This is a genomic window from Ruegeria sp. CK1, assembly GCF_056536545.1.
The window spans coordinates 226,998-339,314 of record NZ_JBQFPX010000002.1; the positions used below are offsets into that span (position 1 = coordinate 226,998).

111 protein-coding genes, 1 tRNA gene and 1 pseudogene (2 of these 113 running past the window's edge) are annotated in these 112,317 nt (G+C 55.9%); 57 read left to right on the forward strand and 56 right to left on the reverse strand.

What is annotated here, in order from left to right; genetic code table 11:
• On the reverse strand, positions 1-157 hold the 5' portion of the coding sequence (locus tag ACR0L3_RS07685; RefSeq protein WP_480745447.1) for an anhydro-N-acetylmuramic acid kinase. The gene continues 908 nt to the left of window position 1, outside the view; the window shows 157 of its 1,065 coding nt (coding positions 1-157); its start codon is at positions 155-157; its stop codon lies off the left edge, out of view.
• A gap of 231 nt (positions 158-388) precedes the next feature.
• Between ACR0L3_RS07685 and tyrS the strand changes: the two genes are divergently transcribed.
• Entirely contained in the window at positions 389-1,642 is a 1,254-nt protein-coding gene (gene tyrS, locus ACR0L3_RS07690; protein WP_480745020.1) for a tyrosine--tRNA ligase, read from the forward strand.
• Between the two features lie 75 nt (positions 1,643-1,717).
• Here the strand turns inward: tyrS and ACR0L3_RS07695 are convergent, their stop codons facing one another.
• The gene (locus ACR0L3_RS07695; protein WP_480745022.1) at positions 1,718-2,869 is read right to left on the reverse strand and encodes a hypothetical protein; all 1,152 of its coding nucleotides are present in this window, start codon (positions 2,867-2,869) and stop codon (positions 1,718-1,720) included.
• Positions 2,870-3,077: 208 nt separating this feature from the next.
• Between ACR0L3_RS07695 and ACR0L3_RS07700 the strand changes: the two genes are divergently transcribed.
• Together ACR0L3_RS07700 and ACR0L3_RS07705 are read left to right on the forward strand one after the other, a co-directional pair.
• Entirely contained in the window at positions 3,078-3,833 is a 756-nt protein-coding gene (locus ACR0L3_RS07700) for a 3-hydroxyacyl-CoA dehydrogenase (RefSeq protein ID WP_480745023.1), read from the forward strand.
• 9 nt (positions 3,834-3,842) lie between these two features.
• Positions 3,843-4,394: a sugar O-acetyltransferase gene (locus ACR0L3_RS07705; protein WP_480745025.1), complete on the forward strand. Its 552-nt coding sequence runs from the start codon at positions 3,843-3,845 to the stop codon at positions 4,392-4,394.
• On the opposite strand, the gene ACR0L3_RS07710 is transcribed toward ACR0L3_RS07705, so the two are convergent.
• The 3 genes from ACR0L3_RS07710 to ACR0L3_RS07720 form a co-directional block, all read right to left on the reverse strand.
• Positions 4,391-6,199 (reverse strand): ABC-F family ATP-binding cassette domain-containing protein, encoded by a 1,809-nt coding sequence (locus ACR0L3_RS07710; RefSeq protein WP_480745027.1) that lies wholly within the window; start codon positions 6,197-6,199, stop codon positions 4,391-4,393. The two genes, ACR0L3_RS07705 and ACR0L3_RS07710, sit on opposite strands and share 4 nt — an antisense overlap.
• A gap of 41 nt (positions 6,200-6,240) precedes the next feature.
• A complete protein-coding gene (locus ACR0L3_RS07715) occupies positions 6,241-6,975 on the reverse strand; it encodes a GNAT family N-acetyltransferase (protein ID WP_480745029.1) in 735 nt (244 codons plus the stop codon).
• Between the two features lie 97 nt (positions 6,976-7,072).
• Positions 7,073-7,549 carry an outer membrane protein assembly factor BamE gene (locus ACR0L3_RS07720; RefSeq protein ID WP_480745031.1) on the reverse strand — a complete coding sequence of 159 codons (477 nt, stop codon included), beginning with the start codon at positions 7,547-7,549 and terminating at the stop codon, positions 7,073-7,075.
• Between the two features lie 84 nt (positions 7,550-7,633).
• Between ACR0L3_RS07720 and ACR0L3_RS07725 the strand changes: the two genes are divergently transcribed.
• From ACR0L3_RS07725 to ACR0L3_RS07760, 8 genes are all read left to right on the forward strand, one after another.
• The gene (locus tag ACR0L3_RS07725; protein ID WP_480745033.1) at positions 7,634-8,170 is read left to right on the forward strand and encodes a YceD family protein; all 537 of its coding nucleotides are present in this window, start codon (positions 7,634-7,636) and stop codon (positions 8,168-8,170) included.
• Between the two features lie 206 nt (positions 8,171-8,376).
• Positions 8,377-8,583: a 50S ribosomal protein L32 gene (gene rpmF / locus ACR0L3_RS07730; protein ID WP_170570029.1), complete on the forward strand. Its 207-nt coding sequence runs from the start codon at positions 8,377-8,379 to the stop codon at positions 8,581-8,583.
• 24 nt (positions 8,584-8,607) lie between these two features.
• The gene (gene plsX / locus ACR0L3_RS07735) at positions 8,608-9,696 is read left to right on the forward strand and encodes a phosphate acyltransferase PlsX (protein WP_480745035.1); all 1,089 of its coding nucleotides are present in this window, start codon (positions 8,608-8,610) and stop codon (positions 9,694-9,696) included.
• Between the two features lie 21 nt (positions 9,697-9,717).
• Entirely contained in the window at positions 9,718-10,689 is a 972-nt protein-coding gene (locus ACR0L3_RS07740) for a beta-ketoacyl-ACP synthase III (RefSeq protein ID WP_480745037.1), read from the forward strand.
• A 96-nt stretch (positions 10,690-10,785) separates the two neighbouring features.
• Entirely contained in the window at positions 10,786-11,088 is a 303-nt protein-coding gene (gene ihfA / locus ACR0L3_RS07745; protein ID WP_008755922.1) for an integration host factor subunit alpha, read from the forward strand.
• Positions 11,089-11,106: 18 nt separating this feature from the next.
• On the forward strand, positions 11,107-11,736 hold the full coding sequence (locus tag ACR0L3_RS07750; protein ID WP_480745038.1) for a MerR family transcriptional regulator: 630 nt from the start codon (positions 11,107-11,109) through the stop codon (positions 11,734-11,736).
• Positions 11,737-11,797: 61 nt separating this feature from the next.
• Positions 11,798-11,874: transfer RNA gene (locus ACR0L3_RS07755), tRNA-Pro, on the forward strand.
• A 61-nt stretch (positions 11,875-11,935) separates the two neighbouring features.
• Positions 11,936-13,015, forward strand: coding sequence for a 2'-deoxycytidine 5'-triphosphate deaminase (locus ACR0L3_RS07760; RefSeq protein ID WP_480745040.1), 1,080 nt, complete (start codon positions 11,936-11,938; stop codon positions 13,013-13,015).
• Here ACR0L3_RS07760 and ACR0L3_RS07765 read toward each other — a convergent pair whose 3' ends face one another.
• The 6 genes from ACR0L3_RS07765 to argS all read right to left on the reverse strand — a co-directional run bounded on the left by ACR0L3_RS07765 (position 13,016) and on the right by argS (position 18,640).
• Positions 13,016-13,240, reverse strand: a complete 225-nt coding sequence (locus tag ACR0L3_RS07765; RefSeq protein ID WP_480745042.1) for a hypothetical protein — start codon at positions 13,238-13,240, stop codon at positions 13,016-13,018.
• A gap of 64 nt (positions 13,241-13,304) precedes the next feature.
• Entirely contained in the window at positions 13,305-13,961 is a 657-nt protein-coding gene (gene scpB / locus ACR0L3_RS07770) for an SMC-Scp complex subunit ScpB (protein WP_480745043.1), read from the reverse strand.
• The gene (locus ACR0L3_RS07775) at positions 13,954-14,748 is read right to left on the reverse strand and encodes a segregation and condensation protein A (RefSeq protein WP_480745045.1); all 795 of its coding nucleotides are present in this window, start codon (positions 14,746-14,748) and stop codon (positions 13,954-13,956) included. The genes scpB and ACR0L3_RS07775 overlap by 8 nt, the downstream gene beginning before the upstream one ends.
• On the reverse strand, positions 14,738-15,745 hold the full coding sequence (nagZ, locus tag ACR0L3_RS07780; protein WP_480745047.1) for a beta-N-acetylhexosaminidase: 1,008 nt from the start codon (positions 15,743-15,745) through the stop codon (positions 14,738-14,740). The genes ACR0L3_RS07775 and nagZ overlap by 11 nt, the downstream gene beginning before the upstream one ends.
• Positions 15,742-16,806 carry an SPOR domain-containing protein gene (locus ACR0L3_RS07785; RefSeq protein ID WP_480745049.1) on the reverse strand — a complete coding sequence of 355 codons (1,065 nt, stop codon included), beginning with the start codon at positions 16,804-16,806 and terminating at the stop codon, positions 15,742-15,744. The genes nagZ and ACR0L3_RS07785 overlap by 4 nt, the downstream gene beginning before the upstream one ends.
• A gap of 88 nt (positions 16,807-16,894) precedes the next feature.
• Positions 16,895-18,640, reverse strand: a complete 1,746-nt coding sequence (gene argS, locus ACR0L3_RS07790; protein ID WP_480745051.1) for an arginine--tRNA ligase — start codon at positions 18,638-18,640, stop codon at positions 16,895-16,897.
• 132 nt (positions 18,641-18,772) lie between these two features.
• Here argS and ACR0L3_RS07795 point away from each other — a divergent pair, with 132 nt between their 5' ends.
• Positions 18,773-19,324: a putative pterin-binding protein gene (locus ACR0L3_RS07795; protein ID WP_480745053.1), complete on the forward strand. Its 552-nt coding sequence runs from the start codon at positions 18,773-18,775 to the stop codon at positions 19,322-19,324.
• Here the strand turns inward: ACR0L3_RS07795 and ACR0L3_RS07800 are convergent, their stop codons facing one another.
• The gene (locus ACR0L3_RS07800; protein WP_480745054.1) at positions 19,325-20,467 is read right to left on the reverse strand and encodes a deoxyguanosinetriphosphate triphosphohydrolase; all 1,143 of its coding nucleotides are present in this window, start codon (positions 20,465-20,467) and stop codon (positions 19,325-19,327) included. It lies immediately after the preceding gene.
• 76 nt (positions 20,468-20,543) lie between these two features.
• Here ACR0L3_RS07800 and ACR0L3_RS07805 point away from each other — a divergent pair, with 76 nt between their 5' ends.
• Positions 20,544-20,867, forward strand: a complete 324-nt coding sequence (locus ACR0L3_RS07805) for a HesB/IscA family protein (protein WP_480745056.1) — start codon at positions 20,544-20,546, stop codon at positions 20,865-20,867.
• A gap of 282 nt (positions 20,868-21,149) precedes the next feature.
• A complete protein-coding gene (gene xth, locus ACR0L3_RS07810; protein WP_480745058.1) occupies positions 21,150-21,929 on the forward strand; it encodes an exodeoxyribonuclease III in 780 nt (259 codons plus the stop codon).
• A gap of 4 nt (positions 21,930-21,933) precedes the next feature.
• Here xth and ACR0L3_RS07815 read toward each other — a convergent pair whose 3' ends face one another.
• Both ACR0L3_RS07815 and dksA read right to left on the reverse strand, forming a co-directional pair.
• On the reverse strand, positions 21,934-23,085 hold the full coding sequence (locus ACR0L3_RS07815) for an FAD-dependent oxidoreductase (RefSeq protein WP_480745059.1): 1,152 nt from the start codon (positions 23,083-23,085) through the stop codon (positions 21,934-21,936).
• Between the two features lie 71 nt (positions 23,086-23,156).
• A complete protein-coding gene (gene dksA, locus ACR0L3_RS07820) occupies positions 23,157-23,579 on the reverse strand; it encodes an RNA polymerase-binding protein DksA (protein ID WP_170329440.1) in 423 nt (140 codons plus the stop codon).
• A gap of 370 nt (positions 23,580-23,949) precedes the next feature.
• Between dksA and ACR0L3_RS07825 the strand changes: the two genes are divergently transcribed.
• The 7 genes from ACR0L3_RS07825 to ACR0L3_RS07855 all read left to right on the forward strand — a co-directional run bounded on the left by ACR0L3_RS07825 (position 23,950) and on the right by ACR0L3_RS07855 (position 30,743).
• Positions 23,950-24,795 (forward strand): AAA family ATPase, encoded by an 846-nt coding sequence (locus ACR0L3_RS07825; RefSeq protein WP_480745061.1) that lies wholly within the window; start codon positions 23,950-23,952, stop codon positions 24,793-24,795.
• Positions 24,796-24,912: 117 nt separating this feature from the next.
• Positions 24,913-25,362 (forward strand): N-acetyltransferase family protein, encoded by a 450-nt coding sequence (locus tag ACR0L3_RS07830; RefSeq protein ID WP_480745063.1) that lies wholly within the window; start codon positions 24,913-24,915, stop codon positions 25,360-25,362.
• Positions 25,359-26,723 carry a DUF2927 domain-containing protein gene (locus tag ACR0L3_RS07835; protein ID WP_480745064.1) on the forward strand — a complete coding sequence of 455 codons (1,365 nt, stop codon included), beginning with the start codon at positions 25,359-25,361 and terminating at the stop codon, positions 26,721-26,723. The genes ACR0L3_RS07830 and ACR0L3_RS07835 overlap by 4 nt, the downstream gene beginning before the upstream one ends.
• 3 nt (positions 26,724-26,726) lie before the next feature.
• On the forward strand, positions 26,727-26,897 hold the full coding sequence (locus ACR0L3_RS07840; RefSeq protein ID WP_480745065.1) for a hypothetical protein: 171 nt from the start codon (positions 26,727-26,729) through the stop codon (positions 26,895-26,897).
• Positions 26,898-26,900: 3 nt separating this feature from the next.
• Positions 26,901-28,085, forward strand: coding sequence for a vWA domain-containing protein (locus ACR0L3_RS07845; protein ID WP_480745067.1), 1,185 nt, complete (start codon positions 26,901-26,903; stop codon positions 28,083-28,085).
• Between the two features lie 170 nt (positions 28,086-28,255).
• A complete protein-coding gene (locus tag ACR0L3_RS07850) occupies positions 28,256-29,956 on the forward strand; it encodes a hypothetical protein (protein WP_480745068.1) in 1,701 nt (566 codons plus the stop codon).
• Between the two features lie 97 nt (positions 29,957-30,053).
• Positions 30,054-30,743 (forward strand): M48 family metallopeptidase, encoded by a 690-nt coding sequence (locus ACR0L3_RS07855; RefSeq protein WP_480745070.1) that lies wholly within the window; start codon positions 30,054-30,056, stop codon positions 30,741-30,743.
• Between the two features lie 72 nt (positions 30,744-30,815).
• Here the strand turns inward: ACR0L3_RS07855 and ACR0L3_RS07860 are convergent, their stop codons facing one another.
• From ACR0L3_RS07860 to ACR0L3_RS07880, 5 genes are read right to left on the reverse strand one after another with little or no spacing between them, the layout of a single operon-like run.
• Positions 30,816-31,358, reverse strand: a complete 543-nt coding sequence (locus tag ACR0L3_RS07860) for an RSP_2648 family PIN domain-containing protein (RefSeq protein WP_480745072.1) — start codon at positions 31,356-31,358, stop codon at positions 30,816-30,818.
• Complete coding sequence (locus ACR0L3_RS07865) at positions 31,355-32,557, reverse strand: RSP_2647 family RNA methyltransferase (protein WP_480745074.1); 1,203 nt, start codon at positions 32,555-32,557, stop codon at positions 31,355-31,357. Before ACR0L3_RS07865 ends, ACR0L3_RS07860 begins: the two co-directional genes overlap by 4 nt.
• A gap of 38 nt (positions 32,558-32,595) precedes the next feature.
• Complete coding sequence (locus ACR0L3_RS07870; RefSeq protein WP_480745076.1) at positions 32,596-32,868, reverse strand: hypothetical protein; 273 nt, start codon at positions 32,866-32,868, stop codon at positions 32,596-32,598.
• Positions 32,855-35,644, reverse strand: a complete 2,790-nt coding sequence (locus tag ACR0L3_RS07875; RefSeq protein ID WP_480745077.1) for a [protein-PII] uridylyltransferase family protein — start codon at positions 35,642-35,644, stop codon at positions 32,855-32,857. Before ACR0L3_RS07875 ends, ACR0L3_RS07870 begins: the two co-directional genes overlap by 14 nt.
• Positions 35,644-36,030 (reverse strand): DUF4440 domain-containing protein, encoded by a 387-nt coding sequence (locus tag ACR0L3_RS07880; protein WP_480745079.1) that lies wholly within the window; start codon positions 36,028-36,030, stop codon positions 35,644-35,646. The genes ACR0L3_RS07875 and ACR0L3_RS07880 overlap by 1 nt, the downstream gene beginning before the upstream one ends.
• Before the next feature lie 152 nt (positions 36,031-36,182).
• On the opposite strand from ACR0L3_RS07880, the gene ACR0L3_RS07885 reads away from it, so the two are divergent.
• The 5 genes from ACR0L3_RS07885 (at position 36,183) to ACR0L3_RS07905 (ending at position 40,012) form a co-directional block, all read left to right on the forward strand.
• A complete protein-coding gene (locus ACR0L3_RS07885; protein ID WP_480745081.1) occupies positions 36,183-36,605 on the forward strand; it encodes a DUF2852 domain-containing protein in 423 nt (140 codons plus the stop codon).
• Positions 36,606-36,671: 66 nt separating this feature from the next.
• Positions 36,672-37,103, forward strand: a complete 432-nt coding sequence (locus ACR0L3_RS07890; protein WP_480745083.1) for an RDD family protein — start codon at positions 36,672-36,674, stop codon at positions 37,101-37,103.
• Between the two features lie 76 nt (positions 37,104-37,179).
• Complete coding sequence (locus ACR0L3_RS07895; protein ID WP_480745085.1) at positions 37,180-38,004, forward strand: arginyltransferase; 825 nt, start codon at positions 37,180-37,182, stop codon at positions 38,002-38,004.
• A gap of 6 nt (positions 38,005-38,010) precedes the next feature.
• Positions 38,011-38,400, forward strand: coding sequence for a VOC family protein (locus ACR0L3_RS07900; RefSeq protein ID WP_480745087.1), 390 nt, complete (start codon positions 38,011-38,013; stop codon positions 38,398-38,400).
• A 253-nt stretch (positions 38,401-38,653) separates the two neighbouring features.
• Positions 38,654-40,012, forward strand: a complete 1,359-nt coding sequence (locus tag ACR0L3_RS07905; RefSeq protein ID WP_480745089.1) for a dicarboxylate/amino acid:cation symporter — start codon at positions 38,654-38,656, stop codon at positions 40,010-40,012.
• Between the two features lie 56 nt (positions 40,013-40,068).
• Here the strand turns inward: ACR0L3_RS07905 and ACR0L3_RS07910 are convergent, their stop codons facing one another.
• From ACR0L3_RS07910 to ACR0L3_RS07920, 3 genes are all read right to left on the reverse strand, one after another.
• Entirely contained in the window at positions 40,069-42,423 is a 2,355-nt protein-coding gene (locus ACR0L3_RS07910; protein WP_480745091.1) for a TRAP transporter large permease subunit, read from the reverse strand.
• Positions 42,424-42,440: 17 nt separating this feature from the next.
• Positions 42,441-43,376 (reverse strand): TRAP transporter small permease subunit, encoded by a 936-nt coding sequence (locus tag ACR0L3_RS07915; RefSeq protein ID WP_480745093.1) that lies wholly within the window; start codon positions 43,374-43,376, stop codon positions 42,441-42,443.
• Between the two features lie 121 nt (positions 43,377-43,497).
• Positions 43,498-44,583, reverse strand: coding sequence for a TRAP transporter substrate-binding protein (locus tag ACR0L3_RS07920; RefSeq protein WP_480745094.1), 1,086 nt, complete (start codon positions 44,581-44,583; stop codon positions 43,498-43,500).
• Here ACR0L3_RS07920 and ACR0L3_RS07925 point away from each other — a divergent pair.
• The 3 genes from ACR0L3_RS07925 (at position 44,568) to ACR0L3_RS07935 (ending at position 46,884) form a co-directional block, all read left to right on the forward strand.
• Positions 44,568-44,717 (forward strand): hypothetical protein, encoded by a 150-nt coding sequence (locus ACR0L3_RS07925; protein ID WP_480745096.1) that lies wholly within the window; start codon positions 44,568-44,570, stop codon positions 44,715-44,717. The two genes, ACR0L3_RS07920 and ACR0L3_RS07925, sit on opposite strands and share 16 nt — an antisense overlap.
• Positions 44,718-44,815: 98 nt before the next feature.
• Positions 44,816-46,249, forward strand: coding sequence for a cache domain-containing protein (locus ACR0L3_RS07930; RefSeq protein ID WP_480745098.1), 1,434 nt, complete (start codon positions 44,816-44,818; stop codon positions 46,247-46,249).
• Complete coding sequence (locus tag ACR0L3_RS07935) at positions 46,246-46,884, forward strand: response regulator transcription factor (protein WP_480745100.1); 639 nt, start codon at positions 46,246-46,248, stop codon at positions 46,882-46,884. The genes ACR0L3_RS07930 and ACR0L3_RS07935 overlap by 4 nt, the downstream gene beginning before the upstream one ends.
• On the opposite strand, the gene ACR0L3_RS07940 is transcribed toward ACR0L3_RS07935, so the two are convergent.
• On the reverse strand, positions 46,793-47,224 hold the full coding sequence (locus tag ACR0L3_RS07940; protein WP_480745102.1) for a VOC family protein: 432 nt from the start codon (positions 47,222-47,224) through the stop codon (positions 46,793-46,795). The two genes, ACR0L3_RS07935 and ACR0L3_RS07940, sit on opposite strands and share 92 nt — an antisense overlap.
• A 45-nt stretch (positions 47,225-47,269) precedes the next feature.
• On the reverse strand, positions 47,270-48,115 hold the full coding sequence (locus ACR0L3_RS07945) for a HalD/BesD family halogenase (protein ID WP_480745104.1): 846 nt from the start codon (positions 48,113-48,115) through the stop codon (positions 47,270-47,272).
• A gap of 422 nt (positions 48,116-48,537) precedes the next feature.
• On the opposite strand from ACR0L3_RS07945, the gene ACR0L3_RS07950 reads away from it, so the two are divergent.
• The 3 genes from ACR0L3_RS07950 (at position 48,538) to ACR0L3_RS07960 (ending at position 51,946) form a co-directional block, all read left to right on the forward strand.
• Positions 48,538-50,289 (forward strand): acetolactate synthase 3 large subunit, encoded by a 1,752-nt coding sequence (locus ACR0L3_RS07950; protein WP_480745106.1) that lies wholly within the window; start codon positions 48,538-48,540, stop codon positions 50,287-50,289.
• Between the two features lie 59 nt (positions 50,290-50,348).
• Positions 50,349-50,909 (forward strand): acetolactate synthase small subunit, encoded by a 561-nt coding sequence (gene ilvN, locus ACR0L3_RS07955; RefSeq protein ID WP_480745108.1) that lies wholly within the window; start codon positions 50,349-50,351, stop codon positions 50,907-50,909.
• A 284-nt stretch (positions 50,910-51,193) separates the two neighbouring features.
• Positions 51,194-51,946, forward strand: coding sequence for a helix-turn-helix domain-containing protein (locus ACR0L3_RS07960; protein ID WP_480745110.1), 753 nt, complete (start codon positions 51,194-51,196; stop codon positions 51,944-51,946).
• Here ACR0L3_RS07960 and ACR0L3_RS07965 read toward each other — a convergent pair.
• The 7 genes from ACR0L3_RS07965 to ACR0L3_RS07995 all read right to left on the reverse strand — a co-directional run bounded on the left by ACR0L3_RS07965 (position 51,943) and on the right by ACR0L3_RS07995 (position 61,209).
• Positions 51,943-52,731, reverse strand: coding sequence for a DUF2189 domain-containing protein (locus tag ACR0L3_RS07965; RefSeq protein ID WP_480745112.1), 789 nt, complete (start codon positions 52,729-52,731; stop codon positions 51,943-51,945). The genes ACR0L3_RS07960 and ACR0L3_RS07965 overlap by 4 nt on opposite strands.
• A gap of 28 nt (positions 52,732-52,759) precedes the next feature.
• A complete protein-coding gene (locus tag ACR0L3_RS07970; protein WP_480745114.1) occupies positions 52,760-54,154 on the reverse strand; it encodes an amidase in 1,395 nt (464 codons plus the stop codon).
• 95 nt (positions 54,155-54,249) lie between these two features.
• Complete coding sequence (locus ACR0L3_RS07975; RefSeq protein ID WP_480745116.1) at positions 54,250-54,933, reverse strand: M50 family metallopeptidase; 684 nt, start codon at positions 54,931-54,933, stop codon at positions 54,250-54,252.
• Between the two features lie 25 nt (positions 54,934-54,958).
• Positions 54,959-56,086 carry a peptide chain release factor 2 gene (prfB, locus tag ACR0L3_RS07980; protein WP_480745118.1) on the reverse strand — a complete coding sequence of 376 codons (1,128 nt, stop codon included), beginning with the start codon at positions 56,084-56,086 and terminating at the stop codon, positions 54,959-54,961.
• A gap of 90 nt (positions 56,087-56,176) precedes the next feature.
• Positions 56,177-58,663 (reverse strand): penicillin-binding protein 1A, encoded by a 2,487-nt coding sequence (locus ACR0L3_RS07985; RefSeq protein WP_480745120.1) that lies wholly within the window; start codon positions 58,661-58,663, stop codon positions 56,177-56,179.
• A 95-nt stretch (positions 58,664-58,758) separates the two neighbouring features.
• On the reverse strand, positions 58,759-59,979 hold the full coding sequence (locus ACR0L3_RS07990; RefSeq protein ID WP_480745122.1) for an N-acetylmuramoyl-L-alanine amidase: 1,221 nt from the start codon (positions 59,977-59,979) through the stop codon (positions 58,759-58,761).
• Between the two features lie 66 nt (positions 59,980-60,045).
• Positions 60,046-61,209 (reverse strand): pyridoxal phosphate-dependent aminotransferase, encoded by a 1,164-nt coding sequence (locus ACR0L3_RS07995; protein WP_480745124.1) that lies wholly within the window; start codon positions 61,207-61,209, stop codon positions 60,046-60,048.
• Between ACR0L3_RS07995 and ACR0L3_RS08000 the strand changes: the two genes are divergently transcribed.
• Positions 61,208-62,590 carry a M48 family metalloprotease gene (locus ACR0L3_RS08000; protein WP_480745126.1) on the forward strand — a complete coding sequence of 461 codons (1,383 nt, stop codon included), beginning with the start codon at positions 61,208-61,210 and terminating at the stop codon, positions 62,588-62,590. The two genes, ACR0L3_RS07995 and ACR0L3_RS08000, sit on opposite strands and share 2 nt — an antisense overlap.
• Positions 62,587-63,345, forward strand: a complete 759-nt coding sequence (locus tag ACR0L3_RS08005) for a DsbA family protein (RefSeq protein ID WP_480745127.1) — start codon at positions 62,587-62,589, stop codon at positions 63,343-63,345. The genes ACR0L3_RS08000 and ACR0L3_RS08005 overlap by 4 nt, the downstream gene beginning before the upstream one ends.
• 324 nt (positions 63,346-63,669) lie before the next feature.
• On the opposite strand, the gene ispG is transcribed toward ACR0L3_RS08005, so the two are convergent.
• The 3 genes from ispG to hemA form a co-directional block, all read right to left on the reverse strand.
• Entirely contained in the window at positions 63,670-64,791 is a 1,122-nt protein-coding gene (gene ispG / locus ACR0L3_RS08010; protein ID WP_480745129.1) for a flavodoxin-dependent (E)-4-hydroxy-3-methylbut-2-enyl-diphosphate synthase, read from the reverse strand.
• Positions 64,792-64,862: 71 nt separating this feature from the next.
• A complete protein-coding gene (locus ACR0L3_RS08015; protein WP_480745131.1) occupies positions 64,863-66,074 on the reverse strand; it encodes a helix-turn-helix domain-containing protein in 1,212 nt (403 codons plus the stop codon).
• Positions 66,075-66,200: 126 nt separating this feature from the next.
• Positions 66,201-67,424, reverse strand: a complete 1,224-nt coding sequence (gene hemA / locus ACR0L3_RS08020) for a 5-aminolevulinate synthase (RefSeq protein ID WP_480745132.1) — start codon at positions 67,422-67,424, stop codon at positions 66,201-66,203.
• A gap of 321 nt (positions 67,425-67,745) precedes the next feature.
• Between hemA and ACR0L3_RS08025 the strand changes: the two genes are divergently transcribed.
• Positions 67,746-69,131 carry a dipeptidase gene (locus tag ACR0L3_RS08025; protein ID WP_480745134.1) on the forward strand — a complete coding sequence of 462 codons (1,386 nt, stop codon included), beginning with the start codon at positions 67,746-67,748 and terminating at the stop codon, positions 69,129-69,131.
• A 56-nt stretch (positions 69,132-69,187) separates the two neighbouring features.
• On the opposite strand, the gene lpdA is transcribed toward ACR0L3_RS08025, so the two are convergent.
• Positions 69,188-70,582 (reverse strand): dihydrolipoyl dehydrogenase, encoded by a 1,395-nt coding sequence (gene lpdA / locus ACR0L3_RS08030; protein WP_480745136.1) that lies wholly within the window; start codon positions 70,580-70,582, stop codon positions 69,188-69,190.
• A 216-nt stretch (positions 70,583-70,798) separates the two neighbouring features.
• Between lpdA and ACR0L3_RS08035 the strand changes: the two genes are divergently transcribed.
• Positions 70,799-71,233: a hypothetical protein gene (locus ACR0L3_RS08035; RefSeq protein WP_480745138.1), complete on the forward strand. Its 435-nt coding sequence runs from the start codon at positions 70,799-70,801 to the stop codon at positions 71,231-71,233.
• Here the strand turns inward: ACR0L3_RS08035 and ACR0L3_RS08040 are convergent.
• The 4 genes from ACR0L3_RS08040 to ACR0L3_RS08055 form a co-directional block, all read right to left on the reverse strand.
• Positions 71,230-71,808: a DUF924 family protein gene (locus tag ACR0L3_RS08040; RefSeq protein WP_480745139.1), complete on the reverse strand. Its 579-nt coding sequence runs from the start codon at positions 71,806-71,808 to the stop codon at positions 71,230-71,232. The genes ACR0L3_RS08035 and ACR0L3_RS08040 overlap by 4 nt on opposite strands.
• 110 nt (positions 71,809-71,918) lie before the next feature.
• Positions 71,919-73,196 (reverse strand): MFS transporter, encoded by a 1,278-nt coding sequence (locus ACR0L3_RS08045; RefSeq protein WP_480745141.1) that lies wholly within the window; start codon positions 73,194-73,196, stop codon positions 71,919-71,921.
• A 111-nt stretch (positions 73,197-73,307) separates the two neighbouring features.
• Positions 73,308-74,354 carry a tRNA preQ1(34) S-adenosylmethionine ribosyltransferase-isomerase QueA gene (queA, locus tag ACR0L3_RS08050; protein WP_480745142.1) on the reverse strand — a complete coding sequence of 349 codons (1,047 nt, stop codon included), beginning with the start codon at positions 74,352-74,354 and terminating at the stop codon, positions 73,308-73,310.
• Positions 74,355-74,385: 31 nt separating this feature from the next.
• Positions 74,386-77,766: a YhdP family protein gene (locus ACR0L3_RS08055; protein ID WP_480745143.1), complete on the reverse strand. Its 3,381-nt coding sequence runs from the start codon at positions 77,764-77,766 to the stop codon at positions 74,386-74,388.
• A 68-nt stretch (positions 77,767-77,834) separates the two neighbouring features.
• On the opposite strand from ACR0L3_RS08055, the gene ACR0L3_RS08060 reads away from it, so the two are divergent.
• From ACR0L3_RS08060 to aqpZ, 6 genes are all read left to right on the forward strand, one after another.
• Positions 77,835-78,296: a peroxiredoxin gene (locus ACR0L3_RS08060; protein ID WP_480745145.1), complete on the forward strand. Its 462-nt coding sequence runs from the start codon at positions 77,835-77,837 to the stop codon at positions 78,294-78,296.
• An 84-nt stretch (positions 78,297-78,380) separates the two neighbouring features.
• Positions 78,381-79,196 carry a ferritin-like domain-containing protein gene (locus ACR0L3_RS08065; RefSeq protein ID WP_480745448.1) on the forward strand — a complete coding sequence of 272 codons (816 nt, stop codon included), beginning with the start codon at positions 78,381-78,383 and terminating at the stop codon, positions 79,194-79,196.
• A 179-nt stretch (positions 79,197-79,375) separates the two neighbouring features.
• Positions 79,376-80,701: a DUF5930 domain-containing protein gene (locus tag ACR0L3_RS08070; protein WP_480745449.1), complete on the forward strand. Its 1,326-nt coding sequence runs from the start codon at positions 79,376-79,378 to the stop codon at positions 80,699-80,701.
• Positions 80,691-81,191: a bactofilin family protein gene (locus ACR0L3_RS08075; protein ID WP_480427898.1), complete on the forward strand. Its 501-nt coding sequence runs from the start codon at positions 80,691-80,693 to the stop codon at positions 81,189-81,191. The genes ACR0L3_RS08070 and ACR0L3_RS08075 overlap by 11 nt, the downstream gene beginning before the upstream one ends.
• Before the next feature lie 95 nt (positions 81,192-81,286).
• Positions 81,287-82,096, forward strand: coding sequence for a M90 family metallopeptidase (locus ACR0L3_RS08080; protein ID WP_480745147.1), 810 nt, complete (start codon positions 81,287-81,289; stop codon positions 82,094-82,096).
• Between the two features lie 121 nt (positions 82,097-82,217).
• A complete protein-coding gene (aqpZ, locus tag ACR0L3_RS08085) occupies positions 82,218-82,904 on the forward strand; it encodes an aquaporin Z (protein ID WP_480745149.1) in 687 nt (228 codons plus the stop codon).
• Positions 82,905-82,946: 42 nt separating this feature from the next.
• Here aqpZ and ACR0L3_RS08090 read toward each other — a convergent pair whose 3' ends face one another.
• Complete coding sequence (locus ACR0L3_RS08090; protein WP_480745151.1) at positions 82,947-83,495, reverse strand: peptidylprolyl isomerase; 549 nt, start codon at positions 83,493-83,495, stop codon at positions 82,947-82,949.
• Positions 83,488-83,994, reverse strand: a complete 507-nt coding sequence (locus tag ACR0L3_RS08095) for a peptidylprolyl isomerase (RefSeq protein WP_170793244.1) — start codon at positions 83,992-83,994, stop codon at positions 83,488-83,490. The genes ACR0L3_RS08090 and ACR0L3_RS08095 overlap by 8 nt, the downstream gene beginning before the upstream one ends.
• A gap of 134 nt (positions 83,995-84,128) precedes the next feature.
• Between ACR0L3_RS08095 and ACR0L3_RS08100 the strand changes: the two genes are divergently transcribed.
• The 6 genes from ACR0L3_RS08100 (at position 84,129) to ACR0L3_RS08125 (ending at position 90,024) form a co-directional block, all read left to right on the forward strand.
• Entirely contained in the window at positions 84,129-85,319 is a 1,191-nt protein-coding gene (locus ACR0L3_RS08100) for a phosphoglycerate kinase (RefSeq protein WP_480745154.1), read from the forward strand.
• A gap of 66 nt (positions 85,320-85,385) precedes the next feature.
• Complete coding sequence (locus tag ACR0L3_RS08105; protein ID WP_480745156.1) at positions 85,386-85,730, forward strand: lysozyme inhibitor LprI family protein; 345 nt, start codon at positions 85,386-85,388, stop codon at positions 85,728-85,730.
• A 129-nt stretch (positions 85,731-85,859) separates the two neighbouring features.
• Complete coding sequence (locus ACR0L3_RS08110) at positions 85,860-86,159, forward strand: FtsB family cell division protein (RefSeq protein ID WP_480745158.1); 300 nt, start codon at positions 85,860-85,862, stop codon at positions 86,157-86,159.
• A 176-nt stretch (positions 86,160-86,335) separates the two neighbouring features.
• On the forward strand, positions 86,336-87,325 hold the full coding sequence (pdhA, locus tag ACR0L3_RS08115; RefSeq protein WP_480745159.1) for a pyruvate dehydrogenase (acetyl-transferring) E1 component subunit alpha: 990 nt from the start codon (positions 86,336-86,338) through the stop codon (positions 87,323-87,325).
• 15 nt (positions 87,326-87,340) lie between these two features.
• Complete coding sequence (locus ACR0L3_RS08120) at positions 87,341-88,711, forward strand: pyruvate dehydrogenase complex E1 component subunit beta (protein ID WP_480745161.1); 1,371 nt, start codon at positions 87,341-87,343, stop codon at positions 88,709-88,711.
• A gap of 14 nt (positions 88,712-88,725) precedes the next feature.
• Positions 88,726-90,024 (forward strand): pyruvate dehydrogenase complex dihydrolipoamide acetyltransferase, encoded by a 1,299-nt coding sequence (locus tag ACR0L3_RS08125; RefSeq protein WP_480745163.1) that lies wholly within the window; start codon positions 88,726-88,728, stop codon positions 90,022-90,024.
• Between the two features lie 558 nt (positions 90,025-90,582).
• Here the strand turns inward: ACR0L3_RS08125 and cysE are convergent.
• Positions 90,583-91,392 carry a serine O-acetyltransferase gene (cysE, locus tag ACR0L3_RS08130; RefSeq protein ID WP_480745165.1) on the reverse strand — a complete coding sequence of 270 codons (810 nt, stop codon included), beginning with the start codon at positions 91,390-91,392 and terminating at the stop codon, positions 90,583-90,585.
• An 84-nt stretch (positions 91,393-91,476) separates the two neighbouring features.
• Here cysE and ACR0L3_RS08135 point away from each other — a divergent pair, with 84 nt between their 5' ends.
• Positions 91,477-91,815, forward strand: coding sequence for a TraR/DksA family transcriptional regulator (locus ACR0L3_RS08135; protein ID WP_480745166.1), 339 nt, complete (start codon positions 91,477-91,479; stop codon positions 91,813-91,815).
• Here ACR0L3_RS08135 and ACR0L3_RS08140 read toward each other — a convergent pair.
• The 3 genes and pseudogenes from ACR0L3_RS08140 to ACR0L3_RS08150 form a co-directional block, all read right to left on the reverse strand.
• Positions 91,796-92,092 (reverse strand): DUF7742 family protein, encoded by a 297-nt coding sequence (locus tag ACR0L3_RS08140; RefSeq protein WP_480745168.1) that lies wholly within the window; start codon positions 92,090-92,092, stop codon positions 91,796-91,798. The two genes, ACR0L3_RS08135 and ACR0L3_RS08140, sit on opposite strands and share 20 nt — an antisense overlap.
• A gap of 8 nt (positions 92,093-92,100) precedes the next feature.
• Complete coding sequence (locus tag ACR0L3_RS08145; protein ID WP_480745170.1) at positions 92,101-93,657, reverse strand: phage tail protein; 1,557 nt, start codon at positions 93,655-93,657, stop codon at positions 92,101-92,103.
• Positions 93,584-94,614 (reverse strand): annotated as a pseudogene (locus tag ACR0L3_RS08150) (DNA-packaging protein); the annotation flags it as partial. The gene ACR0L3_RS08145 and the pseudogene ACR0L3_RS08150, both read right to left, overlap by 74 nt.
• 751 nt (positions 94,615-95,365) lie before the next feature.
• Between ACR0L3_RS08150 and ACR0L3_RS08155 the strand changes: the two are divergent.
• Positions 95,366-96,622 carry a DEAD/DEAH box helicase gene (locus ACR0L3_RS08155; RefSeq protein ID WP_480745172.1) on the forward strand — a complete coding sequence of 419 codons (1,257 nt, stop codon included), beginning with the start codon at positions 95,366-95,368 and terminating at the stop codon, positions 96,620-96,622.
• A gap of 39 nt (positions 96,623-96,661) precedes the next feature.
• On the opposite strand, the gene mltG is transcribed toward ACR0L3_RS08155, so the two are convergent.
• From mltG to fabD, 7 genes are all read right to left on the reverse strand, one after another.
• Entirely contained in the window at positions 96,662-97,822 is a 1,161-nt protein-coding gene (mltG, locus tag ACR0L3_RS08160) for an endolytic transglycosylase MltG (protein ID WP_480745174.1), read from the reverse strand.
• Complete coding sequence (fabF, locus tag ACR0L3_RS08165) at positions 97,823-99,088, reverse strand: beta-ketoacyl-ACP synthase II (RefSeq protein WP_480745176.1); 1,266 nt, start codon at positions 99,086-99,088, stop codon at positions 97,823-97,825.
• Between the two features lie 203 nt (positions 99,089-99,291).
• Complete coding sequence (locus ACR0L3_RS08170) at positions 99,292-100,035, reverse strand: 1-(5-phosphoribosyl)-5-[(5-phosphoribosylamino)methylideneamino]imidazole-4-carboxamide isomerase (RefSeq protein WP_480745178.1); 744 nt, start codon at positions 100,033-100,035, stop codon at positions 99,292-99,294.
• Positions 100,036-100,153: 118 nt separating this feature from the next.
• A complete protein-coding gene (locus ACR0L3_RS08175; RefSeq protein WP_480745180.1) occupies positions 100,154-100,693 on the reverse strand; it encodes a GNAT family N-acetyltransferase in 540 nt (179 codons plus the stop codon).
• Between the two features lie 136 nt (positions 100,694-100,829).
• Positions 100,830-101,063, reverse strand: coding sequence for an acyl carrier protein (locus ACR0L3_RS08180; RefSeq protein ID WP_008756330.1), 234 nt, complete (start codon positions 101,061-101,063; stop codon positions 100,830-100,832).
• 208 nt (positions 101,064-101,271) lie between these two features.
• Positions 101,272-102,009 carry a 3-oxoacyl-[acyl-carrier-protein] reductase gene (gene fabG / locus ACR0L3_RS08185; RefSeq protein ID WP_480745182.1) on the reverse strand — a complete coding sequence of 246 codons (738 nt, stop codon included), beginning with the start codon at positions 102,007-102,009 and terminating at the stop codon, positions 101,272-101,274.
• A gap of 39 nt (positions 102,010-102,048) precedes the next feature.
• Positions 102,049-102,987 carry an ACP S-malonyltransferase gene (gene fabD / locus ACR0L3_RS08190; protein ID WP_480745184.1) on the reverse strand — a complete coding sequence of 313 codons (939 nt, stop codon included), beginning with the start codon at positions 102,985-102,987 and terminating at the stop codon, positions 102,049-102,051.
• Positions 102,988-103,157: 170 nt separating this feature from the next.
• On the opposite strand from fabD, the gene ACR0L3_RS08195 reads away from it, so the two are divergent.
• Positions 103,158-104,384, forward strand: a complete 1,227-nt coding sequence (locus ACR0L3_RS08195) for a cytochrome b/b6 domain-containing protein (RefSeq protein WP_480745186.1) — start codon at positions 103,158-103,160, stop codon at positions 104,382-104,384.
• 57 nt (positions 104,385-104,441) lie between these two features.
• On the opposite strand, the gene ACR0L3_RS08200 is transcribed toward ACR0L3_RS08195, so the two are convergent.
• Both ACR0L3_RS08200 and ACR0L3_RS08205 read right to left on the reverse strand, forming a co-directional pair.
• Positions 104,442-105,014 carry a YceI family protein gene (locus ACR0L3_RS08200; protein ID WP_480745187.1) on the reverse strand — a complete coding sequence of 191 codons (573 nt, stop codon included), beginning with the start codon at positions 105,012-105,014 and terminating at the stop codon, positions 104,442-104,444.
• 131 nt (positions 105,015-105,145) lie between these two features.
• On the reverse strand, positions 105,146-105,664 hold the full coding sequence (locus ACR0L3_RS08205; protein ID WP_480745189.1) for a hypothetical protein: 519 nt from the start codon (positions 105,662-105,664) through the stop codon (positions 105,146-105,148).
• Positions 105,665-105,959: 295 nt separating this feature from the next.
• On the opposite strand from ACR0L3_RS08205, the gene rpsF reads away from it, so the two are divergent.
• The 6 genes from rpsF (at position 105,960) to ACR0L3_RS08235 (ending at position 109,711) form a co-directional block, all read left to right on the forward strand.
• On the forward strand, positions 105,960-106,313 hold the full coding sequence (gene rpsF / locus ACR0L3_RS08210) for a 30S ribosomal protein S6 (RefSeq protein ID WP_480745190.1): 354 nt from the start codon (positions 105,960-105,962) through the stop codon (positions 106,311-106,313).
• A gap of 27 nt (positions 106,314-106,340) precedes the next feature.
• The gene (rpsR, locus tag ACR0L3_RS08215; RefSeq protein WP_005608650.1) at positions 106,341-106,568 is read left to right on the forward strand and encodes a 30S ribosomal protein S18; all 228 of its coding nucleotides are present in this window, start codon (positions 106,341-106,343) and stop codon (positions 106,566-106,568) included.
• A 12-nt stretch (positions 106,569-106,580) separates the two neighbouring features.
• Positions 106,581-107,201 carry a 50S ribosomal protein L9 gene (rplI, locus tag ACR0L3_RS08220; RefSeq protein WP_480745192.1) on the forward strand — a complete coding sequence of 207 codons (621 nt, stop codon included), beginning with the start codon at positions 106,581-106,583 and terminating at the stop codon, positions 107,199-107,201.
• A 152-nt stretch (positions 107,202-107,353) separates the two neighbouring features.
• Complete coding sequence (locus tag ACR0L3_RS08225) at positions 107,354-107,830, forward strand: transglycosylase SLT domain-containing protein (protein WP_480745194.1); 477 nt, start codon at positions 107,354-107,356, stop codon at positions 107,828-107,830.
• Between the two features lie 236 nt (positions 107,831-108,066).
• The gene (locus tag ACR0L3_RS08230; protein WP_480745195.1) at positions 108,067-108,768 is read left to right on the forward strand and encodes a LuxR family transcriptional regulator; all 702 of its coding nucleotides are present in this window, start codon (positions 108,067-108,069) and stop codon (positions 108,766-108,768) included.
• A gap of 94 nt (positions 108,769-108,862) precedes the next feature.
• A complete protein-coding gene (locus tag ACR0L3_RS08235) occupies positions 108,863-109,711 on the forward strand; it encodes an acyl-homoserine-lactone synthase (RefSeq protein WP_480745197.1) in 849 nt (282 codons plus the stop codon).
• A gap of 99 nt (positions 109,712-109,810) precedes the next feature.
• Here the strand turns inward: ACR0L3_RS08235 and tig are convergent, their stop codons facing one another.
• Positions 109,811-111,142, reverse strand: coding sequence for a trigger factor (tig, locus tag ACR0L3_RS08240; RefSeq protein WP_480745198.1), 1,332 nt, complete (start codon positions 111,140-111,142; stop codon positions 109,811-109,813).
• A 183-nt stretch (positions 111,143-111,325) separates the two neighbouring features.
• Positions 111,326-112,317, reverse strand: the 3' portion of a protein-coding gene (locus ACR0L3_RS08245; protein ID WP_480745200.1) for a porin. Its footprint extends 133 nt past the window's final position; 992 of the gene's 1,125 nt are visible here — the last part of the coding sequence; its start codon lies beyond the right edge, outside the window; it ends in the stop codon at positions 111,326-111,328.

Genomic DNA, 112,317 nt, shown 5'->3' on the forward strand with positions numbered 1-112,317 from the left:
CCACTTCTGGCCCGTGCCACTGCCTCAGCGCCGATCGAAGGATACCTCTTTCCTCGTCCGAATATGGTCTGTAATCGCTGGGTCCAAAGCCCATGATCCGATGACCATCAGTCTCGACTACAGCAGTGTCCACACCATCAAGTGACGTCCCGGACATTGCACCCAATGCTCTAATCGTGCCTGTTTTACTGATTGCCCAGCCCACGTTCGCCCTCTTGCAACTTGTCGCGCCCGTTTCGTCGGCGCGTTGCCCACAACCTGCACGGTAATACAAGAACAAAGCAAGCCGCATCGTTTGAACTGTAATTTTTTCTTGGAAATGGTGCCTTTTCCTCGACCAGCGCGCCGCCTATACAGTGCCCCGCAACATTAACCCAAAGGGCACGATATGACCTACCACCCTAAATCGGATTTCATCGCCACGATGATCGAGCGCGGCTTTCTCGCCGACTGCACCGATTATCAAGGCCTTGACGAAGCGCTGATTAGTGGGTGCAAACCGGCCTATATCGGCTTTGATGCAACGGCCAAGTCGTTGCATGTGGGCAGCCTTATCCAAATCATGATGCTGCGCTGGTTCCAGAAAACCGGTCATCAACCGATTACCCTGATGGGTGGTGGAACCACAAAGGTGGGCGATCCATCCTTCCGTGCGGATGAACGCCCCCTGCTGGGCCCTGAACAGATCGACGAAAACATCGCAGGCATTAAAAAGGTGTTTTCGGCATATATCGACTATGACACTGACGCATCGAACAAGGCTTTGATGCTGAACAACGCCGAGTGGCTGGACGACCTGAACTACCTCGATTTCCTGCGCGATATTGGGCGGCATTTCTCAGTCAACCGGATGCTGAGCTTTGAATCAGTGAAATCCCGGCTGGATCGTGAGCAATCGCTCAGTTTCCTCGAGTTCAACTACATGATCCTGCAGGCCTATGACTTCCTTGAGCTGAACCGCCGCTACGGCTGCGTTCTGCAAATGGGCGGGTCGGACCAGTGGGGCAATATCGTCAACGGTATCGACCTGACCCGCCGCGTGCTGGATCATGAGATCTATGGCCTGACCTCACCCCTGCTGACCACCAGTGATGGCAAGAAGATGGGTAAATCTCAGGACGGTGCGGTCTGGTTGAACGCCGACATGCGCTCGCCCTACGAATTCTGGCAGTTCTGGCGCAATACCACTGATGCGGATGTGGGACGGTTCTTGAAGCTCTACACGGAAATGCCAGTGGACGAGTGTGACCGGCTGGGTGCACTGCAAGGGTCCGAGATCAACGAGGCCAAGATCCGCCTCGCCAACGAAGTGACAACCCTTGCCCACGGAGCAAGGGCTGCGGCGACAGCCGAAGCCACCGCCCGCGAGGTGTTCGAAAAAGGCGGTGTGGGCGGTGACCTTCCTACACTGACCCTCAGCGCGGAAGAGCTGGGCGGCGGAATGTCCATTGTCCAGATCATTGTGAAGTCGGGTCTGGCGAAATCTGGCAAAGAAGCCAAACGCCTGATTGCCGAGAACGGCGCCAAGCTGGATGACGCACCGTTAACTGACGCAGGTCTTATGATTGACGCAGGCGCTTTGTCGTCTCCGATCAAACTGAGTGCAGGTAAAAAGCGCCACGCCTTGATTCAGCTGGCCTGATCAGTACACACAGCCAAAAAACATTACGGCCACCCAATTGGGTGGCCGATTTCTTTTCTAAGGGTGTAGGCGCGATTACCGCTTGCCGCCTTTGCCGCCACCTTTACCGTCGCCGCCTTTGCCGCCACCGTGGCCACCTTTGCCGCCACCCTTACCATCGCCGTTGCTGCCGCCATTGCCATGACCGCCGCCGCCGTTACCGGATCCGTTGCCGCCGCCGTTGTTGCCGCCGCCGTTGCCAGTTCCGGGACCGGAGCCGCCATTGTTGCCGCCGCCATTGCCGGGATTTCCGTTGTTGCCGTTCCCATTACCGGGGCCGCCGTTGTTACCGCCATGACCACCGCCGTTGCCACCGCCGTTGCCGCCGCCGTTGCCACCGCCGTTACCGCCGCCGTTTCCACCGCCATTGCCGCCGCCGTTTCCACCGCCATTGCCGCCGCCGTTTCCACCGCCATTGCCGCCGCCGTTTCCGCCGCCATTGCCACCGCCGTTGCCACCGCCGTTTCCACCGCCGTTGCCGCCGCCGTTGCCGCCGCCGTTGCCACCGCCGTTTCCGCCGCCATTGCCACCGCCGTTACCGCCGCCGTTTCCACCGCCATTGCCACCGCCGTTTCCACCGCCGTTACCGCCGCCATTGCCGCCGCCGTTGCCGCCGCCGTTTCCACCGCCGCTTCCACCGCCGTTTCCGCCGCCGTTTCCACCGCCGTTTCCACCGCCGTTGCCACCGCCGTTTCCACCGCCGCTTCCACCGCCGTTTCCACCGCCGTTTCCACCGCCGTTGCCGCCGCCGTTGCCGCCGCCATTGCCACCGCCGTTTCCGCCGCCATTGCCGCCGCCGTTTCCGCCGCCATTGCCGCCGCCGTTTCCGCCACCGTTGCCCTGATTTAATTGGGCAAGCTGTTCGCCCCCGCGGTCATCACCTGGATTCCCAGATGAACCGATCGAACCTGTAGGCATATCCGTCAGCAACCCTGCCAACCCGGGGCATTGCGCAGTCGTGTTGCGCAGAGTAGTTGCAAAATCTGACCGAGATTGCAGGCGTTCCAAAAAGCTGGGTGTTACCTGTTGGCAATCACACAACGCCTGATAGTCACCGCGATTTGCTGCATCCCGTGCGGTTTTCCAGTTGCACACTTCCGGTGCCGCAGCCGCGCTACTTGCTGCCATGACTGTGAACAAGGGCGCTGCCACCAGCGCCGGGATACCGAACTTTAAGCTCTTACTCATAACGATTATCTCCTAAAACAGCGTCAAATCGACGCGCATTCCTGCTAGTGCCGATGTGAGACCTGAGCATTAAGGCTGGTTAAAGAACGTCTGAGAAAAGCTTGAGAAAAGGCTTAGACCCTAATGAAATCAGCACCAAAATCATGGACAGTATCTAAATTCCCAGATTAAATGAACGGATGTTCATATCTCAACGGAAGGAAGCGCGATGCAATTGGCCACCACATGTGCGATTATCACGGGCGGTGCTTCAGGGCTGGGCGAAGCAACCGCCCGCTACTTTGCGGAACAGGGTGCGCAGGTCACGATACTTGACCGAGACGTTGCACGTGGCACACGTGTCGCATCTGAGATCAGCGGGCATTTCGCGGAAACGGACGTGACCGACGAAGCCTCGGTCGCAGCTGCCATCAGTCACGCTAAAGACAAAATGAACCGCATCACAGTGACAGTGAACTGCGCCGGTATTGTCATTGGTGCCAAAACTGTAGGCAAGGATGGCCCCCATCCTTTGGACGGATTTCAACGCACGATCGACATAAACCTGATAGGAACTTTCAACGTCTCGCGTCTTGCCGCTGAGGAGATGGCAAAAAACGAGCCCGAGCCGGACGGCGCACGCGGAGTGATCATCAACACGGCATCCATCGCCGCGTTTGACGGACAAAAGGGTCAGGCGGCCTATGCGGCCTCGAAAGGTGGCGTTGTAGGCATGACACTGCCCATGGCGCGCGATTTGGCTTCGAGCGGAGTACGAGTAATGGCGATAGCCCCCGGCATATTCATGACCCCAATGCTAGCCGGTCTACCCGAAGACGTGCAGCAGCAGTTGGCCGCCGACGTACCGAACCCGCCACGGTTGGGCGATCCGCGTGAATTCGGACGGCTTGCCGGGTTTATTGTCGAGATGGGGTATCTGAACGGAGAAGTCATTCGCATCGACGGTGCTTTGCGAATGCGGTAGGTCACGCCCATGACCGAGTTGGAAAAGATGCTGTCCGGGCAGTGGTATTGCTGCATAGACACCGAACTTGAGGCGTTACGCGCGCGAGCCCGTCGCGCCGTTCACGCGCACAATACCTGTCATCCCGACATGCGCGGTGCAATAGCATCTGAATTGCAGGAACTGTTCGCCAGCATAGGCGCGGATTGCTTTTTCGAAGCCCCCTTTCACTGCGCCTACGGAATGAACATACACTTGGGTGCACGGGTCTATTTCAATGCAGGCTGCGTGGTTCTGGACACTGCAACAGTCCAAGTCGGAGACGACAGCATGTTCGGCCCCAACGTGCAAATTTATTGCGCCCAGCACGCCAAAGACCCGAAAGAGCGCGCAAAAGGTTTGGAAATCGGGCTACCTGTGTCTGTTGGCCGGAATGTGTGGGTCGGTGGTGGTGCTATTCTGATGCCGGGCATCACAATAGGTGACGACGCCACCATCGGCGCGGGTAGCGTCGTAACGAAAGATGTCGCTATAGGGGAAACTGTGGTCGGGAAGCCTGCCCGATCTATTGTCCGTCGCTAAGCGCCCTCGGCTTTTTCTTCGAGGTTCAGCCACTCTTCCTCGGCAGCCATAAGCTTTTCCTGCCGCTCAACCAGTGCTTCCGTGGCCTTTTGGAACTTAACAGGCTCGCGGGTGAACAACTCGGGATCAGACATGAGCTCTTCCAGCTTGCCGATCTCGGCCTCTAGGCGGGCAATTTCGGCAGGCAGTTTCTCAAGCCTGTGTTTTTCCGAGAATGACAGGCCCGGCTTTGGTTGGCTTTCTTGCTTTACCTTCGGCTTATAAGCTTTTGTTTTTTCTTCTTTCTTCGGAAGAATATCGCCTCGTTGCGCAAGATAGTCCGACCATCCACCTGCGTAGACAGTAGCGCGGCCATTTCCTTCCATAGCAATGGTCGTTGTGGCGACGCGGTCCAGAAAATCCCGGTCGTGGCTAACTAGCAGGACGGTTCCGTCGTAGTCATCCAGCAGCTCCTGCAACAGGTCGAGCGTTTCCACGTCCAGATCGTTTGTTGGTTCGTCAAGCACAAGAAGGTTTGAGGACTTCGCCATTAGTTTGGCCAAGAGCAATCGCGCTTTTTCACCACCTGACAATGACTTAACAGCCGCTCTTGCCTGACTTTCGTCGAAAAGGAACTCCTTGAGGTAACCGACGACATGCTTGGGTTGCCCACCAACCATCACTTGGTCAGCCTTGCCCGACACCCGCATATCGGGGTCTCCGGTCAAGCTGTCCCAAAGGCTCATTTCCGGGTCCAACTGCGCACGGGTCTGGTCGAACACTGCAATCTCAAGATTGGTGCCTAGTGTCACCGAGCCCTCATCCGGTTGTTCTTGACCCAGCAGCATTTTCAGCAGCGTCGTCTTGCCCACGCCATTGGGCCCGACAAAAGCCACCCGATCACCACGCTGAACCAGGAGGTCAAAGTTCCGCACGATCTGTTGTGAATCAAAGGACTTGGACAATCCTCTGGCTTCAATCACCTTTCGCCCTGATTTCGGCCCCGCCTCAAGCGTCATCGCAGCCGAACCCTGACGTTTGATCTGTGCTGCCTTCTCAGCCCGCAGCGCCTGCAACGCACGAACCCGCCCCTGATTGCGTTTACGGCGCGCACTGATGCCTTCGACTGCCCATTTGGCCTCGGATTTGATCAACCGATTCAGCTTGTGACGCTGCTGATCCTCTTCGTCCCAGACCTTATCCCGCCAGGCTTCGAAGGCGTCGAAACCCTGCTCCTGCCGCCGTACCATGCCGCGATCAATCCAAAGCGTTGCACGGGTCAGAGCACGCAAAAAGGCACGGTCATGAGAGATCAACACATACGCTGCACGGGTTGCGCCTAGCTCGCGCTCGAGCCACGCGATAGCCTCGATATCAAGATGGTTTGTTGGCTCGTCCAACAACATCAAGTCGGGCGCTTCGGCCATTAACTTAGCCAGCGCCGCGCGACGTCGCTCGCCGCCCGAGGCGGTTTCAACGGCGCGGGACGGATCGAATTTCAATCCCTCTCCGGCGCGCTCAACCTTGTACAATTCCCCTGGCTCCAACCCGCTGGAGGCATAGTCGCCAAGGGTGGCAAACCCCTCCATCGTTGGATCCTGCTCCATATAGCCGACGGATTTCCCAGGCGGCACGACGATCTCGCCCTGATCGGCCTCGACCAAGCCAGCCATCACTTTCATCAAAGTGGATTTGCCCGATCCGTTCCGCCCGACGAGCGCCACGCGGTCACCCGGTTGAACCACCAGATCAAGGTCGGAAAACACCGGATCGCCCCCGAAGGTCAGGGAAATGCCGGACATCTGCAACAAAGGAATTCTCGCCATGCCCGCCAGCTAAACCGGCGGGGCCAAGGCGTCAACGGCGATTAACCTGCCACCGCTCGCAACAGACGTTTCCGCGCCGGGGGAATTGCCCGAATTTCAAGCCCGGTGAACACGTGCAGAGTGTTCATTTTTCGATCCACCACCGCATGATCACTGACCCAGCCGCCCATCATCAGATAGGTGCGCAGCAAAGGTGGCATGCGCAGCATCGCTTTTTTCGCATCCGGCTTGCGGCGTAATCGTGCCGCAAACCGGAAGACATTTGGTGCTTTTACCCGCGGTAGCCATCGTTTTGGGGCCAGATGCCGGTGCTTTAGCATTGCAAATGCGTCCAGATACTCTTCTGATTCCGTTCCGGCAAATGAGGAGCACCCGAATAGCATCTCGACCTTGTTTTGATCGACAAAAGCCGTCATCGCGCCCCACGCGACGCGCAGGATATCCGGATCGCTCCAATCAGGATGAATACAAAACCGCCCCATCTCGACCATCCGCCCTTCGAACACTTCCAGCGCGGACAAGTCGTAGAACTGCGATGAATAGCTGCGGCCAATATCGGCCCCGCCTTCCATGGTCAGCATACGGAAGCAACAGACTAACTGACCGCCCTCGCGCATGTCTTCGACCAGAATATGAGCACAAACCGGATCGAATTCGTCTTGGTCGGTTTGTTCCGTCCCAAACGCAAGTGTGCGAAGCCGCTGTGCCGCCGTCACATCCTGAGACGATCGTGCGAGACGGGCGCGATACCGCCCCTTACCGAGCAATAGTGCCATGGTCGCATCCTCCAAGGTTGCTGACCCGTTTCTTCTTGCCGCGTCTTTACCACGCACAGTGTGACCGTCGTATGACTATCGCAAGATGCGCCTACTGTTACTGGGTCGCTCCTGGAATATTGGCCGGGTTGAAGTTGCCAATGTTACCCAACAGCTGTCGGATGAACCCCTGACCCTGAATCGTCGATTCGGTCACGCGGCGGTCCAGCGGAACGACGATGCCATCCTCAAGCCCGAACCGTTCGATGTTTCGAACGATACCACGATCATCAAAACTGATCGCAACCAACTCGCGTGAAACCACTTCGGGTTTTTTCGGGCCGTAGTGACGAACTCTCGATCGGACGTAATAAAACCCGGAATCGCGAACCACACCGGATGAGCTGGGCGCACCGACTGTTTCCAGAACGGTATCGCGGGTGTCGACGCCCACCTTGATCTCGGCCAAGTCTTCGGGCGTTGGGATGAAACCATGATTCTTGAAGACTGGCGTGCATGCCGCAGTCACCACCAAACAGGCCGCAAAGACGAGCGTTTTGGACGCCGGTTTCAACCTGTTTACAATCTTCAACATTTACACCCTCTTGCCTTGGCACCGCGCGGACCCTATCCGATTACAGAAACCGCCGCCCCGGTTCAACACAGGAAAGGGTCACGAATGAGCAACCAGACATCTTTACGGGTGGCCGACCTGCCGCAAAACGCCCCCACCCCCTTTGACTTGCGCCCGAATGCGCAGGCTCTGGAGGCTATCAAGAACGAACTAGGCCTATTGGGGCTGCGCAAGCTCAGCTTTGTTGGTGACGTTACGGCACAGGGCAAGCGCGACTGGGCGTTGAAGGGCAAACTAGGCGCCACAGTGATTCAGCCCTGTGTCGTTACGCTTGAGCCTGTGACCACACGGATCGACATTCCGGTCACGCGGATTTTTGTTGCTGACTGGGTCGACCCCGAAGAGCCTGAATTTGAAATCCCCGAAGGTGAAGAGACCGAACAGTTGGGCGCTGAGATCGATCCGGAACTTGTAATGATCGAGGCGCTGTCGCTAGCCCTGCCTCTGTATCCGCGCAAGGACGGTGCTGAATTAGGGCAAGCTGACTATACCGAACCGGGAAAACGGGCTATGACAGATGAAGATGTTAAACCCTTTGCCGGCTTGGCCGGTTTGCGCGATGCGTTGAAAAAAGACGAGTGACATAGGTCTGTTTTCCTGTCATAGCAGGCGCTCAGAAAAATCGCTTGAACATGACGAGAATCGCAGTATTTTCGCGCGCTCATCGGAATTTGGGTTGGACAACGTAGGGCATGTACCCTAAACGCGCGTCAAACCACGAGAAAAACGAAGAATGAAACCCGGCCGACAGCGAATCTGTTGGCCCTCAGTAGACAAAGGTTGAGACCATGGCCGTCCAACAGAACAAAGTTTCCAAGTCGCGTCGCAACAATCGCCGCGCACACGACGCTCTGGTTGCTGCAAACCCGAACGAATGCCCGAACTGCGGTGAGCTGAAGCGCCCGCACCACGTCTGCGCATCCTGCGGCTACTACGATGACCGTGAAGTCGTTGCTCAGGCCGACGAAATCGACCTGGACGAAGACGCGGCCTAAAGCCTTTAAACGCGCAGGCAAGGCATGACTGAACAGCCCTCGCAGGCCGGACGGATTACCATCTCGGTTGACGCTATGGGCGGAGACTCGGGGCCCGCTGCCGTAGTGGCGGGCATTGCCAAATCGGCAGATAAAAACCCCGATATCGCGTTCGTCCTGCATGGGCCCGAGCAAACGCTGCGTAAGCTTGTCGCAAAACGGCGTGTCCTCAGAGGGCGCGTCGTTTTTCGTGATTGCCCCGACGTGGTCACAATGGAAGACAAGCCCAGTCAGGTTGTTCGCAACGGTAAGCAGACTTCGATGTGGTCGACACTGGAGACTGTGCGCAAGGGCGAGGCACATGGTGCGGTTTCCTGTGGCAACACCGGCGCATTGATGGCTCTGTCGATGATGCGGCTCCGCAAATTGCCGGGCGTGAACCGTCCAGCGATTGCGATACTGTGGCCCTCGCGCAACCCGCAGGGGTTCAACGTTATGCTTGATGTGGGCGCGGATGTGCGCGCCGACGCCAAGGATCTGCTGCAATATGCGCTGATGGGTGCATCTTATGCACGCAACGGCATGGCACTGGAACGCCCTCGGATTGGTTTGCTGAACGTCGGAACCGAAGAACACAAAGGCCGCGCCGAGTTGAAAGAGGCGCATGCGTTGATAACAAAGTTCGCGGACCAGGCGAATTTTGATTTTGTCGGGTTCGTGGAAGGCAGTGATATTCCGGGTGACAAGGCAGATGTCATTGTAACCGATGGGTTTACAGGCAACGTCGCGATCAAAACTGGCGAAGGCACCGCAAGCCTGATTGGCGACCTGCTGCGTCAAGCATTCAAGTACTCCCCCTTGTCGCGATTGGCATCAATCCTTGCGATCACATCGCTGAACCGCCTGAAAAAACGCATCGATCCGCGCCGCGTGAATGGCGGAGTTTTTCTTGGTCTCAATGGAACTGTGGTCAAATCGCATGGTGGCGCCGACGCCACCGGAGTATCAGCGGCAGTCAAACTGGCATTCACCTTGGCCCAGTCTGGATTCGCCGAAAAATTGGCAGCACGGGTTGCATCGACAGCCGAGCTTGCACAAGATGCCGCCCACACGCCGTCAAAAGCCGGCGAATAACAAAAAAGGCAGTACCCTAAAATGGCAGGCCGTTCAGTTGTCATAGGTGTCGGACACTATTTGCCAGAGCGCATCGTTCCGAATTCCGAGTTTGAGAAGACGCTTGATACAACGGATGAGTGGATCAGAACCCGCTCGGGAATCGAGCGTCGCCACTTTGCTGCAGAAGATGAGACAACATCTGATCTTGCGACCAAAGCGGCCGAAGCTGCGCTGGTGGACGCTGGGCTAACCGCCGATGATATCGATGCCATTGTTCTGGCAACCTCAACCGCGGATCTTACTTTCCCATCTGCTGCAACCATGGTTCAGGCCCGGCTGGGAATGACCAAAGGGTTCGCTTTTGACGTTCAAGCTGTTTGCGCCGGTTTTGTCTTTGCGCTTAGCAACGCCAACGCGCTGATCCTGTCGGGTCAAGCGAAGCGCGTTATGGTTATAGGCGCAGAGACATTCTCGCGAATCATGGACTGGTCAGATCGCTCTACTTGTGTGCTGTTCGGCGACGGTGCGGGGGCATTAGTGCTGGAACTTCAAGAAGGTGACGGCACTTCCGATGATCGCGGCATTCTGGGAACCGACTTGAATTCTGACGGGCGCTACAAAGATTTGCTCTATGTGGACGGCGGTGTTTCAACACAATCGACTGGCCACTTGCGAATGCAGGGCAACCAGGTCTTCCGCCATGCCGTTGAAAAACTGGCCAAAACCGCTGAAACTGCGCTGGAAGCCACGGGCCTTAGCAGTTCCGATGTCGACTGGATCGTACCGCACCAGGCAAATATCCGTATTATTCAAGGCACTGCCAAGAAAATGGGCCTGCCGATGGAAAACGTGGTCGTCACCGTTCAGGATCACGGCAACACCTCTGCAGCATCGATTCCCCTAGCCTTGTCTGTTGGAAAACAGCGCGGTCAGATAAAGCAAGGCGATCTGATCGTGACCGAGGCTATTGGGGGTGGTCTGGCTTGGGGCGCTGTTGTTCTGCGCTGGTAACCGGCGCAAATCAGCTTACACGCAGTCCTGCAATTCATTGATATTGACAGTGAATTTCCCCCCGCCATATTCTATGGCATCAACAGGGGAAAAGGTATGGGCGACAAAACACTGACCCGAATGGATCTGAGCGAGGCCGTATTCCGCGAGGTCGGCCTGTCACGCAACGAGAGTGCGCAGCTGGTTGAAAGCGTTCTGAACCACATGTCCGACGCGTTGGTACGCGGCGAACAGGTGAAGATTTCGTCTTTCGGCACGTTCAGCGTTCGGGACAAAACCGCCCGCATCGGACGAAATCCTAAAACCGGCGAGGAAGTACCGATTCAGCCACGCCGCGTTCTGACTTTCCGCCCGTCGCACCTGATGAAGGACCGCGTCGCCGCAGGGAACCGCAAGTAAGATCAGGACGGCACGGTCATGAGCAAGTCCCCCGACGCCTTTCGCACGATCAGTGAAGTTGCGGACTGGCTGGGCGTTCAAGCTCATGTGCTGCGATTCTGGGAAAGCCGTTTCTCTCAGGTCAAACCTGTAAAGCGCGCCGGTGGGCGACGTTATTACAGGCCCAACGACATGCGTCTGTTGGGTGGCATCAAGAAATTGCTGCATGAGGACGGGATTACGATTAAAGGCGTTCAGCGCATCCTGCGCGAACAGGGTGTGAACTACGTGGCTTCGTTGTCTCCTGCGCTGGACGACACGACTGAAAAGGTTTCTTCAGCAAGCGACAATGTGGTTGTGCCTTTCACGTCCAAACCTGCCCCAACCAGCGAGCAGATCAATCTTGATCTGACGGATCCCAAAGCTACGAAGCCCGAACCAGAAACACCAGTCGCCCAATCGCAGGCGAAAGAGGACAGCCCCAAGCCGGAAACGCCGCCCCAAAAGCCCGAACCAGAGTACTTGGATGAGGCCCCTTTGCTGGGTGGTATAGCGACACAGGCCTGGGAACGAACCGATTTCGATGACCAGTTGTTGAAACAAATCGCACCGGTGGCAAAGGACCTGCGGGCAGTTTTGAACCGCATTGAAAACCGAACGGCGGGATAAGAAAAAAGGCGATGATTTCCTCTTGCCCCCGCCGGGAAAGTCTTTATGAACACCTCAACGTCGGGCTATGGCGCAGCCTGGTAGCGCGTCCGTCTGGGGGACGGAAGGTCGCAGGTTCGAGTCCTGCTAGCCCGACCAAATCACACCGACGTATATGGCAGACAGGCCAGATCCCGCTCTGGCATCAGAGGGGATCGGAATGACAGGTGTATGCCCAAACCAGCAAATCGAAGGCATGATCGCACGCGGCGAGATCAGTGCCAGCCCTGAAATCATTCCGGAGCAGGTTCAGCCTGCAAGCCTTGATTTACGCCTTGGAACAGTGGCTTACCGCGTTCGCGCGTCTTTTCTGGCGGGCGAAGGGCGCTCGGTCGCAGATCGTTTGGCTGAGTTCGAGATGCACCGCATCGACATCTCGGACGGCGCTGTTCTTGAAAAGGGCTGTGTCTACCTGGTGCCGCTGATGGAATCGCTGGCCCTGCCCGAAAGTGTGACCGCAGTGGCAAACGCAAAAAGCTCGACCGGGCGGTTGGATCTGCTGACGCGCACAATCACCGATGGCGGCACTGAGTTCGATCGCGTACCCTCAGGGTACACCGGCCCGGTCTACGCCGAGATTTGTCCCCGCTCCTTCTCAGTGCTCGTGCGTCCGGGAATGCGATTAAACCAGATCCGCTTCCGTCAGGGTCAGGCCGTCCTGAGTGACGCCGAGCTTATGGCACTGCATAACGCCTCGCCGTTGGTCGATGGCCCCGCTGTCATTCAGGACGGATTGGGCTTTTCCGTCGATCTGCAACTACCCGACACCGATCTGGTCGGCTATCGCGCCAAACCCCATACCGGAGTGATCGATCTGGACCGGATCGGAGAATACGACCCGCAGGAATACTGGGAAGAAGTGCGAACCAACGATGGTCGTATCATTCTGGACCCCGGCGCGTTCTATATTCTCGTCAGCCGTGAGGCTGTTCACATCCCGCCCATGTATGCCGCCGAAATGGCACCCTATCTAGCAATGGTAGGTGAATTCCGGGTGCACTACGCCGGTTTCTTCGACCCCGGTTTTGGCCATGCTGCCGCCGGAGGTGCCGGGTCGCGCGGTGTGCTGGAGGTCAGATGCCACGAAGCCCCCTTTGTGCTTGAGCACGGGCAAGTCGTCGGGCGGCTGGTCTATGAGAAAATGGCTGAAATGCCCACGCAGCTTTATGGTGCAGGCATTGCGTCAAACTATCAGGGACAAGGGCTGAAACTGTCCAAACACTTTAAAGCAGTTGGCTGATCAGAACTTCGTAAACCGGCGCATTTGACGAGTGATCTTTTGAGCCTGTTTCAGATGCTGCGACGGGCGTGGGCCACTATTCTGGCCACGTTTGGGCCCGCCGGAGGTCTGGTCCGGTTTGCCGCCCATCCGGTCTGCCATGTCAAAGCCCTTGTTCACGCCTTTGTTGACAAGGCGGCGCATGACCTGACGTACGATCATGTCGATGATCCGATTGGCGTTCATTGCTCAACTCCGTTTTCTGAGCCTCAACATAGGTGATTTGCGCAGCAACAAAAGGGCTGCTTCATCACTCTTCCTCGAACAGTTCGGTCTGATCTTCGTCTTCGTCGTCCTCGCGCCCTTCTCCCAACGGGATCGTGCCCGGAGGTGGCCGATTTTCCAGTAGACCGGCGGCACGTAGTTCCTTAAGCCCTGGCAGATCGCGTGCGTTCTCTAACCCGAAATGGTCAAGGAATTGCGGCGTCACCACGAAGGTTACAGGACGGCCCGGCGTCATGCGACGGCGGCCTAACCTGATCCACTCCATCTCCAGCAACTGGTCGATCGTCCCACGCGACACCGATACACCCCGTATCTCTTCGATCTCGGCCCGCGTGCAGGGTTGGTGGTAGGCTACAATTGCAAGCGTTTCGATCGCAGCCCGGCTGAGTTTACGGGTTTCGACCGTCTCCTTCTGCATCAAAAAGCCCAGGTCGGGCGCCGTCCGCAGGGCCCACCCCTCGCCTACACGTACAACTCGCACACCGCGTCCTTCATAGCGTTTCTGCAGCATTTCAACAGCTTGAACCGCGTCGCTGCCATGAGGCATTCGCGCCTCAAGATCAGCAATCGAAACCGGCTCGGCACTGGCAAACAAGACAGCTTCGACCATGCGCTCCTGCTCCGCCAAGGGCGGCGCTTCGAACAGGGTACCGGTGCCTTCGTCTTGGGGGGCGTCAGTCACGAGTTTCAGTCCTCTTGCGCAAATGGATCGGTGCAAAGGTGTCGCTTTGCTTGATCTCCATATGTCCTTCTTTCACCAGTTCAAGCGAGGCTGCAAAGGTCGCAGCCGTGGCCGAACGCCGCCGCACTGGGTCAGCGTCCCACCCATCCGGCAGATAAGTCTCCATGTCAGTCCACGTGCCTGCGAAACCGATGAGAGGACGCATCCGCTCCAAGGCCTGCTCCATCGTGAACACGGCGTCGCGGTCCATGACAAATGGGCGAAACTCATCGCGCGTGCGGATGCGGGCATAGCCTTGCATCAAGTCCAGCAGAGTCGCCGAATAAGTCACGGTACGGATGCGGGTTATATCTTCGCCCTGCCCGCGCTTGAAAAAGTCGCGCCCCAATTGGTCGCGTGCCATCAGGCGAGCCGCGGCGTCACGCATGGCCTGTAGGCGTTCTAGCTGAAACGCTAGGTGTGCAGCCAGTTCCTCACCCGACGGTCCATCGTCATCAGGGTCGGGTGGAAGCAGCAGGCGGGATTTAAGGAAGGCAAGCCAAGCGGCCATCACCAGATAATCGGCCGCCAGTTCGATCCGCAGCGCACGGGCTTTTTCCACAAAGGCCAGATATTGCTGCGCCAGCGCCAGAACCGAAATCTTCCGCAGGTCGACCTTTTGTGTCCGCGACAGGGTCAGTAGAACATCCAGTGGACCTTCGAACCCATCGACGTCAACGATCAACGCCTCGGCGGCCAGCCGATCTGCGACTGAGACCGGGTCTTCGCTAAATAGGTTATCGTTCATATACCTGCCCGCCCATTAGGGCAGATAGTTCCGCTTCGACGGCTTGGATGTCAAGTTCCACAGGTTTTTGTCGCATCGAAAGCGCTTTTTCCGCGCGTTTCTGCGCCGGACCGGTCATTTCCCCGGCGGCTTTAAGCACCTTCGCACGAGCATCAAATGTCCCATTGCAATGCAGAACCACATCGCATCCAGCAGCCAACGCTTGACCGGCAAGATCCTCGGGTTTGCCGCTGAGAGCTTTCATCGAGATATCGTCTGTCATGATCAGGCCGTCGAACCCGATCTTTTTGCGGATTAGGCCGATCATCTTGGGCGAGATTGTTGCCGGTTGCGGATCGATCTGATCGTAAACCAGATGCGCGGTCATCCCCATCGGCAAATCGTTCAGCGCGCGAAACGGGGCAAAATCCGCCTGATCCAGCTCGTCCTCAGTCAAGTCTACGTGCGGTAGGTCGTGGTGACTGTCCAACGTCGCCAAACCGTGGCCGGGTATGTGTTTGAGAACGGGTAGCACTCCACCATCCAAGTGCCCCTTGGCAACTGCGTTGCCGATCTTGGAAACAGCTTTGGGGTCAGAACCATAGCAACGGTTTTTTAGGAATACGTGCGTGTTCTCTCGCGCCAGATCGACCATAGGGGCGCAGTTGCTATCAATACCCAGCTCAAAAAGTTCCTTTGCGATCAGACGATAACGAAGATACATCGCCCGTTCTGCATGATCGCCGGCTTGCAAGGCGTGATCTAAAGGCGACCTCCACTCACGCGCCAGCGGCGCTCGCAGGCGCTGCACGCGGCCACCTTCCTGATCAATAGTGATCAGGCAGTTTCGCCCCACAGACTCGCGAAAATCATCGCACAAGGCGCGGATCTGATCAGCTGAATCGATATTGCGCGCAAACAAAATAAACCCAAACGGGTTCATTTCGCGAAACAGAGTTTTTTCTTCAGACGTCAGGCGCAGGCCTTCGGCATCGGTGATCGTCGCACCAAAATTCACCGCGCAGCCACCGGAATACAATCTGCCCCGCGACCTTCAAGTGCGGCACAAAACTGACGCGAGTCGCTCAGGTCATCAAAACCCACCACGCGCAGACGATAGAAAGTGCGCCCGCCACGTGAAGTTTTCTGTATAACGCGTTGTTTACCTTCCATGTACTCACCGAACCTACCATTCAACCGATTCCATTCTGCGCGGGCCACATCCGAGCTCTCATACGCTCCCAGTTGCGCCATTCGGGTTCCTTTTGGAAGGGTGTTCGGATCCACGTCCAGCCCTACAGCGGCTTTGACAGCAGCGTTGATCGCGGCTTCGGTATTGCCATTCGGTGTGATCGTGCTGGTCGTGGCGCGTGCGGGACGCGTCGTTGGGCGCAATGAACGGCGCACCCCCGGCAAAGCGGCCAGTTCCGGGTCAGGTAATTGCGCAGCCAAGTCCGCAGGGTCTATTGCGGGTTCTTCCTCGGGCGTGGAAAGCGCAGCCAGTTGCACGCCTTGTTCCGTCGGCTCTTCAATCTTGGCCGCCTCGCCCGCAAGTTCAGCCACCAGAGCATCCACCGTCCCTTGGCGCAGCTTGGTGGCTTCCTGATCCGAAATTTCTTCCTCAACAACATGCACTGCCGGCGTTGCTTTCAAGGGTTCTAGGGGCGTGTCCTCATCGGTCAGGGACACCGGCCGGGGTGCAAGGATCAGGCGATCTGCCGGAGGCGCTGCGGTTCCGACCGCAGCTACCGCATTCACGGCCAACCCCTGATGATCCGCAGGTGTGCCGCCCGGGTTTTCGGGTTGAATGCGCATCGGTCCTTCGATCGCACGCACAACGGGGACGCCACTAACATCGCGCATAACCAGTTTGTAACCCCATACGCCAATCCCCGCCACCAACGCCAAAGAGGCCACCGCCCCCATTGCATTGACGATGCGGCCAAGACTTCCAGCGCGCGGAGCTTCTTCGTAACCGTGCAAATCTTCGGAATATCCATACGCATCCTGTGGATGCGTTTGATTCGTGTAATGCATCTGCTCGGGGCTGGTTTGCCCCGAGTAATCGTAACGTGCCATGTCCGCCTCACCGCCCGATTAACGCCAGAAAATAAGGCGCACGGGTCATTTCTTGCCTACCTCGTACCGGCGCGTCGGGCGGAGTTTGTTACCGCATCTCCTGCGCTGGGGTGACGCCAAGAATACCCAAGCCCGCTGAAATCACAACAGAAACAGCCCGGGCCAACGCGATTTTCGATTGGCTTGTGGCAACATCGCCATCCTGGATAAAACGCAGCTGTGTTTCATCGTTGCCCTTGTTCCAAAGCGCGTGGAAGTCGCCAGCGAGTTCATACAGGTAAAACGCAACCCGATGCGGTTCATTGGTGCGTGCTGCGATTTCCACCAGACGCGGCCATTCGGCCAGTTTCTTGGCAACTGTCAGTTCTGAGGCGTGATCGTTCTTGGTCAGGTCAGCCCCAGCAAGAGTCGCGTAATCAGCTGTGATACCAGCCTCAGCCGCGCGGCGAAGAACGCTCATGACCCTCGCGTGGGCGTATTGCACGTAAAACACGGGGTTCTCGCGGCTCTGTTCCAGCACCTTGTCAAAGTCAAAGTCCAGCGGCGCGTCGTTCTTCCTAGTCAGCATGACAAAACGCGTCACATCCGGACCAACCTGATCGACCACGTCACGCAGGGTAACAAAGTTCCCTGCCCGTTTGGACATCTTGAACGGTTCGCCATTCTTCCACAGTTTGACCAGCTGGGTCAGCTTAATATCCAGCGGAACATTACCGTCGGACAGCGCCGAAACAGCCGCCTTCATCCGTTTGACGTAGCCACCATGGTCAGCACCTAGAACGTCGATCAGCGCGTCAAAGCCGCGATTCACCTTGTCATAGTGATAGGCAATATCCGGCGCGAAATAGGTCCAGCTGCCATCAGATTTCTTGATCGGACGGTCGACGTCATCACCGTGTTCGGTGGATTTGAACAGCGTCTGTTCACGCGGCTCCCAATCCTCGGGCTTTTTGCCCTTGGGAGGTTCCAGCACGCCGTCATAGATCAAGCCCTTCTCAGTCAGCGCCTCCAGCGCCGCCTCAATCCGGCCGGTGCCATAGAGCGACTTCTCCGAGAAGAACACGTCCATTTCAACGCCCAGCGCCTTCAGGTCGGCCCGGATCAAATCCATCATCGCGTCCGTGGCAAAGTTTCGCAGCTCTTCCAGCCACTCGCTTTCCGGCTTGTCGATCAAGCTGTCGCCATATTTCTCTTTAAGCGCTTCACCGATTGGAATCAGATAGTCGCCGGGATAAAGACCTTCTGCGATCTCAGGGCTCAGCCCGTTGGCTTCGCGATAGCGTTCATAGGCCGACCGCGCCAGCACATCGACCTGTGCACCACCGTCGTTGATGTAATATTCGCGGGTCACGTCATGGCCCGAATAGGCGAGCAGGCTTGCCAGAGCATCGCCGAATACCGCACCCCGCGTATGCCCCACATGTAGCGGGCCAGTCGGGTTGGCCGAGACATATTCAACGTTGACCTTCTGCCCCTGCCCCATGGTCGAGCGGCCATAATCGGTACCCTTGTCCAGCACAGCTGCAAGAACCCCCTGCCAGACAGACGGCGCAAGACGTAGGTTCAAAAAGCCCGGCCCGGCAACCTCGGCAGTGGTGATCCGGTCATCCGCCGCCAGTTTCCCGGCCAGCACATCGGCAATGTCGCGCGGCTTCATCTTGGCCGGTTTGGCCAACACCATCGCCGCGTTGGTCGCCATGTCGCCATGCGCCGCATCACGCGGGGGTTCAACCGCCACGTTGTCAAAGCTCAACCCCTCGGGCAGCGCTCCTTCGGACTGCATCTGCGCCAGCGCGTCCAGTACAAGGCCGCGGATCTCGGAAAACAGGTTCATTTCGGATGTCCTTTTGCTTGTCCGGCGGTTTACCACGCAAAGCAGCAAGGTCAATGGAAGCGATCAATTTCCACTTGGATTGGACGTAAACAGGGGTAAGGTCACAGGAAATCCTGATACGGAGACCCTTTCATGCGCCTCGCCCTGCCCCTTGCCTTTGTCCTGACCACCGCAATGCCGGTTTTGGCCGAGATGCCCGCGCCGAATGGACATGTTCTGTTGACGCTTGGCGGGGCGGTGGCGGAAACCAACTTGCCAGCCCGAAGCGAAAATGACGGCGGCCTGTTGGGCTTTCTAGACGTGCAGCACGACGGCGCGGCTGGTTTTGATGCCGCTATGCTGGATGGGTTGGAACAGATTGAGATAACAATCGCTTACGGCCCCGAAGGCAATCAACGCGACATTGCCTTCTCTGGCCCACGTCTGTCAGATGTGATGATTATGGCAGGCGCGGAAGGAAAAACCGCCATGCCTATGGCGATGGACGGCTATCAATCCGAAATCCCGTGGGACAGTATCGCAACGCATCAGCCTATTGTGGCGACCCATGCAGATGGCGTCCCGATGGGCATCGGTGGATATGGCCCGACAATGATCGTTTTTCCACCTACCATCGACACCGATCTGGCACAGGAGCAAGCCGGGCAGCAGGTTTGGGCGCTGGCATATATCGCGGTTGAGTAACTAACCGCCAGTCAGTCTTTTGTGATCCTGCAGAGCAAATCGATCTGTCATTCCCGCAATATAATCTGACACAATCCTTGCTAGCGCCGTTTCATCCGCGGCGTCCTCGATATCGCTGTGCCAGCGTGCGGGCATCTGCTTGGGATCATTGAGGTAAATAGGAAACAGTTCTTCAACGACCCGCGCGACCTCGGAACGTACTTCCATCACGCTGGGCGCGCGATACATCCGTGTAAACAAAAAGGACCGGATTTGCTTTAGCTGCGCCCAAAGGGTGGGTGAGAATTGGATCACCGGATAGCCCAAATGCCGAATGTCCTCGACAGTTCGCGCTTTGGACTTAGCGATCAAATCCCGCGAAGTATCAATAACATCTGAAACCATCACGCCAAATACGCGCCTCAACGCTTCATGCCTGCGGCGATAAGGGTCCAAATTTGGATAGGCTCTGTCCACCTCGGCATAACAGTCGCCGACAATGGGCAACTGCTGAATTTCCTCATCCGAGAATAAATTCGCACGAAGTCCGTCCAGCAAGTCGTGGTTGTTATAGGCAATGTCGTCGGACAAGGCTGCCACTTGCGCCTCGGCGCTGGCATGGGTGTGCAGCTCAAGATCAAAGCCACCGTTACATTCTGCCAAAGCCCATGGCAGTACACCCGTCACTGGCCCATTGTGTTTGGCAATCCCCTCAAGACACTCCCAAGTCAGGTTGCAGCCATCGAATTCCGCGTAATGCCGCTCAAGCTTAGTGACGATCCGAATGGCTTGCGCATTGTGGTCGAAACCGCCGTAGGGTGACATCAACTCATGCAGAGCATCTTCTCCGGTGTGGCCAAAGGGAGTGTGTCCAAGATCATGAGCCAAGGCCACCGCCTCGGTCAGTTCGGCATTTAAGCCCAACGCACCGGCAATCGTGCGCGCCACCTGTGCAACTTCGATCGAGTGGGTCAACCTCGTGCGGTAGCTGTCGCCCTCATGTTCCACAAAAACCTGTGTCTTGTGTTTGAGCCGACGAAACGCGCTGGCGTGAATAATCCGATCCCGATCGCGCTGAAAGCATGATCGGAAACTGCTTTCCTCCTCTGGCACCAACCGCCCCCTCGCGCGGCTTGGATCCGAGGCGAAACCTGCTCTCTCCAAAGGTCTTGTCCTTGTCGCCTGTCCTAAGGTTTCATATATTGTACTGCGGTAAGGAAATAAACCTTTGGAGTCCGGCATGAATCTGCCCCCAACAGTCACAGAACGCGCCTTTGATCGGTTGGCCGAGATTGGCGCCTCGGATCAGGGCCAAGCTCTGCGTATCGCTGTGGAAGGCGGCGGATGTTCCGGGTTTCAATACGAAATCGCGCTGGATGAGCCAAAAGAGGACGACCTTGTGCTTGAAGGCAAAGGTCAAAAGGTCATCGTTGACTCGGTTTCTCTGCCATTTCTCGAAAACGCGGTAATCGACTTTACGCAGGAACTTATCGGCGCGCGATTTGTGATCGAAAACCCGAACGCGACCTCCTCATGCGGGTGCGGTACGTCTTTTTCGATGTAAGTTTTTGATGGGGGCTTTGCCCCCAAATCCCCAGGATATTTTTGGCCAGATGAAGTGAGATCCGCTCTCCGACCAATCGGACGGAGAGCTTCACCTGGCGCGGTCATCGGCGTCCCCGCCTGTACCGCACAATCTTTTTCGATCAAATTTGTTAAAATATCGTTTCTTCATCTGGCCCCAAATATCCCGGAGCGCGAGGCAGAGCCTCGCAAACTCGCCGACCACCTTGCCGTTGGGCCAGTTCTGAGCGATAGGTTCCTACAAGCTGCCGGAGGATCGCGCATGAAAATCGCCACGTTCAACATCAATGGCATCAAAGCGCGAGCTGAGGCCCTGCCCCGGTGGCTGGACGACGCTCAGCCGGATGTTGTGCTTTTGCAGGAAATCAAATCCGTTGACGAAAACTTCCCGCGCGAGATGTTTGAAGAGCGCGGGTACAACGTTGAAACGCATGGTCAGAAAAGTTTCAACGGCGTCGCCATCCTCTCAAAACTACCGCTGGAAGATGTTACCCGCGGATTACCGGGCGATGATCAAGACGAGCAGGCCCGCTGGATCGAAGCGACTGTTGTCGGTAAGCAAGCACTTCGCGTTTGCGGGCTTTATTTGCCTAATGGCAACCCTGTGCCAGGGCCTAAATACGACTACAAATTGGCATGGATGGAGCGTCTCTACGACAGGGCGCGCGAGCTGTTGACCAGCGAAGAGCCGGCAATGATGGCTGGGGACTACAACATCATCCCTCAGGCAGAAGATGCAAAGCGGCCCGATGCCTGGCGCGAAGACGCATTGTTCCGCCCCGAAAGCCGCGCCGCATTTCGTAAGATTCTCAACCTGGGATTCACGGAAGCGTTCCGCGCTCGCACTCAAGGTCCTGGGCACTATTCTTTTTGGGATTACCAAGCAGGTGCCTGGAACAAAAATGACGGCATTCGCATCGACCATTTGCTGCTGACCCCTCAGGCCGCAGACCTGATGCGAGATTGCCAGATTGACGCTGCAGTGCGCGGGCAAGAAAAGCCTTCGGACCACGTACCGGTTTGGGTCGACCTCGACCTTTAGGCTTTCAAGTCGTTACGTCGTAGGCGTAAATCCATTCGTATTTTCGCGATAGCCGCGGGCCTACTGCCATTAGTGCCAACTGCGCGGCATATCGCATGGGACCGCGTAAATGAAAATTACGAGCGTTCGCTCCGGCAGCAGCCACAACCCGTTTTGCTCTTTGGCGACGACGCGTTTCATAGACGGCAAGAGCTTGCGCCACGCCTGACTGATCTTGGAACGACTGCGCCAGCACCCAGGCATCCTCAAGTGCCAGGCAGGCGCCTTGTGCCATGAAAGGCAAAGTCGGATGCGCGGCATCACCCAAAAGCGCTATACGCCCATTTTGCCAATTTTGCGCCACGGGGCGCAGGAACAAGGCCCAGAGGTGAACTTCGTCTACATAAGACAGGATATCGCGTACTGGACCACCGAAATCAGCAAACCGTGCGCGCAGATCGTCCGGATCCCCTGGCAAACGCCAGCCTTCTTGCGTCCAGTCAGAACGTTCTTCTATCGCAACGACGTTCATCAGGCGCTGGTCACACAACGGATAAGTAACCACATGGCGCCCCGGCCCCATGGTCAACGATGCGCACGGCGCCTGATCGTTCTTTGACCAAGGTATGGTCGCGCGCCAAGCAATCTGATGCGTGAACTGGGGGGATTCAGCGCCATTTAGGACCGAGCGGATGGTGCTACGGTTTCCGTCAACAGCAATGACACACTCGGATCGCAATCGTTCACCACTGTCCAGCACCACTTCGGCCTCAGCCGGATGTTTCAGAACTTGCGTCACCCGCGCACCAAAACGGATATCGACCCCGGCTTTCAATGCAGCCTGTTTCAACAAATCCAAAAGGTCGGCGCGGTGATAATAATACGTTGGTCCAGCTTTAGGTGGGGGAATGCGGCTGATAACACGTCCCTTGCGGTAATCTCGTAGAACAGTTCCGTGGGACAACTGCCCGTCTTCCGGCACGCTTTCAACAACGTTCAGCGCCCGAAGCACCGCCATCCCGTTGGCGCTGATCTGCAATCCCGCGCCTAACTCTGCCTTAGCCGTGGCTTTTTCGAGAACAGTGACATGCGCACCCCGCGCGCGCAGCGCCAGAGCCGCCGCCAGCCCACCTATTCCGCCGCCGACGACGCTGAATTTCAGACCTTCGATATTCATAGCACCGGCTTAACGCAAAAACGCCGAGGCAACAGGCCCCGGCGTTTGTTTTTCCTTGAACTTCACAGCGATCAATCGTCGCGGTGAACTTTCTCGCGGCGCTCGTGGCGTTCTTGTGCCTCAAGCGTCATAGTTGCGATCGGACGCGCATCCAGACGCTTCAAAGAAATCGGATCACCGGTCATTTCACAATAACCATACTCACCCTCGTCGATCCGACGCAGGGCTGAGTCGATCTTAGCCACCAGCTTGCGCTGACGGTCCCGGGTGCGCAGTTCAAGCGCGCGGTCCGTTTCTTCGCTTGCGCGGTCTGCAACGTCCGGAATGTTACGGGTGTTGTCTTGCAAGCCTTCGATCGTGTCTCGGCTGCCTGCCAAAAGTTCTGTCTTCCAATCCAGCAGCTTGCGTCTGAAATACTCAAGCTGTCGGTCATTCATGAAAGGCTCATCTTCGGCCGGTCGATAGTCTTCCGGCAGAAAAACTTCCTGCTTCATCTTTGCTCCCTCGGTATGGCCAGAAACGTCGGTTGCTGTCGTTTCACCTGACATTTGGCACCCCCTTCTGCGGAGCGTTTATCTGACACGCGAAAGAATGTCACTACACAAACTTCGTCTTGATACGTTACGTTTCTGACTTGTATAAATATGAGACATATAACAACAAAACGTTGTTTTTCTGCGGAAAATACCGGGCAATTCTTAGGCAGAGCACAACCGAAGCGGCACCCAAAAGGGCGCGAATCACCCGAAACAGGTTGGACTCATTACAAAATTCCTATCGCGCGACGCGGGGGCGTGCTTGTCAAAATCATCGCCTCTATGTAACCCGAACAGCACAGTTCGCGCGAAACCACACGAGGGGCCCATGACCGCACGTTTCCAAGGCACGGCAGAATATGTTGCCACTGACGATCTGACCATCGCGGTTAATGCTGCTGTAACACTTGAACGCCCCTTGTTGGTCAAGGGCGAACCGGGCACCGGAAAAACCGAACTGGCAAAGCAGGTCGCAGGGGCGCTGAACCTGCGAATGATCGAGTGGAATGTGAAGTCTACCACTCGTGCACAACAAGGCCTGTATGAATATGATGCGGTCAGCCGGTTACGCGACAGCCAGCTGGGCGAGGAGCGCGTGCATGACGTTTCCAATTACATTCGCAAAGGTAAGCTTTGGCAGGCGTTCGAGGCCGATGAGAAGGTCGTGCTGCTGATTGATGAAATCGACAAAGCCGATATCGAATTCCCCAACGACCTACTGCAAGAGCTTGATAAGATGGAGTTTCACGTCTACGAGACGGCTGAAACAGTCCGGGCTAAACACCGCCCCATCGTCATCATCACTTCGAACAATGAAAAGGAACTGCCTGACGCGTTTTTGCGCCGCTGTTTCTTCCATTACATCCGCTTCCCGGATGAAGCGACCATGCGCAGGATTGTCGAAGTTCACCACCCCGGCATCAAAGACGCGCTGTTGACGACTGCCCTGACCCAATTTTACGAAATACGCGACACGCAGGGGTTAAAGAAGAAGCCGTCGACCTCGGAAGTTTTGGATTGGCTCAAGCTGCTGCTGGCCGAAGATCTGACCGCAGAGGACCTCAAGCGCGATGGTGCCAATGCTTTGCCCAAGCTTCATGGAGCACTGCTGAAGAACGAACAGGACGTGCATTTGTTCGAACGCCTTGCCTTTATGGCGCGCAGCAAACGCTAAACCTGTTGAACATCTGGTGATCACGGCTTGTCATGGTCGGGGCCGGATGTCAGCATCACATGGTGGCAGCACGATTGAACCGGGCTAGCTTCGACCCGAATGAATGGGACAATGTGATTGGCTGACACTTTGACAATCCGCGCTCTGCGACCCGAAGACCGATCGGAATGGGCCGATATGTGGCGGGACTATCTGGCGTACTACGAGACAAAGGTGCCGGATGAAACCTATGACAGCACCTTTGAGCGTTTGCTAGGCAACGACCCTAACGACTTTTCTTGCTTTGTTGCTGCAAAGGGCGGGCAGCTCCTTGGACTAACGCACTATCTGTTTCATCGTCACGCTTGGAAGATCGAGTCTGTTTGCTACTTGCAGGACCTCTTCACCCGCCCCGAGGCGCGCGGCACTGGCATCGGGCGCGCACTTATCCAAGCCGTGTATGACGAGGCCGACCGGCAAGATGCGCCCTCTGTCTACTGGCTGACGCTAGATTTCAATCATACAGCCCGCAAACTCTATGACCGCATTGGCAAGCAAACGCCATTCATCCGGTATCAGCGCCCATGATGAGATGGAGCGCTCTCATCGCAGCAGTAGTGCTGGCTGGTTGTGCGACAGTTGAGCCGACCGAAGTGCCAACCCGCGTAAAGGCGATCGAAGAAACTTTGCCTCCGGTGAAGGCTTTCAATCAGGCATCACCTAGACTTCCTGCACGCTCGAATGCAAATATCGCGGCGGATTTTGTGTCCTTGCATTTCGCACTTGAAGGTGGCGCGAAACTCCCGGTGTTCACGCGGTTCGAAACGCCTATCACAGTACGCCTGATCGGCTCACCCACGCCGTCGATGCAGCGCGATCTCACACAGCTGTTGAACCGTTTGCGGCGTGAGGCAAGAATTGACATCCGCCAGATTTCCGACGGTTCCGCCAACATTACGATCGAGGCTGTAAGTCAGGCGCAGATCCACGACATACTCCCGCAAGCGGCGTGTTTTGTGGTGCCCAACTCATCAAGTTTCGAAGAATATCGCCGCGACCGGCGCAAACAGAAAAGCAGTTGGAGTAGATTACGCAGTCGGGAGAGACTGGGAATCTTCATTCCTTACGATGTCAGTCCTCAAGAAAAGAGGGACTGCTTGCATGAAGAAATCGCTCAGGCGCTGGGGCCTTTAAACGACCTCTACCACCTGCCGGATTCGGTATTCAACGATGACAACATCCACACCGTCCTGACCGGATTCGACATGCTGATCTTGCGCACGACCTACTCGCCCGAACTGCGCAGCGGCATGACGCGCGAACAGGTCCAAGCTGCCCTGCCCGGCGTTTTAAGCCGCCTAAATCCGCGCGGAAACACCCTTAGCGCGCAACCTGTATCCGACACCCCGCGCGAATGGATCAATTCGATTCAGAAATCACTGCGCCCTCAGCTTAGCCCGCAACGCCGCAAAAGAGCTGCGCAAAGGGCTGCGCAGATCGGACAGGAACAGGGATGGACTGACCACCGCCGCGCTTATCCATATTACGTGATGGGGCGTATGGAGCAGTTCGACAACCCGCAAGAAGCTTTGCGGAATTATCAGACCGCGCTTCAGTTTTTGCGTGCCACACCCGGCACTGAGCTCCATCAGGCTTATATCACGACACAAACTGCTTCGTACGCGCTGGCGCAAGGTAAAGGCCCAGACGTTCTGCCAGAACTGGACCGAGCGATAAACGTGATGACGCGCGCGGAAAACGCCTCGCAACTGGCGACCTTGTTACTCTTGAAATCCGAAGCACTTAATCAAGCCGGGCGGACCGCTCAGGCACGTTCCGTCAGGCTGGACAGCTTGGGATGGGCGCGCTACGGGTTCGGCTCGGACACGGTGGTGCGATCGCTGATGCAGGACGTCGCGGAAGCCCCCCGAAATAACAGAGGCGGGTAGCGCATGGTCGTAGTTTTGGGAATGGCGATACTGGGGGCAATCCTTGGGGCGCTAACAGCACGCAAACGCAACGGCACCGGTGCTGATATGGCCCAATACGCGGCTGGCTACGGCATTGCGTTTGCATTGGTTGGTCTGGTGCTGTCCCTGATCCTTGTGCGGTTCGTGGTGTAACCCATGTTCCTGCCCTTTTTCGAGAACCTTAGAAAAGCAGGAATTCCCGTTTCCTTACGCGAATACCTGACGTTTCTTGAGGGCATGAAGAAGGGTCTCGTCACGTATGACGTCGAGGCGTTTTACTACCTCGCCCGCGTGTCGATGGTGAAAGACGAGCGCAACATTGACAAGTTTGATCGCGCCTTTGCCGCCAGTTTCGAGGGACTGGAAGAAATCAGCTTTGATCAGGTTCTTGAGGCCGTTGATATCCCGAGTGATTGGTTGGCCAAAATGGCCGAGAAACACCTTACTGACGAAGAGAAAGCCGAAATCGAAGCCCTTGGCGGATTCGACAAACTGATGGAAACGCTGCGCGAGCGGCTGGCTGAACAGCAGGGTCGCCATCAGGGGGGCAACAAGTGGATCGGCACAGCCGGAACGTCGCCGTTTGGCGCTTATGGCTACAACCCTGAAGGCGTTCGTATCGGTCAGAAAGAAAGCCGTCATAAACGCGCCGTCAAAGTTTGGGATAGGCGTGAATTCAAGAACTTAGACGACACTGTTGAACTTGGCACTCGCAACATTAAGGTCGCCTTGAAGCGCCTGCGCCGCTGGGCGCGAGAGGGAGCAGCCGAAGAGCTGGATTTGGACGGTACGATCCGCGCAACCGCAGAACATGGCTATCTCGACGTTAAAACTCGTCCCGAACGCCACAACGCGGTCAAAGTGTTGCTGTTTCTGGATGTCGGCGGATCAATGGATCCCCATATCAAGGTGGTGGAAGAATTGTTCTCGGCGGCTCGAACAGAGTTCAAGCATCTGGAATACTACTATTTCCACAATTGTCTTTACGAAGGCGTCTGGCGCGACAACCGCCGCCGCTGGGATCAGCAGACCCCTACACATGAAGTGCTGCGCACCTATGGTTCGGACTACAAATGCATTTTCGTCGGAGACGCTTCTATGAGCCCCTACGAAATCGCCTATCCCGGTGGCGCAAACGAGCATTGGAACCAAGAAGCCGGGCAAACTTGGCTACAACGCGCCCGCGAACAATGGCCGTCAAACCTGTGGATCAACCCAGTGCCCGAGAAGTATTGGGAATACACCCACTCTATCGGCATGATTCAAGAAATATTCGCGGATCGCATGGTACCGATGACACTGGCAGGTCTGGAACATGGAATGCGAGAGCTGACACGCTAGTAAGGCGTTGACCTTGCTTGAGCTTGCATAGTCCCCGCAAGCGGAAAAAAGCCTGAAATTTGGCCGGCTAGCCCCTAACATGATGCCCAAATTGAAACAAATTCGGGGAAAACGACCGCGCGTTCGATTTTTGTGGTATATTTAGCACTGGTTGTGGCTGGGGGGCTGAAATGACCAAATTCAAACTGCGCGCTTTTTTGATTTCCGCTGTGACGTCTACGTCTCTTGTTTTTGCGACTGTGGCAGGTGTCACAGTTGTATTAACTCCTGATGCTGCTTTTGCAAAAAGTGACAATGGTAAGGGAAAGGGGCAAGGCAAAGGCAAGGGTAAAGGTGTTGGCAATAGCAATGCCAGCAACGGAGCTAAAGCAGACAAGAACAAAACGACGAGAGTTAGCAGCAACCGAAACTTTAAACTGAAAAACAGCCGAGCGCGCAGCTCAACAACGGGAAAAGCCAAAAAAGGGACAGTTCAGAGGTTTTCCTTGTCAGGTCTTGGGCGCGAATTCAAACGCGACGTAGAGCAACTTTTCGGAAAGCGTTCGCACACAAAGACCAAACGCAACGCGACCAAAGCGCCCAGAAAGACCTATTCGAAAGCTTCAATTGCTCCGATCAAACAGTCGCCGCGGCCAGTAACGCGTAGCGTAAAACGCTATTCTTCTTATGATAAAAAGAAGCATTCAAAGCACTACTACCGCGATCCACTTATAGAAGCGATTACCGACCCATATGGCTCGTACCAACTGCGCAACCTCAATGCCTCAAAGGCTGCTGCGCCGGCCTTCAGGAATGCAGCCCCCAACAGTAACGTGGGAAAAATCGCGACCTATCAGGCAGCGGCAAACGACTACTACGGCTTGCGGTCCGACCTGTATGACGCCCGACGCGATCTGCGTGATCTCAACGAAAACTATGACGGGCGAAGCAGCAAAGAGATTGCAGACGAAATCTCAGAGCTTGATCCGAATGATCCGGGTTATGAAGAACGGCTGGGCGACTTGGAGAAAGAGTTACAAGGCGCGGAATCTTATGAAGTAGCCCGCGACAGTTTACGCGAAGATATTGGAAATCTTAGATCCGACACCGGGACTGCTCTGTACGAGGCAGAGGCAGCGTTCTTTGATGCTTCAAAGGGCCGGACTTTGACTCGAAATTCGCTTGGTGACTTTCATTCGAACCTCGGTTTGCCACAGCCCCAAAAACCCTATCAAGACGAAGTGACGATACAGCCATTGGGCTACGATCCAAATTACCACCAATACACGACAGACCAAAAATTCCGCCCGACCGAAACCGATGATCAGCTTCGTTATCAGAGCGAAGAACCCACCAACAGCAAAAGCGGAAAACACCGCTATGACGACCCGCTGACGAAATCTATCTCATCGCCCTATGGCTCGGATAACCTGAGAAATCTGAACGCATCCAAGGCCGCCCCATCAGCGTTCAGAAACGCGGCACCCAATAGCAACGTCGGTAAGATCCCTAAATACCAAGCGGCCGCAAATGATTACTACGACCTGCGATCCGACTTGTACGATGCCCGGCGCGACTTGCGTGACTTAAACGACCGATATGACGGGCGCAGCAGCGATCAGGTAGCGGAAGATATTACCGATCTTGATCCGAGTGATCCAAATTACGACGAAAAGCTAAGCACCTTAGAAAAAGAACTTCGGGCGGCGGCAACTTACGAAAAAACCCGTGATGATTTACGCGAAGACGTTAAATACCTTCGAGTTGATACATTGGTCGCTCAGAAGCAGGCCGAACGTGCGTTTTTCGACGCGTCGAAAGACACCACTTTAACGCCAGTTGCACTTGCTGAATTGCTGAAGGTTTTAGAACTCTCTTCCGGCACAGAATAGTTGCTTCAGACGCAAGCATTGCATCTCTGACCCGCGATTGGAAAAGCCCAAGTAATTGCGGCTTGCCTCGGGTGCTGGTGTTGCCCATATCTAAGGTATGCTCCGTTTTACTCCAATCCTTTTGGCGATTGCTTATGCCCTTGTGATGTACCGGATTTCCGTCTGGCGAACACATCGCGAATTGGACGCCAAGTCTACAGAACTGGCCGATCCCGTGTTGAAGCGAATGACTGACCGGCTGGCCGCAGCGCTAGAGATCGACCGCGTGCCGGTTTATATCTACGAAATTGACCCTGTGAACGGGTTGGCTGCACCGGACGGTCGGATCTTCATCACCCGCGGATTTTATCGAAAGTTTCGAAACGGCGAGGTTTCGGCGGAAGAGATGGCCAGCGTTATCGCGCATGAGCTTGGGCATGTGGCTTTGGGGCATGCACGTCGTCGGATGATTGATTTTTCGGGGCAAAACGCGATGCGGGCCGCCTTGATGATGCTGCTGAACCGGTTCATTCCCTTCATCGGCGCGTGGATTGCCAACATGCTGACCCACCTCCTCGCCTCGCGCCTGTCGCGGGGGGATGAGTACGAAGCGGACGAGTATGCCGCTGCCTTGTTAACCAAGGCGGGAATTGGGATCGGCCCGCAGAAATCACTGTTTCACAAGTTAGAAGACCTAACCCAGCAACGCGCTGGAGTCGTTCCTGCCTGGTTGATGAGCCACCCGAAAACGGACGAGCGGATCGCAGCGCTAGAGGCCCTTGAGCAGCGCTGGGGAACGGAAGGGTAAGTTGCAGCAGCGAGGGGTCAGTCCGTCGCCCTCATGCCTGAGGTTTTTTCGCCAGATGTAGTCGACCCCTGATTAAGTGGTCAAAGCCTTGCCTAGTCTCGGCAGGCGGGCCTTCTTCATCAGCGCGCGCAGGGTCCACTGGTTACCGGAAAGACGATTGGCCTCGGCCAAAACTCGGTTGGCTGTGTCGCTCAGTCCCTCGGGTTCAGTCAGCCAAAAACTGTGCAGTAGGCCGTCGGGGTCTCGACGCTCGAGCCCTTCTTCCGACAGGATGTTCCTGGGAAAGTCCTTGGCATTAACGGTGACAATGACGTCAGCTGATGCCGCCACGGCCGTCGCCAGCACGTGAATGTCAGCACTGTCGGGCAGCCAAAGTCGTTGCTCGACGCCCGGGGCGGCCTTGCGTTCAGCTTTCGGCCAATGCGCTTGCGTCAGAGCGATCTCGGCTCGGGCTTGCGCCTCTCCTCCTGGACCCAGCTTGCGAGATGCACGGGCCCATTCCTCGAGGATACGCGGGGACCAGATCGGGGTGAAGTGGCCCAGTTTTGCGGCGCCCAGCAGCATCTCTCGCATCACCGTGGGGTAGATGACGCAGGTATCCAGTACGGCCTTCACAGCCTGTAGAACACGGCTTTGAGGTAACCGCTTTCCGCCAGTTGGGGGAGTTGTGGGTGATCGGGGCCTGCAAATCCCGTGTGGATCAGTTGCGCCTGCCGCCCTGCCCGGCCAATACCGCGGGATGATGCGTCACGGAACCGACCTAGATCAGCGGCGTGAGAACAGGAACACAGGCCCAGATATCCCCCTGGTTTGACCAGCGGCGCGGCCAGCCTTGCGACACGCTCATACGCGCGCAGGCCCGCGTCCAGCGCCTGTTTTGAGGGTGCGAAGGCAGGTGGGTCGCAAACAACAACGTCAAATTGCGCGCCTTCCTCACCCAGCTGGGTCAGCACGTCGAAAGCATCGCCTTGCCGGGATTGGAAACGGTCGGAATAACCTGACACTTCAGCGCCCTGAGAGGCCAATTCCAATGCAGTGACCGAGCCATCGACGCTGAGCGCCTGCCCGGCCCCCGCAGCCAGCATTGCCAGACCAAACCCGCCAACATGGCTGAACACATCCAGTACCTGCGCCCCCGGCTGTACCAGACGCGCAGCAAAGGCATGGTTCGTTCGTTGGTCATAAAACAGGCCGGTTTTTTGCCCTCCGGTCAGGTCGGCCATATAGGTCGCGCCATTCATGGGCACTGGCAGTGGTTGATCAGGTGCTTCTCCACGCAGGGTTTGGTTCACGTCATCCAACCCTTCAAGCCCACGGGTTCGACCCGACGCATTTTTTAGCACAGTGGTCACGCCTGTAACGGTGACTAAGGCGTCAGTGAGTGTCTCTAAGTGCGCCTCGGCCCAAGCTGCGTTTGGTTGAATCACGCAAGCGTCTCCGAAACGGTCTATGATGACGCCGGGAAAGCCATCGGACTCAGCGTGGATCAAGCGGTAGTATGGTTCGTTGAACAACTGCTCACGCATCTCTAACGCGCGGCGAAGGCGGGTCTCGAACCATTCGGCGTTTAGGTCGGCATCTATGTCGCGATCCAACACACGACACATGATCTTTGACTCAGGATTTACGGCCACCAACGCGATGGGCGCGCGCTTTTCATCCTCCAAAACGGCAAGCGCTCCTGCAGGAATCTTGCGCGTGCGCCGATCGGCGACGATGTCATTGGCATAGACCCAAGGGAAGCCATGGCGCAATCCGCGCGCGTTGGCTTTGGGTTTCAGACGAATTCGGGGGCGGTCAGCGGCTTGGGTCATGACGCCCTCATAGTGGCGAACGCCCCGAGGGGAAAGCCCTAGCGGGGCCGAGAACGCCAGCCACCGCGTCGTTTCGGCGCTTTGGCCGATTGCAACCCCTCGGCCAACACCTGTGTCATCGGATGATCGGCTTCTTGCGCGGCATAGAGCGTGTGCAAATCTGTAAGAGCCTGCGTTTGGTTCCGATCCTCAGGCAGGCTAAGTGCCCAGTCGAGAAAAATGCTGCGACACTCTGGCAGCGTGATGCCCTCTATCCGATAGGCCTCGCGGATCAGACCCTTGTGATCGTTTGGATCGTCATTGCGCGGCATCTTTCCCCTCCCCGATGACGCGACCGATTATGTCGGCTGCGTTGAAATAGTGTTCCTGCAAAGCGGCCTGAAGCTGTTCAACCTGTTCGAACCCGGTAGCGCGACACAAGAATGCCGCACCGCCCTCACCGATCTTGTCTGCCTCAATAACCTTGCCAGACAGCAGCCGTGCCGCACATTGCACGGACCAGCATAGATTGTAGCAGTCTTTCAATGTCTGCGCCTGAGCGACGTCAAGTAACTCGGCAGCGACAGCGCCTTCAAGCCCAGCGAACACGTCGCGATGCGTGATGCCAGACAAAAGCGCCCCGGTTTCGGCCATCAGTTCGATATCCATCATCCGGCCTGCGCCGTTCTTGGCATCCCAAATCCCCGCCGGAGATTTCGCTGCCGCCAAACGGGCTCGCATTTCAGCCACCTCACGTAACACTTTCCCGGGGTCATCGGGTTTAGAAAGGAAATCGGAACGGAAGGTTTCGATATCCTGCGCCAAACCTGTATCGCCAGCAACGACACGGGCGCGGGTAAGGGCCAGATGCTCCCACACCCAAGCTTCGTTCTGCTGGTAATTGGTAAAGCTGACCAGGCTGGTCGCCACGGGCCCCTGGTTGCCCGAAGGGCGCAGACGCATGTCTACCTCGTACAGTCGCCCCTGTGACATTGGTGCAGAAAGGGCCGTAATCAGTGCCTGCGTAAACCGCGCATAGTAGGTGCGCGTTGCCAATGGACGCGGACCGTCAGACATTTCCTGATCAAGCGGGTCGTAAATCACGATCATGTCCAGATCGGATTGGGAATTGATCCGCCCTGCCCCCAGCGACCCCATTCCCAGAACGGCCGCACCTCGACCCGGTGCAGGACCATGCTTTTTTGCAAACTGCTGAGCAACACAAGGCAGGATTGCAGCAATGACTGCGCTGGCCAGCTCGGCATACTGTCTTCCCGCCTCGTTTCCGTCGATCAGCCCCCGCAGATGATGGACACCGATCCGGAAATGCCATTCTTTGCACCAGCGGCGCGCGAAATCGAGTTGGGTTTCGTAGTCCAACTCTTCCTCCAGAGCCTGTTCCAGCTCGGTCTGTAATGCGATCTGGCCCGGCCAGTCAGTGAAAAAGCTGCCACCTATCACGGCATCAAAGACAGATGCGTTGCGCGAAAGATGCGCCGCCAGCGCGTGAGAAGTGCCCACAATATCTACCAGAAGATCAATCAAGTGTGGGTTGGCTTCGAACAGAGAAAACAGTTGAACCCCGGCGGGAAGACCCGAAAGGAACCCGTCCAGCGCCAAAAGCGCTTCATCCGGTTTCGCCGTTTTCGAAAGACGCGAGAGGAGCTCTGGTTTCAAACGTTCGAAAATCCGCGCGCCTCGTTGTGACCGCAATGCCGGGTAAGTAGGCCAACGGTTGATAACGCCTTGGTCGAAATCGGATTCATTGGATGGAATAGGAGTTGCGGACCCGGGTGCAAAGAACCCTTCGGTCAACTCATGCACTTCGGTGAGGCGTCGGGTCAGGTCGGCTGTCAGGTCGGCACTATCGATACCCATCAAACAGGCGACTCGTTCGATCCCATCAGATGACTGAGGCACCTTATGAGTTTGCGCATCGTGAACCATTTGGATGCGGTGTTCGACTTCACGGTGGGCACGGTAGTAGTTTGTTAGTTTCTCAGCCACGTCCTGCGGTATCCAGTTTTTCCCGGCCAGTGCCGCCAAACCAGGAACAGTGCCTCGCACGCGCAAGTCGGGATCGCGTCCGCCCGCAATTAGTTGGCGGGTCTGGGTGAAGAACTCGATCTCGCGAATACCACCTTGACCCAGTTTCATGTCGTGGCCCGGAATGGTCAGCGTGCCACCTGTTCCCTTATTCTCTCGAATGCGGAGACGCATGTCATGGGCATCTTGAATGGCAGCAAAGTCCAAATGTCGGCGCCATACAAACGGGCGAAGCGTGTCCAAGAACCGCTGACCTGCCTCTAAGTCCCCGGCACAGGGGCGCGCTTTTATGTACGCCGCCCGCTCCCACGTGCGGCCAAGGCTTTCGTAATAGCGTTCCGCCGCCTCTGTGGCCATGCAGACCGGACTTACCGCCGGGTCGGGTCGCAGACGTAAATCGGTGCGGAAAACATATCCATCTGCAGTCTTGTCGCTGAGCGTGGCACAGAAATTGCGCGTTGCGCGGACCATACTTTGCCGGGCTTCATAAAAATCATCGGGGTCAAAGCGGGTTTCGTCGAACAGAACAATCAGGTCGATGTCCGAACTGTAATTCAGTTCATGCGCGCCCATTTTACCCATCGCCAGAATGATCATCCCGGCAGCAGTTTCAACGTCCTCCGGAGACATGCCTGGCAACTTACCGCGCCGGATCAGCGCCGCAATTTCTGCCTTTGCTGCCACATCTGCAGCCAAAGCGCCAAAATCGGTAAGCGCGGCCGTCACCTTCTCTAACGGCCATGCCCCTGCCAAATCAGCCAGAGCAGTTAGCAGCGCCATACGCCGCTTAGCCTGCCGCAAACCGGGTTTAAGCTGGTCCGGCGGCAACGAGCGCGCTTCGGTCATAACCTCGGCTAACGCCTGATCGGGATATTGCAGAGCTTGCGGCAGCCACGCACATTCACGTTCAATCAGACCCTTTAAATAAGGGCTAGATCCCGCCGTTCCGGCAACCAATTCCCTTTGTTCGGCGTCCAGATCCGGTAAAGCGGTTAACACTTCATCCCCTAGGGACTTATCAAAGGCACGCGGGACGCGGTGGATGGCCAGTGTGTCGGTCATTAAGCCTCCAACGGGGTGTCCTGACTGAAACTGTTGACCCAAACGTCGTTGCGTCGCTCCCACAGGGACGAAATCAGCATCGCGTCCCACGTCTCGTGTCCGGGCCGCTGATAGTCGGCTCGATAGGACAGCAGCACGATTTCGGGCGTCAGTACGCGCAACTGCGTTTCGCTCAGCTCGTACTGAGCCATCGTAGGCGCATCCGCAAATTGTCCGACATGATCATCCCGATTGGCAAAGCCGGAGTCGTAGACACCCAGAAAATCTGCGCTCAGCAAAGCCCGATCTGCTTGAGGGTTACCTTCGACCAGCGCGGCCCAGACCTGTTTTTCGAGATCCAGAATTTCAGCTAGCGACGGGGCGGTTTTTCGTTCTGTGTCAGACATTTTTGCAAATTGCTTTGTTCCCAGGGTGACGTCAACCGAACTTGGGCGGCGCAAGTAATGTAAATCTTTTTTACATCCACCTCTTGCAACCACTATTTATGTTCCCATCTAAACAATGTGAAAACGATTTACATCAAACCCGGAGACCCCAAATGACTGCACTATCCGACACCGCCGTGCCCGAAAATCCGGGATGGCTGTACCGTATCGAAGCTTGGCTTGACGACAAAGGCAAAGGTGCCTGGATCGCCGTCATGGTCCTTGGTTTCATCTTCTTTTGGCCCGTGGGCCTTGCCCTTTTGGCATATATGATCTGGAGCAAACGCATGTTCAGCAAATCCTGCAGCCGACGCAAAACATGGCACAGCCACATGAGCGCCATGAAACCATCGGGCAACAGCGCGTTTGACGCCTACAAATCGGACACGCTGGCGCGGCTGGAACGAGAACAGCAAGATTTTGAAGCTTTCCTTCGCCGTCTGCGCGAAGCCAAAGACAAAGCGGAATTCGACCAGTTCATGGATGAACGCGCGCGTGAGAACCGCGATGAACCCGAAAACGGGGAACGCGCCTGATCAAGACTTGCCCTGTCCCGCTATTCGGGACAGGGTAATTTCCGAAAAATATCTGGACATTACCATATGAATAACCTGCCTGATCCCGACAGCCAGCCAGAGTTCTATCAGTCGGTGGCGACCAAACGCTTTGTCGCATGGCTGTTTGATATCGCCTTCATTTCGCTGATCTGCATCGTGCCCGTTTTCCTTACCTTTGGCGCGGGGCTTTTCTTTTTACCCCTCATCTACGGAGTAATCAGTTTCGTCTACCGTGTCGTAACAATCGCGAACGGCTCGGCAACTCTGGGCATGCGTTTCATGGGCATTGAACTGCGCGATGCATTTGGGTCTCGCTTGGATATGGGAAAGGCTGTGGCCCATACCGCCGGATACTTCATCAGCATGGCTTTCTTCGTAGTCCAAATCGTCTCAGTCATCATGATGCTGACCAGTGCGCGGTGTCAGGGCCTGACGGACTCGTTCCTAGGAACGGTGATGATCAACCAACGGGCGTAAAAATTCAGCTGTGTGAATCACTTGGCGGCTTGGGGAACCGTTGTTATCATCCTGTCTCAGGAAACACGGAACCTTCATGCGACACACGCTGCCCATCGCGCCGCAATTCTATGTTACGGCACCCCAGCCCTGCCCTTACCTTGAGGGCAGGATGGAGCGTAAGTTGTTCACGGCCTTGCAGGGCGAAGGCGCTGATCAGTTGAACAACTCACTGTCCCAACAAGGGTTTCGCCGGTCTCAGAACGTACTCTACCGCCCCTCATGTACCGATTGCGCAGCCTGCCTGTCAGCCCGCATAAACGTTTCCGCATTTCGTCCCAGCAAAAGCCAGAAACGCTCTGTCAAGCGAAACTCATACCTTCAGCGCCGAGCGAATTCGCCTTGGGCTACTGACGAGCAATACGAACTATTTCGCCGCTATTTGGATACCCGCCACGCTGATGGCGGAATGGCTGACATGGACGTGTTCGAATTCGCCGCGATGATTGAGGAAACTCCAATCCGCAGCCGCGTGGTGGAGTATGCCGACCCTGAAACCGGAGATTTGATTGCCGTCAGCCTGACAGATGTTTTGGATGATGGGCTAAGTATGGTCTACTCGTTCTACGACCCTGAGCAACCTCAAAGCTCTCTGGGGACGTATATGATCCTCGATCACATCGACATCGCACGTGAAGCGGGTTTGCCCTATGTCTACCTAGGCTATTGGGTGCCCGGCAGCCCGAAGATGGGCTACAAAGCGCGGTTCTCAGGCCTCGAGGCCTATATCCAGGGCAACTGGAACCGCATCAACAATCCGGCCGCGTTGACAGACGGCAGTCATCATCCTCTTTCCACCGCTCCGATTGCTGAACAGGTCGCTAGTATCCAGCTTCCAGATCGTCATCCGACTAAGGGCTAACTGACAATGCGCCAGAACCTTCATGCGGTCACCCTTGTGGTGCCGGGTTACGATGCCGCTATCGCATTCTATACCCAAACGCTCAATTTCACGCTGACGCAGGACATTGATCTAGGAGAAAACAAACGCTGGGTTTTGGTCACTCCTCCAGGGTCAGAGGGCGGATCTTTGCTTCTTGCTCAGGCTGATGGTCCTGCGCAGATTGGCGCTGTAGGTAACCAAACCGGCGGCCGTGTTGGTTTCTTTCTTGAGACAGATGACTTCGCACGCGATCACTCGGCGATGGTGGATGCTGGCGTTCAATTCGAAGAGGCCCCGCGCCATGAATCATATGGAACCGTTGCCGTCTGGCGCGACCCCTTCGGGAACCGTTGGGATTTGATCCAGTTCACCTAATGTATCGTGGCAAAAAACCTAAGAACGACCCACAACGTTAGCTTACGAAGCACTGTTGGGAGCAAATAGTTAAGCAAACTTAATTTGTTGCTTGGAACATTGGCAGTTGAATGGTGACGTCGCGTCACCAAGTATCCTCGACCATTGTGCAGCTTCGCACATTTTCCGGCCCAAAACTTCGGGCCTCATTAACTTGGCAATCGCAGCAGCAGGTCCCTGACCTGCTGTTCTGATTTAGGGAAGAGGAATTTAAATGACACATGCGCTGCGCAAACTGTATTCAGCAAATCTTACAACACAGATACTGATCGCACTGGTTCTGGGTTCGTTTTTGGGATTGGCATTGAACTATTGGGATATGCCCGTCCTGCAGGACAGTCTAGTGAATGGGCTGTTCGGTATGATCGGCCAGATGTTCCTGAACGCGCTTCAGATGTTGGTGGTTCCTTTGGTGGTCTTCTCACTGCTGTGCGGGGTCGTCGGGATCGGAGACATCCGGATTCTGGGCCGTGTGGGCGGTTTAACCTTCGTAACCTACCTCGCGACCACCGCATTGGCGGTCACGACGGCCTTGGTGATTGCCAACCTGATAAATCCGGGCGTTGGCTTTACGGGTTTGCATATGGCTGACCAGAATGTCTCGGTGGCGACCCAATACACCGTCTGGGAAATCCTGGCCAACATCGTACCCAAGAACCCGGTACAGGCCTTGGCAAATGGTGAGATGTTGCAGATCATCTTCTACGTGATCGTTGTGGGCATCGCCGTTCTGATGATCGGTAGCCGGGCAAAGGCATTTGTAGAAGGCTGTCAATTCATGAACGATTTGGCGATGAAAATCGTCGAAATCGTGATGGCTTTTGCCCCGATCGGGGTGTTCTGCCTGATCGCCAAGACCTTCGCACTTGAGGGGTTCGGACTGTTCGCGCCGGTGATCGGTTATCTGACGACCATTAGCCTGACGCTGGTGTTCCACCTTTGCGTGACCCTGATGGTGCTGCTCTATGTCTTCACAGGACTGAGCCCGCGCGCGTTTCTTCGCAAGATGCGGTCAGCGCAGGTATTTGCTTTCTCGACCTCAAGCTCGAACGCAACGATCCCGGCCAGCATGCAATGCGTAACGCAACGTGTCGGCGTCGACCGTTCGGTCGCCTCGTTTGGTATCCCGCTGGGCGCCACGATCAACATGGACGGGACCGCCATCATGCATGGTGTCGCCACTGTGTTTCTGGCCAATGCCTACGGTATTGATCTGGGACTAGGCGGTTACACGACCATCATCTCGATCTCAGTTCTGGCTTCGATTGGCACCGCAGGGGTTCCGGGCGTCGGCATTGTGATGCTGGCAATGGTTCTGAACCAGCTGGGAATGCCGCTTGATGGGATCGCCATCATTCTGGCAGTGGACCGGATCATCGACATGATGCGCACCGTGGTGAATGTGACCGGCGACGCTGTCGTCACCACCATTGTCGCCCAGAACGTGGGCAAGTTGGATCGTGCGGTTTTCAACGATCCAGAAGCGGGAACACTTGCGGCTCCTGCGCTAGAGATCGACCACGAAGCTGAAGCCAGCTTTGCCCGGCTTACCCATCCCAAGGCTGATGCCTAAAACGAAAAACCGGAGGCCGCTAGGGCCTCCGGTTCATTTTTCTAACGTTACTCGGATTATTTCGGTATCAAATCCGGCACGATTGTTACGATCGATGGGAAGGACCACAGGATCGCAATTCCCACGACCTGAATGATCACAAACGGTATGATCCCTCGATAAATATGTCCGGTCGTTACTTCTTTCGGCGCCACCCCCCGCAAGTAGAACAACGCGAACCCGAACGGAGGCGTAAGGAACGAAGTCTGCAGGTTCACCGCCACCATGATCGTCACCCATTTCGGATCGAACGACCCGCCATAGATCACAGGGCCCACGATGGGGATCACGATGTAGATGATCTCGAGGAAATCCAGAACAAAGCCCAGAATGAACAGCACAAGCATCACGATCAGGAAGACGGTGAACTCGTTGTCAAAGCTGCGCAGGAACTGCTGGATATAGTGCTCACCCCCGAATGAGATCACAACGAGGTTCAGCAGCTGCGACCCGATGAGGATGGTGAAGACCATCGAAGTCACCTTGGCCGTCTCACGCACTACTGGGGTCAGAACACCGCTCGAGAACAACACCCAGCAGGCGAAAATCAGGCCAAACAACGCATAGAGGTATGCGGCATAGGCAAAGATGAAGGCAATCCAGCTTTCAACCGAGACGTCGCCCTGATTGATGCGCAGGTCGAAGTTGATGCCCATCAGCATGCAGATGATGATGGCAAAGGTCGACCAGATGATTACTTTGCCTGAGCGCCCTTGATCCTGCAGCTTGCGATAGGCTGCCAGCATGATCGCCCCGCCCGCACCCAGCGCTGCTGCCGGCGTCGGGTTGGTTATCCCGCCTAGGATCGAACCCAGAACCGCGATGATCAGGACCAACGGTGGGAAAACTACACGGATCAGATCGTTGGTGGCACAGCGTTCAGCCGCGAACTTGCAGCCATATATCGCCAGCGCAAAAGGTATCGCCATCATCAGGAAGGTCGCCCCTGATGATGTGGTCGGCGCAACCAAAAGCAAGTCCACCAACAACATCAGCAACAGACCGATGGCCCCTACGATCAACGGCTGTGTTGATTTCGACGGCGCGATGCCACGACCCATCAGCAAGGTCAGCCCCAGCAGGACAACAATGACTGCCACGCCGGTACCAATTGGCGCAGTGGCAGCGATCTTCGCTTCTTGTGCAGCAGCCAGTTCTTCCTCAGTCAGGCGCTGCGCCTGCGTCACGCCACCAGCTTCGTCGAGTGCTTGCTGCTCTGCCACGGCTTGATCCCAAGCGGACTGACCATGAAGTTCGATCATCGAAGCCTTGCATTCTTCCGAAACATTGGTGCGCAGAGAAGCACCTTCACCGATGTCCGAAAACGCTGAAACGGTGATGTTCTGGCTACCGATTACACCCGCGCTACCCAGCAGGAAGGCGCCGACAATCAGCGCGACCGGCGCACCCAGCAACCAGGTCAGGCCTTCGCCGCGGGTGATCGGTTCACCACCACCACCGCCTAATTCCACGGCCGGTGCCTTTTCGGGATTCATCAGCGCATAGCCAAAGGCGTATAGCGCATAGAGCAAAGCCAACATAATCCCTGGCAACAACGCCGCCTGAAACAACGTCCCTACCGAGACCACAGCAGGTTCGCCCAGATAGGTAAGCGCATCTGTACACCCGGCCTCAACGGCACGCGTCTCTTGCGCCGTCGAGTAAAGATCCCCGGCCAGCGTGCCCAGCAGAACGATCACAATTGACGGTGGGATGATCTGCCCCAGCGTACCCGAGGCCGCGATCACACCCGTCGCCAGTTCAGGCGAGTAATTGTTCCGCAGCATGGTTGGCAACGCCAGCAGACCCATCGTGACAACAGTCGCGCCCACGATCCCGGTCGAGGCCGCAAGAAACGCACCTACAACAACAATCGAAACAGCCAGACCACCCGGCAGCGGGCCGAAGACACGCGCCATTGTAGTAAGCAGGTCATTCGCGATTTTCGAGCGCTCTAACGTGATACCCATCAGAACGAACATCAACACGGCCAGCAGGGTCTCAATGGATTGCCCGGCCAGGACCCGTTCGTTGATACGGTTCACAATAAAGGAAACGTTGCGGTCCAGTGCAGTTTCCCAGCCAGAGGGGAACACCGGTTCTCCAAAGGTAGGTAATTCCGGGTATCGGAACACGGATATTGTGTCTGGCTTAACGCCCGAATTCACAAGGTCCCGATAGGCTTGCGTGCCGGTGTCAATCGCTTGGTGCACCAGCAACCCAGCGCTGTCCAACGCTGCGATGATCCCAAAGGAAATGATACCGGCGCCACCGATGGCAAAGGCCACCGGAAACCCGGAAAGGATGCCTCCGAAAAGGCAGAAGAATACGATAATGAGGCCTATCTCGACGCCATCAAGTCCGAATAGCATAGTCTGGGTCTCCGTCCTTAATGTGCGCCTTCGTAGGCTTCTTCACCCTCACCAAGGCTGTCCTTGTCGAGGTACTTTCCTTCACTGTCCGGTCCTTCCACGTATTCCAGATACGACCGGTACAAGAATGCAATCGCCTGCAAGAACACAAGCCCGGCAAAAGCAACAAGCATGATCTTGAATAGGAAGTAGGCGGTAAAGCCGTTCGGGCTGAAACCAATTGTTTCGATGTTCCAGCGCATCGCTTTCGATTTCAACAACAAGCGATCCAAAGTGTCACTGGCTGAGGGTTTCGGCACGATCAGGTGCCGCCACATGAAGTACCAACCGTACATCCAAACCATCACAGCCAAGGGCATCATGAAGAAGACCGAGCCCAGCATGTCGATCACTTTCTTGGTGCGGAAACGCGCCGGTGCATACAGTAGGTCAACCCGCACATGCCCGCCTTGAACAAAGGTGTAACCCACACAAAGAGATACCACCAAAGCATTGTAAAACTTCAACATTTCAGCATACCAGCTGATGTCGTATTGCAGCGGGATACCAAAGGCGATCACGATGTCGGGTCGGGTAAAAATCCGCTGCATGATCACGATAATGATCTGCTGCAACACCATCAAAAGTCCCGCCCAGGCAAAGAACCGGCCCAAGGTGTTTGTGAACCCTTCCAGCCCTCGTACGCAGCCCCACATGAAGTTGTTGCGGACCATTCCGATGATCGTGATGACCAGAAAAATTGCAAAAACAGCAAAGAAGAACTCAACCGATCCGCCATAGTAGACGAAGCGCATGACAGCTTCTTTGTCGGACCAATCCAACCAAAGGCTGGGATGGGTCACCGCATAGCCGATGTTGTAGAAGGCTTGCGCCAGATTTTGCAGAACCCAGACAATCCCGCCGCCAATCGCGGCAAGAGCGTCGGTCAAACCAACCGAGCTGCTGTCGTCCATGATGTCCCTCACTCAGCTGAATATCTGTCACCTCTACCTTAGCAGGGGCTGCAGGATTCAGAGAATTTTTATTAAAAAGAGGCCCCACAAATGTGAGGCCTCAGAGGTTTCAGGGGCTTACTCAACCACCCAGAACGCGAACGCGCTGCTGGACGTAGTAGCCATCTGATTTGTTGATCCAAGAGGCCGAAGTGGCCAGAGAATCTTCGAACGAACCGCGGATTTTGGCGAACAGCTCGTCATCCATGTTCTCGTCCATGACCTCAGCTGAAGCCTTACCAAACGCATCCCAAACGTCGTCCGAGAATTGCAGTGTTTTCACGCCTTGCGACTGCAGACGCGCCAGTGCAGCACCGTTGTTGGCCAGTGTTTCGGCCAGCTGGTAGTGGGTTGTCGCCATCGACGCATAACGCATGATCGCCTGCTGCGCTGGTGTCAGTTCATTCCAAACGTCTAGGTTAACAGACGAAGACAGACCAGAGCCCGGCTCGTGGAAGCCTGCAGTGTAATAAACTTTGGCAACTTCTTGGAAGCCGGCGCGTTCGTCAGCCATCGGGCCAACCCACTCTAGCCCGTCCAGCGCACCCGAAGACAGCGCTTGGTACAGTTCGCCGCCGGGGATGTTCTGGACCGAAGCACCAAGCTTACCCAGAACCTTGCCGCCCAGACCGGGCATGCGGAATTTAAGACCATTAAAATCTGCGGCCGAGTTGATCTCGTTACGGAACCAGCCACCCGACTGCGAGCCCGAGTTACCCGCCAGCAAACCTTTCAGGTTAAAGATCTGGCCCAGTTCGTCATGCAGCTCTTCGCCGCCGCCGAAGTAATACCAGTTGGTCAGTTCTTGCGCGGTGCCGCCAAAGGGCACAGCGGTGAAATAAGCGTAACCCGGGTGCTGACCGATAAAGTAGTAGTCAGCCGAGTGATACATGTCTGCCTGACCCGACGAAACAGCGTCGAACACTTCCAGCGCGCCCACCAATTCGCCCGGCGCTTTCTTTTCGATGGTCAACTGACCGTCGGACATCTCTCCGACCATCTGCTCCATATAGCTGGCGGCGTCATCCAGTACGGCAAAGCCACGCGGCCAGGATGTCACCATGGTCAGGGTACGCTTGCCCTGCGCATAAGCCGGAGCCGCCAGCGTCGTCGCGGCAGCAGCAGTGCTTCCCAGTGCGGTGGTTTTCAAAAATGAACGACGATCCATTCAGTCTGTCCTCCCAAAGTCGTGATCTGCCACATGGGCAGTTGATCGTTGTCGATGGCGCGGATCATATCGCCGCAATCAATGATGAAAATACCTACTACTACGTAGAAGCACCCAGTATTGAGATCAAATAATTGGATTAAAAAGAAAAATTCCCTGCTCCAAGCCTGTACATCCGTGCATCTATTGCTCGGACTTTGCATTTTCCGCGAAATTTGCCTATCGCAGAGCAATGGGGAGAATCCGCGACGCCTTTCGACCAAACTATGCGCAGAAATTGTCTCTGCTGGCGACGCTGCCTCTGATAGTAGCTGTTGCCGCCATTGCAATCCTTGTCGCCCATCAGTCCCGCAAACTGGCTGAGCGCGAGATTGACCAGCTGGAAGCACAGCTGATCGAAGCCAAGAAAGCAGAGTTGCGGAACTACGTTACCCAAGCGCGCAACGGGTTCTACTTCATCTATGGCTCGGCCCAACCCGATGATCAGGATGCCAAAGACCAAGTCGCTCAAATCCTGTCTGCGATGATCTACGGTGATGACGGGTTCTTTTTCGTCTATGACTACGATGGCACAAATCTGGTCAGCCCACGCCAGACTGAGTTTATTAACAAGAACTGGAGCGGCCTTGCTGACAGCGAAGGCACCCCAATCGTGGACGAGCTGATCAGTATCGCGCGGCAGGGTGCCGGGTATCATACCTATCTGTGGCCCAAACCTTCGACAGGGGAAGAGGCGCAGATGATCACATATGTTACCAGCTTCCCAAGTTGGCAGTGGGCAGTCGGCACAGGTGTCTTCATCGACGACGTTGTTGCCTCGATCGCAGCCGCACGAGCCGAGGTAGAGGCCCGCGTGCGACGTACCTTTTACTATATCGGCGGGATCACCCTTGCGGCGGTCCTGATCGTTTTTGCGTCGGGCATGGTGTTGAACTTCCGCGAGCGACGGCTTGCGGATGCCAAGCTGAAAGAGCTGACACAACGAGTGCTAGACGCACAGGAAGAAGAACGCGGCCGTGTCGCACGCGAATTGCACGATGGAATCAGCCAGATTCTAGTTGGCGTCCGCTATGCGTTGGACAATGCACGTCGCCGCCTTGAACGGGGCGACGACGATGGCGCCCAAGACCCGTTAAACAAAGGCATCGACAATCTGGGCACTGCCATCACCGAGGTTCGTCGCATCAGCCGCGACCTGCGCCCCGGCGTATTGGACGACCTAGGCCTAGGTCCGGCATTAAAAGCGTTGACTGATGATTTCCGCGAACGCACTGGGATCGAGACACACTTCTCGACTGTCGTCTTCCGCAACCGGCTGGATCAAGAAGCTAAAATCGCCCTATACCGTATCGCCCAAGAGGCACTGACGAACATTGAACGCCACGCTGACGCAACCCGTGTTACAATCGACCTGCGTGGCCACAAAAAGGGTGCCACAATGCGTATCAGTGACAACGGTCGCGGCCTGCCCCGCGATACGGATGGCGTCAGCACTGGAATTGGACTGCGCAACATGCAGGAGCGTATCGAACAACTTGACGGTTCCCTTCGCATTCTGTCATCACGCAGCCCGTATGGCGGAACCGTCATCGAAGTCACTCTGCCGCTGAGCCACCTGCTCCCGCCGCAGGAAGACGCAAATCAGAACCGAAAGGCCGGCACATGACTATCCGAGTTCTCATTGTTGATGACCACCCGATGGTGGCCGAGGGGATTCAGTCGATCCTTGAAAGCTATGATGATATCGACGTGGTCGGCACACTCGGCACCGGGCAGGAAGCCGTTGATCAAGTCGCCGAACTGTCCCCTGACGTCATCCTGATGGATCTAAACATGCCTGGCTTGGGCGGGCTTAGTGCTACCGAAATCATTCTGGAACGCCTTCCCGGCACGCACATCCTTATCTTATCTATGCATGACAGCCCTGAATACATCTCAACCGCGCTAACGCACGGGGCCAAGGGATACGTGCTCAAGGACGTACCAACCGATGAGATCAAGCAGGCCATCGATGCGGTAATGAGCGGCGAAAAATACCTTTGCACTGGCGCCAGCGGATCTTTGCAGCCCAAACAGGGCGGTGTCCGCGAAGCACTGACAGGTCGCGAGCAAACTATTCTTCTGGAGCTTGCTCAGGGCAAGTCCAACAAAGAAGTCGCGCAGACCTTGGAGATCTCGGTTCGCACCGTTGAGACCCACCGCAAAAATATCAAGCGCAAGCTAGGCATCTCATCGACTGCCGGCCTGACCCGCTACGCGCTGGAACACGGTGTCCTGCAAGGCACCAGCCCCGGCTTTTAGGCGCATTAGCAGCGCTGCTCAGCTCAGATGTCCGAAACCCGCACTTCGCGCCACCGTGCACACGCCCTTCTGGCAGGTCCGCTAGACCTGGGCGCAGGGATTCAAACAACTCATCGATTCCCTCCACATCTATGTAAAAAGACTGATCTTCGCCCAGTAAGCGACCATCATCCCGGGGTGGACACTCCAACAGCCGGATGGCGACTGACCCAAGTGACAAAAAAGCATAGTTTTCCTGCCGAAACCCGCAGGAAAACCCCAGACGATCGCAGTAAAAATCAATCTGCTTCTGCAATGAAGAACACAAAAAGAATGGTGTGAGCTGCAATATCTTGGACACCAGAGCCTCCGGTTTTCAAATGATCCCCTGTCAATCTAACACAGCTTAATCCAGCAACTGATCCTTTCTCAGCCCCTCACGTTCTTGATGATGTGGCAAGACCCGACCGTAAAGCTGCCGCGTCCGTTCAACGCCCCCACACATTCCTTCGGCTTCGACGAATGAGAAAATTCCGACATACCGCGTGCGTTTTCCCATCACCGGAGCAACTCTATGCAGGGAGTAGCGCCCCTTAAAAATTTGCAGATCACCCGGTCGCAGTTCCAACTCTCGCACCCGCGCTCTGTTTCCATCCAAAATCGCAGCCACAGATTTGAAATTTTCATCCTCTGGGGTTCTGAGGTTCGGCACGTATTCAAACGTACCCCCTGCTTCGCCGTTCTGAATTGCCAGGGTGACTGTGTAGTTGTTGGTGTCGAAATGCCAAGGGAAGCCCTGCCCTTCTTCGACCACGTTGATTATTACGTCAGCCAGCGGGTCATCGTATCGAAAGAACCGACCCTCTGTCTCGTTCAGGGCTTCGCGTACAAAGGGCATAAACCACTCATACTCATAGATACGACGCAAAGGGCCGGAAGCTGAGAAGTTATCAGCTGGGACAAAGGCATTAGACCGATCGTAAAACCGTCGGATCGGGTGCCCGATCCCAAATCGTGGATCATCCTTGGTGAAATAGGCGTTGGTTCTGTTGAAGGATCGATGCGCATTGGGGGCAACCTTATCTGCTTCGCACACCAGCAGCTCCAAACCATCTGCGTGAACAAAACCAGGCAGCACCGCGCACCCGTCCTGATCCAGTTCTCTGCGCAAATCGGTGATCATCTGATCATAGGCCCGAGAGCCCGGCCGATCGATTGGATATCGCCCCAGATCAACCAAGTCTTGTAACATTCCAAGCCTCCCGAACTGTTCCCTCAGGATCAGCCTGCCGCACAGAATTTGGATGCTCATGTCAATTTTAGACATCGTGTTGACGCTTTCTGACCTGCGAAATCCACGTGACAGTTCTTCGATCCGGCAGAGACTCTCGAAAATTCCGAACCTGCGGCAATCTGCGCAATAAAATGTCGCAAAATTCACCATTCAAGTTACAAAATTGGTGCAATTGCCTGTTGACGCCCCTTCCCCTCGCTCATAATGTCCCTGCACGCAAAAAAGGAGCCTCTGGCGATGAAAGCGCTAGTCGTAATCGTAGGAAACACGCGCATGGGCCGGTAACGGTAAACCATAATCTAACCCATGCGCCTCCGAAAAATCTCGGGGGCTTTTTTTTGGCAGAACGCAAGACACATGTCGCGAACGGAGCAAAGCAGATGACACGTGAGATGACCGGCGCAAAGATGGTAGTTCAGGCCCTCAAGGATCAGGGCGTGGACACAGTATTCGGATACCCCGGTGGCGCCGTCCTACCGATCTATGATGAGATCTTTCTGCAGAACGACATCCGTCACATTCTGGTGCGGCATGAGCAAGGCGCGGTCCACGCCGCCGAAGGTTATGCGCGTTCTACCGGTAAGCCCGGCGTTGCGCTGGTGACATCCGGCCCCGGCGCCACCAATGCCGTGACCGGTTTGACAGATGCGCTGATGGACTCGATCCCGATTGTTGTTCTGACGGGTCAGGTTCCGACCTTCATGATCGGCTCGGACGCGTTCCAAGAGGCCGACACAGTTGGCATCACCCGCCCCTGCACTAAGCATAACTGGCTGGTGAAGGACACGGATTCGCTGGCCGAAACGATGCACGAGGCCTTTCACGTTGCCACCTCGGGCCGCCCCGGACCGGTTCTGATCGATATCCCGAAAGACGTTCAGTTCGCTTCAGGTGAATACGCAGGGCCAAAGCCGTCAACCTCGCACTACCAACCTGTTGTGAAGGGCGATCTGGAAGAGATTACCGAACTGGTTGCCGCGATGGAAACGGCGAAAAAGCCTGTCTTCTATACCGGCGGTGGCGTTATTAACTCTGGCCCAGCTGCCAGCCAATTGCTGCGTGAGCTGGTCGATGCCACGGGCTTCCCGGTCACCTCTACACTGATGGGGCTGGGTGCCTATCCAGCTTCGGGTAAGAACTGGCTGGGGATGCTTGGGATGCATGGTCTGTATGAGGCCAACCTTGCGATGCATGACTGCGACCTGATGATCAACATCGGCGCGCGTTTTGATGACCGGATCACGGGACGGATCGACGCGTTTTCACCGAACTCGAAAAAGGCACATATCGACATCGATCCTTCGTCGATCAACAAGGTCATCCGTGTAGACATTCCGATTGTCGGCGACGTAGCCCATGTGCTTGAAGACGTTCTGAAAGTCTGGAAAGCGCGCGGCCGCAAGACTGACGCGGCGGCGGTCAAGCAATGGCAGGCACAGATCAACGACTGGCGCAAGGTCAACTGTCTGGCTTACACCAACAGCGAAAAGACCATTAAGCCGCAATACGCGCTGCAACGCCTTGAAGAGCTGACCAAAAATCACGACCGCTACATCACCACCGAGGTCGGTCAGCACCAGATGTGGGCCGCGCAATATTTGGGTTTTGAAGACCCCAACCGCTGGATGACCTCGGGCGGACTGGGCACGATGGGCTATGGTTTCCCGGCCTCTGTCGGCGTGCAGATGGCCCATCCGGATGCATTGGTTATCAACGTAGCCGGTGAGGCGTCATGGTTGATGAACATGCAAGAGATGGGCACCGCGGTTCAGTACCGCCTGCCGGTTAAACAGTTCATCCTGAACAATGAACGCCTGGGTATGGTCCGCCAATGGCAAGAACTACTGCATGGCGAGCGTTACTCTCATTCTTGGTCCGAGGCTCTGCCCGATTTCGTCAAACTCGCTGAAGCGTTTGGCGCAAAGGGCATTTTGTGTTCCGATCCTGCTGATCTGGATGATGCGATCATGGAGATGATCAACTATGACGGTCCGGTGATCTTCGACTGTCTGGTTGAAAAGCACGAAAACTGCTTCCCCATGATCCCGTCGGGCAAAGCGCATAACGAGATGCTGCTGGGTGAAGCCGAAACGCAGGGCGTGATCGACTCCAAAGGTTCGGTTCTGGTTTGACGAATTACTGTTGGGCGTTCGGCGCGCCCGACACCACAAGGATGATGAAAGGGACATAAATGTCTGCCCTACATATCAAAAAAGGCTCCACCCGCCACTCGGCCTATAACTTACGCCCAACGTTCTCGGACGTTCAGGAGCGCCACACAATCGCGGTTCTGGTCGAGAACGAACCCGGGGTTCTAGCCCGCGTGATCGGCCTGTTCTCGGGTCGCGGTTACAACATCGAAAGCCTAACCGTGGCCGAGGTGGACCACACGGGCCATCTCAGCCGCATCACGATCGTCACCACCGGTACACCGCAAGTGATCGAGCAAATCAAGGCACAGCTGGGACGGATTGTGACCGTGCACGATGTCCATGACCTTACTGTCGAGGGTGACTCGGTCGAACGTGAACTAGCCATCATCAAGGTTGTTGGCGCGGGCGACAAACGTGTCGAGGCACTGCGTCTGGCTGATATCTTCCGTGCCAATGTAGTGGACAGCACCCTTGGTTCCTTCATCTTTGAAATCACTGGTGCGCCGGACAAGATCGACGCTTTTGCCGATCTGATGCGCCCTTTAGGCCTTGTCGAAGTCGCACGTACCGGAGTGGCTGCTCTGCTCCGCGGAGAGTAACCTGCCCCCCCACTGTGTCCGGCAACCGATCATGGTGGGGGATTTCAATTCAACCTTTAGGGCAGGTTTTATCGATGGGAATGTTCTAGGTTCAGTCGCCATAAAAAGATCACACAAAATAAGATAAAGCCTATTGCGTTTATGGCATTGAACGTTAGCCTCATGGATAAGACGCGGCGTTGGGATGCGCCCGTTTTAGAAATCTGCACGTTTTTGCCTAGTGCCGACCCATCGGTCGAACATGTTTGGTTCTACAAAGACGAGTTCTGGAATCTGGGGCGCCAATGACCAACGACATCCGTAACCCGGACGAATTGCGCAGGATGTTCGGAGCCAATCTGAGACGCCTTGCCCAGCAATACACGTCGATCTCGGAGCTTTGTCGACAGCTTGGGGTCAATCGAACTCAGTTCAATAGATATTTAGGTGGTGAAAGCTTTCCCCGCCCTGACGTGTTGGACAGGATTTGCCGCTTTTTCGAAGTCGACGCCCGTATTCTTCTGCGACCGCTGGACGAGATCGACCGCCCGCCTACGCATCCAGCGGCATCTGCCCTGACTGATTTTCTTGGATCTGGCCCATCAACCCTGACCGAGAACCTTTTTCCCGCTGGCTTTTATTACGCCACCGAAACCGAATTGCACGAGCCGCTGCCCCTGCGACACAGGCTATTTCATGCGCGTCGCCTACCACAATGCACCTTGGTTCGCGGATATGAACCCCGCCCCGTGATGCCAGATGCCGCCGCTAACGAACGCGAGGTTCAAGGCATAGCAGCTTGTGCTGGGCGGCAGATTTACATCCTGATGTCTTGTCGCGCATCTCAAAACAGCCGGATTTACTTGGTCACGCGTGGGACAGAGAACAATTCTGACCGCTGGCGTGGTGTTGCAATCTGCCTTTCGAAAACAACGGCCAGTTCTACAACGACGCGACGGATATTGTTGCGGCATTTGGGTGACGAACCATCCGCCGTTCTGGCCGCAGCACGCACAGCGCGTCGTTCAGAAAGCCCAATGTCGCAGTCAGTTGGCTAAGGTTGAACCGTGCCTTCTTTCGGGGCCTGAGTAATCAAACGGTAGAGGTGCCAACTTGCGTGCCCAAGAAGAGGCAGTACCACTAGCAGCCCCAGAAACCACGGAATCATGGCCACAAAGGTCAGAATTGCGATAAACGCGCCCCAAGCCAGCATCACACCAAGATGGTCGCGGACATAGCAAAAGCTGGCGATCATGGCGGTCACGAAATCCAATTCCCGGTCCAGTAGCATTGGAATCGACAGCACGGTAATCATGTATAAAACCGTCGCGAACACCGCCCCTACGACAGTACCCACCGCAAGCATCGTTAAGCCGTTGGCGGTCAAGTAGACCTCTAATGACGTAGACACATTGGTCATGGTCGACAGCCCCATGAATAGTGCAAAAATCATGTGGCCGAGAAAAAACCAGAATAGAAACATCACTACGATGATTGCGCAGATTGACGGTAATTGCCGCTTCCCTTGCTGAGCGACAACGCCGAAAATTGAACCGAAATCCAGTGGCTCGCCCTGCTCTAGCCGATGTGAAACCTCATACATTCCCACCGCTGCGAACGGTCCCAACAATGGGAAACCGATCGCCGCAAGCACCAACCAGTAAGACGTACCCGTCCTCACGGTTACCCAAGCGATTGCCCAACCTGCCAATACATAAAACCCTGCGAACAGTAGGCCAAATATGGGTGCACGACGGAAATCAGCCCAGGCCAGACGCAGAGCCTCGCTTAGCATTCCCATGTTAACCGTTCCCATGTCCGGAACACCAAATGGTTTATCCATCTTGTCTCTCCTCCCTTGCCGACATTGTTCATGCCGGTCGTTTTTGCGGCCACATTGTGGCTCGGTGATAGGCCTCTCCAATTGACAGGATGTGGGCATCCGAACCACGCGGTCCAAAAATTTGCATTCCCATTGGTAACCCGCTCGCACCGAAACCCACTGGCACCGACAAACAAGGCAAACCAATCAAGCTGACCGGCACCATAACCTCCATCCACCGATGATAGGTGTCCATCTTTTTTCCTGCGATTTCTGTCGGGTAAGGCGTTTCGATTGCAAACGGCCACACCTGTGTCGATGGCAAAACCAAAGCATCATAGTCACCCATCATTTTGGTCGCGCAACGAAACCAAGCTGTCCGAATGACGCTGGCCTCATGCACCTGCACCGCGGTCATGGCCAACCCTCGGTCCAATTCCCACTGCGCTGTGTCTTTCAGCGTCGCGCGATGTTCGGACAACGGGGCGAGACCCGCCGCGACACTCCAAGACCGCAATGTGATCCAACTTTCCCACAGGCGTTCTGACTCAAAAGGCGCAGGTACAGGGACGACCTCAGCCCCTAATTGCGTCAACACTGACAGCGCATCGCTGCATAAATCACGGATGCCGTCCTCGATCGGGTATGCTCCACCCCAATCATCCAACCACCCTATCCGCATGCCGCGCAAGTCTGCAGCACGCACCGGAGAAACTGCCGAGCTATCGCTAACATTTGGCTGCCGTGGGTCCGGCCCCGAGATAACATCCAGCAAAAGGCCAATATCCAAGGGGCTACGCGCCATCGGCCCGAGCGTTGAAAGCTGGTGAAGAAAACCGTCTCCGATTGGCTCTGACGGCACACGTCCCCAGCTTGGCCTAAACCCATACACATTGTTCCACGCGGCCGGGTTGCGCAGGCTTCCCATCGCGTCGGATCCATCCGCCATGGCAACCATTCCTGTCGCCAACGCCACTGCCGCACCACCAGACGATCCCCCGCAAGTTCGCGTTGGATCATATGGGTTTCTGGTCGCCCCATAGACCGGGTTGAAGGTATGAGAGCCCAACCCAAACTCAGGCACATTGGTTTTACCAATCAGGATCGCGCCAGCTGCCCGCATTCGCGCTGCAATCAAATCGTCTTGCTTGGGCACGTGGTCCTGAAAAATGGGCGAACCCTGCGAGGTTACAATACCCGCGACATTGGCCAGATCCTTGACCGCTATGGGCAGCCCATGAAGCGGACCTTTGTGTTCCACAGCATCCAGCGAACGCGCTTCTGCAAGCAACTCATCCGCGTCGCGCAGGGCCACGATCGCATTGGCAGTTTCGTTAACCGTCTTTATTCGATCCAGCGTTTGCTGCATCAAAGCCTCAGCCGACAGCGTCCCCGCCGAGATTGTGCTGACCAGGTCGCAAGCTGTTGTTTTGCTCAAATCCATCGTAGGCTCATCCCTCAATCCAGATCAGCCTAGCGGGGCCACCTCACCATTTAAACCCGCAGTTTAAATACATCTTTTTATGTTGATAGTTGTGGCTATCGCTCGTTTGCACCAAACCGCAAATTGCTGTCTTGCCCCAGCAAGTACTTGAGGCACAAAAAGGCCGAAACGATACTCAGCACCAGCCAAGCACCACCCCAGAGCATTGTGGTACCTCCAAATTCCTCGGCGAGCATATATGCGTCCAAAGGCATGCCCGAACGCCGGATTGTGTCGTCAAAAATATCAAAGGGTACGTAGATTATGCTGGTTAGACCAATGATCCGCAGAACCAAATCGCAAACCGTTCGGCTGAGATACAATGCCATCACCAGCATAGCTGCCCCGACGCCCGCACAAAATGCTATCGCAAAGGGTTCGCGGACATAGAGCACTGTCACCAAAATCATGACACCGCCGAACCCGCCAAGCACAACTCGGTCCCAGTCCGTGCGCAGTGCGATGATCAGCAGCCCCATCCCAAGAGCCAGAGACCCAAGATAGCCGGCAGACAGGCTTAGAAAGCGATTGCCACCGCGACCGACGACAAGACCACCCTGCCGCGGCGAGATGGTGAAACTTTCGACTGATCCGCCAGTAATAATTAAGGTCAATGCATGCGAAAGTTCATGCAGGAAAACGACCAGTATTTTCAAAGGAGTCACGACAGGTGTGGCCCAAAACACGAAGACCAGCGCAACAATTGCAATCAGTTGCCAATGACCTTTGAGCAGCGTCATCACGGGCACCGCGCCGGAGCGTCTATCAACCCTCGCCTTGCGCCTCGGAACGGCTTTTACCCGCTACATTCAACGCCAGTGTTGCCGCCATGAATCCGTCCAGATCACCATCCAGAACCCCTTTGGTATCCGACGTTTCAAAGTTGGTCCGCAGGTCTTTTACCATCTGGTAGGGTTGTAAAACGTAGGACCGGATCTGATTGCCCCAGCCTGCATCGCCTTTGGCCTCATGCGCTGCGTTAATGTCCGCGTTTCGGCGGTCCAGTTCCTGTTGGTACAGGCGCGATTTCAGCGCTTTCATCGCAATGTCACGGTTCTGGTGCTGCGATTTTTCGGACGAGGTCACAACAATTCCGGTGGGAATGTGCGTGATCCGCACCGCCGAGTCGGTAGTGTTCACGTGCTGACCACCCGCGCCCGAGGAACGATAGGTATCGATACGGATGTCCGATGGGTTGACCTCGATCTCGATATTGTCGTCCACCACAGGGTAGACCCAGACCGAACTGAACGAGGTGTGCCGTTTGGCCGCCGAGTCAAAGGGTGAAATACGTACCAGCCGGTGCACGCCGCTTTCCGATTTTAGCCAGCCATAGGCATTGTGGCCGGAAATCTTGTAGGCGGCAGATTTGATCCCTGCCTCTTCGCCCGCGGTCTCGGACTGCAATTCGACCGTGTAGCCTTTTTTCTCAGCCCAACGGACATACATCCGGGCCAGCATCGAAGCCCAATCGCAGCTTTCAGTGCCGCCCGCACCCGAGTTGATTTCCAGAAACGTGTCGTTGCCATCGGCTTCGCCATCCAGCAGCGCCTCAAGCTCTTTCTTGGCAGCTTTGGCTTTCAGCTTCTTGATGGCGTCTTCGGCATCGGTGACGACTTCTTCGTCTTCCTCCATCTCACCCAATTCGATCAGCTCGATATTGTCGTTCAGATCCGTCTTAATGGACTCGTAGGTTTCGATGGCATCAACCAGCAACTGACGCTCGCGCATCAGTTTCTGCGCGTTCTCAGGATTGTCCCACAGGTTGGGATCCTCGACACGCGCATTGAATTCTTCAAGCCGGTGCGGGGCGGTTTCATAGTCCATACGCTGCGCCAGCAGCTCTAGCGACTTTTCGATTTCCACCACGGTGTTCTGGGTTTCGGCGCGCATGGTCTTGTCCCAACTTGCTCAATCAGGCCTGCGTGATAGCAAGAGGTTCAGGGCACCACAAGACAGCGCCACCCCGAAACCCGTCAGTTGTCAGTAAAGACCGCCACCCTGAAGATCGCCCTGGCTGGCATTGGGGCCAACAGTGATCGTATCGCCAGTCGAGGTGGTCACCTGGCGGCCTGAACTTGCTTCTTCAAACAAAGGCAGGTCGGAGCCCATCGCAAAACCGCCGTCATAGACGCGATCGATGAACCCATCGACGCCATCGCGGAAGTATTCGGCAACCACGTAGTCACCCGTTGCATCCGCGGGCAAACGCGCACCGCTGAAACGATCGATCTTGATGAAGTGACCACCGGGTGGAACTTCGAATGGACCGCCGCCGTATTTTTCGACAGCTTTCTCCATGAAGCTCTGGAAAACTGGGCCACACAAGGTGCCACCGTATGCTCCCCGCCCCATCGGGCGCGGACGATCATACCCAATATAGCACCCTGCCACGATGTTTGACGTAAAGCCGATGAACCACGCGTCCTTGGACTCGTTGGTCGTACCGGTTTTACCGGCAGTGGGCACTGGCAGGTTGACGACACGAGATGCCGTACCTCGATCAACAACGCCCTTCATCATTGAGGTCAGCTGATAGGCGGTGATCGCGTCCATCACCTGACTGCGGTTGGTCTCGATAGTCGGAGACTCGTCCTCTTCCAGCCAGCTTGAATTGCAATCCAAGCACTGTCGATCATCATGCCGGTAAATTGTCTTCCCGAACCGGTCTTGAATACGGTCGACCAGAGTCGGTTCCAGCCGCTCTCCGCCATTAGCGAACATCGCATAGGCTGTAACCATCTTATAGAGCGTCGTTTCCTCAGACCCCAACGAGTTCGCTAGGAATGCGCCCATCCGGTCGTAGACGCCAAAATGTTCGGCATACCCTGCGACAACTGGCATTGTGACTTCTTGCGCCAGGCGGATGGTCATCAGGTTCCGAGACATTTCGATCCCGGTGCGCAGCGGTGTGGGGCCATAGAATTTGTTCGTCGAGTTCTTGGGTCGCCATAGGCCTTGCGGCGTGTTCACCTCAATCGGGGCGTCCACAACGATTGTCGCGGGACTGTAGCCACTGTCGAGCGCTGCGGCATAAACGAAGGGCTTGAAGCTCGACCCTGGCTGGCGCTGCGCCTGGGTCGCGCGGTTGAAGACCGAGTCCTGATACGAGAACCCACCTTGCATTGCTAAAACACGGCCAGAGTTCACGTCCATTGCAACAAAGCCGCCCTGCACTTCGGGCACCTGGCGAGCAGACCATTGGCCTTCTTCCCCGGCCACAACAAGGATGACGTCACCGCGCTTAAAGTTGTCCTGGAAATTACCCTGCATCCATTGGATATCCGAACGCGGGATAACACCATCTGCCGGACCATCTTCGATACCGACTGTTAGGGATTGATCCGCCACGTTCAGCACAACCGCCGGATACCATTGCGTCGGCAACACCACGTCGCGTGGGATTTCCATGATAGCCAATGCTTCACGCCACTGCGTTTCGTCGGCAAGTTTTTCTTCAGGGATCACTTCACCTGTGCCGCGCCATCTGCCCCGGGAACGGTCGTATTTCTGCAATGCTGTGCGCAACGCCTCGGCCGCTTCGACCTGCATTTCTTCATCCACCGAAGCGCGAACAGTAAAGCCGCCAGTAAAGAACTCTCCCTCGCCGAAATCTTCGCTCAGCTGGCGACGAATTTCATCGGTGAAGTAGTCGCGCGGCGGAAGCGCGGTGCGGAAACTTTCAAAATCACCATTCTGGACCGAGCGAAGGGGTGCGTTTACCTCAACCTCGTAAGTGGCCTGATCGATATATCCATTCTGCTGCATCTCGCGCAGCACATAGTTCCGACGCGCCAGCAGACGGTCTTTTTGACGAACCGGGTGATAATCTGATGGAGCCTTAGGCATAGCAGCCAGCGTAGCAGCCTCATGCGGAGCAAGCTCCTGAAGCGTCTTGTTGAAATAGGTCTGCGCCGCAGCCGTCACACCGTAAGAGTTCTGGCCCAGAAAGATCTCGTTCATGTAAAGTTCGAGAATCTGTTCCTTGTCCAACGTATCTTCCAGCCGGGTGGCAAGGATAATTTCCTTGATCTTGCGCTCGGCCCGTCGATCGCCGGACAGCAGAAAGTTCTTCATCACCTGCTGCGTGATCGTGGACGCGCCACGCACGTTTTCACCCTTGGACTTAACGGCTTCGACCCCGGCGGCGACGATGCCGCGCGGGTCATACCCCTGGTGGGTGTAGAAATTCTTGTCTTCCGCCGAGATGAAAGCCTGCTTCACCAAATCGGGGATTTCTTCGGACGGTGTGAACAGGCGGCGTTCCTGGGCAAATTCGTCGATCAACTGACCTTCGCCCGAGTATATCCGGCTGATCGTTGGCGGCTTGTACTGCGCCAACGATTCATGGCTGGGCAGGTCGCGCCCATACATCCAAAAGACCGCGCCGATCACCAGCGCAGCCATAAATATACCCAAGGTGACGAGGCTAAAAATCGCCCCGAAAAACGAAAGAATGAACCGGATCACGTTACTGCCTTTTACTCGCGCTGCCGCCTATATAGTGATGCCCCGGCGCAGGGTCAAAACACGATGGCCAATATTAGCCGGTTTGTGCCGCAGGGTCACTGGCCAATCAGGGAACTTTTGACCAGATCATCCTGACGCCATTGCTCAAGCCCGTTCAGGATTCCCAATGCCATTCCCCTGCGCCATTCAGAATTCATGATGTTTTCCAGATCTCTAGGACTAGAAAGAAATCCAAGCTCAACCAATACCGACGGGATGTCCGCTGCCTTGAGCACAGAGAAAGAAGCCGTGCGGATCGGGCGGCTGTTCATCGGCCCGCCCTGCTGTGTCATCCCCTCGGCCAAAGCCTGAGCCAGCGCATCAGTGCGCGGCTTGGTTTCTTGCCGCGCGATATCCAGCAAAACGTCAGCCACTTGGTCGTCTGCACCGCTCAGATCAACGCCCGAGATCAGATCGCCCCGGTCATGCCGCTCGGCAAGTTTGTGGCTGGCCACGTCCGAGGCATCGTCGGACAGTGTGTAAACTGCCGCGCCATGCGCCCGACCTTCAGACAGGATATCTGCGTGAAGCGAAATGAAAACATCTGCGCCCGCGCGATGCGCCAGCGCGATACGGCGTTCCAGACTGACAAAATGGTCGTCGACGCGTGTCAGCACCACTTGATACCCACCAGCCCTGAGCAACGTTTCGCGTAACTCGCGAGCAAAGGTCAGCATCAGAGTTTTCTCATCCGTACCTCCGGCCTCGGCGCCCGGATCAATACCGCCGTGCCCGGGGTCCAGCATAACCAGCAGAGGACGCGATCCATCGCGACCAGGCTTCGCGGGTGTCACTGCGGGTTCCGGCAGGTCCCAGCCCGGTTGGCGAGGGGCGCCAGCGCTGGCAGCAAAGCTGTCGAAATCGGTCCCGCTCAGGGCAAGCGACAACTTAGCCGTCCCGGCAACCTCATCCACTCTGAGATCCGAGCTATCCACCGCAAGTGGCGCGCCAAGTTCAAGCACCATACGGGACCAACCCGGCACATAGGCACCGAACTGCACGCCGCTTATCCGATCGGTCTGCAGAAATGTGTCCGCCTCTAAACCAGTCCAGTCAACTTCTTGAAAGTCCAGCACCACTCGGTAGGGATCGCGCAGAGTGAATACCCGATACGGCACGCCCTGACTCAGGCCAAGCTCAATCCGCACCCCAGCACGGCCATCATTGGTGATACGGCTTTGGTCAGGCAACGCCCGCGCAAGCGCGCTGAAATCGTGCGCAAACGCAGCACCGGTTAGCGCCCAAATCAGCGCTATTGCGTAGAAAATCCTGCTCATGGCCTCGAGTTTTCCCAAGATCGTTTAACCGATAGCCTACCCTAGCCGGGCGAAATTGTGAACGGGTTACGCGGTCGAAGTGATCGCGCCGCGCGCGGCCATGAAACGTTGGAGGCGTTGCAGCCCCTCCTCGATATCCTCAGAAGACCGAGCATAGGAAAACCGTAGCGTGTGATGTCCGCGCACAGGGTCGAAATCCAATCCCGGTGTGACGGCGACCCCAGCCTTATCCAGAATTTCAGCTGCAAATGCTCGACTGTCATCAGTAAGGTCCGATACATCAGCGTAAACGTAAAACGCGCCATCCGGTGGGGCGATATTGGTAAATCCAGCTTTGGGCAATCCATCCAGCATCAGCGCACGGTTGCGGCGATAGACGTCCAGATTGGCCTGCAGCTCCGCGTCGCACTCCATCGCGGCCAAGGCTGCCACTTGGCTGGCGTGAGGCGCGCAAATGAACATGTTCTGGGCGATACGTTCTACAACGCGCACTTGGTCTTCGGGCACCACCATCCAGCCGACGCGCCAGCCAGTCATCGAGAAGTACTTGGAGAACGAATTGATCACATAGCACTCATCCGTCAGCTCCAGTGCAGTAACAGCCTTAGCCTCATACTCCAGACCGTGATAAATCTCATCACTGATAAACGAAGCCCCCTGCCCGTGCGCGGCCTCAATCAGCGCACCCATTGCCGTATGATCCAACATGGTGCCCGTGGGATTAGCCGGAGAAGCGACCATAAGACCTTGAAGGTCCAACCCGGAAAAATCAGCGGGCACCGGCTGGAGTCGGTTTTCCAGTGCCGTCGGCAAATCGACGGGCACCAGCCCGAGCGCTTTCAGAATTTGACGGTAGGACGGATAACCGGGCGCTCCGATACCAACACGGTCACCACTGTCAAAAAGGGCTGTGAACGCCAGTAAAAAGCCACCCGAGGACCCAGGAGTGATCACCACCCGTTCAGGGTTTAGATCGACGTTGTACCACTCTCCGTACAATTGCGCGATCCGCTGCCGAAGCGCAGGTAAACCCAACGCAACCGTATAACCCAAGGGCGCTTGATGCATTGCTGTTGCGAGCGCTTTAACCGCCCCATCCGGCGCGCCGGTTCCTGGTTGTCCGACTTCCATATGGATAATGTGTCGCCCAGCCTCCTCGGCGCGGCGCGCGGCTTCCATCACGTCCATCACGATAAAGGGATCGACGTCGGACCGGGTTGAGTTTCTCATGCCCATCTCCCATGTTGCAACCATGGCTTTTGAACGCTTATCCAGGGTGGCGTCAATCCCGGCCCTGTTGCTGATGGCAGTGACATGGATTGCAAGCGCTGTTCCAGTAGCTGCGCAGGGCCTGATCCGAGACCCAGATATCGAACACGGACTGCGCGAACTTGCCTTCCCAATTTTACGTGCAGCTGGGTTAAACACCAACCGGGTCAAGGTATTGGTGGTCTACGATGCAACATTCAACGCTTTCGTTATCGACTATAATACAATCTATCTGAACTACGGGTTGATCCTGAACGTCGAGTCCCCCGAAATGTTGCAGGCTGTCATCGCCCACGAGGCCGCACATATAGCAAACGGACACCTTGCCCGTAGGACCGAGAATTTTCGTTCAGCCAACCGCAACGCAGGTTATGGAACAGCACTGGCGCTTCTCGTAGCAATTGCTGGTGGCGGAGAAGCTGCAGCTGGAATCGCCGCAGGAACTCAAAGCGCTGCTCTGCGGAGCTTTCTGGGCCATACCCGCGCCGAGGAGTCGTCGGCCGACCGCAGTGCAGCTGGTTACCTTAGATGGGCAGGTATCTCGCCAGCTGGAATGGTCGCGTTGCACCGTAAATTCGCTGGTCAGGAATTGTTGAGCGAAGCCAATCAAGACCCTTACATGCGCTCGCACCCAACAAGCCGCGAGCGTCTGCGCGCTGCCGAAGCGTTTATGGAACAACATGGTGACTGGTCCAAATCTGACCCGAATGCTGAATACTGGTTCGCGCGGGTCAAAGGCAAATTATCTGCGTTCCTAAGGTCGCCTTCGTGGACCATGCGGCGCGCAAAAGAGGAAACTGCGCAGGATGTTCGGCTGATGCGCGAAGCGTCTGCCTATCATCAGAATCGTGATCTTGCCAACGCGCGCGCTGCGATAGACGGAGCGTTGGCTCTTCGCCCAGACGATCCGTTTTATTATGAGCTCAAAGGCCAGATCCTATTAGAAAACCGTAAAATTGAAGACGCCATAGCCGCCTACGGACATGCGGTTGAAATGGCACCCAACGATTCATTGATCCTCGCTGGTTACGGGCGGGCTCTGCTGGCGGGCGGCCAGACGAAGAACGCCCTGCAAGAACTTGAAAAGGCACGGCAAAGAGATTACCGAAACGCTCGTTTGATGCAGGATCTTGGAATGGCATATGCCAAGGTAGGTAATAACGGAATGGCCTCGGTCGTGACTGCCGAACGATATGCCTTGGAAGGTCGGCTGGAAGATGCTGGCATTCATGCAAAACGAGCCATGAGGCAACTGCCAGTCGGCTCACCGGGTTGGCAACGGGCGCAAGATGTGATGATTGCCTCAGAACGCGCAACGAAAGCGAAAAGGAAACGGAAATGATCCTCAGACATGCTGCACCTGCCCTTCTGGGGCTTTCCCTGATTACCAGTCCGGCACAGGCGCTGGACCTGAATGCACTCAGCGAGGCAGAAAAGGCGGAATTCGGTGCGCAAGTGCGTGAATACCTACTGGAAAACCCCGAAGTTATTATTGAGGCGATCAATATCCTTGAGCAGCGCAACGCCGTAGCCGAGGCCGCAGCGGATCAAGAACTGGTCGCCGCCAACGCTGAAGAGCTGTTCAACGATGGTTACAGCTGGGTTGGTGGAAATCCTGACGGCGACATCACCTTGGTTGAATTCATGGACTATCGCTGCGGCTATTGCCGGCGTGCGGTTCCAGAAGTAGACACCCTGCTGTCCGAGGACGGCAATATTCGCCTCATAATCAAGGAATTCCCGATTCTAGGGGACGCTTCAGTCATGTCGTCGCGCTTTGCGGTCGCAACCAAACATGTGGCCGGTGACGACGCTTACAAACAAGTCCATGACGCTTTGTTGGAATTCAGCGGTGAGCCGAACGAGATTTCCTTGCGACGAATCTCGGACGGCCTGGGACTGGATAGTGACGCCATCATCGCAGCGATGGAAAGCGATCAAGTGACCGATGAAATCACCCGCACACGTGCATTGGCACAGCGGATGAATATCTCTGGCACGCCGTCCTTCGTGCTGGGCACCGAAATGCTTCGCGGTTTCCTACCGGCCGATCAGATGTTGCAGATTGCGGATGCTGTGCGGGCTGAGCAGGGTTAAATATTCCGGGGCGGCAATGCCGCCCCTTTTGCAATCTAGTCGTAAGGATACGGCGCGTTACACTTCATGGAGACAACCCAGGTCGGAGTACCGTCCGTTCTGAAGTCGGTAGCTGGGACCGCTTCTCCTGTGACGCAGGCCGGAATGACCTCAGGCCCCTGTTTCTGACTCTCTAACAGAGTCGCCTGCAAGTCTTGAGGATCAGCAGTCCCTCGCAATTCGCGTTGAGTTCAATGTTTATTGCTCCTGAAATTCGTTCCTTTGCCGCTACTAATATCGGCAATTCAGGACAGGTCATGGCATAAGACGGTGAATTTCAGAAACCTACTCGGCCGCCTCTGCGGCAGCATCCAGTTCGGCTGCCTTCTTCTCGACCTCTTCAACGATATGGTCGATCATTTGGTCGTTGGACATCTTGTGGCTGGCCTTACCGGCCAGATAAACCATGCCTGATCCTGCCCCGCCGCCGGTAAAACCCACATCCGTCATCAGTGCTTCGCCCGGACCGTTCACTACGCAGCCGATAATCGACAGGCTCATCGGAGTTTTGATATGCTCCAGCCGTTGCTCCAGCGTCTCAACCGTCTTGATCACGTCAAACCCTTGCCGCGCGCAGGAGGGGCATGAGATGATGTTCACGCCGCGATGACGTAGGCCCAGAGATTTCAGAATCTCATAGCCGACTTTGACCTCTTCGACGGGGTCTGCGGATAGGCTGACCCGTATCGTGTCTCCAATGCCCATCCAAAGCAGGTTGCCCAGACCAATAGCCGATTTGATCGTACCGGACACCAAACCTCCTGCTTCTGTAATTCCCAGATGGATCGGCGCGTCAGTGGCCTCGGCAATGCCTTGATAAGCAGCAGCCGACAGGAATACGTCGCTGGCCTTCACGCTGATCTTGAATTCGTGAAAGTCATTGTCCTGCAAAATGCGGATATGCTCTAGCCCACTTTCGACCATCGCCTCAGGGCACGGCTCGCCGTATTTTTCAAGCAAGTGCTTTTCGAGGCTGCCCGCATTCACCCCAATCCGGATCGAGCAATTGTGGTCGCGCGCGGCCTTGATCACCTCTTTCACGCGCTTTTCATCACCGATATTTCCCGGATTGATCCGCAGGCAGGCCGCACCAGCCTCGGCAGCTTCAATCCCGCGACGATAGTGGAAATGGATGTCAGCTACGATGGGCACCGGGCTTTCCCGGACAATCTCTTTCAAAGCTTTTGAAGAAGCTTCATCCGGAACCGACACGCGGACGATATCCGCACCTGCTTCGGCCGCCGCCTGAACCTGAGCAACGGTTGCAGCCACATCGGTCGTCAGCGTGTTGGTCATCGTCTGCACGGCAATTGGGGCGTCGCCGCCAACTGCAACATCGCCGACCATGATCTGACGGGATTTTCGGCGGTAGATATTGCGCCACGGGCGTACGTGATTGAGCGACATGAAGACGGATCCAAGGCAACTTGAGTTGCGTCTTTAGATAGTCTGGCTAGGGGGCCATCGCAATGGCTAGATCAATCTGCCGGTTCTTCCGAAACCTGCGCCTGAAGTTCGGCCACCAGCTGTTTCAGCGCGCTGTTCTGCTCGGCCTCAAGATCAGCAACAGCATAGGCTTCTGCAACGGCATCCTTGGACAGAACGACGCCCTTAGCCACAGTTCCAGGAGCACCGACCGGCCCAAAATGTTCTCCGTTCATAGAGAAGAACACCGATCCCGCCGCGCCTGCGCGCAGCTGCGGCGGTTCTTCGGTCAGCGGCACTTCGAACACACTGCCCTGTTCCACAGTGCCAAGTGTACCTTCGAAAATCACGCTACCGTCTGCAGCCGTAACCCGCATCCAAGCGGGATCAACCGCTACAATCTTTAGTGTTGTGTCAATCTGTTCGACCACTTGCGGCAAAGTTGGGCGTTCGACGGTGTGAACTTCGGCCACTTCAATCTTGGGGGGCTCTTGCGGAAGGAAAGTGCCAACCTTGCGAGGATCAAGCGTTGAGATTGGCGCATCGCGGGCCACCAAGACTGGAACATCTAGCGCCTGCGGGCGATACAGACGATCCAGCGCCTCGGCGCTGGGTGTTTCAGCAACGGCAACTTCGGGTTCAACGCTTGGGCGCACCGAATCCAGCGGATCGAGATCAGACAATACCACTGGCGCTTGCTCAACTGGGCTGACCTGAACCTGCTGAATTTTGTTAAGAACGGACCAGCCGCCGTAGCCGATACCGCAGATCACCGCGACCAAAACCAGAGATGAGCCGATGGCGCGCGGTTCAATCTGGCTGACAATGGATTCCCGACCCGGAATGTAGGGCGTGTTGGGCGAGGTAAACGGATCGCGACCCATCGGCCCGCGCGTGGGCACAGCACCCGAAGGTTTACGCACCACCGAGGCCTCAGCCGACATACCATGTGCAACCTCGAACCCGCTTTCCTTACAGAAAGCTGCAAAGGTTTCGTCCGGGTTCATCCCAAGATAACGGGCGTAAGAACGCACATACCCGGCGATGAAGCCGGGCGTGTCGAATGCGTCAGGGTCGGCATCTTCGATGGCAGCGATGTAGTTGGCTTTGATCCGCAGTTCGCGCTGCACGTCCAAAAGCGACTTGCCCATGGTGGCCCGTTCACCGCGCATCATGTCTCCAAGCCGTACCTCGTAGTCGTCAAAACCCTTCGGTCCGACGTCGGTATCGCCCTTGGAATCGCGCTGAGATCTGCGCCCAATCATCCCTGCTGCCCCATTCTGCCTTCGCGTGTTTCACGCTAACGGCGAATCATCCCATTACGATTCGTCCGCTTTTTTGTTAGCTTAAGCCTAACACATAGCAAACACGATGCACACGTTGGCGTGAGGTTAACCCGCAAGTTCGGCGCGATTTAGCGCACAATGTGACCAAAGTTCGTCCATAGCCTGCACAAGACGGTTCATCTCGTTAGGTCCATGTACAGGCGAAGGTGTAAAGCGCAAACGCTCGGTACCGCGTGGCACAGTCGGGAAATTGATTGGTTGAACGTAAATTCCAAAGTCGTCCAGCAGCCTGTCGCTGAGGACTTTGGTGTGTACAGGATTGCCGACAATCACCGGCACGATGTGGCTTCCATGGTCGATCAGCGGCAAGCCCAAACCCTTCAGGCGCATTTTGAGGATCTTGGCCTGAGTTTGGTGCTGCTCGCGCAGTTCAGGCGCGGATTTGAGGTACGCAACCGATGCAGCCGCTCCTGCTGCAACAGCAGGCGGCAACGACGTCGTAAAGATAAAGCCCGGCGCATAAGAGCGCACGGCATCGCACATTTTCTCACTGGCTGCGATATAGCCACCCATCACGCCATATGCTTTGGCCAACGTTCCGTTGATGATGTCGATACGGTGGGCCAGACGATCACGTTCGGTAACACCCCCACCGCGCGGCCCGTAGATGCCCACGGCGTGCACTTCATCGATATAAGTCAACGCGCCAAATTCATCGGCCAGATCGCAGATAGCTTCGATTGGGCCAAAGTCGCCGTCCATCGAATAGACAGACTCAAAAGCGATCAGCTTTGGCGCATTGGGATCATCCGCTTCAAGCAATTCGCGTAGATGGGCGACGTCATTATGGCGGAAGATGCGCTTGGCACCGCCATTACGCCGTACACCTTCGATCATCGAGGCGTGGTTCAGCGCGTCGGAATAGATGATCAAACCGGGGAAGAGTTTGGGCAACGTACTCAGCGTCGCATCATTCGCGATATAGGCGCTGGTGAACAACAATGCCGCGTCTTTGCCGTGCAAATCTGCCAGCTCAGCTTCGAGGCGTTTGTGATAGACCGTGGTGCCCGAGATATTGCGGGTGCCCCCCGACCCTGCGCCGGCGGCATCGACGGCCTCGTGCATGGCGTTCAGAACGACTGGGTTTTGCCCCATGCCAAGGTAGTCGTTTCCGCACCACACAGTAATATTTTGCTGAGACCCGTCCGGACGCGTGCGAACCGCGTGCGGAAAATGTCCATTGCGGCGTTCGATATCAATGAAGGTCCGGTAGCGTCCTTCATCATGCAGCCTGGCAATCGCTGTATCGAGCTGAGCAGTATAGTCCAACGGTGTCTCCTTACGTGCCCGACCTTATGGTTCATTGGCCAGACGATCTTGCTGACGTCAAAAGTGGACGAATCCATTCGTGGCGCCAATGCTCTCCCTTGTACCACTACCTATAAACGACACAGAGATCACATATTTGATTTGCATCAAATATCTGGTCGCTCCCGCCTCGACAAGTAAAGTTACGGCCATCGGGCGCGAGGAAACGACGCAGGCACCCGTCGAGTTTCCGATATTATACCATATTCCCAGAAAAGCGCACTGGACGGCGCCGATTGCGCTGATAGGGTTCCGGCCAAATCTCAATAGCAGGAGAATCCAATGTCGCTGGACGCTGTTCTGAACCGTATCGACGCTGATCTGCAAACCTCGATTGATCGTCTGATGGAACTGCTGCGCATTCCTTCGATTTCAACCGACCCGGCCTATAACTCGCAAGTCGATCAGGCGGCGGACTGGTTAGTAAATGATTTGCAAAGCTTTGGTATTGAGGCAGAAAAGCGCGAAACCACTGGTCATCCAATGGTAGTTGGCCACATTGGTGACGGCAACGATGCGCCGCATGTTTTGTTCTATGGGCACTATGACGTACAGCCGGTTGACCCGCTTGACCTTTGGAACCGCGACCCATTTGATCCAGCCATCGAAGACACCGACAACAGCCCCGTCATCCGAGGCCGTGGCTCATCGGACGACAAGGGACAATTGATGACCTTTGTCGAGGCTTGCCGGGCGTGGAAAGCCGTTCATGGTTCCCTCCCCTGTCGCATTACTTTTTTCTTCGAAGGGGAAGAGGAATCAGGGTCCCCGTCCCTGGTTCCGTTCTTGCGTGAAAATGCAGCGGAGTTAAAAGCGGACCTAGCACTGGTTTGCGACACTTCGATGGTGTCACGAGGCGTGCCATCAATAGCGTCACAACTGCGTGGAATGCTCAAGGATGAATTCACTATCACAGGCCCCCGGATCGACCTGCACTCGGGCCATTATGGCGGCCCGGGCCTGAACCCGCTGCGGGAGCTGTCAAAGATCGTGGACTCTTTCTATGACGACGAAACTGGAAGGGTCGCAGTTGAAGGATTCTACGAAGGCGTCCACGAAGTGCCCTCTGACCAACTGCGTCAATGGGAAGGCTGCGGGTTCGACGAAGCCGAGTACCTAAACTCTGTCGGGTATACGCAACCCCATGGCGAAAAGGGCTATTCCACCCTAGAACAACAGTGGGCGCGCCCTACGCTTGAGGTTAATGGGCTTTGGGGTGGCTACAACGGCGCCGGATCGAAAACGGTTATCCCGTCGCAGGCGCATTGCAAGATCACCTGCCGTCTGGTTGGTGACATGGACCCTGACAAGTTGCGCGACAAAATCCGCAAACACGTGGAAGCCCGCCTTTCACCAGATGCGAAGGTCGAGTGGGACAATGATCTAGAGGGCTCTCCTGCCTCGGTTATGAACTTGGACCGCCCGGAATTCGAAGCCGCCCGAGGAGCGCTTTCAGATGAATGGGGACGCGAGGCCGTGTTCACAGGGATGGGCGGCTCTATTCCTGTCGTGGGATACTTCAACACCGAGCTCGGGCTGGACTCCATGCTGGTCGGCTTTGCCAATGACGACGACGCCATTCACTCACCGAACGAAAAATACGACGTGAAAAGCTTTCACAAGGGTATCCGATCCTGGGCCCGCATTCTGGATGCACTAAGCCGTTAAAGAAAAAGGCACCGCCAAATTGGCGGTGCCTTCAACGTTGGGACGCATTCCCAAACTTACATATGGATAACCTGACCATAGGCGTCCAAAACGCTTTCATGCATCATTTCCGACAGGGTTGGGTGCGGGAAAACTGTATTCATCAAATCTTCTTCCGTAGTTTCCAGCTCACGCCCAACGACGTAGCCCTGAATCAACTCGGTTACTTCCGCGCCGATCATATGCGCCCCCAGAAGCTCTCCGGTTTTGGCATCAAAAATAGTCTTCACCAGCCCTTCGGGTTCACCCAAGGCTATCGCCTTGCCGTTGCCGATAAAGGGAAAGCGGCCAACCTTGATATCATATCCCAGCTCTTTGGCCTTGGCTTCGGTATATCCAACCGAAGCGACCTGCGGCTGGCAATAGGTGCAGCCAGCGATACTCTCTGGCTTGACCGGGTGCGCGTGTTTGCCAGCGATCAATTCGGCGACCATGACCCCTTCGTGGCTGGCTTTGTGCGCCAACCATGGAGCGCCCGCAATGTCCCCAATAGCGTATAGCCCATCTACACCGGTCCGGCAGAACTCGTCAGTGATGACGTGCGTGCGGTCGATTTTTACTCCCAAAGCCTCAAGCCCCAGGTTTTCGACATTGCCGACGATGCCCACAGCTGAAATCACTGTATCAAAGTCGTGCTTTTCAACTTTGCCGTTGACTTCAATATGCGCAGTGACTTTGCCCTTGGCGCGATCCAACTGCTTGACCATCGCCTTTTCCATGATCTTCATGCCTTGTTTGGTAAAGGCCTTTTTGGCAAAAGCACTGATCTCGGCGTCTTCGACGGGCAGTACGCGATCCATCACCTCGACCACGGTCGTATCTGCGCCAAGCGTGTTGTAGAAGCTGGCGAATTCGATCCCGATCGCGCCCGAACCGATGACCAGCAATTTCTTGGGCATCCGCGGGGGTTGCAGCGCGTGCTTGTAAGTCCAAACCAGATCACCGTCGGCCTCAAGACCCGGCAGTTCCCGAGCCCTTGCTCCGGTGGCCAGAACGATATTTTTGGCGGTCAGCTCTTCAGTTCCCTTGTCTGTCTTGACCGAAACCTTGCCTTTGGCGGGGATAGTCGCCTCACCCATGATGACCGTAACTTTGTTTTTCTTCAGCAGATGGCCTACGCCACTGGTCAGCTGTTTCGCAACACCGCGTGAGCGTTTGACGACTGCGTCCAGATCATAGCCGATCTTGTCAGCACTGAGGCCGAAATCCTTGGCGCGCTCCATCAGGTGGAACACTTCCGAAGACCGCAGCAGCGCTTTGGTTGGGATGCAGCCCCAGTTCAGGCAAATACCGCCCAGATGTTCACGCTCAACCACGGCCGTTTTCAGACCCAGCTGAGCTGCGCGAATAGCAGCAACATATCCGCCCGGACCGGCGCCGATTACGATCAGATCAAAAGATTGTGCAGCCATGTTTTCCTCTCGGCACAGGTCGATTTGAAAATTAGTTTACCATTAAACTAATTTTAGTAGCGCATCAACACACCTTCCCCGCGACAAAACCGACGCTGGGTAATTGGCAGCAGTGTCTGCGGTTTTCAGCCTATACCGGACACCCAACAATGGCTAGAACATAGGTATTGGGCCCACCCGCCTTTTCATAAACACAAGTTATTCAAGGGGCTTACCATGGCCAAAACGTTCAAGGATCTGTTGCTTGCTCTGCTAAACGCCACTCTTGTGCTGATTGCGCTCTGTCTGTTTCTAGGGTGGAAGCTGGCCTCAACTGTAGAAGACGTTACCGAAGTCTTTGCTGAAAAAGTGCAAGTTATCGCGCCACTAAAAGATGAAATTCGCGGTGTGCGGGGTGAACTTGCAGCGCTGCGCAGCGACTTGGCATCCATACAGGCAACAGACCTTATCGCTGACAGCGCTAATAGCCAGCGACTGATTGTGGCGCTAAACACGCTGGATACTTTGGAAGAGAGAATGCAAGGCGCGCAGGCGCGAGTGGCAGAGATCACCGAATCCCCGGATGCGCTGATTGACACGGCCATAGAAAAGTCGGCCGACACGATCGCCAACCGACTTATCGCTATAAGAGGATGCGAACCGGCGTCTTAACCGCCAGCTTGCAATTCGCGAACCGTAGAACCGTAACCGCCCATATTCACATAGGCCATTTCATGCTCGGTCATGGGGCGCTCAAGCGCTTCGTTCCTATAAGGAAACCGGCCGAACTTGCGGATCACTTCGCGATGCGCCCTTGCGTGCAAAAGATTGCCTTGATCGCTGTCTGTTATGTTTTGACACATCAGACGGACACAGCGTTCTTGATCGCACAGATTTTCAGAATGCATCAGGGGTAGGTAAAAGAACTGTCGAGCGGGTTCGTCGATCCGCAAGTCCCAGCCCTTATCCACCGCGCATTTCGCTGCCGTTAGTGCCGCCCGATCAGACGCAAAAGCTTTTGCGCTGCCACGGAACATGTTGCGTGGAAATTGGTCCATAAGGATGATGTATGCAAGTGATCCGCTGGGATATGTCAACCAAAGCGAAAACCTACCCTCATTCGCGGCTTCCCAGGTGGTTAAAAACCGTTCGCGAATTTCGGCATCCAAAGCTTGGTCTTGTAGATACCAACCCTTGGGACCAACCTCATCTAACCAAAAACTCAATACTTCTTCAGGACCTGCCATTGCCCTAAACTCCGTCGTGTTGCCCTCCCCAGGGACGTAAGGTTATTTAAAGCCGTTTTACAGATTTGTTACAGTAAAAAATTGCAACACTTGCGACATAATTGTGTGTTCTAGGCAACATCTTGCGTCTCGGCCTCTGCTTCGGCTTCGGCGGCTTCGATTGCAACCTCCTGTGCCACTTCAAGCGCCACAGGTGAAGCTGTTGGATAAAACGGTGACATCGTTCCGGTTTCATCAACTGGGATCGCAGCACGCTGGGTCGTACGGTACAGGGCGTACACAGCCATAGTCGCCAGCAGCGCAGCGATGAACAAGAAAAACCCTTGCGGACCGAAGACAGCATCACCCATCAACCAACCGGTAATCAGCGGACCAGCGATAGCACCCAAGCCGTTAATAAATAGCAACCCGCCCGAGGCCGCGGCCATATCTTCATGTTCCAAAAAGTCGTTGGCGTGAGCGATCAGCAGAGAATAAAGCGGGTTCGACATTCCACCAATCACAAAGGCCGCTCCCAAAAGGATCGCAAACGCGAAACCGAACATCATGCCAACAACGGCCGCTGCAGCCCCTACTCCGGCAACAAGCATGATAAGTGTACGGCGGTCCATTCGATCTGACATCCAGCCCAACGGATATTGCAAAACCAATGCGCCAACGTAGAACGCGGCGATAAACGTAGAAATTTCAACAAGCGTCAGGCCAGCTCGGGCGCCGTACACTGACGCCATACCGAACTGCGCCGAAAACACGCCGCCCAGAAGAAACATGCCCACGCAGCCCAAGGGCGAATATCCGAACAACTCTCGCAATGTCATGGGCTTGGTGGTGTCAAATGCGGGCGTTGGAGAGATTGAAAGTAGAATCGGAGCGAAAGAGACCGAAACCAGAATGGATGCGACAACAAAAGTATCAAAACCAGCCGGATCACCCAGCACCACCAAACCCTGCGCAGCGATGACCCCTGTCATTTGGAAGATCATATAGAGCGACAGAGCCTGGCCACGGTTTTCGTTGCTAGCCGCGTTGTTCAGCCAGCTTTCTGCGGTCACATACACACCGGAAAAGCAAAATCCGATCACAACGCGCCCTAAAATCCAGACCACCGGGTTGGTCATCAACGGATAAAGAATCATGACGGCAGAAATGAACGAGGCCAGCGCCGCAAAAACCCTTACATGGCCGACTCGTCGGATCATCTCGGGCGCCAGGCGCGATCCCCCTAGAAAGCCGACAAAATAAGCCGACATCACAAAAGACATTTCCAGAGTCGAAAAACCCTCGATCTCGCCCCTGACACCAAGAATTGTGCCCTGCAAGCCGTTTCCGACCATCAACAGGCAAATACCAAGAAGTAGCGCCCATGCGCTGGAAAGGACCTGAAGCATTTAGGCCTCCGTAAAATGCCGACCGGAATTTGGATTCGTTTTGATATGAAAAACTGCTCTGGTCGTGCTTGTCTACGACATTGACAAATAACGATCCCGACAACACGCCCTTTATGGGATCAAAAGCGACGCGTCCCCATAGGAAAAGAACCGATATTTCTGTTTGATCGCATGGGCATAGACATCTCGCATGCGATCCCGCCCCATCAAAGCCGAAACCAACATCAGCAAAGTGGACTTAGGCAGGTGGAAATTGGTCATTAGAGCGTCAGTCACGTGGAATTTAAAACCGGGATAGATGAAGATATCCGTCTCCCCCTCCCACGGTTCGATCTGGCCCGAGCGCGCCGCACTTTCGATCAGACGCAGTGCGGTGGTGCCTACCGGTATGACCCGCCCGCCAGCGGCTTTGGTGGCTCGGATTTCCTCAGCGGCGGTAGCGCTGACCCTGCCCCACTCGGCATGCATCTTATGGGTCGTTACGTCCTCGACCTTGACCGGCAGGAAGGTGCCAGCCCCCACGTGCAGCGTCACATGGCTGAACGTAACGCCGCGCTCGGAAAGCGCGTGCATCAGCGCGTCGTCAAAGTGCAGCGAGGCCGTCGGAGCCGCGACGGCACCCGAATTGCGCGCCCAGATTGTCTGATAGTCTGTTTTGTCCCGCTCGTCTGCCGGGCGTTTGGCGGCAATGTATGGCGGCAGAGGCATCGCACCGGCTTGTTCCAACGCGGCGTCGAAATCATCGCCCGTCAAGTTGAACCGAAGGTAGGCTTGCCCATCATCGATCCGAACCAACAAGGCGCTGAGGTCATCGGAGAACCGGATTTCCTCACCCAGCTTGACCTTCTTCAACGGCTTGATCAGCGCAGCCCATGTTCCATCGGCTTGAGGATCCAACAAGGTGGCCTCGATTGCGGCCGATACCGGGCCTTGGGCGCTATCTCGGTGGCGACGACCATTCAAGCGCGCTGGGATAACGCGAGTGTCGTTCAATACCAGCCGATCACCGGGTTCCAGCCAGTCGGGCAAGTCGAAAGCGTGCGCATCAGACACCGCATTGCCGTGGACAACCAGCATACGCGCGGACGACCTCGGGCTGGCAGGCCGCGTGGCGATAAGGTCTTCAGGCAGGTGGAAATCAAAATCGCTGAGTTTCATGGCCGCGCCATACAGCGCCACTCACGCACATTCAACGGTCCTCTGGGTTCGACCCGAAAACTCGTTTGGGCACATCCGGCTTGACGGGTTGCGCATTTGGTCCGTCAGAGACCGTAGGTGCTGGAGGCCTCAGAAGGTTCCGCAGGAACAGTGGAGCTAGTCCGGAAAGCGGATTCACCGATACTTTCGGCTGACGCAGCGGGCCGGTCAGGGTGTAGTTGAAACCGATGACACCTTCACCCTTTTTGGTGAAAACGCTGCCAATCGCATTCACCAGATAGATCGGAGAGATCGCTCCACGCAGGTTCAGCATCCCCGAAACAGTGTTGATCGTACCATCAAAGGACAGACCCATCGACGGCCCGACCGCGCTACCGCTAAGAACTTTTACCTCGGTCGGCGTAATTCGCATCCGGCTTTCGATAGTCGCGAAAAATATGCCCTGACCTGCCATCTCGTCCAACAGGCCAACAAGGCTGATCGCATTGAGCAAAGCAGCCATTGCCGGAGCGTCCTTGATGCGAGTATTCGTGATTTTTGCGTTCACGTCATAGTTTCCAGGCCCCGCCACCGGTTCAAGTTGCACATTCAAGGACCCACCGCGCGCCTGGGTAATCATACCAGCCGACCGCAAAACCGCGCCCGCATCGCCAGACGTCAGCGTCACTGCACTGCGACCTGAGCGCGGGGTGACCTGCCCGTTAACTGGGGCGCCTCCGTTCACGCTGGCGGTAAACGAACCGTTCACACCGCCAGTGGTTTGAAACGCACCCTTGAAACCGGTCAATGCAATGGTCTCGGTGACTTGCAAGCGATCCAGCGCCACATCCAGTCGAGGCCCTGCGCCAGACCCGCCTCCACCACTGCCGCTACCAAAGGTTGCGCGCCCAAGGTTCATCACTCCGCCGAGAACGCGAATGTCGGGCACCGCACCCCCGCGATTTACCAGTTCAGCTGGAACCGCCAACCAGTTACCCAAATCGAACGAACTGAACTGAACGCGGTCGAAATCACCCTGATTGAAAGAAATTGACGCAGTGGTCTGCAACCCTGCTGCGTTCAGCTTGAGTTCGTCCACACGCAGGTTTTCCCCCAGCGTCGCCGCAACCGTCATCCTGCCTTTTGTACTTGCCCCTTTGCGCCACCCCAACTCAGGGATAGCCAAGGAAACCCCCGCCAGATCGGACGAAGCCGTAAGTTTCGGTGGCTCTCCTGCACCAATGCCAAGCTCAATATCTGCAGTGCCCTGTCCAGTCAGCATCCCCTGCGGCAGCCCCGCCTTTAACTCGGTCATAAGCCGCGGAGACAGTTCAATCTGCCCCGTCAATTCGCTGCGTTGCGGTTCACTGCCACCGATAGGCTGCCGCCAATTAGCTTGTATCGGAACATCACCAAATAGCCCGTTACCTCCGACTTCGACCTCCGTTTGGTCACCTTCAAGTGTCAGACGGTCGGCGCTTACTGAAAATCCGGGCACAAGCCGATCACTTTGAACATTGGCGACATCTCCAAGGAAATGGAATTGCGTCTCATCAAACTTAAGCCCCTTTTTCATAGGCAGTGCTAAGGTACCCGACAGCGACACCTGCCCGCTCGCCACGTCTACTGGCAGGTTCGCTTTGGACAGCAACTGCAGCGGTGGTCGGTCCAGCAGAGACATTGCCGCAGTCACGCTGCCTTTGGCTGTGATCCGCGTAATAGACGGGGACACTCCTTTGATGCTGGTATCTGGAATGATGAACGACGTACCCGAGGCATCAACCGCACCGCCCTGATCAGCCATGACAAAACCAGCTTCAGCCGTGGCGGTGAAACGGTCATTGATCAGGCTGGCTTGACCCTGAGCTTTCTGTATAGGGGGAAGGGTCTTGGCAAACCTGATCTTGGCTTCGTCAAAACCGAAGTCCAAATAGATTTCCGGTTTGGCTTGTGGTTTCAGGCGCAATGCGAAATCGACGTCTGAAAACCGGCCCTCGAATAGGTTTTCTGCAACCCAAATCCGAGGTTTCGGCGCCAATCTCTCTGGCCAGTAATTTAGCAAATGATCTGCATTCATACTATCCAAATGCGCATCCACTCGCGCCGCCCAACCTGTTGTTTCACCGTGTAAACTACCCGACGCGAGAAGCCGATAATTCGCGTCTTCAATCATGACCTGCCCCAGCTGAACTTCAAACGGGGCGAGTTTCATTTGAAAATCCAGGTCAGCGCGCGCCAGATCCAGTGGTTCAGGAAACAGGTTCGCCGGATTAATGTTAATACTACTGAGGCGCAGCTGCGATGTCAGGCTGTCCAGAACGCCGTTTTCGATTCCGTGCAAATACGCCTGCCCCTCAGCCTGAAATGATCCCCAGGCCGAGACCACTGCCATCTCATTGAAATCCAACACCTGTCGGCTTGGGTCGTAAGTGAAGTACGTACTGGCCGATTCAAACGGTATCGGACGCGTTTCCTGCGTTGGTTGGACTGCTCCTGAACCAAGATTTAGCGTCGCATACACTGACCCCAAGGCTGCGTTTGCATCAACGCTGCCACGTAACGCCCCGGAAATAGGAGCCTTAAGAACCTGCATCCACGACAACGCAAGGCTTTGGCCTGCAATATCTTCGGCAGGCAAGTCATTGATTGATATTCCAAACTGCGCTTGCGGCGTACCCAGAACACTCGTGTAATTGGCTTCGATTGAGCTGGCGTAGTCACGTCCAGTTAGAACCGAAAAACCGGTGGTCAAACGCATTTCATCGCCACTGCGGTCAATCGTGATGTGACCTCCGTCAAACACCCAAGCGCGACCAAGGCGCAGGTCCTGGTAGTCCACTGTCAGAGATTCCAGTTCCACTGACCGAAGGCCTGACAGGATGGGCGACAAAAACACGTCGTCGGATTGCTCAATCAATTGCGCCAGATCCGGAGCCTTTTGCACCGGTGCGCTTCCGGCTCCAACAGTTAGGGTCAGTGCGCCATCCAGACCGCGCGTCAGAGCAAATTGCGCGTCTTGCACGGAAATACGTCGTGGTCGAATCTGCCCCCGCAGCAAACCTCGCATCGAAAGCCGCGTCTGCAATTCCGACACTTTAGCAATCTGCTGACCTGCTGCGTCGCTGATTGTTACATCTGTCAACAGGAGCCGAGGGCGCCACTCTTCGTTCACAATAAAGCTGGCGTCGCCAAAGCGAAATTGTAGCCCACCGAGACTTTGCTCAAGACGATCCTCAACTTTTTTTTGCAGCCATTCAGGCGCGTGCAAGTTCTGACCGAACAAAAAAAACCAGCCCGCAAACACAAGAAGGCCCAGTGACAGAAGCGTCCAGCCGGAAAAATGCGCAGCTTTGCGACGGCGCGATCGACGGTTCCGGGGTTTCTCCGGCTGCGTCGCACTTTTTTCTTCGTGCTGAACCAATTTTCTTTCCACGCCTTCCAACCCGCCCGTGCCGCCCTATGATGTCGGGCAGCCCTTAAAAAACTTTAGCGGAGTTTCCAATGCCCGACGTTTCAGACATAGCCCCTGATTTCACTTTACCCCGCGACGGAGGCGGCGAGGTCGCGCTTTCCGACCTACGCGGTGGCACCGTCGTTCTATTCTTCTATCCTCGTGATGATACGCCGGGCTGCACGAAGGAATCCATCGGTTTCTCGGAACAACTTCAAGACTTTGCAGATGCGGGCGCCCAAGTGTTCGGCATTTCGCGGGACAGCGTGGCCAAGCACGACAAATTCGTTGCCAAACACAACCTGACGACACCGCTGTTGTCGGATGAAGGTTCGACCGTATGCGAGGACTACGGCGTGTGGGTCGAAAAGAATATGTACGGGCGAAAGTCGATGGGTATTGAGCGTTCGACCTTCATAATCGACGCCGAAGGCAAGATCGCCAAGGTTTGGCGCAAAGTCAAAGTTCCTGGCCACGTGGATGAAGTACTAGAGGCCGTCCGCGCCCTATGAACCCCTCGACCACGGTCGCCATCCGGTCTAAGACCCGCGCAATCACGTAAATGGAGAAGCGCGGTGTCTAAAACACTGACCCAGATGGCGACCGAAGTTTTGACCACGGCGGATGGCCGGGAAAAGACCGCCCTGTCCAAGCGTCATGCCGCGGCGTGGTTTGCATCGCGCAAGGGGGATGCCCCTACGATTGAAATCGGGACCGCGACGCCCCCGCTGCAACCTGCGCGACCAGACAAACCTGAACTGCTATCTCCGCGCGAAGTCCCCAAGCGCAAACCTGGAACTGAGGAAGGGCGGATCGCCCTGCTGCATGCGGTTGCGCATATCGAGTTGAACGCGGTCGATCTGCACTGGGACATCATCGCCCGCTTTGGTCATGTGCCGATGCCTATCGGGTTTTACGACGACTGGGTCAAATGCGCCGAAGAGGAATCGCGTCATTTTGAGATGGTCTGCGATTGTCTTGAGGCAATGGGCAGCCACTACGGCGCCCTGCCCGCACATGCGGGGATGTGGCGCGCCGCTGAGGATACCGCCGAAGACCTCATGGGGCGTCTGGCTGTTGTCCCTATGGTTCTGGAGGCACGCGGGCTGGACGTCACTCCCGGTATGATCAACATTTTCCGTAAGGCCAAGGCAGATCAGGCCATCGCGGCGCTTGAGGTTATCTACGCCGAAGAAGTCGGCCATGTAGCCTACGGTTCCAAGTGGTTCCATTTCCTTTGCGGGCGCGAAAATGCCGACCCCAAAGTCGTGTTTCATCTATTGGTCAGACGCTATTTCCACGGTGCCCTTAAACCACCTTTCAACGAAGAAAAACGCGCCGAGGCTGGGTTGCCACCCGATTTTTACTGGCCGCTGACCGAAGACCTGCCTCCGCCAGGCGCCGCTGAATAATCACGCTCAACTTGACGTTATCGGCAATTTCCCGCCGAGAATTGGCAGGAAAAAGATGGTTTCATATGTGAACTAGTCAACATTCTTGCCCAAAGCACGCGCGCCCTCTATGCAATGCGTCCAAGGGACGGCGATCACTCATGACCGGTCCCGATCTTGGGGATGAGAGGTATAGACGCGTGCGAACACGTCTGGCAATCAAATTACACTCACTGCTTGAGCGGCAGTTCCCGGAGCGCCGGGTCTTTCTTAAATCTGACAACGATACACGCTTTATCCGACTGAGTTCGGAAACGCAGATTGCTGCTGTCGCCGGGGTTGCCGTAATCGTGGGCTGGACAGCGGTCGCCACTGCGATCCTACTGATGGACAGCATCGGATCGGGTAACTTCCGCGAGCAGGCCAAGCGGGATCAGGCGACATATCAGGAACGTCTGAACATCTTGTCCGCCGAACGTGATGCTCGCGCGCAAGAGGCGCTGGCTGCCCAGGATCGCTTCAATACAGCGCTTGAACAGATTTCGGCGATGCAATCCGAGCTTCTGGCCTCGGAAAACCGCCGCCGCGAATTGGAGACTGGAATCGAGGTCATCCAGACCACCCTGCGCACGACGATGAAGCAGCGCGAGGAAGCCAGGACCGAATTGGCGGACATGCAGGTCGAGACCGATGACGGTGACATGTATGTGACCGCCGTTGCCCACCCCGAGCAGATGAATTTCATGACCGAGGCACTGGTACGAACAGCGGCCGAACGGGACCAAATCGCTTCGGACGCTCAGGACGCGTTTGATCAGCGCCAAGAACTTGAGCTGGAAATCCAGCTTATGCAGGAACGCAGTGACGAGATTTTCCGCCAACTCGAAGAGGCGATGGTCATCTCGGTTGAACCACTGGACAAGATGTTCCGCGAGGCCGGTATGCCGACCGACCGCATTATCGAAGAAGTTCGCCGTGGGTACAGCGGCATGGGTGGCCCCCTCACCCCTATCTCTTTCAGCACGCGCGGTGAGGACCTGACCCCCGACGAAATCCGCGCGAACGTACTGCTGCAACAGATGGACCAGCTGAACCTTTACCGCATCGCCGCAGAAAAAGCCCCATTTGCCAGTCCGGTACGCGACGTCGTTCGCTTTACCAGCGGCTTCGGCACACGACGTGACCCCAAGACCGGCGGTCGACGTATGCACAATGGCGCTGATTTTGCTGGCCCCCACGGCACCGACATTTTTGCCACCGCCGACGGTGTGGTTACCCATGCAGGCTGGCAATCCGGCTTTGGGCGGTTAGTTAAAATCAAGCACGCGTTCGGAATCGAGACACTTTACGCACACAACACCAAGATCCGGGTGAAGGTTGGTCAAAGGGTCTCGCGCGGGGATCATATTGCTGATATGGGTAGCACCGGACGGTCTACCGGCACGCATCTGCACTATGAAGTACGCGCAAACGGAAAACCTGTTAACCCAATGACTTACATCAAGGCTGCGAGAAATGTTTTCTAAGAACAAAATCAACGAGCCCGCACCGAGCACCGCTGAGACGGCAAAACCTGCCGCTCCGGCGACACCTGCGGCACCTGCCCCAACGGAAAGCAAGGCCAGCACCGCGCCCAAGCCCAAGCCTCCGGCGTCGGTACTGTCCTCGGATCTGCACATCACTGGGAACCTAAAGACCACCGGCGACATCCAAGTCGAAGGGACGGTCGAAGGCGACATCCGCGCGCATCTGCTGACCATCGGTGAAACCGCGACTATCAAAGGCGAAGTCACCGCCGATGACGTTGTCATTAACGGCCGCATCGTGGGCCGCGTGCGTGGTTTGAAAGTGCGCCTGACCTCGACTGCACGCGTCGAAGGCGACATCATCCACAAGACCATCGCTATCGAAAGCGGCGCGCATTTCGAAGGTTCGGTGCAGCGTCAGGACGACCCGCTGAACCCGGGTCGCAGCGCCAAGTCAGGCGCCAACCCGGCGGCAGAGGTCAAGCAGTAACACTGACCCATATGTCAATTAGCAAACGTCGCAGGTTACACTGCGACGTTTTCTTTTGCCCTTGCTGCCCGTCGTGGTCGGTATAGGGTTTCGGAATGTTGATCTTTTTTTCAATACTGCTGATCGTGGCTGGCTTTTTTCTGTACCGCCATTGGTCGAAAAGCCAGGCCCGTGAGCAATTGCTGGCAACGCCACTAACCGAGCATCAGCGCACTGTGATTGAACAGCAAGTGCCACTCATCCGACGTTTGCCCACCGATCTTCGGGCCAAGCTGGATGGCAAAGTGAACCTGTTTCTGAACCAGGTAAAGTTCCACGGTTGCGATGGGCTTGAAGTTACGGAAGAGATGCAGTTGGCCATTGCCGCGCAAGCCAGCCTGCTGCTGGTCAACAGCGACCAATGGTACGACCACCTGACGACTATTCTGATCTATCCCAATGCTTTCAAATCGCGGCAACGCAGGCAAGACGGCTATGTCGTTAGCGAGAAAGAAATTATCCGGACCGGTGAAAGCTGGGATCGGGGGCCCGTGATCTTGTCTTGGTCGCACAGCAAACGAGGGGCGGCGAACGATCACGATGGGCAGAACGTTGTGCTGCACGAGTTCGCCCACCAAGTCGACGACCTTTCTGGGGGCACCAACGGCGTCCCGATCCTGAGCGATGGGCAAAGTTTTGCTGAGTGGGAACGTGTCTTTCTGACTGCCTATGACGCGCATGTGCGCGCCGTCGAACACGGCCGACACACTGTGATTGACCCCTACGGTGCTGTGGGGCACGAAGAATTCTTTGCCGTCTCGGTCGAGGTCTTTTTCGAACAACCCCACGAATTGAAAACCTCGGTACCAGAGGTGTATGACCAATTGTCCAAACTGTTTCGGCTGGACCCAATCAGCTGGCATTAAGCTCCGGCGGTCTGTCCAACCTCACGCTAGTGCAACTGAGAAATGCCCTCTTCCTTCTCACTATTGCACAAATTTTGATTTTTGAATTAACCTTAAATCAGTGTTTTCTGGAGGATTTTTCATGTCATCAAAACTTATGGCCGAGTTCTTCGGCACGTTCTGGTTGGTGCTGGGCGGCTGCGGCAGTGCCGTTCTTGCAGCAGGCGTTGCCGATGTGGGCATAGGCTGGCTGGGTGTTTCCTTTGCTTTCGGCCTGACGGTTCTGACCATGGCATATGCGGTCGGTCACATCTCGGGCGGGCATTTCAACCCGGCGGTTAGCCTGGGCCTGATGATCGGCGGCAGGTTTCCGGCAAAGGACTTGGTCCCCTATTGGATCGCGCAGGTGATTGGCGCGATTGCCGCCGCGGCCGTCTTGTATTTGATCGTCAGTGGCGCACCGGGGTTCGAAGGCGTGGGCAGCTTTGCAACGAACGGATATGGTGAAGCATCGCCCGAAGGCTATTCGATGATGTCCGCGTTGGTGATCGAAATCGTGCTGACGGCGTTCTTCATCGTGGTCATTCTTGGCGCAACATCCAATTTTGCACCCGACGGGTTCGCACCTATCGCCATCGGTCTGTGCTTGACGCTCATTCACCTGATTTCAATCCCGGTGACGAACACGTCTGTAAACCCAGCGCGGTCAACCGGCGTAGCCCTTTTTGCAGATGGTCCCGCCTTGGCGCAGCTCTGGCTGTTCTGGGTTGCCCCACTAATCGGTGCTGCGATTGGGGCGCTCATCTGGCAAGCAATGGGCGACGACTAAGTTCCAAAAGCCCCGAAACTGAACGCATCGGGGCTTTTAAAATCACTCTGTGACAGTGACCGTTTTCATCACGTCCGGCTGACCGATCACAGCACCGTTGGGGCCGTCGCCCCGTTTGATCGCATCAACTACGTCCATGCCATCCGTGACCTGACCAACGACCGTATATTGGCCGTTCAGGAATGGGCCCGGCTCGAACATGATAAAGAATTGCGAGTTCGCACTGTCTGGATCCTGCGCCCGCGCCATTCCTACGACCCCACGGTCATAGTTGAAGTCCGAGAACTCTGCCGGCAAATCGGGGCGATCAGATCCACCTGTACCGGCGCGGCGCATATCGCCGCCGACGCGCCCAAATTCGACATCGCCAGTCTGCGCCATGAAGCCATCGATCACGCGGTGGAATACTACGCCATCGTATTTGCCTTCCGCAGCCAGAGCGCTGATCTGTTCGACATGTTTCGGGGCGAGATCTTCGAACAGGTCTACGGTAACGGTGCCGTTGGCACCCTCACCTTCGATCTCGATCTGAAGCCCTGTCGCCAGCGCAGGGCTGGCCAGCAGGGTAAAAGCAACCGCAAGCTTATGCATCAGCCGCGACCTTGACACTGATCATGCGGTCAGGGCTCGCAGGCGGCTCGCCACGAACGATGGCGTCAACATGCTCCATCCCGTCGATCACACGGCCATAAACGGTGTACTGACCGTTCAGGAAGTGGTTGTCCTTGAAGTTAATGAAGAACTGCGAGTTGGCCGAATCCGGGTTCTGTGAGCGCGCAGCACCAAGTGTGCCACGGTCATGCGGCAGCTTTGAGAATTCCGCCGGTACGTTCGGTAGCGATGAGCCCCCGGTGCCTGCCATACGCAGGTTGAAACCGTCTTCCATGTCCCCGTGCTGCACGTCGCCTGTCTGCGCCATGAAGCCGTCGATCACACGGTGGAAGGCCACGTTGTCATATTCACCACCGCGCGCCAGTTCCTTCATGCGGGCACTGTGTTGCGGGGCCACGTCCGGCAGCAGCTCGATGACGACATTGCCGTCCTTCAGTTCGATGATGATCGTGTTTTCGGGATCCTTGATCTCGGCCATGAGGCCCTCCTGTCGTTTGTCTTGCGCAAATACCTATGATGCGTGGCCGTGAAAGCCAAGTGACGCATTGACCTGAGGGCAAAATGCAGGAAAAGAACCGCCTAAATCTGTTTTGAAAATCCGAGGATCGCACGATGGGCTGGAAAACACTGGACGACATGGACCTGAACGGTAAACGCGTGCTGGTGCGCGTCGACATCAACGTGCCAGTTGTGGATGGCGTCGTGACGGACGCAACCCGTATTCAGCGCATCGTTCCGACGGTCAAGGATATCCTTGCTGCTGGCGGCAAACCCATCCTGCTTGCCCATTTCGGGCGTCCCGGTGGCGAACGGCGCGAGAACCTGTCGCTAAAGCAGCTTATACCTACCCTTGAGAACGCCTTTGGCGCATCTGTCCTATTCGCGGCAGATTGCGTTGGCACCGAAACTGAACTGGCCGCCGAAGCGCTGCAACCCGGTCAGGTTCTGTTGCTAGAGAATACCCGCTTTCACGCGGCTGAGACCAAGAACGACTTCGATCTGGCCGCTGGAATGGCCAAACTGGGCGACGTCTATTGCAACGACGCTTTTTCGGCCGCCCACCGCGCCCACAGCTCGACCGAGGCCATCGCACGCCTTCTGCCTGCTTGCGCCGGTCGCCTGATGCAGGCCGAGCTAGAGGCGCTGGAAGGCGCATTGGGCGCGCCCAAGCGCCCTGTTACAGCGGTTGTCGGTGGCGCGAAAGTATCGACCAAGCTGGAACTGTTGGGCAACTTGATCGACAAGGTGGATTATCTCGTAATCGGTGGTGGCATGGCGAACACCTTCTTGGTCGCCAAAGGCCTAAATGTGGGTAAGTCACTGGCGGAAACAACGATGAAAGACACTGCGGTTGAGATTCTTGCCAAGGCCGAAAGCACGGGCTGCACCATCGTCCTGCCGACGGACATTGTTGTCGCGGAAAAGTTCGAAGCAAACGCGCCGCATCAAGTGCTGCCTGTCGACCAATGCACGGATGAAGGCATGATCCTGGACGCAGGTCCAGAAAGTGTTGCCGCAATCACCGACATCTTCGGCAAAAGTAAGACGCTGATTTGGAATGGCCCCCTGGGCGCGTTTGAAATCGAACCTTTCGACACCGCTACCAATGCCGCTGCGCTAAAAGCCGCAGCCTTGACCAGATCCGGACAGTTGATTTCCGTCGCAGGCGGTGGAGACACGGTTGCCGCGTTGAATGCTTCGGGGGCTGCGAAGGACTTCTCGTATATTTCTACAGCGGGCGGGGCATTCTTGGAGTGGATGGAAGGTAAGACCTTGCCCGGGGTCGCTGCGCTGGAAGGTTAATCCTTACCCAATTTGGTTGTGTTCCTGAACACATGTTAAAATCCCCACTTTAGGCGGGGTTTTTGCATGAGGATGTTTGTTTGCCTGATCGTGGCTCTGTTTCCCGTACTTGCCGATGCGCAATCTAGTTGCGGTGGACAAACTCAAATGGATGCCAATTTCTGCGCCAAAGACAAATGGGAGATAGCCGACAGAGAATTGAATCGGCTTTGGAGCGAGGTAAAGCCCTTAGCAGATGCACGCGGCGATGGGCAGATTCTACTTGATGAACAGCGCGCATGGCTGAAAAAACGAGACGCGACATGCGAGCCGAACCTCTCAGCAGGCGGCAGTGCGGACGCAATGTTCTATTGGGCCTGTATGGAAGAGCAGACGTTAACCCGCAATCAGGCCTTGGAAACATGGCGATGAGTTTCAACCGTCAACAAATTAAAAAAAGTGCGGATCCAGGGATTCACAACCCGAATCACCTATGACATAGTGTTCGCAGATGCCCAAAAAGGGCACGTTATTGAGGCAATTCATACGGCGGTTAACAGAGTGTCCCGTTCCCATCGGCCCGGTTTGGGTGCAGTCGTTTTCTTCATGGTAGCGTTTATGTTGGGTGTTTATTTCACCTTCGCTGCTGTGCAAGGCGACTATGGCCTGTTCAGACGGGTCGAGATTGCAGCGGAACGGGACGCCCTGTCACAGGATCTGGCCAAGCTTGAATCCGAGATCATCGAGATGGAAAACCTGACCCGCCGTTTGTCCGATACTTATCTGGATCTTGATCTGCTGGATCAACAAGCACGCTCAGTTCTTGGCATGATACGCGCGGATGAAATCGTCATCCGCTGATCCAGAGCAAGATTTTTCCTGTGAAAATCTGCTTGATTCGATCATTTCGCCGTTAAGACTGGCCTGAACCCGCACGAAACGACGCCGCGTCACATTTACCCTCGCCAGAAAGCAGGAAATGCTTTATGAGATAGTTTAACGCTAAACTATCTGTCCGAAAGGGGGAGATCGCCACAATGGCTGCGCGAAAAACCACAAAGAAACCAAACGTTTCTGCAGAAGAGCTTAAAACCTATTACCGGGAAATGCTACTGATCCGTCGATTCGAAGAAAAAGCGGGTCAACTTTACGGCATGGGGCTGATTGGTGGTTTCTGCCACCTTTATATCGGACAGGAAGCCGTTGTTGTGGGCCTTGAGGCCGCAGCCAAGGAAGGTGACAAACGCATCACGTCGTACCGCGACCACGGTCACATGTTGGCCTGCGGGATGGAGCCGGGCGGCGTTATGGCCGAATTGACCGGACGCATTGGGGGCCTTTCCAAAGGCAAGGGCGGCTCGATGCACATGTTCTCGAAAGAAAAGCATTTCTATGGCGGCCACGGCATCGTCGGCGCACAGGTGCCTCTTGGTGCTGGCCTTGCGTTTGCCGACAAATATAAAGGAAACGACGGCGTAACGTTTACCTATTTCGGTGATGGTGCTGCAAACCAAGGTCAGGTTTATGAAACCTTCAACATGGCAGCGCTTTGGGAACTGCCGGTGGTTTTCGTGATTGAGAACAACCAATATGCCATGGGCACAGCGCAAGCACGCTCGACGTCTTCCCCTGACATTTACCATCGTGGTCAAGCCTTCGGGATACCTGGTGAAATGGTCGACGGCATGGATGTTCTTGCAGTTAAAGCTGCAGGCGAGAAAGCCGTCGCCCACTGTCGCGCGGGCAAAGGCCCTTACATTCTTGAGATCAAAACCTACCGCTATCGCGGCCACTCAATGTCTGATCCGGCCAAGTACCGCACGCGGGAAGAGGTTCAGAAAGTTCGCGAACAAAGCGACCCGATCGAACACGTGCGCGAGCTGCTTCTGACCGGCAAACACGCGACCGAAGACGATTTGAAGGCGATCGACAAAGAGATCAAAGAGATCGTCAACGAGGCCGCCGAATTCTCAAAAGAAAGCCCCGAGCCGTCGCTGGACGAGCTCTGGACCGACATTTACGCCTGAGAGGACGAATAAGACATGGCAACCGAAATTCTCATGCCCGCACTCTCGCCTACGATGGAAGAGGGCACATTGGCCAAATGGCTGGTCAAGGAAGGCGATACCGTTTCTTCCGGCGACATCATGGCCGAAATCGAAACCGATAAGGCTACGATGGAGTTTGAAGCCGTTGATGAAGGTATTGTCGGCAAAATCCTGATCGCTGAGGGCTCCGAAGGGGTCAAGGTGAACACACCTATCGCGATCCTAGTCGAAGAAGGCGAAGACGCATCTGCACTTCCCTCAGCTGCCCCTGCAGCTGTCGCCGAAGCTGCCGCGGTATTGGTTGAAGCCCCCGCGCCTGCCGCTGCTGCTGCACCTGCAGCCCCGGTGGTGGATCTGTCTCCGGACTGGCCGGCGGAGGCAGAGATGAAGTCTGAAACGGTCCGCGAAGCCTTGCGCGACGCCATGGCCGAGGAAATGCGTTCGGACGAAGATGTGTTTCTGATGGGTGAGGAAGTTGCCGAGTATCAGGGCGCTTACAAAATCTCCCAAGGTTTGCTGGACGAATTTGGCCCCAAACGCGTGATCGACACTCCGATCACCGAGCACGGCTTTACCGGCATCGCGGTCGGCTCGGCCTTCGGCGGTCTGAAACCGATTGTCGAGTTTATGACCTTCAACTTCGCCATGCAGGCGATTGACCAAATCATCAACTCTGCTGCCAAGACTCTCTATATGTCCGGTGGCCAAATGGGCTGCCCTATCGTCTTCCGCGGACCCAACGGTGCTGCAGCGCGTGTAGGTGCACAGCACTCGCAGGATTACGCTGCATGGTATATGCAGGTGCCGGGCCTCAAAGTGGTGATGCCCTATTCAGCTGCAGACGCCAAAGGTCTGTTGAAATCCGCGATCCGCGATCCCAACCCCGTGGTATTTCTGGAAAACGAAATCCTTTACGGCCGTACATTCGACGTTCCGCAAGTGGATGACTTGACCATCCCACTGGGCAAAGCGCGCATCTGGCGCGAAGGTTCTGACGTGACCATCGTCAGCTTTGGCATAGGTATGCAGTTTGCATTGGAAGCCGCCGACAAACTGGCCGAAGAAGGCATCAACGCCGAGGTGATCGACCTGCGCACCATTCGACCGATGGACACCGGTGCTATCATCAATTCGGTGATGAAGACGAACCGTCTGGTCACCGTCGAAGAAGGTTGGCCGCAAGGTTCAGTCGGCAGCTACATCTCGTCCGTAGTGATGCAAGAGGCGTTCGATTACCTCGACGCACCGGTCATCAATTGCACCGGTAAGGATGTTCCGATGCCCTATGCGGCAAACCTAGAAAAACTAGCGCTTGTGACCACCGACGAGGTGATCGCCGCCGTCAAACAAGTGACCTACCGGTAAGGAGCGACAGACAGATGCCCACAGAAATTCTGATGCCCGCCCTTTCACCGACCATGGAGGAAGGCACGCTTGCCAAATGGCTGGTCAAGGAAGGCGATACTGTTTCGTCCGGTGATCTGCTGGCCGAGATCGAAACCGACAAGGCCACGATGGAGTTCGAGGCCGTCGACGAAGGCACAATCGGTAAGATCCTTATCCCTGAAGGTACCGAAGGGGTCAAAGTAAACACCGCCATTGCAGTTCTTCTGGAAGATGGCGAAAGCTCGGATGACATTACATCCACGCCTGCCGCTGCACCTGCGGCTGCCCCGGCAGTTGCTGCGGACAAAGAGGCAGCCCCAGTGGCGTCCGAGGCGCCTGCCCCTGCCCCGGCGGCTCCGGCCAAAGCAGATGGCGGTCGTATTTTCGCCTCGCCTTTGGCTCGTCGGATAGCTGCGCAGAAGGGTCTGGACCTAGCCCAGATCGCTGGCTCTGGCCCGCATGGTCGTATCGTTAAGGCAGATGTCGAAGGCGCAACCGCAACTGCTCCGGTTGCTGCGCCTGCTCCTGCCGCAGCAGCCCCGGCTGCCGCCGCTCCGGCTGGTCCATCGGCGGATGCTGTGGCCAGAATGTATGAAGGTCGCGAATACGAGGAGATCAAACTCGACGGCATGCGCAAAACCATCGCCGCGCGTTTGTCCGAAGCAAAGCAGACCATTCCGCACTTCTACCTGCGCCGAGACATCAAACTGGACGCGCTGCTCAAGTTCCGCAGCCAGTTGAACAAGCAGCTAGAGGGACGGGGCGTTAAGTTGAGCGTCAACGACTTCGTTATAAAAGCTGTCGCCAATGCGTTGCAGCAGGTTCCGGCTTGTAACGCAGTTTGGGCCGAGGACCGTGTTCTGCAGCTGAAGCCTTCGGATGTGGCTGTTGCAGTTGCAATCGAAGGCGGTCTGTTCACACCGGTTTTGCAGGACGCCGACATGAAGTCGCTGTCTGCGCTTTCAGCAGAGATGAAGGACTTGGCTGCACGTGCGCGAGAACGCAAGCTGGCGCCGCATGAATACCAGGGGGGCACATTTGCCATCTCGAACCTGGGCATGTTTGGCATCGACAATTTCGACGCGATCGTGAACCCGCCGCATGCTGGAATTCTTGCCGTCGGCGCAGGCGTGAAAAAACCCGTTGTCGGCGATGACGGCGAACTAACAGTGGCCACTGTTATGTCAGTTACCATGTCGGTTGATCACCGAGTGATTGACGGTGCACTTGGTGCAGAACTCATGAACGCCATCGTAGACAATCTGGAAAATCCGATGGTCATGTTGGCCTGATTTCTAAGCCTTTCGTCACTAAAAAAAGCCCCGCCACATTGGCGGGGCTTTTGTTTTGCCCGAAGTAAAGTGGATTGAATTTGCAACCGATTATGGGAAGCCGCTGTGAAGCCGATTGATCGAACTAAGCGGCAGGACAAACGGGCAGTCTTGGAATTGCGTTTTTGATAAAACCAAAACAGGGAAGGTCGTGCGAAAACGCACCAGCGAATAAAGTTACGCTTAATGAAACTAGCCTGCTAGAAAACAGCCAATTTGTTTTTCAGGCTCGGGATGACAACTCCTTGGATCTGTCCAAGGACCGGTCTAATGCAGTTAGTTCTTTTAACGACCTGCACTGCGGCAACTATGCTATAAGCCTAAGAAAATTCGAAAACCGGATACGGAAAAACCCGCGTTGCTCTCGGGGCGCATGTTGTAGATATTCACCCCGGATCAGCAGCTTTGGAACAGTTCAAATTAAAGCATGTTACTTGCGAATTATCAGAGACATCTAGGAGCTGAAACACATATGGCGCGCCATTTCAGACGCGCCATAATTTCGAACATATGTGGTTGCTACTGGTTTTTGCCCAGCATGTGATCCATCGAGATTGCCGGCTGGTCACAGCCGGCCTCTCCGACGATCTTGGCTGGAATACCCGCTACGGTCTTGCAGGCGGGAACTTCCTGCAAAACGACCGATCCGGCGGCGATACGACTGCAATGACCAACTTCGATATTGCCAAGAACCTTGGCCCCGGCCCCGATCAGAACACCATCACCGATCTTGGGATGACGCTGCTCTTCTTCTTTGCCGGTGCCGCCCAGCGTAACCGAATGCAGCATCGACACGTTGTCTCCGACAACAGCCGTCTCACCAATTACGATGGAGTGGGCATGATCAATCATGATCCCTTTTCCGATCTTGGCGGCCGGGTGGATGTCTATCCCAAAAATCTCGGACGAGCGCATCTGGAAGAAATACGCAAGGTCATGACGACCTTTTGTCCACAGCCAATGCGCCACACGATAGGCCTGCATCGCCTGGTAACCTTTAAAATAAAGGATCGGCTGCAACAGACGATGGCACGCAGGGTCACGTTCATAAACGGCCATCAAATCGGCCCGCGCTGCCTCGATCAACGAAGGATCGTCGGCATAGGCTTCGTCCACGATTTCGCGCAGAACCATCATCGACATTTCGTTCGAGCTCAGCTTGGCGGAAATCCTGTACGACAGGGCACGCTCAAGACTACGGTGGTGCAGGATACAGGCATGAACCAGTCCTCCCATCAACGGTTCGTTTTCAACCGCCACCTGGGCTTCGGTCGTAATACGGTTCCAAACAGGATCGACAGGTGTAACCTGACTGCGCTTTTCCAACATGGGCTTTGTTCCTTTGCTGCGCCTAGAATGCCATTTAGTTGGAAAAACACCAAACGCAAACCCGTGATCAGCAGGGTAACGAAAATGAATGAACCTGATTTGGCCGGTTTTAAATCAAGAATCGAGGCACGGTTAGCCGCGCTGGCAGAACATTCTGCATCCGAGAAAGAGGCTCAATCCGTTGTCGAATTGGATCAGCAGGCAATCGGGCGCCTCAGCCGAATGGACGCATTGCAAAATCAAGCGATGGCAAAAGCCCAACAGGCAAATCGTGATGTTGAAACCCGCAGGTTGCAATCCGCTTTGATCCGCATTCAAGACGGCGAATTCGGTTTTTGCGAAGACTGTGGCGACGAAATTCCAGAAGGTCGATTGCTCCTTGATCTCGCCGCCACCAAATGCGTCAGTTGCGCATCCGGTTGATCTTAAAGTGGATCAAGCGCCTGATAACCATTTCAAAACATTTACAATATTGCAGGTCGTCAAAGCTGGGCTCATTCGCAAGTCTTCGATTTCGGGCGACGGCCATGAGAGATCCATTGCCAAATACAGGGTGCAGTTTACCCGTCTGGCTGACATGCCTATCGGCCAGTTCCGCTTCCTGCATCATACGAATGCACAGGCGGTCCCTTTCGTTTGGCGGCGCGGCCAGCAAGGCTCGCGCCGCTGCGCTTAAATCTCCGTGCAGGACTGGGCGCATCGGCCGTTTTATCCAAATGTGAGTTTGGCTGGCAATCCCGGTCCGTAACTGGCCGAGACTTGGGCCACCGACACTTCGTAAGGACCGCTTATGCTATCCGTCGTTTTCATAGAACCAGTATAGATCCAGTTCGGTTGATTCACGACGTGCTCTCGTACCAAAGAGCCATTCGCGCGAATCTGAACCAAATAAGATTCGCTTTCCTCTGCTAATGGTACATCCATACCAGTCCAATCGTCCCCATCCAGACGGGTGCGACGTATCCAAGAGAACTTATCACCAGCAGCCGATTCCATAGCCCTCAGATGCACCGGAGAGTATGGTCGCGATCCGTTACCTTCGAACGCCTCGACCAAGTGAACAAATGACGGGTCATCGTAACCACGAGTCGCTGGACCGATACGGTAGTGCTTGCTTACTCTACGCTCGGACCGTTGCAGGTTGGTCTGATAGACACGCTGATCCAGCAGCACAAACATCGAATCCTCGGGCCAGACGTCCGGAATAAGTGCGTCTGTCCCCAGTTGTCCCCGCAAGCGGCCTGACAAGCTATAGGCACCGGTACCTTGCAGGGCGGCATAGGCAAATTGGAAAACTTCCCAATTCCCGGGTGTTCCATCGCCGATTGCCGCCAGATTGGCGCCGTTTAGCAGCGACTCGCGCGGACGAGACTCAAGAACGCCGTCGATTAGGTTGACGCGCAACGGTGCACCTTCATCCCAAACTCCGGCACTCGCGCGCAGCATGGGGGTCTCGGTAAAGCCGATGACAGCCTGCCCCGAAATCACTTCTTGCAGGTTATAATCTTCGTCATTTGCGGCCGAATAGACCGCGACACTGCCGGGCCAAGGTTCCGCCGACGTGGCGAGATATGGGGCATGGGGCTTCTCTGAACCGGTGATAAGTGGCAGGTCCATGAACACGGGAAAAACAGGAACCGGCGCAACGAAGGGTGTGGCTGTCACAACGTCGTCCGGCAGGTCGGATGGCGTATAGACACTTGGCTCAATTCGAACCGCCTCAGCCAATTGTAGTTCAGCCTGCTCAAGTCGATCGATGCGATAAAGGTTACCTTCACCCGCTCTGCTTAATCTGACTACATCCCCTGCGCCCAGATGGAGCATCGATGGCGGCAAGGCAAACCTAGCCGTGTCGCGTGAGGTTCTCGCTTCGCTCAACCAACGTTCTGCGGTTTGGCGACCCTCGACGCGCGTCATCGACAAAGGCATCTCATTTTCAGATACCGCATGTGTCCGCGCGTCGGGCAATACGGCCTCTTCCGTAACCACATCGTGGTCAGCATCCGATTGAACGAACCTTAACCGCACGCGCCCTGTTAATTCGGCTTCGGCTTCTCTTCGAAACTCAAACTGACCTTCGATATCAGGACTTTCGGCCAACACATCAACGCCCAGTTCAACCGCCTGGCGCCCATCGCGCATCTGGAACATCAGCACTCCGTCCCGCTCGATGGCATCAAAGCCATAGCGCATCCATCGCGTCAATCGCCGCCTGCGCCCAGCCAGCCGGGCCAACGCCCTGCACCGTCCGGTCGGCCAGCACATAGGCCCGCCACTCCTCGGGCGGCCCCTGTAGCTGAGCCCCCACGACCACGATCCCACAGGCATCCGCATCCGCCCCTGCCGTCACCGCCGGGTCCAGCGCCACCACGATGCGATCCAACTCGGGCACCTGCACACAGCGCGCCGCCTCCAGCATCGAACCGGTCCACAGCGCTCCTTCGGCATCCGACAGCAGCACCCCGTCCAACTCCTGCCGTCCCAGCCGCGTACCTGCATACCGCGCGCGCACCTCGTCCAGAAAGGACGCCGCCAGATTGGCCCGGTTCGCCTCAGTTGGTGCATGGGTCTGCACGGTGGACGGAGACGCCAGCAAATCCTTCAACACCTTCACATTGCGCGGCGTGGTGGTCACACAGACCCGGGGCCGTTCCCCAACCGCAACGCAAATTGCAACATATCCCAAGTCTCACCGGCCTTCTTCCACTTGGCCAACTCATCCACCCAGGCCGCATCGAACTGCGGCCCGCGCAGCCCCTCAGGGTCATGGGCCGAAAACGCCTGCGCCTCGGCCCCGTTGGGCCAGACCAGTTTCCGTTCCGATGCCTTCCAAGCAGGTCGACGATCCGGCGGCGAACACTGCAGAATCCCGCTATCACCAAAAATCATCACATCGCGCACCTGATCGAAGTTTTCACCAACTAAAGCCACACGACTGGCCTCACCCCTGTCCAGCGGCTTTGAACCCTCAACCATCGACCGGACCCATTCGGCCCCGGCCCGAGTCTTGCCCGCGCCGCGTCCTCCCATGATCACCCAAGACCTCCAGTCACCCTCGGGCGGCAACTGATGCGGCAGCGCCCAGAACTCGAACAGGAAAGGGAGGGCACAAAGCCCCCCCTCCCCGATCTCACTCAGAAATCTCTCCCGAACCGCAGCATCTGCGGAGGCGAGCCAACCTGCACCCGATTTCAAATCGAGCGCGCTCAAGGTCGAGCGCATAGCCCCCTTGGGCAATTCCGGCTTGTCTGTGATGTTGTTCGACAAAGCTTGTCTCCACTTTCTGGCAACTGCGGATCAGCCCCTCTAGCTGCCCGAGTTGCTTGCCTGTTCCGGCAAGGTCTGCATCCTCCCCGGCACCGATCTGCCTGCGCAGTTCTTCCGCTGCTTGCCGCAAACCGCGAATGGATGTCTCCAGCGACTGCAAAAGTTCCGCCGTCTGGGACATCCGCTCTTCCGGGGTAATCAAAGTCATGTTTGCCTGTGACCTCATGCGTGAGTGTTTCCGCACGAGAGAAACGAAAAACGGCCGCCGGGTTTCCCCGCGACCGTTGCCCACTTCTTCTAGCATGGCACATTTTATACGAAGAAAAGCGCGCAAAGTCAATGATTTGCGCAACGGCGACGCAACGGGCGACTTACGGTCGAGATTAAGAAAACCTGAACACATCCAATTGGCATCAGTGGATTGCCGACCCATCGGCGCAGAACCAAAGCTTGACAATCTCAGACCAAACGCGCATTAGCGCCCGACGATAGCGCTGACGCGTGAGCTATTGGGCCTTCAGCCCCCACAGCGCACCACAACTCTCCTAGTTCCCCTTCACGCAGGGTTCTTGATGCGACGGCCGGACATACAGGACTCGCCTGTATGCCCCGAGACTTCGCAGAAACCCTGCCGGTCGCGCTGTTGGCGTGGCCTTACGCTCTTGTCTGGTGCGGAACGCTGTACCGGATCAAAAAGGAATGAATCTTGTTCGACTTTGACATGCTGGGACTTGCCCCAGCACTGAACGAAGCGCTTGAACGCGCCAACTTCACACAGCCCACTCCTATCCAGAACCAGGCGATCCCGCTGGCGCTGAAGGGTCACGACATACTCGGGCTGGCCCAGACGGGTACCGGCAAAACACTGGCCTTTGGCTTGCCGTTGATCGACCACCTGCTGGCCCAGCCAGGTAAACCTGCGCCGAAAACGGTCAAAGCTCTGATCCTGGCACCTACCCGAGAACTGGTGAACCAGATCGCGGACAGCCTTCGCAACCTAACGCAAAAAACCAAACTACGTGTTGCAACTGTTGTTGGCGGGCAATCCATCGGCAAGCAGATCTCGTTCTTGTCGCGCGGCACTGATATTCTGGTCGCTACACCGGGGCGTTTGATCGACTTGATGGAGCGTGGTGCAGTTGACCTCAGTTCGGTGCGTCATCTGGTGCTGGATGAGGCGGATCAGATGCTGGACATGGGCTTTATCCATGCCCTGCGTAAAATCGCACCCGCTCTGGGCACGCCGCGCCAGACCATGTTGTTTTCGGCGACGATGCCGAAACAGATGGAGGAACTCAGCAGAGCCTACCTCACCAACCCACAGCGCGTTCAAGTTTCACCGCCCGGCAAGGCAGCGGATAAGATCACACAATCCGTCCATTTCCTTAGCCGAGCGGGAAAGCCGGGGAAACTGCGTGAAATCCTATCGGCAGACAGGGAGGCGCTGACGCTGGTCTTTGCCCGCACCAAACATGGCGCTGAGAAGCTGATGAAGGGCTTGGTAGCCGATGGCTTTAACGCGGCTTCGATCCACGGGAACAAAAGCCAGGGGCAGCGTGACCGCGCAATCAAGGCGTTTCGTGCCGGAGAGATCAATGTGCTGGTTGCCACCGACGTGGCCGCACGCGGCATCGACATTCCGGGCGTGGCCTATGTAATCAATTACGATCTACCTGAAGTGCCCGACAATTATGTTCACCGAATTGGCCGCACCGCCCGTGCGGGTCGCGAGGGTGAAGGGATTGCGTTCTGCGCACCGGATGAGTTGGACCAACTGCTCCAGATTCAGAAACTGATGAAGATCGTAATCCCGGTCGCAAGCGGTACGATGCCCGAGTTTGCCGAGCCAAAGAAACCGCAAAAGCGAGGCGGATTTCGCGGTCGCAATCCCCATGGCGCCAATTCGACGGGAAAACCCTCGTCTGCAAAGCGTCGTCGCCCTCGTAGACGTCCCGCGGCATAATGTGAAAACAAAGGCCGCGTTATTTAACGCGGCCTTTTCTTAGTTGCTTGAGCCGTTTTGTTCAGCTTCTATCTCGCGCCACTTGGCAACGTTGCGATTGTGCTCATCCAGAGTTTCAGCAAAGGCATGACCCCCAGTTCCGTCAGCAACAAAGAAGACGTAATTGGTTTCTTCTGGTGCAACGGCCGCCTCGAGGCTCGCCAACCCAGGGTTGGCAATTGGTGTCGGCGGCAATCCATCAATGACGTATGTATTCCAAGGCGTTGCGCGGCGTAGCTCACTTCGACGCAAACCGCGACCCAGCACACCTTGACCTTTAGTGACGCCATAGATCACCGTCGGGTCTGTCTGTAGTTTCATGCCGCGCTCAAGCCGGTTCACAAAAACACTGGCCACCTGTCCGCGCTCATGCGGTACACCGGTTTCCTTTTCGATGATCGAAGCAAGGATCAACATCTCTTCAGGGCTGCCAATCGGCAAACCGTCCTGTCGGTTCTCCCAAACTGCATTAATGCGCAGCTGCTGTTTCGCCTGCATATCCTGCAGAACAGCCGTTCGATCATCACCCGGCGTTAGCTCATAGCTATCAGGTGCCAACATACCTTCTGCCGGTATCTCGGCCACTTCACCGGTCAGGGCATCGATCCCCTTCAACGCTTCTGCAACCTGCCACGAAGTCACACCTTCAGCGACCGAAACACGGTATCTCGTGTCAGCATCCTGACGCTTTTCGGTGTACTCCTCAGGCGCTTGCTCTTCCGCAGCTTCAAAACTGGCAATCTCTACAAATTCTAAAGTCGAGGGATCCAGCTCGCGCACACGGGTCTGAATGCGCGTCACGCCGATCCGGTACTCAATCTCAGATCCACAGGTGCTGGCACCGCTGCTCGTAATGTCATCGATGATCTGCTCCATCGAAGCGCCTTCGCGGACCAAAAAGCTGCCTGCTTTCAGTTGCTGTGCTTTGTCGGTGTAATCTGCAGCCAGACGGAAGATCAGGGCGTTGCTGATCGCGCCATCATCTTCAAGTTGTTGGCTAACTGTGGTCATGTTCGAACCACGTTTAACCTGTAAGCACATGGCGGTTTCAAGCGGGCCTTCAGAATTGTACTGCGATTGACCCCAAAGGATCAGACCGCCAATCAAGAACAAGCCGACCACAAGAATGGTCAACGCGTTTGATGCAAAGGCCCGCCACATTTAGCTGGCCTTCCCGAAGATCACGCTGGCGTTCGTGCCGCCAAAGCCGAACGAGTTCGACAATGCTACGTTGATTTCACGTTCACGCTTAGCGTTGGGTGCAAGGTCAAGCGGTGTCTCTACAGCTAGATTATCCAGGTTGATCGTCGGCGGTGCCACCTGGTCGCGGATTGCCAAGATCGAGAAGATCGCCTCAATCGCGCCAGCCGCACCAAGCAAGTGACCGGTGGCCGATTTGGTCGAGGTCATCGTAGCGTTGCTCGCATGTTCACCCAACAGGCGTTCCACGGCTCCCAACTCGATCGTGTCAGCCATGGTCGAAGTGCCGTGCGCGTTGATATAATCCACGTCCTTAGGCTCCAGCCCAGCGCTGCGTAGCGCAGCTTGCATCGCACGTTCAGCGCCGTCACCATCTGCGGACGGGGCGGTGATGTGATAAGCATCACCCGACATACCATAGCCAAGCACCTCGGCATAAATCTTCGCGCCACGCGCCTTGGCGTGCTCATAATCTTCCAGAACAACTATGCCCGCGCCCTCACCCATGACAAACCCATCACGGTCGACGTCATAGGGGCGGCTGGCTTTCTTTGGATCGTCAGCAAACTTGGTCGACAGCGCCTTGCACGCGTTGAAACCTGCAATACCGATCTCGCAGATGCAGCCTTCGCCGCCGCCAGCAATCATGACGTCTGCGTCACCTGCGCGGATAATACGGCTAGCGTCACCAATAGCATGCGCACCAGTCGAACAAGCCGTCACGACCGAATGGTTTGGACCTTTGAATCCATGACGGATTGAGACCTGACCTGAAGCCAAGTTGATCAGCGCACCGGGAATAAAGAACGGCGACACACGGCGCGGACCCTTGTCGCGAATAAGGTTTGCGGTGTCAGCAATAGACCCCAGACCACCGATACCAGAACCAATCAAGACACCGGTGCGCAAACGAGACTCCTCGTCTTCAGGCAGCCAATTCGCATCCTGACAAGCCATGTCGGCCGCCGCGATGGAATAAAGGATAAAGTCCTCAATCTTACGCTGTTCTTTCGGCGACATCCAATCGTCAGGATTGAATGTCCCATTTGTGCCGTCACCTCTCGGCACTTCGCAGGCATAGGTCGTAGTGACCCCGCTTGCCTCAGCGTCGAACAGAGTGATCGGGCCTGCACCGGATTCACCATCCAGCAGCCGCGACCACGTTTCCTCGACACCACTGGCCAACGGAGTGACCAATCCCATACCGGTTACAACGACTCTACGCATGAAATGCCTCTTGCCTGCTTGCTGTTTGAGAAACGCTCATACCCCGGCCCGGGGGCCCGGGGCAAGAGCAACGGTTTGTCGCCGTCTGACGTCATCCTGCCAAAGCCGAAACAATTGTCCCATATCCTTATACAGATGGGCCGAAAAGGAAAAACCGCCCGCTGCCCGTTCAGGCAGAAGGCGGTTTCGGGCATTTAGGTACTCTACTGGAACTGTGCAACCGGCTCGTGCGCAGTTTTTGCCACCTCCAGCGCATCAGCCAAGCTCAGCGACTTAAGAAACAATGCTCGTCCAACTATCGCGCCCGAGATATTGTGGATATATGCCAGTCTGGAAATGTCATCTGCGGTGCGCACAACACCACTGGCGATGATAGGAGTGCGGGACTTTTCCGCGAGACCGGAAATCAAACCCAACTGCGCCTCGACATCCTCCATGTCACTGTCGATATCGGTCACCACAATGGCTGCAAACGGAGTGTCCGCGAAGGCTTCAATAAAGGCTTCAGGAGTAAACGCGCTCTGACTGCGCCAGCCTTCGGTCATCACGAAACCCTGCCAGACGTCGACCGCCAGCACGATTTGATCAGGGTAAAACTTGGCCAGTTCTTTCACCAAAATGGGATCCCGAGCGGCAAGCGTACCGATAACGATCCGCCCAGCCCCCTTGTCAATCCAGTGTTCGACCTGCTCACGGCTACGCATACCGCCGGCCAATTGCACCGGCATCTCGGCCGAACGAATGATCTCCTCTACCAACTTTGCGTTGGTATCGCGGCCTTCGATCGCGTCGAAATCCGTCAATTGCATCCATTCGGCCCCTGCAGCCGACCAACCGCGTGCTGTTTCAACTGGGTCCACATGCCAAATCGTGGCGTTGTCCAGACGGCCCTTGTCCAATGTCACGCACCGGCCGTTCTGCAATTCCATAGTAGGATAAATCCTCATGAGCCCGCTCCTCCGCTCAATCGCATTGCAATCCAGTGTACCATACACATTGGAGGAACAGTCGATTTTACCAGTTTCGGCAAACTGAGGACATTTTGCGGCATCACCGCAAAGGGGGCTACAAGCGTTTTGGCGGTCCGTTGCGGCGCAATAGGACAACCGAAGACCCATTATACTCACACTCTCGCATCGGAGTATAACCCAGCTTCTCGGCCAGTTTTTGCGAGACTGAATTCGCTGAATTTACCATTGCAACCAATGGGCCAGGCATTACGCGGTCGAACCACTCATGGGCCGCTTGCGCAGCCTCCAAACCCAAACCCTGCCCTTGTGCCTCTGGCACCAGAATCCAACCTGCTTCAGGGAAACTGTCGAAATCTTCACCGAGCGCGCGATTTCCATAGAAAAATCCGGCTTGTCCAATCAGCAGCCGATTCGATTGCTGCAACACACCCCATTGGCCAAAACCAGCCATTTGCCAGTGTCCTGCATTTCGAAGGAAGGAATCCCATGCTTCACCGCGCGAACGCGGCTTGCCGCCGATATGGCGCACGATACACGGGTTGCGCCATATCTCAGCGAACCGGTTGAAATCCTCTGGCCGCATGGCGCAAAGCATCAAGCGTGCCGTGTTTATCGTCGGGGTGGATCGTATCATGCCCTGCCCGCTCGGAAAATTGCCTCACGATAAACTGTGCTAAGCAAAAAAGCGCCAAGCAAGGATGAATTTAAAGCGCGCACAAAAAACGGCGCCTCCGTTGCCCGGAAGCGCCGTTTTTAAGGGTTTGAAGCGATTAGGACGCTTCAGAGATGAATTTTACGGCGTCGCCGAAGGTCTGGATGGTTTCGGCTGCGTCATCAGGGATCTCGATGCCGAACTCTTCTTCGAAGGCCATAACCAGCTCAACGGTGTCCAGGCTGTCTGCGCCCAGATCGTCGATGAAGGAAGCGTTTTCAGCTACTTTGTCTTCTTCAACACCCAGGTGCTCAACAACGATCTTTTTAACGCGATCTGCGACGTCGCTCATGTCTATTCCTCATTCCATTTCAGGGCGTAGTGCCCGGTTCAGCCCTTGCCCGCTCAGGCTGGCTTTGATTTGCCCGGTCCGGGCGGTTGGGTCCCGGAAGACCGGGAAAGTAGAAGGCCGACCATTCGGTCGACCCCTGCATACATGTGCCGCCTATAGCACAGACGACGCCCAAGGCAAACGCTTTCGCGCCCACCTAGGCGTGCGCTCACAACATGGCCATACCACCATTCACATGCAAGGTCGTGCCTGTGATATAACCTGCTTCGGGGCTCGCAAGGTACAGAACCGCCGCGGCAATTTCTGATGGCTCGCCCATACGACCAGCGGGAACTTGCCCCAAAATGCCGGCTTTCTGGTCGTCGGTCAGCTTGTCCGTCATGGCCGTCGTGATAAAGCCCGGGGCAACCGCATTGGCCGTTATTCCGCGGCTTGCAACCTCATAGGCCAGCGATTTGGTCATGCCGACCATACCTGCCTTGGACGCGGCATAGTTTACCTGACCCGGATTTCCGGTTGCGCCGACCACCGACGAGATATTGATGATCCGCCCCCAGCGTGACTTCATCATGCCGCGCAGAACACCTTTGCACAGTTTGGCGGTAGCCGTCAGGTTCACGTCGATGACGCTCTGCCATTCTTCGTCCGACATGCGCATGAACAAGTTGTCCCGCGTGATACCTGCGTTGTTCACCAGAATGTCCACCGACCCCATTGCTTCGGCGGCCTGCTTCGGAAGCGCCGCAACGGCATCGGCATCACCCAGATTGCACGGCAGCACATGCGCGCGTTCACCCAACTCATCAGCCAAGGCTTGCAAGGGCTCAACCCGAGTTCCGGACAGCCCGACAGTTGCTCCAGCGCCGTGCAGCGCACGCGCAATATCACCCCCGATACCGCCCGAAGCGCCGGTTATCAGCGCGTTCTTACCTGTCAAATCAAACATTCGATTTCCCTCTTGGTGCGTCCGTTGGGACTATTTTCCTTACGATTCGGCCTCAATGGCCTTTTGCACATCTTCCGGCGTACTTACGGCTTTACCTGCGATGTCGCGGTTGATTTTGCGGATCATACCAGACAGCGCTTTTCCTGCGCCGATCTCCCATGTCTCGGTCACGCCTTGCGCGGCCATGTACTGCACGCTCTCGCGCCAACGCACTGAACCGGTAATCTGTTCGACAAGCAACTGACGGATCATGTCCGGATCCGTGACCGCTTCGGCGCGCACATTCGCCACTAGCGGCACGACGGGTGCCTTGATCTCAACGACCGCCAGTGCTTCTGCCATAACATCAGCAGCCGGCTGCATAAGCGCACAATGGAACGGTGCACTTACCGGAAGCATCACTGCACGCTTTGCACCTTTTTCTTTGGCGAACTCTGCCGCCCGCTCGACAGCCGCCTTAGCGCCCGACACCACAACCTGCGTCGGGTCATTGTCGTTCGCTGCCTGACAGACTTCACCCTGCGCGGCCTCTTCGGCCACAGCACTAACGGCGTCCAAGTCCAGCCCCAAGATAGCCGCCATGGCACCTTCGCCAACGGGTACGGCGCTTTGCATGGCCTGACCACGGGTGCGCAGCAAACGGGCTGTATCAGCTACGGAAATCGCACCAGCCGCAGCCAGCGCAGAATATTCGCCCAGCGAGTGGCCCGCGACAAAAGCCACATCTGCTACAGCGACACCTTCAGCCGCCAATGCGCGCGTGGCTGCAATAGAGGTCGCCATTAGCGCAGGCTGCGCGTTCTGGGTCAGCGTAAGGTCAGCGATATCGCCTTCCCAGATCAGCGCACTTAGCTTTTCACCCAATGCCTCGTCGACCTCGTCGAACACAGCCTTTGCAGCCGGGTAGGCCTCGGCCAGAGCCTTACCCATCCCAATGGTTTGGGCGCCCTGCCCCGGAAAAACGAATGCGCGTGTCATTGCGACCTCTTGGATGACTTTAGGTTGCGGCGGGGTGTAAACCGTGTGACCGCGCGGCACAAGCATTGCCTGACCTCTGCACATTGGCACCGTAAGTGTGCGCATCTCGCTATTGAGTCCTGATCCCATGGCTTTACGTTGATCGCAGCCACCCCATCTCGGAGCAACCGATGTCCTCGACTAATACGTTTTCCAGCTATGGCAGCGTGACCAAGACCTTTCATTGGCTCACTGCCTTGTTGATCTTCACTGCCCTGCCGCTGGGTTGGTTTGCCAATCAGTTGGCGCATGCGATTTACGACCCTTCCATCCCAACCACTGAAGACGACATTGTAAAAGCGGTCCGCCTGTTCTCACTGCATAAAACCGTTGGGATAACCGTTTTTTTCGTCGCTCTGGCCCGTATCCTTTGGGCCATCACACAAACCAAACCCGGTCTGTTGAACGCAGAAAACAAACCCGAGGCCTTTGCTGCCGAAACTGTTCACTGGATGCTGTATTCGTCACTGGTGCTTGTGCCTTTGACGGGTTGGCTTCATCACGCCGCAGCAGAAGGGTTTGCCCCGATCCTGTGGCCCTTTGGTCAAAACCTTCCATTTGTATCAAAGTCTCCCTTCTTTGCCGAAGTCACCGCCAGCCTTCACTGGTTATTCATTCTGGTTCTGGCGGGATCGCTTGCCCTGCACATCGCCGGTGCGTTGAAACACCACGTGGTAGACAAGGACAGCACCCTGCGTCGCATGTTGCCCGGTCGTTCCGATGCGCCAGAGCCGCCGATCCAGCACCATTCGGCCGTTCCTGCATTCGCCGCACTGGCGGTCTGGGTGGCAGTTTTGATCGGCGGATGGTCCATCGGGGTCTTTTCACATCACTCCGCCGCCGCGACCGACACTGCGGAACTGACCGAAGTGCAATCGGATTGGCAGGTTCAAGAAGGGAATCTTTCCATAACAATTTCCCAGCTAGGAAGCCCGGTGACCGGAACGTTCGCTGACTGGACTGCCGCAATTGTTTTCCAAGACCCGTCCGAACCAGGGCTGGCTGGATCGGTGGATGTTACCGTCGCGATTTCGTCGCTGAGCCTGGGAACAGTCACCGATCAAGCCATGGGAGCTGATTTCTTTGACAGCACTCAGTTTCCAACGGCACAATTCAAAGCCGAACTATTCAAAACCGATACCGGATATGAGGCACGCGGTCCGTTAACTATCAGAGACAAAACGATGGACGTTGTGTTGCCTTTTACGCTCGACCTGCAGGACGCAACCGCCGCAATGTCCGGCGAGCTTGAACTAAATCGAATGGATTTCAACGTCGGCTCATCGCAGCCGACAGAAGACTCACTGGGTTTTGCTGTTGTTGTTTCAATAGATCTGACCGCCACACAGGCGGAGTAAAAAAGAAAACCGCCGGGCTAACCCCCGGCGGCTCTGTTTCACAGGGTCAGGCTAAGCCTAGTCAGCTTTCTGTGCCTCAACCGAAATACGAACCTCGACCTCGTCACCAACGAAGGGCGCGAACTGACCCAGATCGAACTCGCTGCGGACCAGCGTGGTTGTTGCGTCGAAACCAGCCCAGGGCTTGTTCGCCATCGGGTGATCGCCAACCTGGTTCAGCTTAGCGTCCAGAACAACGGACTTGGTCACTCCGTTCATGGTCAGATCACCAGTGATGTTCGCGGTGTTCTCGCCGGTCACTTCGATAGAGGTCGACGTGAATGTGACCAGATCACCTTCAGTGACACCAAAGAAATCCTCGGTCATGAAATGGTCTGTCCGTGGCTTCCAGCCTGTAATCATTTCGACCACTGGCATCGACACGGTAACGCTGGACTCAGCCGGGTTCTCCTGATCGAACATGATCTCGCCCTCAAAACCTGAGAACATGCCGTAGGTGGTCGAGTAACCCAGATGGTTGTAGCTGAACAAAACCTGGCTGTGGCTGGGATCCAGAACGTATTTTTCGGCGCTGGCAAACGCCGAGGTTGCCGATACGGCCAATGCAGCAGCAAGAAGTGTGGTTTTCATAACAATACAATCTCCGCAAGGTTAGGGGCGCAAACCTGTCTGGTTGCTCGAAAAACAGAATGTGCCGCCCAAGGGCGGCACACAACCTCTAATCATTCACAGATTCTGTTCCTAGATGAACAGAATAAAAATCAGGCGAAGATTGTTACACTTCCGCTCAACTGCCCCTTTAGTGCTCGGCTAACATCCGCCGACTGCAGGGGAAGCTTCATAAGCAAGCTTCCATCAACATCAAAGAGTTCAACTTGATCGTCGCCAAAGCGGGCTCCACCCAGCGTGTCGTAGCTACGACGCAACACAGTCTGTGGGCGCCCGTTTTCATTTTTCTGAAGAACACGTACCTCTTGGCGGATCGGGTCAAAATAGGCGTCCGGACGGGCATCCAAAAGCTGAATGGTCAGCAGGCTTACGCCAACCAGTAAAAACAACAACGATGCTGCAAGTTTGATCGGCCACACTTCGGCTGCCATCGCAGAGCCAGGCACCAACCACATGGAAAACGCCATAACGACAAGAAACGCTCCGACGATGCGGGCCAGAACCATTCGAACTTTCCAGTTAGGCGCAAATGCGATCAGCACAGGTACAGATTTCTCATAGCTCGCTGTGCTCGCGGACTCTTGGAATGTATTTGTATTCATCGCACTCATATCTCTCACCCTGTTTTCAGGTTTCCGTTCTGGGATCCGTAGTCTCGGCTAGTCCCCGGTATGCAAAACAACTTTGAGCCGAAAAGCGTCAGGAATTAGGCAGCGCAATGTTTATTGAATGTTAATAGCACGACACCGCAGGGGCACCTTAGGCAGGACTTGCTCCCCACGATGAAACGTGTATATGAGGCCATCCTTCGCAAATCATGTGAATCGCGCAGCCTCTCGTGGCAGGGTCGCGAAGGACCAAATGGCCCCGCCTATGAAATGCGCCTTGATATAAACAGGAGTGCACATGCCACTGTATGAGCATGTAATGATCGCGCGTCAGGACCTGTCCAACGCGCAGGCAGAAAGCCTCGTCGAACACTTCGGCACCGTTCTGGCTGACAACGGCGGCAACGTCGTCGAAAGCGAGTACTGGGGCGTCAAGACGATGGCCTACAAGATCAACAAGAACCGCAAAGGCCACTATGCCTTCCTGAAGACCGACGCCTCCGCTGGCGCGGTTCAGGAAATGGAACGCCTGATGCGCCTGCATGACGACGTTATGCGCGTTCTGACCATCAAGGTCGACGAGCATGCCGAGGGCCCTTCGGTCCAGATGCAGAAGCGCGATGAGCGCGAAGGCCGCCGCGAGCGCCGCTGATCAACGCCTGACGAAAGGACATAAACCATGGCCGCAAAACCATTTTTCCGCCGCCGCAAGGTCTGCCCGTTCTCGGGTGAGAACGCGCCGAAGATCGACTATAAAGACACCCGTCTGCTGCAGCGCTACATCTCTGAGCGCGGCAAGATCGTGCCTTCGCGCATCACCGCCGTTTCGGCAAAAAAGCAGCGTGAACTGGCTCGTGCTATCAAGCGCGCCCGCTTCCTCGCCCTGCTGCCCTACGCCGTGAAGTAAGGAGATACTGACATGCAAGTTATCCTGCTGGAACGCGTTGCTAAACTGGGTCAGATGGGCGACGTCGTTGACGTTAAGCCTGGCTACGCCCGCAACTTCCTGCTGCCGCAAGGCAAGGCCCTAAGCGCATCGAACGCGAACATCGCATCGTTCGAAGCCCAGAAAGCTCAGCTTGAGGCACGCAACCTGGAAACCAAGAAAGAAGCTGAAGCGCTGGCCGAAAAGCTGGATGGTCAGCAGTTCGTTGTGATTCGTTCGGCATCAGATTCCGGTGCGCTGTACGGCTCGGTCACTCCGCGCGATGCCGCGGACGCTGCAACCGAAGCAGGTTTCACCGTCGACAAGAAACAGGTTGCCCTGATCGCTCCGATCAAAGAGCTGGGCCTGCATTCGCTGACGGTCAAGCTGCACCCCGAAGTCGAAGTCGAAATCAAGATGAACGTTGCGCGTTCGGAAGAAGAAGCTGAACTGCAGGCATCGGGCAAATCAATTCAAGAGCTGGCTGCTGAAGAAGAGGCCGCTGCTGAATTCGAAATCGCCGAACTGTTCGACGACATTGGCTCTGCTGCTTCCGACGATGACGAGCTGGTTGCTGAAGAAGCGCCGGTCGAAGAAGACGAAGCCAAAGCCTAATCCCGCTTACCAAAAAATTGGGAAGGTCGCACATCTTGTGCGGCCTTTTTTCGTGCCTGCACCCGGCGGCAAAATTCGGCCCAATTTTCATCCTAAGCTTGCAGCTGGCGCACTGCTTTCTATCATCGCGCCCTGAACTTCGGAGTACACAGATGACATCTATCTTGCGCCGCAGTGTGCTGGCCATGTTGCTAATAGTTCCTTTTGCTGCCTGCGGCGGACCGGAAACGCCGACACAAGATGCGTTCGATCCCCCTCTTTATCCAAATGAAACTCCTGAGCTAAGGGCCTCGATCAACAAATGGGCCGATCACTACGAACTCCCGCGAGAGCTTGTGCACAAACTGGCCATCCGGGAAAGTACGCACCGCCCGTGGGCTATGAACCGCCCCTACTATGGCCTTTTGCAAATTCTGCCCGCAACTGCTCGCTCCATGGGGTATCGCGGTAACGCAAAGGGACTGTTGGACGCAGACACCAACCTCGAATTTGCAGGCAAGTATCTACGCGGCGCTTGGTTGTTGTCGGATGGCGACCAGCAACGGGCAATATTCCTCTATGCCAAAGGATATTATCCCGAAGCCAAGGCCCGAGGAATGCTGGTCGAAACCGGATTGGAACCGCAATAAACCTTTGATGCATTAGACAACAACGTCATCGATCGACGCGAAATAGCGTCAGCATGAGTGGATTTTCGCTCAAATCAGGCGAAATAACATACTTCCGTTGCTTGAGGTGCGCATTAGGTCCGTGCGATATTAACAATTCCCTTGCGAACACCCCCAAGGTTGACGCAACGTAGACTTGAAATTGGACAGACTTGGCGCTTTTGGGGGTGAAGAGCGTCGCTATAAAGGTTGGACAGGTGAAACTCATAGACTTGGCCGCAATCGACAATGAGGAGAAGTCGGCTGCAGACATCATAAATTCTGTCTGTGAGGAATTGGGCTTTGACTACGCCTCATACGCGACCATGAACCCTGTAAAAGGGGATGTTCAAGGTTATGCAAACTACCCAGACGAGTGGAAGATTCACTACGGAAGTCACGGGTTCCATCACTTCGATCCAACGTTGTACAAATCGGCGCTTAGTATCGCCCCTGTGGATTGGGCGCGATTCGAGCAGGACGAAAAGTTCAACTCGGTGTTCCGGGACGCCCATGACTTTGGGATCACGTCACGAGGGCTCACCGTGCCAGTGCGTGGGCCATATGGCGAGTGCGGGTTGCTGAATGTTACGCGCGATTGCTCGGACGCCGAGTGGGAGAAGCTGAAGAAGAACGTTATGGCCGACCTTCAGTTGGCAGCAGTTCAAGCGCATGACACAGTTATGCAATCCGGCCTTCTTGCTAAGGCATTGTACCTTCCCGCCCTGTCCACGCGTGAAAAAGAGATCCTGCAATGGGTGGCTGAGGGCAAATCTCAGCAGGACATCGGCGATATCCTGTCCATTTCCCACCGAACCGTTGAGGTTCACATGCGGTCTGGGCGTGAAAAACTGGGCGCTTTGACCACCCCACAGGCCATCGGTCGTGCTATAGGCCTTGGCATAATCGCCCCCGGATAAACAAATCCGTAAAAATACGGGAAACCCCCAATAGTCACCGATCAGAACTTGGTTAACCTTGGGTTCACGGTAACCAGACTGTAGGGGGATGGAAATGATCATCGTAATCGATGGTATCAACCAACATTTGTTTAGTGACGTCCTGGACGAAATGTACAAACTCCGAGCACGCGTGTTCGGAGATCGCTTGGGCTGGGAAGTTCACATCAAGGACGGACGCGAACGCGACATGTTCGACGACCTTAGTCCTGCACACGTAGTCAGCATCGACGACGAGGGGGAAGTCGTTGGATGCATGCGTCTGTTGCAGACGACGGGTCCACACATGCTTTCGGACGTCTTCAATTCTATTCTTGACGGTGAACCACCATTGCGAAGTTCTCAGGTATGGGAAGCAACTCGGTTCTGTGTTGACACCAAAAGGCTGGGGCGTGGACGCGGCAAAAACTCTGTCTCTTATGTCACCAGCGAGGTCATGATCGGCTCATTCGAATACGCCAAGACTGCCGGTGTCCTGGACTCGATCGCTGTTATTGATCCTGTGATGAACCGCGTACTACAACGCTCGGGCAACGCGCCGTACGACTACCTTGGAACTGCCAAACCGATGGGTAAGGTTGTTGCAATGGCGGCCTTGATGGATTGCTCGGATGAACGGATTTCAGGCATACGTGACTATGCGGGTATCGAGCATGATGTCTTTCTAACCGAAGAGCAGGCATTGGCGCGTTTTGCTCGCAGCAAAACGGCAAAGCCTGCAAATACCGACCACAAGCCGCTGACCGATCTTGAAAAATATTTTGTCGAACAAATGCACTCGGCGAGAACGAAAGACGACGTCAGCGCTGTATTGAAACTGGTCGAAGCGCTTTCGGACCGATTTACCCCAGAGCAGAAGTCCGCTCTGCTAAGAACCCCCCGTGCTTTTGCTCATGAGGCCTGACCCCCTCACCTCATAAGTTCAAAAGCCACCCACCGGAGCCGTCTCATTTCAGACGGCTCCGATTTTTTTCGTACCCATCCGAGGATGGGCAGACGAGGATTATTCCTCGTCCAGTGCCTCAACGGCTTTTTGCAGATCGTCTTTGCTGACTTCTTTGTCTGCTACCTGAGCCAGCTCCACGATGTAGTCGATGACCTTGTCTTCGAAGATCGGGGCACGCAGCTGCTGCTGCATTTGAGCATTCTGCTGCACAAATTCAAAGAACTGACGTTCCTGACCTGGGTACTGACGCGCTTGGTTCATGATTGCCTGAGTCATTTCGGCGTCAGTCACCTCAACCTCGGCCTTCTGACCCAATTCAGCCAGTAACAGACCCAGACGCACACGACGTTCAGCCAGCTTGTTGTGCTCTTCGGTAGGCTCGACTTCACCGTGGTCATGGCCTTCCACATCCGGGTTTTCCTCGTGGAACAATTGGTGTGCGATTTGCTTGGCCTCGGCTTCAACCAGCGACGGCGGCAGATCAAACGAGACTTTCTCGTCCAGTACGTCGAGCAAGCCACGCTTCATGACGGCGCGTGACGCACCAGCGTATTCGGCTTCCAAGCGCTCAGCGATCTGGGCTTTCAAACCAGCCAGGTCTTCGGCACCGAATTTGGTTGCCAGTTCGTCGTTAATCTCGGCAGCAACGGGTTCTTTCACTTCTTTCACGGTGCATGTGAAAACAGCTTCTTTGCCGGCCAGGTGCTCAGCGCCGTATTCCTCGGGGAAGGTGACATTGACGTCTTTTTCTTCCTCTGCCTTAACGCCAACCAGCTGCTCTTCGAAACCAGGAATGAAGCTGTTCGAACCCAGAACCAGCGGATAGTCCTCGGCAGAACCACCTTCGAATTCTTCGCCATCAACTTTACCTACAAAGTCGATCACGACCTGATCGCCATCTTTCGCTTTTGAACCCTTGCGGCGCGCTTTAAAGTCCTGCGCGGTTTCGGCCAGACTGTTCAGCGCTTCCTCGACGGCCGCGTCATCTGCTTTGACGACAAGTTTTTCCAATTCGACCGATTTCAGGTCAACTTCAGGAATCTCAGGCAGCGCTTCATACGACATCTCGACGTGAACATCGTCGCCTTCTTTCCAGTCTTCATTGGTCATCTTGACTTCAGGCTGCAGAGCCGGACGCTCGCCGCTGTCTTCAAAGTGCTTGTTCATCGCACCGTCGATGCTCTCTTGCATCGCTTCACCCAGCAAGCGCTGGCCAAACTGCTTTTTCAGCAGCGCCATAGGCACCTTGCCTTTACGGAAACCCTTCATCTCGACTTCAGGCTGTGCTTCGACCAGCTTTTCATTTACTTTATCGTCCAGCTCAGCCGCGGATACGACAATGTTATAGCCGCGTTTCAGACCTTCGTTCAGCGTCTCGGTAACCTGCATTATGGTAGTCCCCATAGGATTCGGGGCGCGCAAAACGGCGCGCCGGGCAAATTTGAGGCCTTCTATTTGTACTGCCGCCCGCGTGCAAGGGGCAAAGCCCGGATCAGCCTTGTTTTGCCGCCGATTTGAACAAAAAAGCGCCCCAGAAATATCCGGGGCGCGTTCTATACGTGGTGAAATCGATTAGAACTTCCAGAGCGCGCCAAGCACCCACGCTTCGTTGTTATCAAAAGAGGTACCGTTATCGAAATCATGATTTCGGTATTTCAGGTAAGCTTCTGTGTTAATCGCGTCGATCTGTTGGGCGACGGCTATGCCCCAAGCTTTAGTATCCGAACCAGCAGTTACAAAATCCGTACCGCTGTAATAGTCAATGCCAAAGCCGGTTTTGCCCCAGGACAGCCAATCGCCCTCGTACGAGATTTTACCATACCAGTAATTGGGATCCGAAAGACTGTCTTCTTCCTCGTCACGCGTACCTGCCGCGAACGTAAAGCCTAGACCGCTAGGCAAAAGCGCTGAGACCGATCCGATGGTATCCTTTCGATCACCCGAGTTATCATCACGCGAACGGACTGCATAAGCAACGGCGGCGCTAAGCTCGACCCCATTGGTGAACGTAGTTGCGTAGCGTAGCCCAACGTCAAAATAGTCATCATCATCGCTACTGGACAGAATGTTCTTGCCGTACGCGATCCCCGCCGAAAAACCGTTAAAGCTGGGGCTATCATAGCGCAAACGTCCCCGCCGCGGGCCGTCAAAGTTGTCAGCACTGTCTCCAATTGTAATGGCACTCAGGTTGCCTCCGCCATCTCGATAAAAGAAGGCCGAGTTTTCATCGTTTGTGAACGAATAAAGGGCTGCAGCGACATAAGAAAGGTCGACCTCAGCCGCACCATCCGAAACCATGCTACCTTGGCCCGCCGAGAATTTGCCCCAATCACCTTTTAGAGCGAAGTCTGTATGACGAATATCTTCACGCGTCCAGCCGCTGAAATCCGTACCCAATTGGTTCCATTCACTGGAGTTGGGCAACCCCAGACCAGTTTCAAACCGGAAGGTAAAATCATTGGCACCATAGGGTTGCAGTAACTGCAAACCAACCCGGCTGTTGGAAATGTTGTGATCCAGAACCCGTGTTTCTGTTTCCTCTCCATCATCCACCGAAATCAGGG

What these genes read in the sequence shown, in the direction of transcription:
- ACR0L3_RS07920 (WP_480745094.1), bottom strand. Translation starts at nt 44,583, where the DNA reads ATGGATCGTCGTTCATTTTTGAAAACCACCGCACTGGGAAGCACTGCT.
- ACR0L3_RS08035 (WP_480745138.1), top strand. Translation starts at nt 70,799, where the DNA reads ATGGCCAAAACGTTCAAGGATCTGTTGCTTGCTCTGCTAAACGCCACT.
- ACR0L3_RS08205 (WP_480745189.1), bottom strand. Translation starts at nt 105,664, where the DNA reads ATGAGTGCGATGAATACAAATACATTCCAAGAGTCCGCGAGCACAGCG.
- ACR0L3_RS07775 (WP_480745045.1), bottom strand. Translation starts at nt 14,748, where the DNA reads ATGAACGATAACCTATTTAGCGAAGACCCGGTCTCAGTCGCAGATCGG.
- ACR0L3_RS08095 (WP_170793244.1), bottom strand. Translation starts at nt 83,994, where the DNA reads ATGGCCGAGATCAAGGATCCCGAAAACACGATCATCATCGAACTGAAG.
- ACR0L3_RS08200 (WP_480745187.1), bottom strand. Translation starts at nt 105,014, where the DNA reads ATGAAAACCACACTTCTTGCTGCTGCATTGGCCGTATCGGCAACCTCG.
- ACR0L3_RS08025 (WP_480745134.1), top strand. Translation starts at nt 67,746, where the DNA reads ATGTCGCTGGACGCTGTTCTGAACCGTATCGACGCTGATCTGCAAACC.
- ACR0L3_RS07835 (WP_480745064.1), top strand. Translation starts at nt 25,359, where the DNA reads ATGATGAGATGGAGCGCTCTCATCGCAGCAGTAGTGCTGGCTGGTTGT.
- ACR0L3_RS08170 (WP_480745178.1), bottom strand. Translation starts at nt 100,035, where the DNA reads ATGAGGATTTATCCTACTATGGAATTGCAGAACGGCCGGTGCGTGACA.
- ACR0L3_RS07900 (WP_480745087.1), top strand. Translation starts at nt 38,011, where the DNA reads ATGCGCCAGAACCTTCATGCGGTCACCCTTGTGGTGCCGGGTTACGAT.
- ACR0L3_RS07750 (WP_480745038.1), top strand. Translation starts at nt 11,107, where the DNA reads ATGAGCAAGTCCCCCGACGCCTTTCGCACGATCAGTGAAGTTGCGGAC.
- fabD (WP_480745184.1), bottom strand. Translation starts at nt 102,987, where the DNA reads ATGACACGCGCATTCGTTTTTCCGGGGCAGGGCGCCCAAACCATTGGG.
- ACR0L3_RS07945 (WP_480745104.1), bottom strand. Translation starts at nt 48,115, where the DNA reads ATGTTACAAGACTTGGTTGATCTGGGGCGATATCCAATCGATCGGCCG.
- ACR0L3_RS07970 (WP_480745114.1), bottom strand. Translation starts at nt 54,154, where the DNA reads ATGGATTTGAGCAAAACAACAGCTTGCGACCTGGTCAGCACAATCTCG.
- ACR0L3_RS07875 (WP_480745077.1), bottom strand. Translation starts at nt 35,644, where the DNA reads ATGACCGACACACTGGCCATCCACCGCGTCCCGCGTGCCTTTGATAAG.
- rpsR (WP_005608650.1), top strand. Translation starts at nt 106,341, where the DNA reads ATGGCCGCAAAACCATTTTTCCGCCGCCGCAAGGTCTGCCCGTTCTCG.
- ACR0L3_RS07740 (WP_480745037.1), top strand. Translation starts at nt 9,718, where the DNA reads ATGGCAGGCCGTTCAGTTGTCATAGGTGTCGGACACTATTTGCCAGAG.
- ACR0L3_RS08125 (WP_480745163.1), top strand. Translation starts at nt 88,726, where the DNA reads ATGCCCACAGAAATTCTGATGCCCGCCCTTTCACCGACCATGGAGGAA.
- ACR0L3_RS07935 (WP_480745100.1), top strand. Translation starts at nt 46,246, where the DNA reads ATGACTATCCGAGTTCTCATTGTTGATGACCACCCGATGGTGGCCGAG.
- ispG (WP_480745129.1), bottom strand. Translation starts at nt 64,791, where the DNA reads ATGTCGCTCAATCACGTACGCCCGTGGCGCAATATCTACCGCCGAAAA.
- mltG (WP_480745174.1), bottom strand. Translation starts at nt 97,822, where the DNA reads ATGTGGCGGGCCTTTGCATCAAACGCGTTGACCATTCTTGTGGTCGGC.
- ACR0L3_RS07720 (WP_480745031.1), bottom strand. Translation starts at nt 7,549, where the DNA reads ATGTTGAAGATTGTAAACAGGTTGAAACCGGCGTCCAAAACGCTCGTC.
- rplI (WP_480745192.1), top strand. Translation starts at nt 106,581, where the DNA reads ATGCAAGTTATCCTGCTGGAACGCGTTGCTAAACTGGGTCAGATGGGC.
- ACR0L3_RS08175 (WP_480745180.1), bottom strand. Translation starts at nt 100,693, where the DNA reads ATGATACGATCCACCCCGACGATAAACACGGCACGCTTGATGCTTTGC.
- ACR0L3_RS08195 (WP_480745186.1), top strand. Translation starts at nt 103,158, where the DNA reads ATGTCCTCGACTAATACGTTTTCCAGCTATGGCAGCGTGACCAAGACC.
- ACR0L3_RS07825 (WP_480745061.1), top strand. Translation starts at nt 23,950, where the DNA reads ATGACCGCACGTTTCCAAGGCACGGCAGAATATGTTGCCACTGACGAT.
- ACR0L3_RS07865 (WP_480745074.1), bottom strand. Translation starts at nt 32,557, where the DNA reads ATGACCCAAGCCGCTGACCGCCCCCGAATTCGTCTGAAACCCAAAGCC.
- ACR0L3_RS08045 (WP_480745141.1), bottom strand. Translation starts at nt 73,196, where the DNA reads ATGCTTCAGGTCCTTTCCAGCGCATGGGCGCTACTTCTTGGTATTTGC.
- ACR0L3_RS07870 (WP_480745076.1), bottom strand. Translation starts at nt 32,868, where the DNA reads ATGCCGCGCAATGACGATCCAAACGATCACAAGGGTCTGATCCGCGAG.
- ACR0L3_RS08120 (WP_480745161.1), top strand. Translation starts at nt 87,341, where the DNA reads ATGGCAACCGAAATTCTCATGCCCGCACTCTCGCCTACGATGGAAGAG.
- xth (WP_480745058.1), top strand. Translation starts at nt 21,150, where the DNA reads ATGAAAATCGCCACGTTCAACATCAATGGCATCAAAGCGCGAGCTGAG.
- ACR0L3_RS07925 (WP_480745096.1), top strand. Translation starts at nt 44,568, where the DNA reads ATGAACGACGATCCATTCAGTCTGTCCTCCCAAAGTCGTGATCTGCCA.
- rpsF (WP_480745190.1), top strand. Translation starts at nt 105,960, where the DNA reads ATGCCACTGTATGAGCATGTAATGATCGCGCGTCAGGACCTGTCCAAC.
- ACR0L3_RS07765 (WP_480745042.1), bottom strand. Translation starts at nt 13,240, where the DNA reads ATGAACGCCAATCGGATCATCGACATGATCGTACGTCAGGTCATGCGC.
- ACR0L3_RS08145 (WP_480745170.1), bottom strand. Translation starts at nt 93,657, where the DNA reads ATGTGCTGGCCGACCGGACGGTGCAGGGCGTTGGCCCGGCTGGCTGGG.
- ACR0L3_RS07805 (WP_480745056.1), top strand. Translation starts at nt 20,544, where the DNA reads ATGAATCTGCCCCCAACAGTCACAGAACGCGCCTTTGATCGGTTGGCC.
- ACR0L3_RS08080 (WP_480745147.1), top strand. Translation starts at nt 81,287, where the DNA reads ATGTTGATCTTTTTTTCAATACTGCTGATCGTGGCTGGCTTTTTTCTG.
- ACR0L3_RS07910 (WP_480745091.1), bottom strand. Translation starts at nt 42,423, where the DNA reads ATGCTATTCGGACTTGATGGCGTCGAGATAGGCCTCATTATCGTATTC.
- ACR0L3_RS07695 (WP_480745022.1), bottom strand. Translation starts at nt 2,869, where the DNA reads ATGAGTAAGAGCTTAAAGTTCGGTATCCCGGCGCTGGTGGCAGCGCCC.
- ACR0L3_RS07845 (WP_480745067.1), top strand. Translation starts at nt 26,901, where the DNA reads ATGTTCCTGCCCTTTTTCGAGAACCTTAGAAAAGCAGGAATTCCCGTT.
- ACR0L3_RS08140 (WP_480745168.1), bottom strand. Translation starts at nt 92,092, where the DNA reads ATGCGCCCAGTCCTGCACGGAGATTTAAGCGCAGCGGCGCGAGCCTTG.
- ACR0L3_RS08040 (WP_480745139.1), bottom strand. Translation starts at nt 71,808, where the DNA reads ATGGCAGGTCCTGAAGAAGTATTGAGTTTTTGGTTAGATGAGGTTGGT.
- ACR0L3_RS07785 (WP_480745049.1), bottom strand. Translation starts at nt 16,806, where the DNA reads ATGGCACGTTACGATTACTCGGGGCAAACCAGCCCCGAGCAGATGCAT.
- argS (WP_480745051.1), bottom strand. Translation starts at nt 18,640, where the DNA reads ATGAACCTGTTTTCCGAGATCCGCGGCCTTGTACTGGACGCGCTGGCG.
- fabG (WP_480745182.1), bottom strand. Translation starts at nt 102,009, where the DNA reads ATGTTTGATTTGACAGGTAAGAACGCGCTGATAACCGGCGCTTCGGGC.
- ACR0L3_RS07995 (WP_480745124.1), bottom strand. Translation starts at nt 61,209, where the DNA reads ATGAGAAACTCAACCCGGTCCGACGTCGATCCCTTTATCGTGATGGAC.
- ACR0L3_RS07960 (WP_480745110.1), top strand. Translation starts at nt 51,194, where the DNA reads ATGACCAACGACATCCGTAACCCGGACGAATTGCGCAGGATGTTCGGA.
- fabF (WP_480745176.1), bottom strand. Translation starts at nt 99,088, where the DNA reads ATGCGTAGAGTCGTTGTAACCGGTATGGGATTGGTCACTCCGTTGGCC.
- ACR0L3_RS07855 (WP_480745070.1), top strand. Translation starts at nt 30,054, where the DNA reads ATGCTCCGTTTTACTCCAATCCTTTTGGCGATTGCTTATGCCCTTGTG.
- ACR0L3_RS07705 (WP_480745025.1), top strand. Translation starts at nt 3,843, where the DNA reads ATGACCGAGTTGGAAAAGATGCTGTCCGGGCAGTGGTATTGCTGCATA.
- ACR0L3_RS07890 (WP_480745083.1), top strand. Translation starts at nt 36,672, where the DNA reads ATGAATAACCTGCCTGATCCCGACAGCCAGCCAGAGTTCTATCAGTCG.
- ilvN (WP_480745108.1), top strand. Translation starts at nt 50,349, where the DNA reads ATGTCTGCCCTACATATCAAAAAAGGCTCCACCCGCCACTCGGCCTAT.
- ACR0L3_RS07880 (WP_480745079.1), bottom strand. Translation starts at nt 36,030, where the DNA reads ATGTCTGACACAGAACGAAAAACCGCCCCGTCGCTAGCTGAAATTCTG.
- ACR0L3_RS07715 (WP_480745029.1), bottom strand. Translation starts at nt 6,975, where the DNA reads ATGGCACTATTGCTCGGTAAGGGGCGGTATCGCGCCCGTCTCGCACGA.
- lpdA (WP_480745136.1), bottom strand. Translation starts at nt 70,582, where the DNA reads ATGGCTGCACAATCTTTTGATCTGATCGTAATCGGCGCCGGTCCGGGC.
- ACR0L3_RS07990 (WP_480745122.1), bottom strand. Translation starts at nt 59,979, where the DNA reads ATGAGCAGGATTTTCTACGCAATAGCGCTGATTTGGGCGCTAACCGGT.
- ACR0L3_RS08105 (WP_480745156.1), top strand. Translation starts at nt 85,386, where the DNA reads ATGAGGATGTTTGTTTGCCTGATCGTGGCTCTGTTTCCCGTACTTGCC.
- ACR0L3_RS07850 (WP_480745068.1), top strand. Translation starts at nt 28,256, where the DNA reads ATGACCAAATTCAAACTGCGCGCTTTTTTGATTTCCGCTGTGACGTCT.
- dksA (WP_170329440.1), bottom strand. Translation starts at nt 23,579, where the DNA reads ATGAAGCAGGAAGTTTTTCTGCCGGAAGACTATCGACCGGCCGAAGAT.
- ACR0L3_RS08135 (WP_480745166.1), top strand. Translation starts at nt 91,477, where the DNA reads ATGAATGAACCTGATTTGGCCGGTTTTAAATCAAGAATCGAGGCACGG.
- cysE (WP_480745165.1), bottom strand. Translation starts at nt 91,392, where the DNA reads ATGTTGGAAAAGCGCAGTCAGGTTACACCTGTCGATCCTGTTTGGAAC.
- ACR0L3_RS07840 (WP_480745065.1), top strand. Translation starts at nt 26,727, where the DNA reads ATGGTCGTAGTTTTGGGAATGGCGATACTGGGGGCAATCCTTGGGGCG.
- queA (WP_480745142.1), bottom strand. Translation starts at nt 74,354, where the DNA reads ATGAAACTCAGCGATTTTGATTTCCACCTGCCTGAAGACCTTATCGCC.
- ACR0L3_RS07905 (WP_480745089.1), top strand. Translation starts at nt 38,654, where the DNA reads ATGACACATGCGCTGCGCAAACTGTATTCAGCAAATCTTACAACACAG.
- ACR0L3_RS08235 (WP_480745197.1), top strand. Translation starts at nt 108,863, where the DNA reads ATGATCATCGTAATCGATGGTATCAACCAACATTTGTTTAGTGACGTC.
- pdhA (WP_480745159.1), top strand. Translation starts at nt 86,336, where the DNA reads ATGGCTGCGCGAAAAACCACAAAGAAACCAAACGTTTCTGCAGAAGAG.
- ACR0L3_RS07885 (WP_480745081.1), top strand. Translation starts at nt 36,183, where the DNA reads ATGACTGCACTATCCGACACCGCCGTGCCCGAAAATCCGGGATGGCTG.
- ACR0L3_RS07915 (WP_480745093.1), bottom strand. Translation starts at nt 43,376, where the DNA reads ATGGACGACAGCAGCTCGGTTGGTTTGACCGACGCTCTTGCCGCGATT.
- ACR0L3_RS07795 (WP_480745053.1), top strand. Translation starts at nt 18,773, where the DNA reads ATGCGCCTCGCCCTGCCCCTTGCCTTTGTCCTGACCACCGCAATGCCG.
- ACR0L3_RS07760 (WP_480745040.1), top strand. Translation starts at nt 11,936, where the DNA reads ATGACAGGTGTATGCCCAAACCAGCAAATCGAAGGCATGATCGCACGC.
- ACR0L3_RS07895 (WP_480745085.1), top strand. Translation starts at nt 37,180, where the DNA reads ATGCGACACACGCTGCCCATCGCGCCGCAATTCTATGTTACGGCACCC.
- ACR0L3_RS07725 (WP_480745033.1), top strand. Translation starts at nt 7,634, where the DNA reads ATGAGCAACCAGACATCTTTACGGGTGGCCGACCTGCCGCAAAACGCC.
- ACR0L3_RS08180 (WP_008756330.1), bottom strand. Translation starts at nt 101,063, where the DNA reads ATGAGCGACGTCGCAGATCGCGTTAAAAAGATCGTTGTTGAGCACCTG.
- ACR0L3_RS07930 (WP_480745098.1), top strand. Translation starts at nt 44,816, where the DNA reads ATGGGGAGAATCCGCGACGCCTTTCGACCAAACTATGCGCAGAAATTG.
- prfB (WP_480745118.1), bottom strand. Translation starts at nt 56,086, where the DNA reads ATGCGCGCCGAAACCCAGAACACCGTGGTGGAAATCGAAAAGTCGCTA.
- ACR0L3_RS08015 (WP_480745131.1), bottom strand. Translation starts at nt 66,074, where the DNA reads ATGATTGGGCGCAGATCTCAGCGCGATTCCAAGGGCGATACCGACGTC.
- tig (WP_480745198.1), bottom strand. Translation starts at nt 111,142, where the DNA reads ATGCAGGTTACCGAGACGCTGAACGAAGGTCTGAAACGCGGCTATAAC.
- ACR0L3_RS08075 (WP_480427898.1), top strand. Translation starts at nt 80,691, where the DNA reads ATGTTTTCTAAGAACAAAATCAACGAGCCCGCACCGAGCACCGCTGAG.
- ACR0L3_RS07950 (WP_480745106.1), top strand. Translation starts at nt 48,538, where the DNA reads ATGACACGTGAGATGACCGGCGCAAAGATGGTAGTTCAGGCCCTCAAG.
- ACR0L3_RS08000 (WP_480745126.1), top strand. Translation starts at nt 61,208, where the DNA reads ATGCCCATCTCCCATGTTGCAACCATGGCTTTTGAACGCTTATCCAGG.
- ACR0L3_RS08060 (WP_480745145.1), top strand. Translation starts at nt 77,835, where the DNA reads ATGCCCGACGTTTCAGACATAGCCCCTGATTTCACTTTACCCCGCGAC.
- ACR0L3_RS07975 (WP_480745116.1), bottom strand. Translation starts at nt 54,933, where the DNA reads ATGACGCTGCTCAAAGGTCATTGGCAACTGATTGCAATTGTTGCGCTG.
- plsX (WP_480745035.1), top strand. Translation starts at nt 8,608, where the DNA reads ATGACTGAACAGCCCTCGCAGGCCGGACGGATTACCATCTCGGTTGAC.
- rpmF (WP_170570029.1), top strand. Translation starts at nt 8,377, where the DNA reads ATGGCCGTCCAACAGAACAAAGTTTCCAAGTCGCGTCGCAACAATCGC.
- ACR0L3_RS07965 (WP_480745112.1), bottom strand. Translation starts at nt 52,731, where the DNA reads ATGGATAAACCATTTGGTGTTCCGGACATGGGAACGGTTAACATGGGA.
- ACR0L3_RS08005 (WP_480745127.1), top strand. Translation starts at nt 62,587, where the DNA reads ATGATCCTCAGACATGCTGCACCTGCCCTTCTGGGGCTTTCCCTGATT.
- ihfA (WP_008755922.1), top strand. Translation starts at nt 10,786, where the DNA reads ATGGGCGACAAAACACTGACCCGAATGGATCTGAGCGAGGCCGTATTC.
- ACR0L3_RS07700 (WP_480745023.1), top strand. Translation starts at nt 3,078, where the DNA reads ATGCAATTGGCCACCACATGTGCGATTATCACGGGCGGTGCTTCAGGG.
- ACR0L3_RS08090 (WP_480745151.1), bottom strand. Translation starts at nt 83,495, where the DNA reads ATGCATAAGCTTGCGGTTGCTTTTACCCTGCTGGCCAGCCCTGCGCTG.
- ACR0L3_RS08065 (WP_480745448.1), top strand. Translation starts at nt 78,381, where the DNA reads ATGGCGACCGAAGTTTTGACCACGGCGGATGGCCGGGAAAAGACCGCC.
- aqpZ (WP_480745149.1), top strand. Translation starts at nt 82,218, where the DNA reads ATGTCATCAAAACTTATGGCCGAGTTCTTCGGCACGTTCTGGTTGGTG.
- ACR0L3_RS08100 (WP_480745154.1), top strand. Translation starts at nt 84,129, where the DNA reads ATGGGCTGGAAAACACTGGACGACATGGACCTGAACGGTAAACGCGTG.
- ACR0L3_RS07815 (WP_480745059.1), bottom strand. Translation starts at nt 23,085, where the DNA reads ATGAATATCGAAGGTCTGAAATTCAGCGTCGTCGGCGGCGGAATAGGT.
- tyrS (WP_480745020.1), top strand. Translation starts at nt 389, where the DNA reads ATGACCTACCACCCTAAATCGGATTTCATCGCCACGATGATCGAGCGC.
- ACR0L3_RS08225 (WP_480745194.1), top strand. Translation starts at nt 107,354, where the DNA reads ATGACATCTATCTTGCGCCGCAGTGTGCTGGCCATGTTGCTAATAGTT.
- ACR0L3_RS07710 (WP_480745027.1), bottom strand. Translation starts at nt 6,199, where the DNA reads ATGGCGAGAATTCCTTTGTTGCAGATGTCCGGCATTTCCCTGACCTTC.